General features: G+C 67.5%; 104 protein-coding genes, 1 tRNA gene and 1 riboswitch (2 of these 106 cut by a window edge). Of the genes, 57 read left to right on the top strand and 48 right to left on the bottom strand.

Annotation, left to right across the window (positions count from 1 at the left end):
* Positions 1 to 185: the 5' portion of a tyrosine--tRNA ligase gene (gene tyrS, locus C1924_RS01755; RefSeq protein WP_108763806.1), read on the bottom strand. Its footprint begins 1,027 nt before the window's first position; the window shows 185 of its 1,212 coding nt (coding positions 1-185); it begins with the start codon at positions 183 to 185; the stop codon falls past the left edge of the window.
* Positions 186 to 352: 167 nt separating this feature from the next.
* On the opposite strand from tyrS, the gene C1924_RS01750 reads away from it, so the two are divergent.
* Both C1924_RS01750 and C1924_RS01745 read left to right on the top strand, forming a co-directional pair.
* Positions 353 to 1,825, top strand: coding sequence for a peptidoglycan DD-metalloendopeptidase family protein (locus tag C1924_RS01750; RefSeq protein ID WP_108763805.1), 1,473 nt, complete (start codon positions 353 to 355; stop codon positions 1,823 to 1,825).
* 67 nt (positions 1,826 to 1,892) lie between these two features.
* Positions 1,893 to 3,020 carry an anhydro-N-acetylmuramic acid kinase gene (locus tag C1924_RS01745; protein ID WP_108766935.1) on the top strand — a complete coding sequence of 376 codons (1,128 nt, stop codon included), beginning with the start codon at positions 1,893 to 1,895 and terminating at the stop codon, positions 3,018 to 3,020.
* A 68-nt stretch (positions 3,021 to 3,088) separates the two neighbouring features.
* On the opposite strand, the gene C1924_RS01740 is transcribed toward C1924_RS01745, so the two are convergent.
* The 3 genes from C1924_RS01740 to C1924_RS01730 form a co-directional block, all read right to left on the bottom strand.
* Positions 3,089 to 3,319, bottom strand: coding sequence for a hypothetical protein (locus tag C1924_RS01740; RefSeq protein ID WP_108766934.1), 231 nt, complete (start codon positions 3,317 to 3,319; stop codon positions 3,089 to 3,091).
* Between the two features lie 77 nt (positions 3,320 to 3,396).
* Entirely contained in the window at positions 3,397 to 4,701 is a 1,305-nt protein-coding gene (locus C1924_RS01735; protein ID WP_108763804.1) for an MFS transporter, read from the bottom strand.
* A complete protein-coding gene (locus C1924_RS01730) occupies positions 4,698 to 5,498 on the bottom strand; it encodes an exodeoxyribonuclease III (RefSeq protein ID WP_108763803.1) in 801 nt (266 codons plus the stop codon). The genes C1924_RS01735 and C1924_RS01730 overlap by 4 nt, the downstream gene beginning before the upstream one ends.
* Before the next feature lie 162 nt (positions 5,499 to 5,660).
* On the opposite strand from C1924_RS01730, the gene pyrE reads away from it, so the two are divergent.
* The 8 genes from pyrE (at position 5,661) to C1924_RS01690 (ending at position 15,055) form a co-directional block, all read left to right on the top strand.
* A complete protein-coding gene (gene pyrE / locus C1924_RS01725) occupies positions 5,661 to 6,320 on the top strand; it encodes an orotate phosphoribosyltransferase (protein ID WP_079225004.1) in 660 nt (219 codons plus the stop codon).
* Between the two features lie 16 nt (positions 6,321 to 6,336).
* Positions 6,337 to 6,981: a hypothetical protein gene (locus C1924_RS01720; protein ID WP_108763802.1), complete on the top strand. Its 645-nt coding sequence runs from the start codon at positions 6,337 to 6,339 to the stop codon at positions 6,979 to 6,981.
* 126 nt (positions 6,982 to 7,107) lie between these two features.
* Positions 7,108 to 7,200 carry a potassium-transporting ATPase subunit F gene (locus tag C1924_RS01715; RefSeq protein WP_079225483.1) on the top strand — a complete coding sequence of 31 codons (93 nt, stop codon included), beginning with the start codon at positions 7,108 to 7,110 and terminating at the stop codon, positions 7,198 to 7,200.
* Between the two features lie 12 nt (positions 7,201 to 7,212).
* Positions 7,213 to 8,922 (top strand): potassium-transporting ATPase subunit KdpA, encoded by a 1,710-nt coding sequence (gene kdpA, locus C1924_RS01710; RefSeq protein WP_108763801.1) that lies wholly within the window; start codon positions 7,213 to 7,215, stop codon positions 8,920 to 8,922.
* Between the two features lie 10 nt (positions 8,923 to 8,932).
* Positions 8,933 to 11,005 (top strand): potassium-transporting ATPase subunit KdpB, encoded by a 2,073-nt coding sequence (gene kdpB / locus C1924_RS01705; protein ID WP_108763800.1) that lies wholly within the window; start codon positions 8,933 to 8,935, stop codon positions 11,003 to 11,005.
* Entirely contained in the window at positions 11,002 to 11,649 is a 648-nt protein-coding gene (gene kdpC, locus C1924_RS01700; protein ID WP_108763799.1) for a potassium-transporting ATPase subunit KdpC, read from the top strand. The genes kdpB and kdpC overlap by 4 nt, the downstream gene beginning before the upstream one ends.
* Positions 11,650 to 11,700: 51 nt before the next feature.
* Positions 11,701 to 14,361 (top strand): sensor histidine kinase KdpD, encoded by a 2,661-nt coding sequence (locus tag C1924_RS01695; protein ID WP_108763798.1) that lies wholly within the window; start codon positions 11,701 to 11,703, stop codon positions 14,359 to 14,361.
* Positions 14,351 to 15,055, top strand: coding sequence for a response regulator transcription factor (locus C1924_RS01690; protein WP_174208926.1), 705 nt, complete (start codon positions 14,351 to 14,353; stop codon positions 15,053 to 15,055). The genes C1924_RS01695 and C1924_RS01690 overlap by 11 nt, the downstream gene beginning before the upstream one ends.
* A gap of 110 nt (positions 15,056 to 15,165) precedes the next feature.
* On the opposite strand, the gene C1924_RS01685 is transcribed toward C1924_RS01690, so the two are convergent.
* From C1924_RS01685 to coaBC, 3 genes are read right to left on the bottom strand one after another with little or no spacing between them, the layout of a single operon-like run.
* Positions 15,166 to 17,523, bottom strand: a complete 2,358-nt coding sequence (locus tag C1924_RS01685) for a phosphomannomutase/phosphoglucomutase (RefSeq protein WP_108763796.1) — start codon at positions 17,521 to 17,523, stop codon at positions 15,166 to 15,168.
* A 12-nt stretch (positions 17,524 to 17,535) separates the two neighbouring features.
* The gene (gene dut, locus C1924_RS01680; protein ID WP_108763795.1) at positions 17,536 to 18,024 is read right to left on the bottom strand and encodes a dUTP diphosphatase; all 489 of its coding nucleotides are present in this window, start codon (positions 18,022 to 18,024) and stop codon (positions 17,536 to 17,538) included.
* Complete coding sequence (coaBC, locus tag C1924_RS01675) at positions 18,021 to 19,289, bottom strand: bifunctional phosphopantothenoylcysteine decarboxylase/phosphopantothenate--cysteine ligase CoaBC (RefSeq protein ID WP_108763794.1); 1,269 nt, start codon at positions 19,287 to 19,289, stop codon at positions 18,021 to 18,023. The genes dut and coaBC overlap by 4 nt, the downstream gene beginning before the upstream one ends.
* A 229-nt stretch (positions 19,290 to 19,518) precedes the next feature.
* Between coaBC and C1924_RS01670 the strand changes: the two genes are divergently transcribed.
* From C1924_RS01670 to C1924_RS01655, 4 genes are all read left to right on the top strand, one after another.
* A complete protein-coding gene (locus tag C1924_RS01670; protein ID WP_108763793.1) occupies positions 19,519 to 20,145 on the top strand; it encodes a response regulator transcription factor in 627 nt (208 codons plus the stop codon).
* 70 nt (positions 20,146 to 20,215) lie between these two features.
* The gene (radC, locus tag C1924_RS01665; RefSeq protein WP_108766933.1) at positions 20,216 to 20,920 is read left to right on the top strand and encodes a DNA repair protein RadC; all 705 of its coding nucleotides are present in this window, start codon (positions 20,216 to 20,218) and stop codon (positions 20,918 to 20,920) included.
* A gap of 127 nt (positions 20,921 to 21,047) precedes the next feature.
* Positions 21,048 to 22,736 carry an arginine--tRNA ligase gene (gene argS, locus C1924_RS01660; protein ID WP_108763792.1) on the top strand — a complete coding sequence of 563 codons (1,689 nt, stop codon included), beginning with the start codon at positions 21,048 to 21,050 and terminating at the stop codon, positions 22,734 to 22,736.
* 21 nt (positions 22,737 to 22,757) lie between these two features.
* Complete coding sequence (locus tag C1924_RS01655) at positions 22,758 to 23,621, top strand: SPOR domain-containing protein (protein WP_108763791.1); 864 nt, start codon at positions 22,758 to 22,760, stop codon at positions 23,619 to 23,621.
* 142 nt (positions 23,622 to 23,763) lie between these two features.
* Here the strand turns inward: C1924_RS01655 and C1924_RS01650 are convergent, their stop codons facing one another.
* Together C1924_RS01650 and C1924_RS01645 are read right to left on the bottom strand one after the other, a co-directional pair.
* Positions 23,764 to 24,513, bottom strand: coding sequence for an SDR family NAD(P)-dependent oxidoreductase (locus C1924_RS01650; protein ID WP_108763790.1), 750 nt, complete (start codon positions 24,511 to 24,513; stop codon positions 23,764 to 23,766).
* A gap of 160 nt (positions 24,514 to 24,673) precedes the next feature.
* Entirely contained in the window at positions 24,674 to 25,153 is a 480-nt protein-coding gene (locus tag C1924_RS01645; RefSeq protein WP_108763789.1) for a hypothetical protein, read from the bottom strand.
* Between the two features lie 84 nt (positions 25,154 to 25,237).
* Here C1924_RS01645 and C1924_RS01640 point away from each other — a divergent pair, with 84 nt between their 5' ends.
* Positions 25,238 to 25,705: a DUF1456 family protein gene (locus C1924_RS01640; RefSeq protein WP_108763788.1), complete on the top strand. Its 468-nt coding sequence runs from the start codon at positions 25,238 to 25,240 to the stop codon at positions 25,703 to 25,705.
* Here C1924_RS01640 and C1924_RS01635 read toward each other — a convergent pair.
* The gene (locus C1924_RS01635) at positions 25,674 to 26,561 is read right to left on the bottom strand and encodes a LysR family transcriptional regulator (protein WP_108763787.1); all 888 of its coding nucleotides are present in this window, start codon (positions 26,559 to 26,561) and stop codon (positions 25,674 to 25,676) included. The genes C1924_RS01640 and C1924_RS01635 overlap by 32 nt on opposite strands.
* A 112-nt stretch (positions 26,562 to 26,673) precedes the next feature.
* Here C1924_RS01635 and C1924_RS01630 point away from each other — a divergent pair, with 112 nt between their 5' ends.
* Positions 26,674 to 27,867, top strand: a complete 1,194-nt coding sequence (locus C1924_RS01630; protein WP_108763786.1) for an MFS transporter — start codon at positions 26,674 to 26,676, stop codon at positions 27,865 to 27,867.
* Here the strand turns inward: C1924_RS01630 and C1924_RS01625 are convergent.
* Complete coding sequence (locus C1924_RS01625) at positions 27,864 to 28,562, bottom strand: TorF family putative porin (protein ID WP_343125672.1); 699 nt, start codon at positions 28,560 to 28,562, stop codon at positions 27,864 to 27,866. The genes C1924_RS01630 and C1924_RS01625 overlap by 4 nt on opposite strands.
* 170 nt (positions 28,563 to 28,732) lie before the next feature.
* On the opposite strand from C1924_RS01625, the gene C1924_RS01620 reads away from it, so the two are divergent.
* The gene (locus C1924_RS01620) at positions 28,733 to 29,122 is read left to right on the top strand and encodes a DUF6165 family protein (protein ID WP_079224964.1); all 390 of its coding nucleotides are present in this window, start codon (positions 28,733 to 28,735) and stop codon (positions 29,120 to 29,122) included.
* A 9-nt stretch (positions 29,123 to 29,131) separates the two neighbouring features.
* On the opposite strand, the gene C1924_RS01615 is transcribed toward C1924_RS01620, so the two are convergent.
* Together C1924_RS01615 and C1924_RS01610 are read right to left on the bottom strand one after the other, a co-directional pair.
* Complete coding sequence (locus tag C1924_RS01615; protein ID WP_108763784.1) at positions 29,132 to 29,809, bottom strand: response regulator transcription factor; 678 nt, start codon at positions 29,807 to 29,809, stop codon at positions 29,132 to 29,134.
* 188 nt (positions 29,810 to 29,997) lie between these two features.
* A complete protein-coding gene (locus C1924_RS01610) occupies positions 29,998 to 30,570 on the bottom strand; it encodes an Ax21 family protein (RefSeq protein ID WP_108763783.1) in 573 nt (190 codons plus the stop codon).
* A gap of 276 nt (positions 30,571 to 30,846) precedes the next feature.
* On the opposite strand from C1924_RS01610, the gene C1924_RS01605 reads away from it, so the two are divergent.
* The gene (locus C1924_RS01605; RefSeq protein WP_108751912.1) at positions 30,847 to 31,206 is read left to right on the top strand and encodes a DUF1428 domain-containing protein; all 360 of its coding nucleotides are present in this window, start codon (positions 30,847 to 30,849) and stop codon (positions 31,204 to 31,206) included.
* A 13-nt stretch (positions 31,207 to 31,219) separates the two neighbouring features.
* Here the strand turns inward: C1924_RS01605 and C1924_RS01600 are convergent, their stop codons facing one another.
* Genes C1924_RS01600 through C1924_RS01585 form a run of 4 tightly spaced genes read right to left on the bottom strand, consistent with a single transcriptional unit; the run spans position 31,220 to position 34,256 of the window.
* A complete protein-coding gene (locus tag C1924_RS01600) occupies positions 31,220 to 31,909 on the bottom strand; it encodes a hypothetical protein (RefSeq protein WP_108763782.1) in 690 nt (229 codons plus the stop codon).
* Positions 31,910 to 31,948: 39 nt separating this feature from the next.
* Positions 31,949 to 32,983: a cupin domain-containing protein gene (locus C1924_RS01595; RefSeq protein WP_108763781.1), complete on the bottom strand. Its 1,035-nt coding sequence runs from the start codon at positions 32,981 to 32,983 to the stop codon at positions 31,949 to 31,951.
* Positions 32,984 to 33,000: 17 nt separating this feature from the next.
* The gene (locus tag C1924_RS01590) at positions 33,001 to 33,717 is read right to left on the bottom strand and encodes an ATP-binding protein (protein WP_108763780.1); all 717 of its coding nucleotides are present in this window, start codon (positions 33,715 to 33,717) and stop codon (positions 33,001 to 33,003) included.
* A 35-nt stretch (positions 33,718 to 33,752) separates the two neighbouring features.
* The gene (locus C1924_RS01585) at positions 33,753 to 34,256 is read right to left on the bottom strand and encodes a DNA starvation/stationary phase protection protein (protein WP_108763779.1); all 504 of its coding nucleotides are present in this window, start codon (positions 34,254 to 34,256) and stop codon (positions 33,753 to 33,755) included.
* A 220-nt stretch (positions 34,257 to 34,476) separates the two neighbouring features.
* Between C1924_RS01585 and C1924_RS01580 the strand changes: the two genes are divergently transcribed.
* From C1924_RS01580 to C1924_RS01560, 5 genes are all read left to right on the top strand, one after another.
* On the top strand, positions 34,477 to 36,423 hold the full coding sequence (locus C1924_RS01580; protein WP_216821571.1) for an ATP-binding protein: 1,947 nt from the start codon (positions 34,477 to 34,479) through the stop codon (positions 36,421 to 36,423).
* Between the two features lies 1 nt (position 36,424).
* Positions 36,425 to 37,060 (top strand): response regulator transcription factor, encoded by a 636-nt coding sequence (locus C1924_RS01575; protein WP_108763777.1) that lies wholly within the window; start codon positions 36,425 to 36,427, stop codon positions 37,058 to 37,060.
* A gap of 125 nt (positions 37,061 to 37,185) precedes the next feature.
* The gene (locus tag C1924_RS01570) at positions 37,186 to 37,593 is read left to right on the top strand and encodes a response regulator (RefSeq protein ID WP_108763776.1); all 408 of its coding nucleotides are present in this window, start codon (positions 37,186 to 37,188) and stop codon (positions 37,591 to 37,593) included.
* Positions 37,594 to 37,659: 66 nt separating this feature from the next.
* Positions 37,660 to 38,496 (top strand): alpha/beta hydrolase, encoded by an 837-nt coding sequence (locus C1924_RS01565; RefSeq protein ID WP_108763775.1) that lies wholly within the window; start codon positions 37,660 to 37,662, stop codon positions 38,494 to 38,496.
* A 61-nt stretch (positions 38,497 to 38,557) separates the two neighbouring features.
* Positions 38,558 to 39,748, top strand: a complete 1,191-nt coding sequence (locus C1924_RS01560) for an MFS transporter (protein ID WP_108763774.1) — start codon at positions 38,558 to 38,560, stop codon at positions 39,746 to 39,748.
* A 60-nt stretch (positions 39,749 to 39,808) separates the two neighbouring features.
* Here the strand turns inward: C1924_RS01560 and C1924_RS01555 are convergent, their stop codons facing one another.
* On the bottom strand, positions 39,809 to 40,699 hold the full coding sequence (locus C1924_RS01555) for a histone (protein WP_108763773.1): 891 nt from the start codon (positions 40,697 to 40,699) through the stop codon (positions 39,809 to 39,811).
* A 447-nt stretch (positions 40,700 to 41,146) separates the two neighbouring features.
* Between C1924_RS01555 and C1924_RS01550 the strand changes: the two genes are divergently transcribed.
* The 9 genes from C1924_RS01550 to C1924_RS01510 all read left to right on the top strand — a co-directional run bounded on the left by C1924_RS01550 (position 41,147) and on the right by C1924_RS01510 (position 50,141).
* Positions 41,147 to 42,580: a Do family serine endopeptidase gene (locus C1924_RS01550; RefSeq protein WP_108763772.1), complete on the top strand. Its 1,434-nt coding sequence runs from the start codon at positions 41,147 to 41,149 to the stop codon at positions 42,578 to 42,580.
* Positions 42,581 to 42,681: 101 nt separating this feature from the next.
* A complete protein-coding gene (locus C1924_RS01545; protein ID WP_108763771.1) occupies positions 42,682 to 43,044 on the top strand; it encodes a hypothetical protein in 363 nt (120 codons plus the stop codon).
* A gap of 8 nt (positions 43,045 to 43,052) precedes the next feature.
* Complete coding sequence (locus C1924_RS01540; RefSeq protein ID WP_108763770.1) at positions 43,053 to 43,523, top strand: phage holin family protein; 471 nt, start codon at positions 43,053 to 43,055, stop codon at positions 43,521 to 43,523.
* A complete protein-coding gene (locus tag C1924_RS01535) occupies positions 43,520 to 43,966 on the top strand; it encodes a protein sip-5 (protein WP_108763769.1) in 447 nt (148 codons plus the stop codon). Before C1924_RS01540 ends, C1924_RS01535 begins: the two co-directional genes overlap by 4 nt.
* A 67-nt stretch (positions 43,967 to 44,033) precedes the next feature.
* A complete protein-coding gene (locus C1924_RS01530; protein WP_108763768.1) occupies positions 44,034 to 45,140 on the top strand; it encodes an AI-2E family transporter in 1,107 nt (368 codons plus the stop codon).
* 31 nt (positions 45,141 to 45,171) lie between these two features.
* Complete coding sequence (locus C1924_RS01525) at positions 45,172 to 45,894, top strand: HAD family hydrolase (RefSeq protein ID WP_108763767.1); 723 nt, start codon at positions 45,172 to 45,174, stop codon at positions 45,892 to 45,894.
* Positions 45,895 to 45,897: 3 nt separating this feature from the next.
* Entirely contained in the window at positions 45,898 to 47,265 is a 1,368-nt protein-coding gene (locus tag C1924_RS01520; protein ID WP_108763766.1) for a M17 family metallopeptidase, read from the top strand.
* A 1,236-nt stretch (positions 47,266 to 48,501) separates the two neighbouring features.
* Positions 48,502 to 49,608: a catalase family peroxidase gene (locus tag C1924_RS01515; protein WP_108763765.1), complete on the top strand. Its 1,107-nt coding sequence runs from the start codon at positions 48,502 to 48,504 to the stop codon at positions 49,606 to 49,608.
* Positions 49,605 to 50,141, top strand: a complete 537-nt coding sequence (locus tag C1924_RS01510) for a cytochrome b (protein WP_108763764.1) — start codon at positions 49,605 to 49,607, stop codon at positions 50,139 to 50,141. Before C1924_RS01515 ends, C1924_RS01510 begins: the two co-directional genes overlap by 4 nt.
* Before the next feature lie 42 nt (positions 50,142 to 50,183).
* Here C1924_RS01510 and C1924_RS01505 read toward each other — a convergent pair whose 3' ends face one another.
* The 4 genes from C1924_RS01505 to C1924_RS01490 are packed head-to-tail and all read right to left on the bottom strand — an operon-like array spanning position 50,184 to position 53,685.
* Positions 50,184 to 50,786 (bottom strand): response regulator transcription factor, encoded by a 603-nt coding sequence (locus C1924_RS01505; RefSeq protein WP_108763763.1) that lies wholly within the window; start codon positions 50,784 to 50,786, stop codon positions 50,184 to 50,186.
* Entirely contained in the window at positions 50,783 to 51,997 is a 1,215-nt protein-coding gene (locus C1924_RS01500; RefSeq protein ID WP_108763762.1) for a sensor histidine kinase, read from the bottom strand. The genes C1924_RS01505 and C1924_RS01500 overlap by 4 nt, the downstream gene beginning before the upstream one ends.
* A 6-nt stretch (positions 51,998 to 52,003) precedes the next feature.
* Positions 52,004 to 52,780, bottom strand: coding sequence for an ABC transporter permease (locus C1924_RS01495; RefSeq protein WP_108763761.1), 777 nt, complete (start codon positions 52,778 to 52,780; stop codon positions 52,004 to 52,006).
* On the bottom strand, positions 52,777 to 53,685 hold the full coding sequence (locus C1924_RS01490; protein ID WP_108763760.1) for an ABC transporter ATP-binding protein: 909 nt from the start codon (positions 53,683 to 53,685) through the stop codon (positions 52,777 to 52,779). The genes C1924_RS01495 and C1924_RS01490 overlap by 4 nt, the downstream gene beginning before the upstream one ends.
* Positions 53,686 to 53,889: 204 nt before the next feature.
* Between C1924_RS01490 and C1924_RS01485 the strand changes: the two genes are divergently transcribed.
* The 4 genes from C1924_RS01485 (at position 53,890) to C1924_RS01470 (ending at position 58,435) form a co-directional block, all read left to right on the top strand.
* Positions 53,890 to 55,140 (top strand): efflux RND transporter periplasmic adaptor subunit, encoded by a 1,251-nt coding sequence (locus C1924_RS01485; RefSeq protein ID WP_108763759.1) that lies wholly within the window; start codon positions 53,890 to 53,892, stop codon positions 55,138 to 55,140.
* A gap of 104 nt (positions 55,141 to 55,244) precedes the next feature.
* A complete protein-coding gene (locus tag C1924_RS01480; RefSeq protein WP_004153799.1) occupies positions 55,245 to 55,934 on the top strand; it encodes an ABC transporter ATP-binding protein in 690 nt (229 codons plus the stop codon).
* Positions 55,935 to 55,948: 14 nt separating this feature from the next.
* The gene (locus tag C1924_RS01475) at positions 55,949 to 57,106 is read left to right on the top strand and encodes an ABC transporter permease (RefSeq protein ID WP_108763758.1); all 1,158 of its coding nucleotides are present in this window, start codon (positions 55,949 to 55,951) and stop codon (positions 57,104 to 57,106) included.
* Between the two features lie 12 nt (positions 57,107 to 57,118).
* A complete protein-coding gene (locus C1924_RS01470) occupies positions 57,119 to 58,435 on the top strand; it encodes an ABC transporter permease (RefSeq protein WP_108763757.1) in 1,317 nt (438 codons plus the stop codon).
* A 70-nt stretch (positions 58,436 to 58,505) separates the two neighbouring features.
* Here C1924_RS01470 and rarD read toward each other — a convergent pair whose 3' ends face one another.
* Together rarD and yedA are read right to left on the bottom strand one after the other, a co-directional pair.
* Positions 58,506 to 59,435 carry an EamA family transporter RarD gene (rarD, locus tag C1924_RS01465; RefSeq protein WP_108763756.1) on the bottom strand — a complete coding sequence of 310 codons (930 nt, stop codon included), beginning with the start codon at positions 59,433 to 59,435 and terminating at the stop codon, positions 58,506 to 58,508.
* 10 nt (positions 59,436 to 59,445) lie between these two features.
* On the bottom strand, positions 59,446 to 60,351 hold the full coding sequence (gene yedA, locus C1924_RS01460; protein ID WP_108763755.1) for a drug/metabolite exporter YedA: 906 nt from the start codon (positions 60,349 to 60,351) through the stop codon (positions 59,446 to 59,448).
* A gap of 425 nt (positions 60,352 to 60,776) precedes the next feature.
* On the opposite strand from yedA, the gene C1924_RS20220 reads away from it, so the two are divergent.
* The 7 genes from C1924_RS20220 to C1924_RS01430 all read left to right on the top strand — a co-directional run bounded on the left by C1924_RS20220 (position 60,777) and on the right by C1924_RS01430 (position 66,626).
* Positions 60,777 to 60,920 (top strand): hypothetical protein, encoded by a 144-nt coding sequence (locus C1924_RS20220; RefSeq protein ID WP_159094730.1) that lies wholly within the window; start codon positions 60,777 to 60,779, stop codon positions 60,918 to 60,920.
* A gap of 67 nt (positions 60,921 to 60,987) precedes the next feature.
* Positions 60,988 to 61,920: a HEAT repeat domain-containing protein gene (locus C1924_RS01455; RefSeq protein WP_254051196.1), complete on the top strand. Its 933-nt coding sequence runs from the start codon at positions 60,988 to 60,990 to the stop codon at positions 61,918 to 61,920.
* 6 nt (positions 61,921 to 61,926) lie between these two features.
* The gene (locus C1924_RS01450; protein WP_108763753.1) at positions 61,927 to 62,853 is read left to right on the top strand and encodes a transposase; all 927 of its coding nucleotides are present in this window, start codon (positions 61,927 to 61,929) and stop codon (positions 62,851 to 62,853) included.
* Positions 62,840 to 63,577, top strand: a complete 738-nt coding sequence (locus tag C1924_RS01445; protein ID WP_108763752.1) for an ATP-binding cassette domain-containing protein — start codon at positions 62,840 to 62,842, stop codon at positions 63,575 to 63,577. Before C1924_RS01450 ends, C1924_RS01445 begins: the two co-directional genes overlap by 14 nt.
* The gene (locus C1924_RS01440; protein WP_254051195.1) at positions 63,574 to 64,695 is read left to right on the top strand and encodes an ABC transporter permease; all 1,122 of its coding nucleotides are present in this window, start codon (positions 63,574 to 63,576) and stop codon (positions 64,693 to 64,695) included. Before C1924_RS01445 ends, C1924_RS01440 begins: the two co-directional genes overlap by 4 nt.
* 223 nt (positions 64,696 to 64,918) lie before the next feature.
* Positions 64,919 to 66,253: an MFS transporter gene (locus tag C1924_RS01435; protein WP_108763750.1), complete on the top strand. Its 1,335-nt coding sequence runs from the start codon at positions 64,919 to 64,921 to the stop codon at positions 66,251 to 66,253.
* Positions 66,254 to 66,320: 67 nt separating this feature from the next.
* Entirely contained in the window at positions 66,321 to 66,626 is a 306-nt protein-coding gene (locus C1924_RS01430; protein ID WP_108766932.1) for a hypothetical protein, read from the top strand.
* A 993-nt stretch (positions 66,627 to 67,619) separates the two neighbouring features.
* Here the strand turns inward: C1924_RS01430 and C1924_RS01425 are convergent.
* The 4 genes from C1924_RS01425 to C1924_RS01410 all read right to left on the bottom strand — a co-directional run bounded on the left by C1924_RS01425 (position 67,620) and on the right by C1924_RS01410 (position 72,159).
* Entirely contained in the window at positions 67,620 to 69,272 is a 1,653-nt protein-coding gene (locus tag C1924_RS01425) for a M28 family metallopeptidase (RefSeq protein WP_108763749.1), read from the bottom strand.
* A gap of 81 nt (positions 69,273 to 69,353) precedes the next feature.
* Positions 69,354 to 70,286 carry an MBL fold metallo-hydrolase gene (locus C1924_RS01420; RefSeq protein WP_108763748.1) on the bottom strand — a complete coding sequence of 311 codons (933 nt, stop codon included), beginning with the start codon at positions 70,284 to 70,286 and terminating at the stop codon, positions 69,354 to 69,356.
* 159 nt (positions 70,287 to 70,445) lie between these two features.
* Positions 70,446 to 70,742 (bottom strand): hypothetical protein, encoded by a 297-nt coding sequence (locus C1924_RS01415; RefSeq protein ID WP_108763747.1) that lies wholly within the window; start codon positions 70,740 to 70,742, stop codon positions 70,446 to 70,448.
* Positions 70,743 to 70,866: 124 nt separating this feature from the next.
* Positions 70,867 to 72,159 (bottom strand): tryptophan--tRNA ligase, encoded by a 1,293-nt coding sequence (locus C1924_RS01410; protein WP_108763746.1) that lies wholly within the window; start codon positions 72,157 to 72,159, stop codon positions 70,867 to 70,869.
* A 108-nt stretch (positions 72,160 to 72,267) separates the two neighbouring features.
* Between C1924_RS01410 and C1924_RS01405 the strand changes: the two genes are divergently transcribed.
* Complete coding sequence (locus C1924_RS01405) at positions 72,268 to 73,068, top strand: hypothetical protein (protein WP_108763745.1); 801 nt, start codon at positions 72,268 to 72,270, stop codon at positions 73,066 to 73,068.
* A 79-nt stretch (positions 73,069 to 73,147) separates the two neighbouring features.
* Here C1924_RS01405 and C1924_RS01400 read toward each other — a convergent pair whose 3' ends face one another.
* The 4 genes from C1924_RS01400 to C1924_RS01385 form a co-directional block, all read right to left on the bottom strand.
* On the bottom strand, positions 73,148 to 73,369 hold the full coding sequence (locus C1924_RS01400) for a CsbD family protein (RefSeq protein WP_079224919.1): 222 nt from the start codon (positions 73,367 to 73,369) through the stop codon (positions 73,148 to 73,150).
* A gap of 191 nt (positions 73,370 to 73,560) precedes the next feature.
* On the bottom strand, positions 73,561 to 73,698 hold the full coding sequence (locus C1924_RS01395; protein WP_053520147.1) for an entericidin A/B family lipoprotein: 138 nt from the start codon (positions 73,696 to 73,698) through the stop codon (positions 73,561 to 73,563).
* Between the two features lie 151 nt (positions 73,699 to 73,849).
* On the bottom strand, positions 73,850 to 74,770 hold the full coding sequence (rocF, locus tag C1924_RS01390; RefSeq protein WP_108763744.1) for an arginase: 921 nt from the start codon (positions 74,768 to 74,770) through the stop codon (positions 73,850 to 73,852).
* 84 nt (positions 74,771 to 74,854) lie between these two features.
* Positions 74,855 to 75,616 (bottom strand): DUF3011 domain-containing protein, encoded by a 762-nt coding sequence (locus C1924_RS01385; RefSeq protein ID WP_108763743.1) that lies wholly within the window; start codon positions 75,614 to 75,616, stop codon positions 74,855 to 74,857.
* A gap of 782 nt (positions 75,617 to 76,398) precedes the next feature.
* Here C1924_RS01385 and C1924_RS01380 point away from each other — a divergent pair.
* The gene (locus tag C1924_RS01380; RefSeq protein WP_108763742.1) at positions 76,399 to 76,803 is read left to right on the top strand and encodes a hypothetical protein; all 405 of its coding nucleotides are present in this window, start codon (positions 76,399 to 76,401) and stop codon (positions 76,801 to 76,803) included.
* A 453-nt stretch (positions 76,804 to 77,256) separates the two neighbouring features.
* On the opposite strand, the gene C1924_RS01370 is transcribed toward C1924_RS01380, so the two are convergent.
* Positions 77,257 to 78,303 carry an isocitrate lyase/phosphoenolpyruvate mutase family protein gene (locus C1924_RS01370; protein ID WP_254051194.1) on the bottom strand — a complete coding sequence of 349 codons (1,047 nt, stop codon included), beginning with the start codon at positions 78,301 to 78,303 and terminating at the stop codon, positions 77,257 to 77,259.
* Positions 78,304 to 78,436: 133 nt separating this feature from the next.
* On the opposite strand from C1924_RS01370, the gene C1924_RS01365 reads away from it, so the two are divergent.
* Complete coding sequence (locus C1924_RS01365) at positions 78,437 to 79,147, top strand: Sir2 family NAD-dependent protein deacetylase (RefSeq protein WP_108763739.1); 711 nt, start codon at positions 78,437 to 78,439, stop codon at positions 79,145 to 79,147.
* Between the two features lie 27 nt (positions 79,148 to 79,174).
* Here the strand turns inward: C1924_RS01365 and C1924_RS01360 are convergent.
* The 4 genes from C1924_RS01360 to birA form a co-directional block, all read right to left on the bottom strand.
* A tRNA-Thr gene (locus tag C1924_RS01360) sits at positions 79,175 to 79,250 on the bottom strand.
* Positions 79,251 to 79,290: 40 nt separating this feature from the next.
* Positions 79,291 to 80,121, bottom strand: coding sequence for an SPOR domain-containing protein (locus C1924_RS01355; protein ID WP_108763738.1), 831 nt, complete (start codon positions 80,119 to 80,121; stop codon positions 79,291 to 79,293).
* Between the two features lie 10 nt (positions 80,122 to 80,131).
* Positions 80,132 to 80,863 carry a type III pantothenate kinase gene (locus tag C1924_RS01350; RefSeq protein ID WP_108763737.1) on the bottom strand — a complete coding sequence of 244 codons (732 nt, stop codon included), beginning with the start codon at positions 80,861 to 80,863 and terminating at the stop codon, positions 80,132 to 80,134.
* Positions 80,860 to 81,825 carry a bifunctional biotin--[acetyl-CoA-carboxylase] ligase/biotin operon repressor BirA gene (gene birA, locus C1924_RS01345; RefSeq protein ID WP_108766931.1) on the bottom strand — a complete coding sequence of 322 codons (966 nt, stop codon included), beginning with the start codon at positions 81,823 to 81,825 and terminating at the stop codon, positions 80,860 to 80,862. The genes C1924_RS01350 and birA overlap by 4 nt, the downstream gene beginning before the upstream one ends.
* A 143-nt stretch (positions 81,826 to 81,968) precedes the next feature.
* Between birA and C1924_RS01340 the strand changes: the two genes are divergently transcribed.
* Together C1924_RS01340 and C1924_RS01335 are read left to right on the top strand one after the other, a co-directional pair.
* Positions 81,969 to 82,253: a hypothetical protein gene (locus C1924_RS01340; RefSeq protein WP_108763736.1), complete on the top strand. Its 285-nt coding sequence runs from the start codon at positions 81,969 to 81,971 to the stop codon at positions 82,251 to 82,253.
* Entirely contained in the window at positions 82,220 to 83,011 is a 792-nt protein-coding gene (locus C1924_RS01335; protein WP_174208925.1) for a M90 family metallopeptidase, read from the top strand. Before C1924_RS01340 ends, C1924_RS01335 begins: the two co-directional genes overlap by 34 nt.
* 68 nt (positions 83,012 to 83,079) lie before the next feature.
* Here C1924_RS01335 and C1924_RS01330 read toward each other — a convergent pair whose 3' ends face one another.
* The 4 genes from C1924_RS01330 to dusA form a co-directional block, all read right to left on the bottom strand.
* The gene (locus C1924_RS01330; protein ID WP_108763735.1) at positions 83,080 to 84,504 is read right to left on the bottom strand and encodes a sensor histidine kinase; all 1,425 of its coding nucleotides are present in this window, start codon (positions 84,502 to 84,504) and stop codon (positions 83,080 to 83,082) included.
* Positions 84,505 to 84,526: 22 nt separating this feature from the next.
* Positions 84,527 to 85,210 carry a response regulator transcription factor gene (locus C1924_RS01325; RefSeq protein WP_079224892.1) on the bottom strand — a complete coding sequence of 228 codons (684 nt, stop codon included), beginning with the start codon at positions 85,208 to 85,210 and terminating at the stop codon, positions 84,527 to 84,529.
* A gap of 71 nt (positions 85,211 to 85,281) precedes the next feature.
* Positions 85,282 to 85,665, bottom strand: a complete 384-nt coding sequence (locus tag C1924_RS01320; RefSeq protein ID WP_108763734.1) for a hypothetical protein — start codon at positions 85,663 to 85,665, stop codon at positions 85,282 to 85,284.
* Positions 85,666 to 85,878: 213 nt separating this feature from the next.
* Complete coding sequence (gene dusA, locus C1924_RS01315; RefSeq protein ID WP_108763733.1) at positions 85,879 to 86,910, bottom strand: tRNA dihydrouridine(20/20a) synthase DusA; 1,032 nt, start codon at positions 86,908 to 86,910, stop codon at positions 85,879 to 85,881.
* 338 nt (positions 86,911 to 87,248) lie between these two features.
* On the opposite strand from dusA, the gene C1924_RS01310 reads away from it, so the two are divergent.
* A complete protein-coding gene (locus C1924_RS01310) occupies positions 87,249 to 87,803 on the top strand; it encodes a hypothetical protein (protein ID WP_108763732.1) in 555 nt (184 codons plus the stop codon).
* 150 nt (positions 87,804 to 87,953) lie between these two features.
* On the opposite strand, the gene C1924_RS01300 is transcribed toward C1924_RS01310, so the two are convergent.
* Entirely contained in the window at positions 87,954 to 89,408 is a 1,455-nt protein-coding gene (locus tag C1924_RS01300) for a SulP family inorganic anion transporter (RefSeq protein ID WP_108763731.1), read from the bottom strand.
* A 210-nt stretch (positions 89,409 to 89,618) separates the two neighbouring features.
* On the opposite strand from C1924_RS01300, the gene C1924_RS01295 reads away from it, so the two are divergent.
* Both C1924_RS01295 and C1924_RS01290 read left to right on the top strand, forming a co-directional pair.
* Positions 89,619 to 90,599, top strand: a complete 981-nt coding sequence (locus tag C1924_RS01295) for a cation transporter (protein ID WP_108763730.1) — start codon at positions 89,619 to 89,621, stop codon at positions 90,597 to 90,599.
* A gap of 109 nt (positions 90,600 to 90,708) precedes the next feature.
* Positions 90,709 to 91,134, top strand: a complete 426-nt coding sequence (locus C1924_RS01290; protein ID WP_079224881.1) for an organic hydroperoxide resistance protein — start codon at positions 90,709 to 90,711, stop codon at positions 91,132 to 91,134.
* A 215-nt stretch (positions 91,135 to 91,349) separates the two neighbouring features.
* On the opposite strand, the gene mmsB is transcribed toward C1924_RS01290, so the two are convergent.
* Genes mmsB through C1924_RS01265 form a run of 5 tightly spaced genes read right to left on the bottom strand, consistent with a single transcriptional unit; the run spans position 91,350 to position 96,889 of the window.
* Positions 91,350 to 92,240: a 3-hydroxyisobutyrate dehydrogenase gene (mmsB, locus tag C1924_RS01285; protein ID WP_108763729.1), complete on the bottom strand. Its 891-nt coding sequence runs from the start codon at positions 92,238 to 92,240 to the stop codon at positions 91,350 to 91,352.
* The gene (locus C1924_RS01280; protein ID WP_108763728.1) at positions 92,237 to 93,412 is read right to left on the bottom strand and encodes an enoyl-CoA hydratase/isomerase family protein; all 1,176 of its coding nucleotides are present in this window, start codon (positions 93,410 to 93,412) and stop codon (positions 92,237 to 92,239) included. The genes mmsB and C1924_RS01280 overlap by 4 nt, the downstream gene beginning before the upstream one ends.
* The gene (locus C1924_RS01275; RefSeq protein ID WP_108763727.1) at positions 93,409 to 94,206 is read right to left on the bottom strand and encodes an enoyl-CoA hydratase; all 798 of its coding nucleotides are present in this window, start codon (positions 94,204 to 94,206) and stop codon (positions 93,409 to 93,411) included. The genes C1924_RS01280 and C1924_RS01275 overlap by 4 nt, the downstream gene beginning before the upstream one ends.
* Complete coding sequence (locus tag C1924_RS01270) at positions 94,203 to 95,369, bottom strand: acyl-CoA dehydrogenase family protein (protein WP_108763726.1); 1,167 nt, start codon at positions 95,367 to 95,369, stop codon at positions 94,203 to 94,205. The genes C1924_RS01275 and C1924_RS01270 overlap by 4 nt, the downstream gene beginning before the upstream one ends.
* Positions 95,370 to 95,383: 14 nt before the next feature.
* Positions 95,384 to 96,889 (bottom strand): CoA-acylating methylmalonate-semialdehyde dehydrogenase, encoded by a 1,506-nt coding sequence (locus C1924_RS01265; protein ID WP_108763725.1) that lies wholly within the window; start codon positions 96,887 to 96,889, stop codon positions 95,384 to 95,386.
* A 114-nt stretch (positions 96,890 to 97,003) separates the two neighbouring features.
* On the opposite strand from C1924_RS01265, the gene C1924_RS01260 reads away from it, so the two are divergent.
* Positions 97,004 to 98,371, top strand: a complete 1,368-nt coding sequence (locus C1924_RS01260) for a short-chain fatty acyl-CoA regulator family protein (RefSeq protein ID WP_108763724.1) — start codon at positions 97,004 to 97,006, stop codon at positions 98,369 to 98,371.
* A 466-nt stretch (positions 98,372 to 98,837) separates the two neighbouring features.
* Here C1924_RS01260 and C1924_RS01255 read toward each other — a convergent pair whose 3' ends face one another.
* Positions 98,838 to 100,712: a patatin-like phospholipase family protein gene (locus C1924_RS01255; protein ID WP_108763723.1), complete on the bottom strand. Its 1,875-nt coding sequence runs from the start codon at positions 100,710 to 100,712 to the stop codon at positions 98,838 to 98,840.
* Between the two features lie 203 nt (positions 100,713 to 100,915).
* On the opposite strand from C1924_RS01255, the gene C1924_RS01250 reads away from it, so the two are divergent.
* The 5 genes from C1924_RS01250 to C1924_RS01230 all read left to right on the top strand — a co-directional run.
* Positions 100,916 to 101,971 (top strand): bifunctional nicotinamide-nucleotide adenylyltransferase/Nudix hydroxylase, encoded by a 1,056-nt coding sequence (locus C1924_RS01250; RefSeq protein WP_108763722.1) that lies wholly within the window; start codon positions 100,916 to 100,918, stop codon positions 101,969 to 101,971.
* A gap of 64 nt (positions 101,972 to 102,035) precedes the next feature.
* Positions 102,036 to 103,445, top strand: a complete 1,410-nt coding sequence (locus C1924_RS01245; protein ID WP_108763721.1) for a nicotinate phosphoribosyltransferase — start codon at positions 102,036 to 102,038, stop codon at positions 103,443 to 103,445.
* 128 nt (positions 103,446 to 103,573) lie between these two features.
* A riboswitch (cobalamin riboswitch) is annotated at positions 103,574 to 103,767 on the top strand.
* 158 nt (positions 103,768 to 103,925) lie between these two features.
* Positions 103,926 to 104,597 carry an epoxyqueuosine reductase QueH gene (locus C1924_RS01240; protein WP_108763720.1) on the top strand — a complete coding sequence of 224 codons (672 nt, stop codon included), beginning with the start codon at positions 103,926 to 103,928 and terminating at the stop codon, positions 104,595 to 104,597.
* 56 nt (positions 104,598 to 104,653) lie between these two features.
* Positions 104,654 to 105,280, top strand: coding sequence for a bifunctional nicotinamidase/pyrazinamidase (pncA, locus tag C1924_RS01235; protein ID WP_108766929.1), 627 nt, complete (start codon positions 104,654 to 104,656; stop codon positions 105,278 to 105,280).
* Positions 105,281 to 105,474: 194 nt separating this feature from the next.
* Positions 105,475 to 105,664, top strand: the 5' portion of a protein-coding gene (locus C1924_RS01230) for an NYN domain-containing protein (protein WP_254051193.1). The gene runs 554 nt beyond the window's last position; the window shows 190 of its 744 coding nt (coding positions 1-190); its start codon is at positions 105,475 to 105,477; the stop codon falls past the right edge of the window.

The raw sequence follows: 105,664 nt of genomic DNA, 5'->3' as shown, positions 1-105,664 counted from the left end.
TGGAACTGCCGCAGCTTGTTCAGCAGTACGGTGTGGCCGAGGTGCAGGTCGGGCGCGGTGGGGTCGAAGCCAGCCTTGATCCGCAGCGGACGGCCTTCCTGCAGGCGCGCACGCAGATCCTCGATCTTGAGGATCTCGTCGGCACCACGGCCGATCAGGGCAAGGGCTTCTTCAATCGAGGACACGGTGACTACTCCCGGCTGTGCCGTTTCTTATGTGGGGTGTTAACGCCAAGTTAACCCATCCGGCTTCACAAAAGCCAATAGGCACAAGGGTTTGACGCGGTTTTCTCAGGTGTCTATGGTAACCGGCGATCAGGCCCGCGCTCCCGGGCCGCAGGAAAAAACCACTGATGCACAACTCCGATCAAGGGCGCGCACGCAAGCAGCGCTTCCAGGAACGCCTCCACGTCCTGCACGACAACGCCCTGCACCGGAAGCTCAGGCAACACCTTCCCGCTGCTTTCAATGAGCGCTGGACCCGCCGCCACTGGATGCACGCCAGCCTGTTCGCCACCATCGGCGCCCTGGTGGCGACCATCGTGCCGGGCTTCTCGCACACCATTGATTCGCCCTACGCCGAAAGCCACACCAGCCTTGCCCTGCCCTTGCCGCCGCTGTCGCTGGCCCGCCAGCAGCAGACCCCGGGTGACAGCTGGCAGGTGCTGCGGGTGCAGCGCGGGCAGACCCTGAGCGATCTGTTCGACCAGGCCGGCATCCCCGCCACGACCCTGCACCGGGTGCTGGACCATCCGGGCGCCCGTGAGTCGCTGACCAAGCTGCGCCCCGGTGCGGAGATTGCCTTCGACATGCCGCTCTCGGGCGACCTGCGCAGCATCCGTTTCGACCGCGATGGCGACAACCGGGTGGAACTGAGCCTGGCCGGCAATGACATCAAGGAAAAGGTGACCAAGCGCGAGACGTCCACGCGCACGGTGGTCACCAGCGGCGAGATCACCAGTTCGCTGTATGCCGCGGCCCGCCGGGCCGGGCTGTCGCCGTCGGCGATCGCGACGATGACCGACGATATATTCAAGTACGACATCGACTTCTCCAAGGATCTGCAGCCGGGCGACCGCTTCAGCGTGGTGATGGACGAGACCTGGCGCGAAGGCGAGAAGGTGGACACCAGCAAGATCCTGGCGGCGACCTTCACCACCGGCGGCAAGACCTATTCGGGCTTCCGCTTCGAGCGCGGCGGCAAATCCGAGTACTACGACATCAACGGGCGCTCGCTGAAGAAGAGCTTCATCCGCATGCCGATCCCGTTCGCGCGGCTGAGCTCGACCTTCGGCGCACGCAAGCACCCGGTGCTGGGCAAGATGCGCATGCACAAGGGCGTGGATTACGCCGCGCGCACCGGTACGCCGATCATGGCCGCCGGCGATGCCCGCGTGCAGTTTGCCGGTGTGCAGCGCGGCTACGGCAACGTGGTCATCCTCGACCACGGCCGCGGCCACACCACGCTGTACGGGCACATGTCGCGCTTTGCGAACATCAAGACCGGGCAGCGCGTGGCCCAGGGCACGGTGATCGGCTATGTCGGTTCGACCGGCCTGGCCACCGGCCCGCACCTGCACTACGAATTCCGCGTGAACGGCGAGCACCGCAACCCGCTGACGGTGACCATGCCGCCACCGGAACCGCTGAAGGGTGCCGAGCTGGTGGCCTTCCGTGCGCAGACCGCTCCGGCCATGGCCCGTATCCAGGGCATGGAGAAGCTGATCTACGCCGAGGCCAGCCCGGCCCCGAGCAGCCGCGAGGCCGCGCCGACCGAAGTGGCCAGCGCCAAGGCCAAGCCGGCCAGCGGCAGCAAGCGCGGCTGACCCGCGCGGCGTTGACGAGGAAGGACGCGGCAGCACAAGCTTGCCGCGTCCTTTTTTTATGCCCGCCATGAACACGATTGTCGACGCCGACGCCCCGCTCTACCTTGGCCTGATGTCAGGCACCAGCGCCGACGGCATCGATGCTGCGCTGGTGCAGTTCCCTGCCAGCGGTGGCTGCCGCTTCGTCCGCGGCCTGACCGCACGCTGGGAACCCCTGCTGCGGGCGCGGCTGGTGGCACTGGGTGAAGGGGGGCCGCTGGACTCGCTGGAGGAGCTGGGCGAGCTGGATGCGCGCATCGCGATCAACTTCGCGGCAGCCGCCAACCAGCTGCTGGACGAGGCCGGCGTGGCCCGCGAACAGGTGCGGGCGATCGGCTCGCACGGGCAGACCGTGCGGCACCGGCCGCTGGCCGATCCGGCGTTCACGGTGCAGCTGGGCGATGGCAACCGCATTGCCGAGCTGACCGGGATCACCACGGTGGCCGACTTCCGCCGCCGCGACGTGGCGGCCGGCGGCCATGGTGCGCCGCTGATGCCGGCCTTTCATCTGGCCATGCTGGGCACGGCCGATGAGGACCGGGCGGTGCTCAACCTGGGCGGCATCGGCAACCTGACCCTGATCCCGCGCGAGGGGGTGCTGCGCGGCTTCGATACCGGCCCGGCCAACGCCTTGATGGACGCCTGGTGCCAGCGCCACACCGGCCGGACCTTCGATGCCGATGGCGCCTATGCGGCCAGTGGTGCGGTGGATGCGCCGCTGCTGGCCGCCTGGCGTTCGGACCCGTGGTTCGCCCTGCCGCCGCCCAAGAGCACTGGGCGTGAGCAGTTCCACCTGGCCTGGGCCGAGGCGCGCATGGGCGAAGGCGAATTCGCGGCCGCCGATGTGCAGGCCACGCTGCTGGAACTGACGGCAGTGACCGTAGCCGATGCGTTGCTGGCACGGCAGCCGGATACCCGGCGGGTGCTGGTCTGCGGTGGCGGTGTGCACAACCGGCAGCTGATGCGCCGGCTGGCGGCGCTGCTGCCGGGCGTGGCGGTGGAATCCAGCGCGGTGCATGGGCTGGACCCGGAGTACGTGGAGGCCATGGGTTTTGCCTGGCTGGCGCAGCGGACGATGGACGGCTTGGCCGGTAACCTGCCGAGCGTGACCGGGGCGGCCGGGCCGAGGATTCTCGGGGCGATCCACCTGGCGTGATGTGGCGCCATCCACGCATGGCGTGGATCTACCAGGGCGCGCGGTAGCGCCGGCGACGCGGTGTCAGATCAATCGAAGCCCTGCCCTGCTGGCATGGCCTGCAGGGCGGCGATCGCCGCTGAGAGGGCATCCACTTCGGGATCGCCGAAACCGGAGCGGACCTCGAGCTCGCTGCTCATCAGCCCCTGCTCGAGCAGGACCGAACAGGTCTGCTCGTGGGTCCAGCCGCGCGCCACGGCCACTCTGCGGATACGTTCATACAGCAGCGGGTCTACGTCCCGCAGCACTACATCAGCCATGCTCACTCCCCGTTCGCAAGGCACCGCCCCCTCGGCGCGTCCGGGGCGATCATCCCGCAGGTTGCGCAGGCAGGCAATCAGGGCGCGGGCGGAGTGCTGCGGTCGTGGATGCGCGGCCACAGCCAGGCCAGCAGCAGCAGGGTCGGCACCACGGTGACCGCGCTGAGCATGAAGAAGGTGCTGTAGGAGGTGGCCTCGACGATGTAGCCGGATACGCCACCGACGAACTTGCCCGGCAGGTTGGCCAGCGACACCAGCAGGGCGTACTGGGTGGCGGTGAAGTTGCGGTCCGTCAGCGAGGACATGAAGGCGACCAGGACGGTACCGGCGAAGCCCTGGAACAGATTGTCGGCGCTGAGCGCAGCGTAGAACGCCCACAGCTGGCCCGGGTTGTGCGCCATCAGCAGGAAGGCGAGGTTGGAGAGGGCCACGCCCAGTGCCGCCACCAGCAGCATGCGGCGGAAGCCGAACGCGGCGACCGCGACACCGCCGAGGAAGGCGCCACCGATGCCCATCCACACGCCGAACAGCTTGGAGACCGTGGCGATGTCGGCTTTGTCGAAGCCCGAATCGAGGTAGAACGGGCCCGCCATCACACCGATGACCTGGTCGGGGAACTTGAACAGGCCCACGAAAGCCAGCAACCCCAGCGCCAGGGCGACGCCGTTGCGGGTGAAGAAGCTGGTGATGGGCTGGACGAAGGCTTCGGCGACGTCGATCCGGCGCTGCACGGCCTGCGCCGGATGGTCCGGTTCACGGCACACCAGCGTGGTGATGATCGGCAGGAGCATCAGCCCGGCCATGGCCAGGTAGGCGACGATCCAGCCCTCGAACTGCGCCAGATAGAGCGCGCCGGCACCGGCCAGGATCAGGCCGATGCGGTATCCCAGGGTGTAGGTGGCGGCCAGCGCGGCCTGGGCGGTTTCCGGGGCGATCTCGATGCGGTAGGCGTCGACCACCGAATCCTGGGTGGCCCCGGCAAAGGAGGCCACCAGCACCCAGGCCACCAGCGGCCACACGCCCTGTTCGGGGCGGACGAAGGCCAGCGCCACCAGGCCGATCAGCACCGCCACCTGCGACAGCAGCAGCCAGGAGCGGCGGCGCCCCAGGAATGCCAGCAGCGGGAAGGCATAGCGGTCCAGCAGCGGCGCCCAGACGAACTTGAGCAGATAGAAGAAGCTGGCCAGGCTGATCAGGCCGATGCTGCCCAGATCAAGGCCGACATCGCGCAGGCGGGTGGAGAGGGTCTGCGAGGCGATCAGCAGGAACGGCAGGCCGCTGCCGAAGCCCAACAGGGCCATGGTCAGGGCCGAGGGCGTGCCGAAGGCGCGCTTGATCCCGGCCCAGCCCTTGTAGCTGGGCTTTGCAGCGGCTTCGCTCACAGGTCGTAGTCCACGGTGAACGGGGCGTGGTCGGAGAAGCGCTCGTTGCGGTAGATCGCGCAGCTGCGCAGGCGGTCACGCAGGCCGGGGGTGATGAACTGGTAGTCGATGCGCCAACCGACATTGTTGGCGCGGGCGGCACCGCGGTTGCTCCACCAGGTGTAATCCTCGCCGGTGGGGTGCAGCAGGCGGTAGGCATCGGCCCAGCCGCGGCCGGTGGCCACGTCGGTGGCCTGGCCATGGTCGGCGCACAGGCCGTTGAGCCAGTCACGCTCCTCGGGCAGGCAGCCGGAGTTCTTCTGGTTGGACTTCCAGTTCTTGATGTCCAGCGCCGAGCGGACGATGTTCCAGTCGCCGCACAGCACGTAATCGCGGCCGCTGCGCGCCCACTCCTCCAGGATCGGACGCAGCCACTCCATGACCTCGAACTTGAAGCCCTGGCGCAGGTCGCCGGAGCTGCCGGACGGGATATAGAAGGACACCACGCTGAGATTGCCGAAGCGGGCTTCGATGTAGCGGCCTTCGTCGTCGAACGGGGCCCAGCCCAGCGAGGTGATGACCTGGTCCGGTTCGCGCTTGCTGTAGATGGCCACGCCGCTGTAGCCCTTCTTGGTGATGGCGTCGCGGTAGAAGCAGTGGTGGCCGTCGGGGCGGAACATCGGATCGGTGAGCTGGTCTTCCTGCGCCTTGGTTTCCTGGATGCACAGAACGTCGGCGTCCTGGGCCCGGAACCAGTCGAGGAAGCCCTTGGTGGCGGCCGAACGGATGCCGTTGGCGTTGAAGCTGATGATGCGCATGCGGATGAACCTACGGCGGGAAACCGGGCAAGCATACCGGTTGCCCGGCGGCCCGCGCAGTCCGCCGGAGGGGCCCGGTACGACCTTCACAGGGGGGCGGGCGAGCGCGGAAAGCCCAGCTGGATTACGATTTGTGCTCCAAATGAAGATGAATCGAGTTTGATGAGCGACCACCGTCACCGTTTTCTGCAGCTGGCCCTGACCGCCGACGCCCTGCGCTTCGGCCAGTTCACCCTCAAGTCCGGCCGGCTGAGCCCCTATTTCTTCAATGCCGGTCGTTTCGACTCCGGTTCGCTGCTGTCCCAGCTCGGCGCCTGCTATTCGGACGCCATCGACGCCAGCGGAATCAAGTACGACGTGGTGTTCGGCCCGGCCTACAAGGGCATCCCGCTGGCCACGGCGATGGCCTGCGAACTGGCCCAGCGTGGCCGTGACCTGCCGCTGTCGTTCAACCGCAAGGAAGTGAAGGACCACGGTGAAGGTGGCCAGCTGATTGGTGCCGACCTGACCGGCAAGCGCGTGCTGATCGTGGACGATGTGATCACTGCCGGCACCGCCATCCGCGAAGCCCTGGCCATCATCCGCGCGGCCGGTGGCATCCCGGCCGGCATCGTTGTGGCCCTGGACCGCCAGGAAATCGCCTCGGAAGCCGATCCCCGTTCGGCGGCGCAGGCCGTGGCCGAAGAGGCCGGCATCCCGGTGATCGCGGTGGCGACCCTGGCCGATCTGCTTGATTTCGCCTCCGGAAACCCGGAACTTGTGGGCTATCGGCAGCCGCTGGAAGCCTACCGGGCCCAGTACGGCGTCCGCTCCGCACGCTGACCCAGGGGAAGGTCGCATGTTCCGAGTTCCTGCCATCGTTGCCACCAGCCTGCTGCTGGCGCTGCCGGCCAGCCTGCTGGCCCAGTCCGGCACGCCGGACAAGAAGCTGTACTGCTGGAACGAGGGCAAGGAGCGGATCTGCAGCGATGCGCTGCCGGCCAGTGCGGTCAACAATGCCCGTGACGAGTTCAACGCCAACAGCGGCATGCGCAACGCACAGGTGCAGCGCGCGTTGACCGACGAGGAACGCGCGGCGGCGGCCACCGTGGCGGCGCAGGCGCAGCTGGACCAGATGGCGGCGCTGACCAAGCAGCGCACCGAGCAGGCCATGTTGTCGACCTACGGCAGCGAGGATGCGCTGCGCAAGGTGTTCAACGAGCGCCAGGAGGTGCTCGACAACAATCTCAACACGGCCCGCTTCAACGTGGCCAGCCTGCGTGATTCGCTGGTGGCCCTGCTGGGCACTGCCGGTGATCGTGAGCTGGCCGGAGGCAAGGTGGCCGACGCGCAGGCCGAGGCGATCCGCCAGCGCCACGCACAGCTGCTGGCGCAGCAACGCCTGCAGGCCAGCTTCGAGCAGCAGCAGATATCGCTGAAGGCCGAGATCGAAGCCAGCCTGCAGCGCTACCGCGAGTTGAAGGGCATGACCCCGGGCGGTTGAGGCCCCGGCAACAACGGAATTTACGCACTCTTTACGCGCCGGCCCCGTCCGGCGCGTAGTGCGTTTATGGGGGCCGGGACGACCATGGCGGCCTGAGGTGGAGGGGTTCCACCAGGACGCATTCCCATGTCCCCCTGGCTGTCGTTGTTCTGTGGCGTGCTGGTGCTGGTTGCCGCCGCCTACCTTCTCTATGTCGTGCTGCGGCCCGAGTCGTTCTGAGCGGAGCCTGCCATGACCGAGATGCTTGTGATTCTTGCCGCCAGCCTGCTGCTGGCCTGGCCGCTGGGCCTGTACCTGGCGCGCGTGATGCGCGGCACGCCGATGAAGGCGGACGTGCTGTTCCACTGGATCGAGAAACCGCTGTACCGGCTGTTCGGCGTGGATGCAGCACGCTCGATGTCGTGGCGCGGCTACGTGCTGGCGTTCGTGCTGAGCAACGTGGTGGTGGCGGTGCTGACCCAGGCGGTGTTCATGACCCAGGCCTGGCTGCCGCTGAACCCGGACCAGATCCCGAACATGCGCTGGGACACGGCGCTGCATACGATGATCTCGTTCCTGACCAACACCAACCAGCAGCACTATTCGGGCCAGTCGCAGCTGTCCTATCTCTCGCAGATGACCGGCATCACCGGCCTGCAGGTGGTGACACCGATGATGGGCCTGGCGCTGGCGGTGGCCACGCTGCGGGCGTTGTTCGCGCGCGCACCGCAGACCGTGGCGGCGACGGCCGCCGGTGACGACCGCCAGATAGCGGTGGGCAACTACTATGTGGACGTGGTGCGCCTGTGCGTGCGCTTCCTGCTGCCGCTGTGCCTGCTGTGGACCCTGCTGCTGACCAGCCAGGGCGTGCCGTCGACGATGGCCGGAGGCCCGCAGGCGACGCCGATCGATGCCAGCGCCGGCATGGCCCAGCAGAAACTGCCGCTGGGTCCGGTGGCGGCAATGGTCGCGGCCAAGCAGCTGGGCGCCAACGGCGGCGGCTGGTATGGCCCGAACAGCAGTTTCCCGCTGGAAAACCCGACGCCGGTATCGAACCTGCTGGAGGTGGTGGGCATCCTGCTGATCCCGTTGGCGGTGATCTTCATGATCGGTGCGTTCACCGGCCGACGCCGCTTCGGCGCCCTGGTGTTCAGCTGCATGCTGGGCATGTCGCTGCTGTCGACCGGCGCGATGATGTGGAGCGAGGGCCACAGCGCCAGCGCGGCCACGCCGCTGCTGATGGAAGGCAAGGAGGTGCGCTTCGGCGCCGACGGCACCGCTCTGTGGGCGGCAGTGACCACGCAGGTCTCCAACGGCTCGGTGAACGGCATGCACGATTCGCTGGCACCGCTGAGCGGTGGCATCGCAATGGTCAACATGCTGGTCAGCGCGATCTGGGGCGGCATCGGCTGCGGCCTGCAGCAGTTCATCGTCTACCTGCTGCTGGGCGTGTTCCTGGCCGGGCTGATGACCGGGCGCACACCGGAGCTGTTCGGCCGCAAGCTGGAAACGCCGCAGGTGCGCCTGCTGGCCCTGCTGGTGCTGCTGCAGCCGATCACCCTGCTGGTGTTCACCGCCATCACCCTGGCCGTGCCCGGTCTGGCCGGCACCTCCAATCCGGGTTTCCACGGCATCAGCCAGGTGTTCTACGAGTACGTTTCGGCCTATGCCAACAACGGTTCGGGCTTCGAGGGCCTGGGTGACGCCACGCCGTGGTGGAACCTGAGCTGTTCGCTGGTGCTGCTGCTGGGCCGCTTCCCGCTGCTGATCATCCCGCTGGTGGTGGCCGCACAGCTGGCCGCCAAGCGCCAGGCGCCGGAATCGGCGGGCAGCCTGCAGATCGAAACCCCGACCTTCGCCCTGACCCTGGTCTCGGTGATCGTCATCCTGACCGTGCTGCAGTTCATGCCGGCCCTGGTCCTCGGCCCGATCGCCGACCACCTGAGCCTGGGACTGCACTGAGGACCCCCTGATGAGTACCTACGCAAGTTCCTCCCGCAGTTCCCTTGCACCCCGCCCTGCCCTGCTGGATGGCGCCGGCCTGCGCCGTGCGCTGGTCGAGGCGGTGCGCAAGCTCTCGCCCATGCACCTGGTGCGCAGCCCGGTGATGGCGGTGGTGATGGCCGGCACGATCGTGGCCGCCATCATCACCTTGACCGGCAACGCGCCGCTGGGCTTCGGCCTGGCAGTGACCGCGATCCTGCTGGTGACCGTGCTGTTCGGCAATTTCGCCGAAGCGGTGGCCGAGGCGCGCGGCCGTGGCCAGGCTGCGTCGCTGCGGCGTGCCCGCCAGGACCTGGTGGCGCGCCGGCTGGCCGCACCGCAGCCAGGGGCAGACGAAGCCCAGGTGCCCGCTGCCGAGCTGCGCCCGGGCGACCATGTGATCGTCAGTGCCGGTGAGCTGGTACCGGCCGATGGCGAGATCGTGCAGGGGCTGGCCACCATCAACGAGGCGGCGGTGACCGGTGAGTCGGCACCGGTGCTGCGCGAGGCGGGTACCGACCGTTCCGGCGTGATCGGCGGCACCAAGGTGCTGTCCGACCAGATCATCGTGCGGGTGACCGCCGAACCCGGCCACAGCTTCCTGGACCGGATGATCGCGCTGGTGGAAGGGGCCAACCGGCAGAAGACCCCCAACGAGGTCGCCCTGACCCTGCTGCTGGCGGCAATGACGCTGACCTTCCTGGTGGTGGTGGCGACGCTGCCGGCCATCGGTGCGGCCGTGGGCGTGCAGGTCGACCCGCTGCTGCTGATCGCCCTGCTGGTGTGCCTCATCCCGACCACCATCGGCGGGCTGCTGCCGGCCATCGGCATCGCCGGCATGAACCGTGCGCTGGCCGCCAATGTGCTGGCCAAGTCGGGCAAGGCGGTGGAAGTGGCCGGCGATGTGGACGTGCTGCTGCTGGACAAGACCGGCACCATCACCTACGGCGACCGCCAGGCCAGCCACTTCCATCCGTTGGCCGGCATCGACGCCAGCCAGCTGCGTGAGGCGGCACTGCTGTCTTCGCTGGCCGACCCGACTCCGGAAGGCAAATCCATCGTGCGCCTGGCACGGGAACAGGGCTGCAGCACCGCCGAACCGGAGCAGGCCGAATACCTGGCCTTCAGCGCGCAGACCCGCATGTCGGGCGTTGACCTGGCCCAGCCGGGTCAGGAGCCTGGCCGGCAGATCCGCAAGGGTGCGCTGGATGCCATCCGCAACCACGTGCAGGCGCTGGGCGGCACGGTGCCGGCCGAGCTGGCCGGGCGCGTGGAACAGGTGGCGCGCAACGGTGCCACCCCGCTGGTGGTGGCCGAGGGCCGCCACGTGCTGGGCGTGATCGAGCTGTCCGACGTGGTCAAGCACGGCATGCGCGAGAAGTTCGCACAGCTGCGGGCGATGGGCATCCGCACGGTGATGATCACCGGCGACAACCCGCTGACCGCTGCGGCCATCGCGGCCGAAGCCGGTGTGGATGACTACATCGCCGAGGCGCGCCCGGAGGACAAGCTGGCACGCATCCGCCAGGAACAGGCCGGTGGCCGCCTGGTGGCGATGGTGGGCGATGGCACCAACGATGCCCCGGCGCTGGCCCAGGCCGATATCGGCCTGGCGATGAATTCCGGCACACAGGCAGCGAAGGAGGCCGGCAACATGGTCGACCTCGATTCGGACCCGGCCAAGCTGCTGGCGGTGGTGGAAGTGGGCAAGCAGCAGCTGATCACCCGTGGCGCGTTGACCACCTTCTCGCTGGCCAACGATGTCTCCAAGTACTTCGCGATCCTGCCGGCGCTGTTTGCCGCCGCCGTTCCGACCATGGCCGCACTGAACGTGATGCAGCTGTCGAGCCCGCGCAATGCGGTGCTGGCGGCGCTGATCTTCAACGCCCTGGTGATTCCGGCCCTGATCCCGCTTGCCCTGCGGGGTGTGCGCTTCCGCCCGGCCACGGCAACGGCGCTGCTGCGCCGGAACATGCTGGTGTACGGCCTGGGCGGCGTGCTGCTGCCGTTCGCGGCGATCAAGGCCATCGACCTCCTTCTTGTCCTGGTATCCGGCGCATGAACCGTTCTGTCTCCTCTTCTTCCCTGCCCCGCGAACATGAGGCCGAGGCCCGCGTGGCGCGCCTGCAGGACGATGCCACCTGGCGCCCGGCCATCGGTCTGGGCCTGGCCACCCTCCTGCTGGCCGGTGCGGTCTACGCCGGCATCGCCACCGGATTCGCCGGTCTGAGCTTCCCCGGCCAGGCCGAAGGCAGCCTGCTGCGCGATGACAGTGGCCAGGTGCGCGGCTCGGCATGGCTGGCACAGCCGTTCAAGGGCGATGGCTACTTCCAGGCGCGGCCATCGGCGGCCAACTACGATCCGATGGCCGCGGCCGGTTCCAACCTGGCCCGCAGCAACCCGGCACTGGCCGAGCGGGTGGCGGCCAGCACCGCTGCGGTGGCAGCGCGCGAAGGTGTTGACCCGGCGCGGGTGCCGGCCGATCTGGTGACCCAGTCCGGCGGCGGTCTGGACCCGCAGCTGTCACCGGCCGCCGCGCAGCTGCAGGTGGCACGCGTGGCACGTGCGCGCGGCCTGCCGGTGGAGCGCATGCAGGCACTGCTGCAGGCGCATACCGAAGGCCGCCAGTGGGGCGTGTTTGGCCAGCCGCGGGTGAACGTGGTGACGCTGAACTTCGCGTTGGACCACGCGGCCAAGGCACCGTGATGCCGGCCTGCACCAGCTGCGCGCACAATGGCGGCCATGACAGCGGCCCCCATGACTGATGCACGAACCCGCCAGGCCGATGCCCTGGTGGAAGGGCTGCAGCGCGAAGCCGGCGGCAAGCTGACCGTGTTCCTTGGTGCGGCACCGGGCGTGGGCAAGACCTACACCATGCTGACCCGCGCGCAGGAACAACTGCGCCGTGGCGTGGACCTGGTGGCGGCGGTGGTGGAAACCCATGGCCGCGCCGATACCCAGGCCCTGCTGGAAGGCCTGCCACAGCTTCCGCTGAAGGAGGTGGCCTACCACGGCCATGCCCTGCACGAGATGGACCTGGATGCGGTGCTGGCGCGCCACCCGGCGCTGGTGCTGGTGGATGAACTGGCCCATCGCAATGCCCCCGGCAGCCGCCACGAGCGGCGCTGGCAGGATGTAATGGAACTGCTGGACGCCGGCATCGACGTCTGGACGACGGTCAACATCCAGCACCTGGAAAGCCTCAACGATGTGGTGATGCGCATCACCGGTGTGCGGGTGAGCGAAACCGTGCCCGATGGCGTGCTCGACCGCCTGCATGACATCGTGCTGGTGGATCTGCCACCGCGCGAACTGATCGCGCGCCTGCAGCAGGGCAAGGTGTACGTGCCCGAGCAGGCCGCGCATGCACTGCAGGCGTTCTTCTCGCCGGCCAACCTGACCGCGCTGCGCGAACTGGCGATGCAGGAAGCGGCCGACCGGGTCGACAGCAGCCTGCGCGAGACCCGCGCCGCCCGCGGCGAAGGCAACCTGCCGCTGCGCCGCGGCGTGCTGGTCGCCATTGATGGCGGTGGCCAGAGCGAATACCTGGTGCGGGTGGCGCGACGCATCGCCGAACGTCGCGACGCGCCATGGACGGTGGTGACCGTGCAGGGCCGGCGCCAGGACGAGGCGACACGGCGCGAGATCGATGCGGCCTTCGCGCTGGCCCGGCGGCTGGGCGGCGATGCCGAGCTGCTGCATGGCTCGAGCATTGCCGATGCCCTGCTCGACCACGCCGCGCACAATGGCGTGTCGACCCTGGTGCTGGGCCGCACCCGCGAGCGGCCACTGGCCCGGATGTTCAACCGCACCTTGACCCAGCAGCTGATCCAGCGCGGCGCGCACTACGAGATCACCATCATCAGCACACCGCAGGCGCGGGCGCGCGCACGCCGCGAAGGCCTGCTGCCGCCGATGCGTGGCATCAGCCACGAGCCGCTGCAGGCACTGCTGGCCACCGCGATGGCGTGCGCGGTGGCGTGGCTGGGCGAGCGCTGGGTGGGCATGGCCGATCTGTCGATGGTGTTCATCGTGGCCGTGGTGCTGGTGGCCGCGCGCACGCGTGCCAGCGTAGCGGCGATGGCGGCGATCCTGTGCTTTCTGGCCTACAACTTCCTCTTCATCGCGCCACGCTTCACCTTTGCGATCAGCGCGCGGCAGGGCGTGATCACGGTCTTCCTGTTCCTGGCTGCCGCACTGGTGGCCGGGCGCCTGGCCTCGCGGCTGCGCATGCAGGTGATCGCCCTGCGCGCGGCCAACCGGCATGCGCGCGCACGCCAGCAGCTCGGCCGGCAACTGGCCAGCGCCGCCGGCAACGGTGAGGTGGCGCAGGCCGGCCGGCAGGCGCTGGAACAGGCCATGGACATCCCGGCCTGGCTGCGGATCGGCGCCGACACGGCGACCGGTGGCCGCGCCCAGCCTGGCGATACCGATCTGGCGGCCGCCGACTGGGCGCTGCGCCACGGCCAGCCCAGCGGTCGCTTCACCGACACCCTGGCCGGCGCGCAATGGTGGTTTCTGCCGCTGCTGGATGGCGAGGATCGCGCGGTGGGCGTAGCTGGCCTGCACCTGCCCGGTGCGCAGGCACGCCTGTTGCCCGAGCAGCGCCAGCTGGCCGAAGCCATGGTGGACGACATCGCCCAGGCCGCCCTGCGCACGCGCCTGGTGGCCGAGCTGGAGCAGGCACATGTGAGCAACGAGACCGAGCGGCTGCGCTCGGCCCTGCTGTCGTCGGTATCGCATGACCTGCGCTCGCCGCTGGCGGCGATGATCGGGTCGGCCGACAGCCTGGCCAGCTATGGCACGGCGATGGACGCGGCCGACCGCCGTGCGTTGCTGGACACCATCCTGGTGGAAGGCGAGCGCCTGGACCGCTACATCCAGAACCTGCTGGACATGACCCGTCTCGGCCACGAGGGGCTGACCATCAACCGCGACTGGATCGGCGTGGACGAGCTGATCGGTTCGGCCGCACGCCGCCTGCAGCGCTACCAGCCCAAGGTGCGGCTGGAACTGGATATCCCCGCCACGTTGGCGCCGATCTGGGTGCATCCGGCATTGGTGGAACAGGCCGTGTTCAATGTGATGGAGAACGCCGCCAAGTTCTCACCGCCCGATGCAGCGGTGCAGGTGCAGGCGCGCGAACTGGACGGCCAGCTGCGCATCGATGTGATCGACGCGGGCCCGGGCATTCCCGACGACGAGCGTGCGCGCATCTTCGACATGTTCTACAGCGTCGAGCGCGGTGATCGCGGCCGCCACGGCACCGGCCTGGGCCTGACCATCTGCCAGGGCATGATCGGCGCCCATGGTGGCAGTGTGCAGGCGCTGCCGGGGCGCGATGGCCGCGGTACCCTGATCCGCATCACCCTGCCCTTGCTGAAACCTGCCGACCACGATGAGTCCGATGCCCACTGATGCCAGCGTGCCGGCCGCCCGCGTGCTGGTGATCGATGATGAGACCCAGATCCGCCGCTTCCTGGACATCAGCCTGCGGGCGCAGGGATACCAGGTGCGGCAGGCGGCCAGCGGCCTGGAAGGCCTGCAGCTGGCTGCCAGCGAGGACATGGACCTGGTGATTTTGGATATCGGCCTGCCGGACATGGAAGGCCACGAGGTGCTGCAGCAACTGCGGCAATGGAGCCAGGTGCCGGTGATCATGCTGACCGTGCGTGCCGGCGAAGCAGAGAAAGTGCGGGCGCTGGACAGCGGTGCCAACGACTACGTGACCAAGCCGTTCGGTACCCAGGAACTGATGGCGCGGGTGCGGGCGCTGCTGCGCACCCGCAGCGTGCCCAGCGACGGCACCCCGCCGGTGTTCGATGATGGCCACCTGCACGTGGACCTGGTGCGCCGCGAAGTGGCGATCGATGGCGAGCCGGTGGCACTGACCCGCAAGGAGTACGCGCTGCTGTCACTGCTGCTGCGCAATGCCGGCCGCGTGGTGACCCAGCCGCAGATCCTGCAGGAGATCTGGGGGCCGACGCACCAGCACGACACGCACTACCTGCGCATCCTGGTCGGCAAGCTGCGGCACAAGCTGGGCGATTCGGCGCTGGATTCGCGCTACCTGTTCACCGAACCGGGCGTGGGGCTGCGGTTCAAGGGGTAGATCCACGCCATGCGTGGATGCCTTCATTCCGGAACATGGGGTCAGAGCCCGTTGCGCGGCAACAGGATCCGACCCCCTGCCGACCAACGGTCGGCACCCACCACGACCGGTCAGAAGCCCAGCGGGGTGTCGCCCAGCAGGCTCTGCAGCTGGCTGCGGAACAAGGCCTGGATGCGTTCCAGCGCGGCGTCGTCGTTGCCTTCAAAGCGCAGCACCAGCACCGGGGTGGTGTTGGATGCACGCACCAGGCCCCATCCGTCGGGATAGTCCACACGCAGGCCGTCGATGGTCGACAGGCGACCGCCTGCGTAGGGGTTGTCCTCGGACTGCGCTGCGGCCACCAGCATCGCCACCAGTGCATGCGGCGTCCCGGAAGCCACCGGTACCTTCAGTTCCGGCGTGGACACCATGTCCGGCAGTTCCTCCAGCACCTCGTGCGGGCTCTCCTCGCGCTGGGCGAGGATTTCCAACAGGCGCGCGGCGGCGTACAGGCCATCGTCGAAACCGAACCAGCGTTCCTTGAAGAAGAAGTGGCCGCTCATCTCGCCGGCCAGTTCGGCATCGGTCTCGCGCATCTTCGCCTTCATCAGCGAATGCCCGGTCTTCCACATCAGCGGGCTGCCGCCGTTGCGCAGCACGTGGTCGGACAGCTTGCCGGTGCACTTCACGTCGTAGATGACCATCGCGCCGGGGTTGCGCATCAGCACGTCGGCGGCGAACAGCATCAGTAGGCGGTCGGCGTAGATGATCTTCCCTTCGCCGGTGACCACGCCCAGGCGATCGCCATCGCCATCGAACGCGACGCCGAGGTCGGCACCGAAGCGCTTGACCGTCTGCACCAGGTCTTCCAGGTTGGCCGGTTCGCTGGGGTCGGGGTGATGGTTGGGGAAGGTACCGTCGACATCGCAGTACAGCGGAATGACCTCGGCACCGATGGCTTCCAGCAGCTGCGGGGCGAACGCGCCGGCCACGCCGTTGCCGGCGTCGGCCACCACCTTCAACGGGCGGTCCAGCTGCACGTCGTCGGCAATGCGCTGGATGTAGTCGGCCGCGACCTCGCGCTGCTGGTAGTCGCCCGGCGCAGCGGCCTGTGCCAGGCGGCCTTCGCTGATGCGCTGGTAGAGATCGGTGATGGCATCGCCGGACAGCGTCTCGCCGCCGATGACTACCTTGAAGCCGTTGTATTCGGGCGGATTGTGGCTGCCGGTCACCGCCACGCAGGTGCCGGTGCGCAGGTGGAAGGCCGCGAAATAGACCAGCGGCGTCGGCGCCAGGCCGATGTCGATGACCGAACAGCCGGCGCGGCGCAGGCCCTCGGCCAGGCTGGCCGACAGTTCCGGACCGGACAGGCGGCCATCACGACCGATCACCACCTCGCGCAGCCCCTGTTCGAGGGCGACGGTGCCGATGGCCTGGCCGATCAGCGCGGCGTTGCGCGCATTCAACTCGGTGCCGACCACGCCACGGATGTCGTAGGCGCGGAAGATGCCCGCCGGCAGATCCACCGGCGGTGGCGGGGGTACGGCCGGCGGCGTGCCGGCACCGCTTTCGGCAGCGTCGGCCGCCGGCAGATCCGGGGCGACCCTCTGCAGGCTTTCGCGCAGGGTCGGGCCCTGGTCGACCTCGGCTGCGGCGCCTCGACGGATCGGCATCGGCAGCGACTTCGGCAGACGTCCCCTGCCGACCACCAGCAGCACGGCGATGAAGGCCAGCAGCAGCGCGACGATGGCACTGGACAGGGCGCCCAGGCCCAGCGGGCCGGGTTCGATGTTCGGGGCGCTGGCGGTCAGGCGCAACGGGGTGCCCTTGATGGGCCGTGCCATGGCCTCGGCGCTGTCGGCCAGGCTGGCATCGCCCTGGGCAACGATGTCATGCGCGCCCTGGCGCAGGGACAGGAAGCCGCTGGACGGCGCACGCACCTGGTCCAGCGGGCCGGTCAGGCGCAGCAGCGGCTGCCGCACATAGACGACGGCCGGGCCCAGCGCGCCCAGCTGCACCGGAGCCGCCAGGCCAAGGCGATTGCCGCCCCCATCGCGGACCACGCGCAGGCCGGGCTTGCTGTCGATCAGTACCGATTCCAGCAGCGCCAGCCGGGCATAGCCGAAGGCAGCACCCTCGGCGTAGGCAGCGGTCAGGTCGGCCGTCAGCACGTCCACCTGCTCGACCCCGGACCAGCTCTCGCGCAGGGCCAGCGCGGCGGCGGCGGCATCACCGGCCTGCAGCGCCTGCTGCACGCGGTCACCCTTGAGGTGCTGCTGCAGCTGCTGCAACTGGCCGGACGCGGCCTGCTGCACGCCCTGCACCGCCTCGTCGCGCACCTCGGCCAGCGTGTCCCCGCTGGCCTGCTGCCGCCACTGCTGCACCGCGCTCCAGCCGAACCAGCCGGCCAGCAACAGCAACGCGACCCCCAGCAACGGCGCGTTGCGCCCCAATGACTGCTTCTGCCGTCCTTCCCCGCTGCCGCTCATCAGTGTCCCCCGTCAACGTACCCCGGTATGGCCGAATCCACCCGTTCCCCGCACGCTGTCGGTGAAAGTATCCACCACCTGCAGGCTGACGCGGGCAATCGGTACGACGACCAGCTGGGCGATGCGGTCGCCCGGTTCGATGGTGAAGGCTTCGCGGCCGCGATTCCAGACGCTGATCAGCAGCGGTCCTTGGTAATCGGCATCGATCAGGCCGGTGCCGTTTCCCAGCACGATGCCGTGGCGATGGCCCAGGCCCGAGCGGGGCAGGATCACCGCACACAGGTTGGGATCGCCGATGTGGATGGCCAGGCCGCTGGGCACCAGCGCGGTATCACCCGGCTGCAGGGTCAGCGCGGTTTCCAGTGCTGCGCGCAGGTCCATGCCGGCGCTCGCTTCGGTGGCATAGGCCGGCAGCGGCCAGCTGTCGCCGAAACGGGGGTCGAGCAGCTTCACCTGCAATGCCTGCAATGGAGCCGCCGGGGTGGATGTTGCCTGGGTCATGCCTGAAGCCTCCGCGCGATCAGCGCCAGCAGTTGTTCGGCCAGCTCGCGCTTGGAGGTGGCCGGGAATACCTGTTCGCCGTCCTGCCAGAACGCAGTGGCCGCATTGTTGTCACTTTCAAAACCGCCGCCGCTGATGCCGACCTGGTTGGCGATCACCAGATCCAAGCGCTTGTCGATCAGCTTGCCACGTGCGTACTTCTCCACGTCGTGGGTTTCAGCGGCGAAGCCGACCACCAGCTTCAGCGACTGGGTCTGTGCGGCGACCTCGGCCAGGATGTCCGGCGTGCGCACCAGTTCGATCACCAGCGACTGGCTGTCGGCGGTCTTCTTCAGCTTCTGCGCGGCCACCTGGCGCGGGGTGTAATCGGAAACGGCGGCCGCGCCTATATAGATGTCGGCCGGAAGTGCGTTCAGCACCGCCTCGCGCATCTGTGCGGCCGAGCGCACGTCCACGCGCTGCACGCCCGGCGGGGTCGGCAGCTGCACCGGGCCGCTGACCAGCACCACCTGGGCGCCGAGCGCTGCCGCGGCACCGGCCAGGGCGAAGCCCATCTTGCCGCTGCTGCGGTTGCCCACGTAGCGCACCGGGTCGATGTCTTCATAGGTCGGGCCGGCGCTGATGAGCAGGCGCAGGCCCTGCAGCGCGCGCGTTTCCGGCGCAGCGGCGGCGGCGGCCGGGGTGGAGCCACCCAGGCGGGCCAGTGCGGCGACGATGTCACCCGGCTCGGCCAGGCGGCCGGGACCGGATTCGCCCTCGGCCAGCGGACCGTCGACCGGGCCGATGACCTGCGCACCACGCTGGCGCAGCAGCGCAATATTGGCTTGGGTGGCCGGGTGCAGCCACATGCGGTGGTTCATCGCCGGGCAGACGGTGAGCGGCGCGGTGCTGGCCAGGCACAGGGTGCTGACCAGGTCATCGGCATGGCCGTGCGCCAGGCGTGCCAGCAGATCGGCAGTGCCCGGCGCGACCACGATGCGATCGGCCCAGCGCGCCAGTTCGATGTGGCCCATCGCCTGTTCGGCGGCACTGTCCCACAGGGTCGTGCGGGTGGGCTGCCCAGACAGGGCCTGGAAACTGAGCGGGGTGACGAACTGCTGGGCACCGGCCGTCATCGCCACCTGCACCACGGCCCCGGCATCACGAAGGCGGCGTACCAGTTCCAGTGCCTTGTAGGCCGCGATTCCGCCGCCGACGCACAACAGCAGTTTCTGGCCTTCCAGCGCGCGGGCCGGCGTGGGGAGGGCGTTGGGAGAATCAGCCACCGGGAAATCCTGTGCAAACGAGGGCGCTAGCTTACCCGATGGTCGGTAACGTCCCGGTACACAGCGCACATAGCGCACAGCTATCAGCAGATGGGACTGCAGCCACATCAATTTCCGGGTTGTCCCCTGTTCGGATTCGGAACTTTCCTATACCTCAGCCGACCACAGCTTCAGCAGAATCATTGCAGGCCCCCTCGGGTGCGCCATCTGTGTTTCCGAGGAGTCCACCGTGCATCCGCGCATCATCATCGCCGACGACCACCCGGTCGTACTGCACGGCATCCGTATCGTGCTCGAACGTCACCAGATGTGCGTGACCGGTGCCGCCGCCGATGGCGCGGGACTGCTCGACCTGGTCGCCCAGAAGCCCTGCCATGCGGTGCTGACGGATCTGTCCATGCCGGGCACCGGTCCCGATGGGGCCGCCCTGCTGGATGCGCTGCGCCAGCGGCACCCGGCGCTGCCCGTGGTGGTGCTGACCGGCGCGCGCCATCCGGGCCTGCTGGACGGGCTGCTGCGCGATGGCGTGCAAGGGCTGGTGGACAAGAGTGCCGATTTCGGCGAGCTGCCCCAGGCCCTGCGCGCGGCCATGGCAGGCAAGCGGTTCGTGTCGCAGCAGCTGCGCCGCCTGCTGCAGTCGCGGGACCTGCTGTTCCCGCGCCCGCAGTGCCCGCTGTCGGCCCGCGAACAGGAAGTGCTGCAGTTGCTGGGCGATGGCCTGAGCGTGAACGCCATCGCCGAGCACAGCGGCCGCAGCGCCAAGACCATCAGCCGGCAGAAGGCCGAGGCCATGCGCAAGCTGGGCCTGGACAACAACCAGGAACTGTTCGACTACCTGCTGGCCGAGCGCGGCTGAGGCATCGGCCGACTGCTCGTGGCGGCAATCACCGATGGCCGCCAGGCGCGGCAGCCCTGACCATGACGCCATGCCCATCCATGACTGGCCCCCCGAGGAACGACCGCGCGAGAAACTGCTGGTGCGCGGGGCTCCCGCCCTTTCCGATGCCGAGCTGCTGGCCCTGTTCCTGGGTTCGGGCTTCGGCGGCCGCGATGCGGTGCAGACCGCGCGTGACCTGCTGAACGCGCACGGCCCACTGCGCACGCTGCTGGACCGCCCGGCCACCGAGCTGGCCACGCTGCCGGGGCTGGGCCCGGCGCGCAGCTGTACGCTGGCGGCCGGCCTGGAGCTTGCCCACCGCTATCTGGCCGCCGAGCTGGCCCAGGGCGAGAGCGTGGGCGACAACCCGGTGGCCGTCGGCCGCTACCTGCAGCACCGGCTGCGCGGCCAGGCCCGGGAACTGTTCATGGTGCTGTTCCTGGACAACCGGCACCGCCTGATCGCCGGCGAGGAACTGTTCGCCGGCACCATCAACACCGCACCGGTCTACCCCCGTGAGGTGGTGCGGCGCGCCCTGCTTCACAACGCGGCGGCGGTCATCCTCAGCCACAACCACCCCTCCGGTGACCCCGAGCCTTCGGCGGCCGATGTCCGCATCACCGCCGAGCTGCAGAAGGCCCTTGCCCTTGTCGACATCCGCCTGCTGGACCACTTCGTGATCGGTGAAGGGCGGCCCGTTTCATTTGCTGAACGGGGCCTGCTGCCGCAGCACCCGCCACGCCTGTCCGGCTGAAGCCGCCGCCCGCGATGCGGGACCGCCGAAGGCGGCGCGCGTTCACATTGGCAGGCGACTGCCAGCGTGCATGCCGGCATCTGCGCTAAAATGGGCGATTCCGCCGCTCATTCTCACAGCAGGCCTCGTGAAAAATCTCCTCCGCGCCCTGATCAGCCAAGGCATCGAAGCCTTGCGCGCCAATGGCACCCTGCCCGCCGATTCCCTGCCGCCGGACTTCGTGGTCGAGCGCCCGAAGACCCGCGACCACGGCGACTTCGCCACCAATGCCGCCATGCTGCTGGCCAAGGCCGCGCGCAGCAACCCGCGCGCACTGGCGCAGGCGCTGGTGGAAGCGCTGCCGCGCAGCGAGGATGTCAGCAAGGTCGAGATCGCCGGCCCCGGCTTCATCAACTTCCATCTGGCCCCGGCGGCGTACCAGCGCGAAGCCGCCTCGGTCATCAAGGAAGGCCACGACTACGGTCGCAACCTGTCCGGCAATGGCCGCACGGTGGGCGTGGAGTACGTGTCGGCCAACCCGACCGGTCCCCTGCATGTCGGCCATGGCCGCGCGGCGGCGATCGGCGACTGCGTGGCCCGCGTGCTCGATGCCAACGGCTGGAACGCCAAGCGCGAGTTCTACTACAACGATGCCGGCGTGCAGATCGAGAATCTGGCGCTGTCGGTGCAGGCCCGCGTCAAGGGCATTGCCCCGGACCAGGACGGCTGGCCGGAAGGCGGCTACCGCGGTGAGTACATCGCCGATGTCGCCCGTGCCTACATGGCCGGCGCCAGCGTCGACCTGGAAGGGACCATGGTGGTCGGCGCCAAGGATCCGGACGACATGACCGCGATCCGCCGCTTCGCCGTGGCCTACCTGCGCAACGAGCAGAACCTGGACCTGGCTGCGTTCGGCGTCGACTTCGACATCTACTTCCTGGAAAGCTCGCTGTACGCTGACGGCAAGGTCGCCGAAGCGGTGGCCAAGCTGCAGGCGTCGGGGCATACCTACGAGGAAGGCGGCGCGCTGTGGCTGCGCAGCACCGACTTCGGTGACGACAAGGACCGCGTGATGCGCAAGTCCGACGGCACCTTCACCTACTTCGTGCCGGACGTGGCCTACCACCTGTCCAAGTGGCAGCGCGGCTACGAGCGTGCGATCACCGAATTGGGCGCCGACCACCACGGTTCGCTGGCCCGCGTGCGCGCCGGCCTGCAGGCCATGGAAGTGGGCATTCCGCAGGGCTGGCCCGAGTACGTGCTGCACCAGATGGTCACCGTCATGCGCGGTGGCGAGGAAGTGAAGCTGTCCAAGCGTGCCGGCAGCTACTTCACCCTGCGCGACCTGATCGAGGAAGCCGGCCGCGATGCGACCCGCTGGTTCCTGATCGCGCGCAAGCCCGATTCGCAGCTGACCTTCGACATCGACCTGGCCCGCCAGCAGAGCAACGACAACCCGGTGTTCTACGTGCAGTACGCGCATGCCCGCGTCTGCAGCCTGCTGCGCCAGGCGCAGGAGAAGGGCCTGGTGTACGACCAGGGCAACGGCCTGGGCAACCTCGGCCGCCTGGCCGACGATGCCTCGCTGCTGCTGATGAACGAAATCTCGCGGTACCCGGAAGTGGTGGAAGCGGCCGGCGTGGCGCTCGAACCGCACTTGGTGGCGCAGTACCTGCGTGAATTGGCGCATGCCTTCCACACGTGGTATCACGGGACGCCGGTACTGGTGGACGACGCCACCGACCGCAACGCCAAGCTGACCCTGGCCTGCGCCGCGCGCCAGGTACTGGCCAATGGCCTCGACCTCCTGGGCGTCAGCGCCCCGGAAAAAATGTAAGTTTCAGGAGACGCAGTACACATGGCAGCACGACGCGGCAAAAGCCAGGCACGACGCAACAGCAGCAGCCAGGGCACACCCGGATGGGTGTGGCTGGTCGCTGGTGTGGCCATTGCTGCGGTGGTGTTCCTGGCGGCGCCGAACCTGTTCAAGGGTGAAGGCGATGGTTTCCTGCGCGCCGGCCCGCAGCCGAACCCGAACGCGCAGCCGGCCCCGGTTGCCGATGCCGACAGCGATGTCGGCAGCCAGCCTGTGGAAGCGCCGGCCACGCCGAAGCCGGCTGAACCGGCCAAGCCTGCCGCGACCCAGTACGACTTCTACACCCTGCTGCCGGGCAAGGAAGTGGAGATGTCCGACGCCGAGCTGGCGGCCAGCACGCGCGCCGAGGAGCTGCGCCGGGCCAAGGCCGAGGCGCAGCGCGCGCAGGCCGCACTGGAAGGCAAGCCGGTTCCGGCGGCACCAGCGGCGCCGGCAGCTGCAACCAGCGTGGCCAGCACCACGCCGGCCACCAGCACCGCGCGCCCGCTGCCGGCCCCGCTGAGCGAACGTCCTGCAACGACCGCGCCGTCGGCATCGACGGCGGCACCGGCCAGCACGGCAGCAGCCGCGCCTGCAGCACGTACGGAAACCGCACCGGCGGCCGCATCGGACAACACGCGCTACATCCTGCAGGCCGGCGCCTTCGGCGCGTCCGGCGATGCCGAAGCCACCAAGGCCAAGCTGGCGATGATGGGCCTGGCAGCACGGGTTGAATCGGCGCAGATCAATGGCAAGACCGTGTACCGCGTGCGCATGGGGCCCTACGGCAGTGCCGGCGAACTGTCCGAAGCCAAGCAGAAGCTGGATGGCACCGGGCTGCAGGCGATGGCGATCAAGGCGCAGTGAGTTGCTGCGGGGTTGATTGAAAAAGCCGGGCAATGCCCGGCTTTTTTGCTTCTGTAGCGTCGAGCTTGCTCGACGGTTGTTCAAGAACAGTCGAGCATGGCTCGACTCTACAAACGGCAGAAGCCGTCGGGCGCGCTCGACGTTATTCGCGGGCGACCTGGAAGCCGGCGAACGACTGGCTCACCGGCATCAGTTCCAGGCGATTGATGTTCAGGTGCGGCGGCAGGGTGGCCACCCAGAAGATCTGTTCGGCGATGTCTTCGGCAGTCATCGGGTTGGCGCCCGTGTAGAGCTTGTCCGAGGCGGCCTGGTCACCATGGGTGCGGACGACGGTGAACTCGGTTTCCGCCATGCCCGGTTCAATGGTGGTCACGCGTACACCGGTACCGTGCAGGTCCGAACGCAGGCCCAGCGAGAACTGGCTGACGAAGGCCTTGGTGCCGCCGTAGGCGTTGCCGCCCGGGTACGGGTACACGCCGGCCACCGAGGAAATGTTGATGATCGCGCCCTTGCGTTCGACCAGCAGCGGCAGCAGGCGGTGGGTCAGGGTCACCAGGGCGGTGATGTTGGTGTCGATCATGGTGGTCCAGTCCGACAGCGTGGCGCTCTGCGCCGGCGCGGTGCCCTGGGCCAGGCCGGCATTGTTCACCAGCAGATCGATGTCACCGAAGGCCGGCGGCAACGCGAGCAGGGCTGCTTCCATCGCCACCGGGTCACGTACGTCGAACACGGCGGCGTGCACCACGTCCTTGCCATAGCGGTCGACCAGCGGCTGCAGGCGTTCGCCACGGCGGCCGGTGGCGATCACTTTCCACCCGGCCTGGGCGAAGCGATGGACGGCGGCGGCGCCGAAGCCGGAGGTGGCGCCGGTAATCAGGACGGTGCGGGTCATGCAGACAACTCCGTGGGAAACCAGACGCCCATTCTGGCACCGTCGGCCACTGCCTGCGTTGCCCGATCAGGTCGGGTTGGCCGGGCTTGGGGTCTTTTTCGGGGTCAGAGCCCTTTGCCTGCGGCCAAGGGATCTGACCCCGAAAAAGACCCTGCAAGGTTCAGCGCAGGCGGAACACCCGTGCCTTGGGCAGATCTTCGTCCACCTGCAGGAACCAGCGCCCGGCGATGCCCGGAATGACCTCGATCTGCGGCGCCTGCAGGGTGCTGCGCAGCTTCATCTGGCCCTTCATCACCTGCCATTGCTGGCCATTGTCGAGGGTGAACACGGTGCCCGGCGCCCAGCCGTCGACGGCGCCCACCACGCGAGCCGTCACCGGACCCTCTTCCAGGCCCAGGTGCATGGCGGCCGGGGCAGGCACATCGGCTAGCAAGGGTGCCGCCGGCCGGGTCGCGATGGCCGGCGCAGCAGATTCTGCCTCGCGCAGGGCCCGGTTCAGTGCCTGCAGCTGCGCCGGGCTCAGCCCGATGTCGGCCAACTGGGCCGCGCTGAGGCGCTGTTCAATCGGGACGAAGCGGTCCTGGGCGAGGGCGGGCAGGCTGCTGGCGACCAGCAGGGCGGACAGGAGGAACCGGTGCATCGGCAGAATCCCAGCGGAAGTGCGCACACGATGCTGCAGCGGGATGACAGTCCGGTGACACCCACGGGGCCGGTACAATGGGCCATGATCAACAACGATGTACTGCGCAGCGTGCGCTTCGCGCTGGACCTGGGCGACCACCACGTGGTGACCCTGTGCCAGATGGCCGACCCGGCGTTCGTGGTCGATACCGAGCAGGTGAAGGCCTGGCTGCGGCGCGACGACGAGGCGGGCTTCGCGCCGATGAACGACGGCGCGCTGGCGCACTTCCTGGATGGCCTGATCGTGCACCTGCGCGGTCGCGACGAAAGCCAGCCGCTGCGCGCGGTGGAAACCCGCATCGACAACAACCTGGTGCTGAAGAAGCTGCGGGTGGCCTTCCAGCTGCGCGACGTGGACCTGCTGGAGATCTTCGCCAGCGTCGGCTTCAACGTGTCCAAATCCGAGCTCGGCGCGCTGTTCCGCCAACCCGGCCACGCCAACTACCGGCGCTGCCTGGACCAGATGCTGCGCAACTTCCTCAAGGGCCTGAGCCTGCGCGTACGCGGCTGAGGACGGCATCGACAAAGGCCCGCGCTGCTGGCGTGGGCAGGCGCTGCCAGGCCAGGTGCACGCGCCGGGTCGGGGTGGGTTGCAGCGGGATGCGCACGATGCCATCCAGCCGCTGGGCAATCGGCACCGGCACGATGCCCACCGCCAGCCCATGGCGGACGAAACGCTCGACCAGCTCCATCTGGTTGACCTCGAAACGCACCGCGTGCGGCAGGCCGGCGGCCGCGAAGGCATCGTCGGTCTGGCGGCGTGCGCCGGTCCCCCGCGGGAAATCCACCAGGGCCTCGTCGCGCAGCAGGGCCAGCGGCAACCGTGCCTGCGCGGCCAGCCGGTGCGTGGGTGCGACCACCGCCACCAGTTCCTCTTCCTGCAGCGTCTGGTGGCAGACCCCATCCAGGCTGGCCGACGGCGCCAGGCCGACCAGGGCGACATCCAGCTCCCGTGCCTGTATCTGCGCGATGAGGGTTTCGCTCCTGTCCACGCGCAGCTGGAATTCCACCTGCGGGTGCGCCTGGCGGAAGGTCGCCAGCAGCGCCACCACGTCGAGGTCGGTGAGCGAGGAAATCTGCCCGATGGCCAGCGTGCCACGCACCGCGCCGGTCACCGCAGCGACATCGGCGCGCAGGTGGCGCAGGCTGGCCAGCACCTGCCGTGCATGCACCAGCAGGGCTTCGCCGGCCGGCGTGATGCGCACCTGGCGCGGCAGCCGCTCGAACAGCGGCGTGCCCAGTTCCTGTTCCAGATGCGCGATCTGGTGGCTCAGCGCCGACTGCACCACGTGGCAGCGCGCCGCGGCACGGGTGAAGTTTCGCTCTTCGGCGAGGGCCACGGCGAACTCGAGCTGTTTCAGGTTCATGCGGGTCTCTCTGCATTGCCATCTCAATTCGTGATGGCTGGGATGATGATGATTCATTTCCATCATCACTGCAGCCGGAGGACACTGTGCTGCCCACGCGTTGGAATGCTCCGTGAGTCCATCCCTCCCTCCCCTGCACCGCTGGCAGGTGCTGCTGATGTCGCTGGCCACCGGCGTGGCGGTGGCCAGCAACTACTACGCGCAGCCGCTGCTGCACACCATCGCAGATGCCTTCGGCGTCCCGTTCGGCCAGGTCGGGATGGTGGTCACTGCCGCCCAGCTGAGCTACGCCGCCGGCCTGATCCTGCTGGTGCCGCTGGGGGATCTGTTCGAGCGCCGCCGGCTGATCGTGGTGATGAGCCTGCTCTCGGCAGGTGGCCTGGTCATCAGCGCGTGCGCACCCTCGCTGACCTGGCTGCTGGTGGGCACCGCCATCACCGGCCTGTTCTCGGTGGTGGCACAGGTGCTGGTACCGTTCGCCGCCACCCTGGCCGCACCGGAACACCGGGGCCGCGTGGTCGGCACGCTGATGAGCGGGCTGCTGCTGGGCATCCTGCTGGCGCGTACGGTGGCGGGCCTGTTGTCCAGCCTGGGTGACTGGCGCCTGGTCTACGCCATCGCTGCGGCCGTGCTGGTGCTGACCGCGCTGGCCCTGCAGCGCGGGCTGCCGCGCTTCCACCACAGCGCCGGCCTGGGATATTTCGCCCTGCTGCGTTCGATCGGCACGCTGTTCCTGCAGGAGCCGGTGCTGCGCCAGCGCACCCTGCTGGGCGCGTGCAGCTTCGCGATGTTCGCCATCTTCTGGACGCCGCTGGCCTTCCTGCTGGCCCAGCCGCCGTACGCCTACAGCGATGCCACCATCGGTCTGTTCGGCCTGGTGGGTGCTGCGGGGACACTGGCGGCCGGCCTGGCCGGGCGCATGGCCGACCGCGGCCAGGCCGGACGGGCGACGGCCATCGCGCTGGTGATGCTGCTGCTGTCGTGGCTGCCGCTGGGGCTGTCGGCGCACTCGCTGCTGGCGCTGCTGGTGGGTGTGGTGGTGCTGGACCTGGCGGCGCAGCTGCTGCACGTCAGCAACCAGAACCTGATCTATGCACTGCAGCCGGAGGCCCGCAACCGCCTCAATGCCGGCTACATGACCGGCTATTTCATTGGCGGATCGCTGGGTTCTCTGCTGTCGGCACAGGTCTACCAGCACTTCGGCTGGGCCGGTGTGTGCGGGGCAGGCTCAGCGGTGGCCGTGCTGGCCCTGCTGCTGTGGCTGCCCGGCGCATGGCGTGCGCGCCGGGCAGCGGGGGCCCGTTAGAAGCTGCCCTGCAGGGCCAGTTCCCAGCGCTGCCCGGCGTTGCCGCGGAACAGCTGCCGTGCTGCAGTGTCGGTGTCATGCAACGTGGCGCGCAGTTCCCAGGCCGGCGCGAGGGTGGCGATGGCACTCAGCTGGCCGTGCAGGTAGTCCCGCCCCTGTGCGTCGGCCAGCCAGTAGCGGCCAACCGCCGCTTCCAGCCGGAAGCGGTCGTTCAACGGCAGGCGCCCGCCCAGCTGCGCATAGGTGCCGCGGTGGCCACCGGCCAGCGCATCGCTGGAATGGGCCAGCTGCAGCCAGGCTCGTTGCTTCCAGCTGAGCGTGGCGCCCAGTTCGGTCCAGTCCAGCGCACGGCCGGTGCCCGGGTAAACATAGCGGGTGACATTGGCATCCAGGGTCCAGTCCTGTGCAAGCGTGCCGGACCAGCCGGCCACAAGATCGAATTCACTGCGCGCGCCGATGTCCGGGGTGAACGATACGTTCGATCCCCATACGCTGGCATACAGGCCCGAAGGCAAGGCGAGCTTCGCCCCAGCCTGCACCGCCGGGTCGCCGCCGGTCTGCGAGCTGCCGCGCCACACGTAATCGCTGGTCACGGCCATGCTGCCGCTGGCCTGCACCTGCGCCTGTGCGCTGCCCATGCCGAGCAGGCCGGCCACCAGTGCGGCCACGGCCGCGCGCTTCCTCGTGCTGTCCACTGCGTGATGTTCCTCGTCGAGGCGGTCATGCCGCCGGGACGGCAGTGTCGGCGGCGCCGCCGTAACCGATCGATGGTGCGGGCACGCCCAATGCGCAAATTCAGCGTAAAGCGATCAGGCAGCAGTGGCAGGCGGGGTATCATGGCGGCCTGTTTCCAGGAACCAACCGCGTGGACGCCATCCTGACCCCGGTATCGATCGGCGAGCTGATCGACAAGATCACCATTCTCGAGATCAAGGCCGAGCGCATCGATGATGCTGCCAAGCTGGCCAACGTACGCACCGAACTGGACGGCCTGCTGCCCTTGCTGCAGCAGCAGCTGCAGGCGCAGCCGGCACTGGGCGCGTTGCGCACCCAGCTCAAGGCCATCAACGAACGCATGTGGGACATCCAGGACCAGCTGCGCGACAAGGAAGCAGCGCAGGTGTTCGATGATGCGTTCATCCAGCTGGCGCGTGGCGTGTACGGCACCAATGGCGAACGCATCGTGGTGAAGAACGAGATCAACCGCGTGGCCGGCTCGGCGCTGGTGGAAGAGAAGCAGTACCAGGGCGAGTAAGCCGCGGCGTCACCCGCATTCGAGCAGGTGGCGGATGCGGAACAGCTCGCCATCGCTGCGGATGCCCAGCTTCTGGTAGGCGGCCTTTTTCTGCGTGCTGATGGTGCTGGCCGCGCGCTGGAAGTGGCGCGCCACTTCACCGGTGCTGCAGCCCTGCAGCACCATCCGAAGTACTTCGCGTTCACGCCGGCTGAGCGGCGTGAGCGCCAGCCCGGGCGTGCGCCGCGCGCGCGAGCGGTTGAGCTGGGAACGCAGCTCCGGCGGCACGAAGCGGCCCCCACGCGAGACCGTGTCCAGCGCACGCAGCAGCATGTCCGGCGAGGTGGCCTTGGAAAGGAAGCCGCGCGCCCCGGCCTGCAGGGTCGTGGCCACGGTACTGGCATTACAGTGGGCCGACAGCACCAGCACGGGCAGCCGTGGCCAGCGCTGCGCCAGTTGACGCAGCAGGGCCAGGCCATCGCCGAGGTCGCCCAGCGGCAACGCGTCGATCACCAGCAGATCCACCGCCTGTGGGTCGCGCTGCAGCAGCGCAAGCAGCGGTGCCTGGTCGGCATAGCTGGCGTAGACCTGCACGCCGCTGTGCTGGCTCAACAGGACTTCCACACCCAGCCGCAGCACCGGATGCGGATCCAGCAACGCGAGCCGGCGCGGCCGATCGGGAAGCAGGGGAGGAAGCGCAGGGGGCATCGCGTCAGGTCCGGGTGGACAGGATCCTCATCGTGGGACTGCCGTCCCAGCAGCGGAATCCAATTTCTTGTAATGCCGCCGGCGGCACGCCTGCCGGTCACCTGTCGTTCCGGTTCGTCATAACGCAACAGGCCCGGCAGTGCCGGGCCTGTTGATACGCGTGCGGCGCGCGGACGCGCCCGCTGCGATTACCAGCTGAAGCGCGGGCCGACGGTGTATTCCTTGTCGCCGTGGCGGTTCATCTTCAGCTCGCCATTCAGGCCCCAGTTCTGGTTCAGCTTCACCTGGCCACCCAAGCGGCCGTACCACTGGCCTTCCGGATTGACGCCGTGCTTCTTGGCGTAATCTTCGTAGCCGACCAGGCCGTAGACTTCGGCGTGCGGGCCGAAGGCAGTGCGGATACCGGCTTCAGCGCTGTAGCCGTTGAAATCCAGGCCGTGCTTCGGGTCGAACTTCTGGTAGGCGACGCGGGCAACGAAGTCGCTCGACGGGGCGATTTCGACGTTGTAACCGGCACCGATCTTCCACTGGTCAACCTTCAGGTTGGTGTGGTCGATTTCCTGGCGGCTGTACTCACCGAAAGCATGGAAGTTCGGCAGGAAGCCGTAGGAACCCTTCACGCCCCAACCATCGGCCTTGACGCCGTCAACGTCGGTCTTGGCGTAGTCGGCTTCTGCGTAGTTGTAGGACAGGTTCTCGGCGGCAGAGGCAGTGAACGGCAGGGCAGCGGCCAGCGCCAGGGCAATCAGCGAATTCTTCATGGGGGTACACCTTTACTTTCTTATGTTGTGCAGCAGCGCCAGAGCGCCATCGCATCGGGAATGTAAATTCTCCGTTATCCGCCACAACGCTCCCTGAAAACAGCAGCCTTCGCATTGCTGAATTTTCTGGCTTGATTCAGGCACTTTCTGGCATACGCGCGCGCTGCGTGCACACGCACTGCATTCCAATGGCCACGCGCATGTCGATTGCACACGCCCTCATTCGTCGAACCAGCAAGACCGTGGATCCGCCACGGTCCACCACGGAGGCAAGCGATGAGTTACATCGATGGTTTCGTCCTGGCGGTGCCCACCGCCAACAAGGAAAAATTCCTGGCCCATGCCCGCATGGGTGACGTCGTGTTCATCGAATACGGCGCGCTGCGCGTGGTCGAGTGCTGGGGTGACGATGTACCGCCCGGCAAGACCACCGACTTCTTCGGTGCGGTGAAGGCCACGCCGGATGAGACGGTGGTGTTTTCCTGGATTGAATGGCCGGACAAGGCCACGCGCGATGCTGGCATGCAGAAGATGATGGAAGACCCACGGATGGACCCGTCGAAGAATCCGATGCCCTTCGACGGTGCGCGCATGATCTACGGTGGCTTCGTGCCGATCCTCGACCTGTTGCCCTGAGCGGCGACGCGGCTCAGCGTGCGCCCGGGTCTTCTTCCTGGGCATGGCCGGCGCCCAGTGCGGCGCCGGCCCCCAGGCCGAGCCCGCCCATGCCCGCACCCATGCCACCCCCACCCCCACCACCGCCGCGTCCACCCTTCGCTTCACCGTCGCCGCCGCGCGCCTTGCCACCGGCACCGCCAGCGGCCGGTCGCGTGGGGCCCTGCGGTGGGATCTGCAGGTCGGCCGGCACCGGGGCCAGGTCGAGCGCCTGGCGCACGAAGTCGCGCAGGGATATCACCAGTTCATGGGTGTGCACGGGGCGGCCCTGCGCCAGCTCGGTGGCGGCACGCGCTGCCAGCCGCACCTGTTCGTCGGTGCCCAGCAGGAGAATGTCCGACAGCGCCGCTTCCACCGCATCGCGGATGCGCCGGCTGCGATCCGATCCGGGTTCGTCGCTGCCACTTTCATGAGCGCGCTGGCGCAGTTCACGCCGATGGGTGGGATCCACGCCCAGATCGCCCGTGAACGAGCCGCCCAACGTCTTGTAGGCGGCCATCAGCGTGCGCAGGCGCTCGTTGATCTGCCGGTTCTCGCGTTCGCGACGCTGCTGCAGGGTCTGCATCACCAGCAGGCGGATGCCCACACCCAGCAGGGTGATCAGCACCAGCCCGGCCAGCGTGGACAGCACCCCCTGCCAGGAACTGAAGTCGATACCGCGCATGCGACAGCCTCCCCGGGAAGGCGCCCATGGTGACCGATCTCAGGTGGAGGGATCGAGAGGATTGCGGCGGGCCACGATCAGCGGGTCGTCGGTGGTGGCCGGCAGCAGCGGCATCCGTTCCACCGCTACGCCGAGCGTCGCGGCCAGGGTAGCCGGTGGCAACGCCGCGCCACACAGGCGGTAACCGATGTCGGCGGGCATCGGCCGGTCGAAGAACACCAGGAAATGGATGTCCTGTCCCAGTGCCTCGATCTGGTGGGGATACGCCGGCGGAATGAAGTACACATCCCCCGGCGACAGCAGATAGGTGTCGGCGCTGCCATCGGGGTCAAGCACGGTCATGCGGGCATGGCCGCGGTGCACGTAGCCCATTTCGGCCGTATCCGGATGCCAGTGCGGTTCACGCATACCGTCCTCGCCTACCTGCAGCGAGTACATGGCCAGGTGCCGCAGTGCCGGCCAGAACTGGCTGCGTGCCACGCGCGCATGGCCGTACGGGAACGTCACCGGCGCCGACTGCGCCTCCACGTCGAAGCGCAACGGCTGGGCGTGGTCGGCCGGCGGAGGCGGCAGGTCGGCCGGGCGCGGCACCAGATAGCGGGTGCCGGTGTCACGGGGCAACGCCGCCCAGGCGCTGGCCGGCTGATCGAAGGTATTGCCCAGCACCGCATCGCTCATCGCGCCGAACGCCGCCTGCAATGCGAAATCCTGCGGGTGGGCATGGCTGAAGGCGATGATGAGTTCGGCACGGCCGGGGCCGAGGTTCTCGATCAGGTGCAGTGCGCCGCTGGGAATGTGGAACATCTGCCCTTGCGATACGGCGAAGGTGCTCACCTGGTCGCCATTGTCGATCACCTGCACGCGTACCTCGCCCTGGCAGACATAGGCCAGTTCATCGGCATTGGCGTGCCAGTGCGCTTCGCGCATGGCATCGGCCTCCAGGCGCAGGCGCTTGATGGACAGCCCCTGCAGCAGCGGAAACGCAGTGCCGTCCAGGCGGCGGACCTCGCCCAGCGCGCTGGCATGGGCCAGTTCGGCGTGGGCCAGCGAGCGGACGTGACGGGAAGCAGGCATGGCGTTCTCCCTGGCAATCAGGCGGTGGTGCTGGGCAGTGCCAGCAGGAAACAGGTACCGCGGCGGCGCGACGACTGCACATCGACAAAGCCCCCACTGGCTTCCACGGCTGCACGCACCTGGGCCAGGCCCAGGCCACGCCCCGGCCCGCGGCTGCTGGCGCCGGGCTCGAACACGCGTGCGGCGACCGCCGGATCGATACCGGGGCCATCGTCGGCCACACGCACGATGCCGTAGCGGCCGGGGATGCGTCCGGGCCCGGCCACCGCCAGGGTGCAGGCGTCGGTACTGATGCGCAGCCGTGCGCCGGGCGCGCACGCTTCGCGTGCATTCAGTGCCAGGTTCACCAGTGCACGCTGCAGTGCACTGCGGTCCACCTGCACGCGCCCGGACAACGCGCACGCATCCAGTTCCAGCTGCATGTCCGGGGCGATGGCATGGCGCAGCAGCGGTTCCATTTCCTGCACCAGCTCGGCCAGATCCACCCCGTCACTGCTGCAGGGACGCGGAATGTCCTGCCCCAGGAACAGCCGGGCCATGCCCGCGCCCTGCTGCAGCGCCTGGCCTGCCACATCCAGCAGGGCGCTGTCGGCAGGGCCCAGGCGGCCGCCCTGCAACGCCAGCCCGATCGCAGCGGCGGCGGCCTGCAGCACGTTGTTCAGATCATGGCCGAGCATGGCCAGGCGGCTGGCGGGGGCCGGGTCGGCGGGGGCGAGTGCCACTGGGGTATGCATTACCGCTCTCCTTGCAATGCGGACAGGTGGGGGGATCAGCGTGTTTCGCGGCAAGCGCCCAGGAACCAGCTGCGACGTTCGGCCTCGTCGATCCAGGTCTCGATCAGGCTGGTGCTGGCCACATCGCCGTACTCGCTGCACACGCCATGGGTGGCGCGCAGGAAGCCGGCCAGGCGGCGGTTGTCGTCGGCCAGCTCGGCCAGCATGTCCTGTGCGGTGACATACTCGGCATCGTTGTCCAGCAGACGCTGGATGCGCTGGATATGGCCGATCGAACGCAGCGTGGTGCCACCCACCTTGCGCGCACGTTCGGCAATGGCATCGGTGGTGGCCAGCACCTGCGCGGACTGCTCATCCAGCATCAGGTGGTAATCGCGGAAGTGCGGTCCGCTCATGTGCCAATGGAAGTTCTTCGTCTTCAGGTACAGCGCGAACATGTCGGCCAGCAGGGCGGTCAGCGCCGGCGCGAGATCGGCGGCGGCCTGCGAACCCAGGTCATTGCGTACACGCAGGGCGGTGGAGAAGGTGGAAGCGGTCATGGCGGCGGTTCCAGAGGGGACAGGCCCAGCGTAGGCATGGCCCAGGCGCGCGCCCATTGCACCTGGGTATCGTCCGGGGCATACCTTGGTTTGCCCGGCCGGTTGTGCACATCCATGCAAGACAGTGGCCCGCCCGGTGTCCAGCATGGCCACGCACCGGACCGTGGCTGCGGTCCTTCGGCGTCGCCGATGGCACGCCCCCCCAGGCACAGGAGGCCCGATGCCCACACCGCGCACTACAACCCCTTGGATTCCCGCACCGCAGCCGAGCGGCGGCGGCGACGTGGTGTTCCCGCACCGGATCATTCCCGCGATGGTGCTGCGCGCGGTTGCCTGCGTGCTGGTGCTGGGCATCGCCCTGTTCGATACGCTTTCCACACTGGAGGGCGCGGTGGCGGTGCTGTATGTGCTGCCGGTGCTGCTGGTGGCGCGCACCGGGCGCCGCGGCGACATCATCGCCGTGGCCGTGGCCGGCGCCGGGCTGACCCTGTGCGCCTACCTGGACACCCACGGCATCGACCATGTGGGGCCGCAGACCGTACGCGCGGTGGTCAGCCTGGTCGCCATTGCGATCAGCGCCGTGCTGGCGCTGCAGAACCAGCGTTCCATGCGCACCCTGGCTGACCAGGCCGTGCTGCTGGACCTGTCGCACGACATGATCTTCGTGCGCGACCCGGCCGGGGTGATCGGCTTCTGGAACCTGACCGCCGAGCAGGTGTACGGGTGGAGCCGCGAGGAAGCCGCCGGCCAGCCCGCCGACCGCCTGCTGCAGACCCGTTACCCGGCACCCCGTGCGCAGATTGAAGCGGACCTGCTGCAGCACGACCGCTGGGAAGGCCTGCTGGCGCAGCGTACCCGCGATGGCCGCACGCTGTGGCTGGAAAGCCGCTGGGTGCTGCAGCGCGATCGCCAGGGACGCCCCCTGCGCGTGCTGGAAACCCACACCGACGTGAGCGAGCGACAGGCCGCCCATGCGGCGCTGGTGCGCAGCGAACAACGCTACCGGCGCATGTTCGACGGCAGCCGCATCGGCGTGGTGGAACAGGACTGGAGCGCGGTACAGGCGGAGCTTTCGCGGCATGGGGTGGGTGATCGTGCGCAGCTGCAGGCCTATCTGCAGGCATCCCCGGAAGCGCTGACCCGGTTCCGCCAGCTGGCGCGGCTGGTGGGCCTGAACCCGGCGTTCCGCCGCCTGATGGGAGAAGGTACGCCGCCGGCCACGGTCGATGCGGTACTGGCCGACGATGACCGTACGTTCGCCGCATCGCTGGCCGCGTTCGTCGCGGGCGCGCCCCACTGCGAGGGCGAAACCACCCTCGTGCGCGCCGACGGCAGCACCGTGCCGGTGCTGTTCACCATTACCTTCCCCGACCGTCGCGACGGCGACGGCACGGTGCTGGTGTTCGTGGTCGACATCCACGAGCGCAAGGAGGCTGAGGCCCGCGCACAGGCCGCGCAGGCCGAACTGGCCCATGCCAGCCGCGTCGCCACCCTGGGTGAATTGACCGCATCGCTGGCGCATGAGGTGAACCAGCCGCTGATGGCGGTGGTGACCAACGGCGAAGCCGGCCTGCGCTGGCTGCGCCGGCCACAGCCGGAACTGCACGAGGTGGAGCAGGCGATCGAACGCACCATCGCCGAAGGGCGCCGCGCCAGCGGCATCGTCAAGAACGTGCGCGACTTCCTCGGCAAGACGCCGCCGGCCAACGAGATCCTGGCGCCGGCCGTGCTGGTGGAGGATGCGCTGCGGCTGCTGCAGCACGAGCTGCAGCGCGAGCAGGTGCATGTGCAGGTGGACCAGGCCGCTACGCTGCCGGACGTGCCGGGCCAGCGCATCCAGCTGCAGCAGGTGCTGGTGAACCTGGTGTTGAATGCCTGCCAGGCCATGAGCGGCCAGACCGGCGCGCGTGCCCTGCGCATCGAACTGCAGCCCGTGGAAGGGCACGTGCGCATCGACGTGACCGACACCGGTCCGGGGATCGCCGCTGACCACGTGGCGCGCCTGTTCGAGCCTTTCTTCACTACCAAGGCACAGGGCATGGGCATGGGGCTGCCGATCTGCCGCACCACGGTGGAAGCGCACGGCGGCCAGCTGCAGGTCCGCAGCACACCCGGAACCGGCACCTGTTTTACCCTGTTGCTGGCCACTGCACAGGAGACCGCCTGACATGCATCGTTCCGCTCCCCCGCCTGCCGCGCCGCCGCTGGTGGTGATCGTGGATGATGACCCGTCGGTGCGTGCGTCGCTGGACAGCCTGCTGCGCTCGGTCGGGCTGCAGACGCGGCTGTACGCCGCGCCGGGCGAGCTGGGTGCCCAGCCGCTGCCCGATGTGCCCGGCTGCATCGTGCTGGACGTGCGCCTGCAGGGCGTGAGCGGGCTGGACGTGCAGGCCCAGCTGGCTGCCCAGGGGGTGGCCCTGCCGGTGGTGTTCATGACCGGCCATGGCGACATTCCCATGACCGTGAAGGCGATGAAGGCCGGCGCGGTGGATTTCCTGGCCAAGCCCTTCCGCGACCAGGACATGCTCGATGCGGTGACCGCGGCCATCGAGCGCGACCGCCAGCGCCGCCAGAGCGACGGTGCACTGGACGGTGTGCGCGCGCACTACGCCACGCTGACCAGCCGCGAACGCGAAGTGATGGCCCTGGTGGTGTCCGGCCTGATGAACAAGCAGGTGGCCGCCGAGCTGCAGCTGAGCGAGATCACGGTGAAGATCCACCGCGGCAACGTGATGCGCAAGATGGGCGTCCGCTCGCTGGCCGAGCTGGTGCGGCAGGCCGAAGCACTGGGCATCGGCCACTGAGCACAGCCCGCGCCCGGGCCGCTACCCACACCTGCGTATGATGGCGGCCGCTGCACGACTGCGGCATAAAGGACACCAGCCAACCCCGGACCCGTTGCGTCCGTGGCGGCACGAAGGAGTCCCACATGTTTCCGCCCCCCATTATTGCGATCGTGGACGACGATGCCGGCGTCCGCGCGTCGCTGTCCAGCCTGATGCGCGCGCTGGGCTATGCCGTGCGTGGCTATGCCCACGGCCAGGCGCTGCTGGACGACAGCCAGCAGCCCCCGCCGGCCTGCATCATCAGTGATGTGCAGATGCCCGTGCTGGATGGCGAGCAGCTGCAGGCACAGCTGCGTGCGCGCGGTGCCGTGCCACCGATGATCTTCCTGACCGCCTTCCCCACCCCGGTGGTGGAGCAGCGCGTGCGCGCAGCCGGCGCGGTGGCGTTCCTGCGCAAGCCGGTGGATGCCGATGCCCTTGCCGGGTGCCTGCAGCAGCTGCTCGAAGCCGGCGATCACACCAAGGTATGCCCCGGCGAACCGAGCGTGTGATGTTGCGGCGAACACCGCAGGCGTAGCGTGGGCCCTGTTCCCACCCACCCCTGAGGAGTTACCCGGATGAGCACTGTCACTACCCCCGATGGCGTCGAGATTTTCTACAAGGACTGGGGCCCGAAGGAGGCCCAGCCGATCGTCTTCCATCATGGCTGGCCGCTGTCCAGTGATGACTGGGACACGCAGATGCTGTTCTTCCTGGCCAAGGGCTATCGCGTGGTGGCCCATGACCGTCGCGGCCACGGCCGTTCGGCGCAGGTAAGCGAAGGCCACGACGTGGACCATTACGCCGCCGATGCCGCCGTGGTCATGCAGCACCTGGACCTGCGCAACGCGGTGCACATCGGCCATTCCACCGGTGGTGGCGAAGTGGCCCGCTACGTGGCCCGCTACGGCCAGCCGCAGGGCCGCGTGGCCAAGGCGGTGCTGGTCAGCGCCGTGCCGCCGATCATGCTGCGCACGGCCGCCTACCCCAAGGGCCTGCCGATCGACGTGTTCGACGGCCTGCGTGCCGCACTGGCGGCCAACCGCTCGCAGTTCTTCCTCGACCTGCCCGGCGGCCCGTTCTATGGCTTCAACCGCGAAGGTGCGCAGGTCGTGCCCGGTGCCATCCAGAACTGGTGGCGGCAGGGCATGGCCGGCAGTGCCAAGGCGCATTACGAGGGCATCAAGGCATTCTCCGAAACCGACTTCACCGAAGACCTGAAGGCAATCACCGTGCCGACCCTGGTCCTGCATGGTGACGACGATCAGATCGTGCCGATCGACGCCGCCGCGCGTGAATCGATCAAGCTGCTGGCCAACGGCACGCTGAAGGTCTACCCGGGCTACCCGCACGGCATGCTGACCACCCACGCCGATGTCATCAATCCGGACCTGCTGGCCTTCGTGCAGGGCTGAGTTGTCCCCGCGCGCGGGCGTTTGCCTGCACCCGCGCGCCTCTTCCGCCAGGAGCATCGCCATGTCTTCCTCCCCCACTGCAGCCGGTGCCGTGCGCACGGCACCGCTGTTTGCCATGGCAGTGGCCGCCGGCCTGGGCGTGGCCAACATCTATTACAACCAGCCGATGCTGGCGGCCATGGCCCACGATCTGGGTGATGTGCGGGTAAGCAGCTGGATTCCCGCGCTGACCCAGCTGGGTTACGCCGCAGGGCTGCTCCTGCTGCTGCCGCTGGGCGACCGCCACGAGCGACGGCGGCTGATCGTGCTGCAGTTCCTGGCGGTGGCGCTGGCGCTGGTGGTGTCGGCCCTGGCGCCCGGGCTGCCGGCACTGGCGATCGGCGCGATCCTGCTGGGTGCGGCCGCCACCGTGGCCCAGCAGATCGTGCCGTTCACCGCGCTGCTGGTGGAACCCGAACGACGGGGTGCAGCCATCGGCACCGTGATGAGCGGATTGCTCGCTGGCATCCTGCTCAGCCGCACCGTGGCGGGCCTGGTGTCCAGCGCCAGCAGCTGGCGCGCCATGTTCTGGCTGGGCGTACCGCTGGCGCTGGGCGCGGCGCTGCTGATGGCGCGCACGCTGCCACGGCATGCACCGCCGGGCCACCCACCGGGCTACGGCGCACTGCTGGCATCGCTGCGCACGCTGTGGCGCGAGCATCCGGTGCTGCGCCGGGCCACCTGGGCGCAGGCGCTGGTGTTCGCTTCGTTCTCGGTGTTCTGGACCACCCTGTCGCTGCATCTGGCAGCGCCACCGCTGCAGCTGGGCGCGGCCACGGCCGGACTGTTCGGCATCATCGGCGTGGTGGGCGTGGCGATCGCACCGTTGGCCGGGCGCCTGGCCGACCGCCGTGGTCCGGCGCCGGTAGTGCGGCTGGGCGTGCTGGCCACCGTGGTGTCGTGGCTGCTGCTGGGCCTGTGGCCGGGCCTGGCCGGCCTGGTGATCGGCGTGGTCGTGCTCGACTTCGGCGTGCAGGTAGCGCTGGTCAGCCACCAGCACCAGGTCTACGGGCTGCATCCTGAGTTCAAGAGCCGGCTCAACACCGTCTTCATGACCGGCATGTTCCTGGGCGGCGCCTTCGGCTCGTGGGCCGGTGCACTGGCCTGGCATCACTTCGGCTGGACGGGTGTTGCAGTGTTCGGTGGCGTCTTGCCGCTGGCTGCGCTGGCGATCCTCCACTGGCGACCGGCGGCTCAGTTGGCGCGCCACTGACCGGCAAAAAAAAACCCTTCCGCCCGTGACGGGCGGAAGGGTTCATGGCGCCAGCGCGGATTACTTGCGCTTGGCAGCCTTGCGCACGGCCTTCTTGGCCGGCGCCTTCTTGGCGACAACCTTCTTGGCCGGTGCCTTCTTGGCAGCGACCTTCTTCAGCGGTGCAGCCTTCTTGGCCACGTTCTTGCGGGTGGCGGCAACCTTCTTGCCGACAACCTTCTTGGCGGCCGCGGTCTTCTTGGTGGCGACCTTCTTGGTGGCGGCAACCTTCTTGCCGACAGCCTTCTTGGCCACGGCGGTCTTCTTGGTGGCGACCTTCTTGCTGGCGGCAACCTTCTTGCCGACAACCTTCTTCGCAGCCACGGCCTTCTTGCCGGCGACCTTCTTGGCAGCAACGGTCTTCTTGGCCACAGCCTTCTTGGCCGTCGCGACCTTCTTGCCGACAACCTTCTTGGCAGCGGCCGTCTTCTTGGCGACGGTCTTCTTGGCCACGGCAGCCTTCTTGGTGGCAGCCTTCTTCACGGTGGCGACCTTCTTGCCGGCAACCTTGGTGGCAGCCTTGGTGGTCTTCTTGGCCGCAGCGGCCTTCTTGGTCACAGCCTTGCCGGCAGCAGCCTTCTTCTTGGCCACTTCCTTCTTCAGGGCAGCGGCTTCAGCCTTGGCATTCTTCTTGGCGGCTTCCAGCTTCTTCTTCGCGTTGGCAACGGTCTTGCCAACCGACTTGGCAGCCTTCTCGGCCTTCTTGGCAACGGTCTTCTCGACCTTGGCCACGGCCTTCTTGGCCTTGGCAACGCGGGTACCGGCAGCCTTGGTGGCGCGCTTGACGGTCTTCTTGACCGACTTCACGGCGTCTTCGGCGGCGTGGGCGATGGTCTCGCCAACGTTGGTGGCGGTTTCTTTCACGTTCTCGACGGCGTCGGTCACGACCGACACACCATTACCGTTGCTCATGTTGCCCTCCTGGGGGCCTGGATTGTCAAAACGGGGCGATGCTATACCGACATTGTCCATCGTGGAACGGGGCGCACATGTTCAATCGCATCGGATGCGACGGCACTGGTGTAGGCAACCACCGGCAACGAACCGAACTGCATTCAGAAAACCCCTTTATTTAAGTGCTGCGCGGTGATGCCCGCGTGTGCGCGGGTGTCGTGCCAGCGCTGCCGCCGCGCCAGGGCTCGACAGGCGCGCCATGCGTCACCAGAACGCCCGGATGCGCCGAACTGCGCAAGTATCGGCACGTATCCGCGCGCTTCGTGAGCACGCTTCCCGGGTCGCCACGCGACTCGCGGAGCCGGTATTTTTCATGAGCCATTTATCCGGATCGCGACACACTCATTCAGCTTGTTCTACCGTATAGGCCTACGGCCCCACTCCACCGCCTGCGAACCGACTCCCATGCGACCGCTACCCACCCTGCTCACGCTCGCAATTGCTGCTGCCTTCGGCGGCTTCGTCGCCACCGGCATCAACGCCCACCTGGACAACCGCGCCGACGCGGCACCGCTGCCCGCAGCGCTGCCGACCAGCGCCGCGTTGCCGGCCGCGGTGGCCGGGCAGGCGGTGCCGTCGCTGGCGCCGATGCTGGAAAAGGCCATGCCGGCCGTGGTCAGCGTCAACACCAAACAGGTGGTGCGGGTCCGCAATCCGTTCTTCAACGATCCGTTCTTCCGCCGTCTGTTCCCGGACGTACCGCAGGAACGTATCAATGAATCACTCGGCTCGGGCGTCATCATCGATGCCAGCGAGGGCCTGGTGCTGACCAACCACCACGTCATCGACAATGCCGATGATGTGCAGGTGACCCTGGCCGATGGGCGCACGGTGAAAGCCGAATTCCTCGGCTCGGACCGTGACACCGACATCGCGCTGATCCGCATCCCGGCGCAGAACCTCACCGACATCAAGCTCGGCAACAGCGACCAGCTGCGCGTGGGCGACTTCGTGGTGGCCATCGGCAACCCGTTCGGTTTCAGCCAGACGGTGACCTCGGGCATCGTCTCGGCGGTGGGCCGCAGCGGCATCCGCGGCCTGGGCTACCAGAACTTCATCCAGACCGATGCGTCGATCAACCCGGGCAATTCCGGTGGCGCGCTGGTCAACCTGCAAGGCCAGCTGGTGGGCATCAACACCGCCAGCTTCAACCCGCAGGGCAGCATGGCCGGCAACATCGGCCTGGGCCTGGCCATCCCCTCCAACCTGGCGCGCAGCGTGGTCGACCAGCTGGTCAAGCACGGGGTGGTGGTGCGCGGCACGCTGGGCGTGGAAGCGCAGAACCTGAGCACGCAGATCGCGCAGGGGCTGGGCCTGGGTGAAACGCGTGGCGCGCTCATCACGCGCGTGCTGGCCGGTTCGGCCGCCGCTGCGGCCGGGCTGAAGCCGGGCGATGTGGTGGTGGCGGCCAATGGCCAGCGCGTGGACAGCGCCGAAGCACTGCACAACGTGGAGGGCCTGGCCGCCGTCGGCAGCGTGCTTGGCCTGGACGTGCGCCGCGACGGCAAGCCGCTGCAGGTCAAAGCCACACTGAAGGAACAGGCGCGCTCGGTGACCGGCGAAAGCCTCGACCCGCGCCTGGGCGGTGCCACCTTCACCGACCTGCCCGAGTCGCTGCGCCAGTCCGGCGTGGGCGGCGTGCTGGTCAGCGAGGTCAAGCGCGGCAGCCGCGCGGCCAGCAACGGCCTGCAGCAGGGCGACATCATCGCCGAGGCTACCGTGGGCGAATTCGCCGACCTGGCCAGCTGGCGTGCCAACTTCCAGCAGCGCCCGGCCACGCTGGTCCTGCGCATCCTGCGCAACAATGGCCAGCAGCAGGGCCAGCTGGTGATGCGCTGATCGCCCCGCCGTAACACCTCCTATACCCGGCCGATGCTATTGCTGTACGTCCCATCGGCCGAACCCTTCGTTCGTCCCCCCATCGCAACAGGAGTGATTCGATGAGCCCCACCAATACCGAGAACCTGAAGGAACACCTGGGTGAAGCCGGTTCCCACCTGAAGCAGGCTGCCAGTGCTGCTGGCGGTGCGATCAAGGGTGCAACCGGCGCCGCCGGTGACGAACTGCGCATCGGCAAGGCCAACGTCAAGGCCGAGCTGTCCGACAGCGCGCTGTCCGGCCTGGCCGCTGCCGAGTTCGGCGGTGCCGCCGCCAAGGAACAGGTCGACGCACTGATGGACAAGGGCAAGGACCTGGTCGACAGCGCCGCCGAACTGATCCGTGAGCGTCCGCTGGCGTCCTTCGGCGTGGCCTTCGCCGCCGGCTGGCTGATCGCCAAGCTGGCCAGCAGCAGCGACAAGTAAGCTGCGGCGTGAGCGAAGAGAACACCCAGGCACCTGATCCGGCGGCGACCCCGCCGCTGGACGAGAGCATCCGCCAGGTCGGTGCGGCGGGCAAGGCCGCCGCCGATTCGGCCCGCAATTCGCTGCGCTCGCTGCGACGGTTGGCCTCGGCCGATTTCGCACTGGCGCGCAGCGCGTTCGGCCGCGCACTGGCCTGGGCCGGCGTCGGCATCGTGTTCGGTGCCTCCGCCTGGCTGCTGATGGCCGCCACCCTCATTGCCCTGCTGCAGAGCTGGGGACTGAGCTGGCTGCAGGCCCTGCTGATCACCTCGCTGTTGAGCCTGGCCGTCACCGGCTATGCAATCTGGCGGGTGTCCTACTTCTTCCACCACACCGGCATGCACGCCACACGGCGCCAGTTGTCGCGATTGGGCCTGTTTGATGAGCCCAGCGAAGACGACCCTGACGCCGAGGTGCAGATTCCGGAGGGCAAGCCATGAAGTTCGGCGCGCTGCAGCGGCGGGTGAAGCGCTGCGAACAGGTGATGGCCGTGCGCATGGCCGAAACCCAGGACAACTGGACCGTGCTCAGCCAGGTCTGGCGCCAGGGCTGGTCACCGCTGCGCATCATCACCGTGGGCCTTGCCGGTGGCTTCCTCGCCGGCAAGCTGGAAGTGCCGGGCAAGGTCAACGGTGCGCGGTGGCTGCAGATGATCGGCTCGGTGTCCAACCTGTTTGCCAGTGGCCAGGCCGCTTTTGCCGCTGCAATGGCCGCACATGCGGCCGATACTGCGGATGAAGCGGCGGACCAGGCCGATGAAGCGGCCGAGCAGATGGCACCACAGGGCGCTTCCCGCCCTGCCCCTGCGCCGCCGGCCACGCCCGAACCGGAACTGCGTGAACCGCAGCCGGCCGAAGCCGCCACCGACGTCTCCGAACGTTGACTTGACGCACCCGCCGCGTTGATCGCGGCGGGCGGATAATGGGCCTCCTTTCCCGGTCGGTGCGTCGATGAGCGAGTCCCTGTTGTCCCCTGCCGCACCCGCACCGGAAAACGCCGCCCCGCCGCCACCGCCCTCGCGCCCGCGCGGGCCGATGTCGCTGGTGGTGCTGGCCACCCTGGCCGTGGCTTTCACCCTGTGGGCCGCGCAGGACATCATCCTGCCGGTGCTGCTGGCCATGTTCTTCGCCCTGGTCGGCAACCCGATCCTGCGCTTCCTGCGCCGGCTGTGGATTCCGCGCGCGGTCGGTGCGCTGCTGATCCTCGGCACCGGCCTGGGGGTGACCGCTTCGCTGGGCGTGCAGCTGATCGGCCCGGCGATGGACTGGGCCCAGGAAGCGCCGCAGCAGCTGCGCAAGGTCGCCCGCCAGATGCAGGACCTGACCAGACCGGTGCAGCAGGCCAACCTGGCAGCGGAGAACTTCGCCCGCGCGGCCGGCGGTGAAAGCAACCGCAAGATCCAGATCATCCGCACCCAGCTGGACGACCCCTACCGCATGCTGACGCGGGCGCCCAAGCTGGCCGCCTCGGTGCTGGCGGTGGTACTGCTCACCCTGTTCTTCATGATCTATGGCGAAAGCCTGCAGCGCGCGGCCATCGCCCTGTTTCCCAACCGCCAGCAACAACGCTTCACCACCGACATCCTGCGCTCGATCGAACGTGAGGTTTCGCGCTACGTGCTCACCATCAGTGTCATCAACACGCTGGTCGGGCTGGTGTTTGCCGGCGTGCTGATGCTGCTCGGCATCGGCCTGCAGGAGGCGCTGTTGTGGGGCACGGTGGCGGCGCTGCTGAACTTCGCGCCGTACGTGGGCCCGCTGATCGGCGTGGCCATGATGCTGCTGATGGGCTTCGTCGAATTCCGCGATCCGCTGCAGGCGGTGCTGCCCGCGGCCGCCTACCTGGCCCTACATACCCTGGAAGGGCAGCTGGTGACCCCCATCGTGCTGGGACGGCAGATGAAGCTGTCGCCGCTGGTGCTGATCCTGGCCCTGATGGTGTTCGGCTGGGCCTGGGGCATGGTCGGCCTGCTGCTGTCGGTACCGCTGCTGGTCTGCATCAAGCTGGTGCTGGCCCGCCTTGAAGGCATGCAGGGCTGGGCGCGGCTGCTGGAATGAAAGCCACCGCGCGCAGGCGTAGAATGACCGGGTGAAATTTCCCGTCCAAGCCATCACCCTCGACCTCGACGACACGCTGTGGCCGTTCGCGCCGATCGGCGCCCGCATCGACGTGGTCCTGCACGAATGGATGTGCGAACACAGCCCCGCCACCGCCGCCCTGTATCCGGTGGCGGCGATGCGCGAACTGCGCGAGCGCTCCTACCGCGACAATCCGCACCTGCACTTCGACCTGAGCGCGCTGCGCCGGTTGACGATCCAGGAAGCGCTGCAGAACAGCGGCGCCAGCCTGGACCTGCTGGAGCCGGCCTACGAAGTGTTCTATGCCGCGCGCAACCAGGTGGAGTACTACCCCGACGCGCTGGAGGCGCTGACGCGCATCGCCGCGCGGGTGCCGGTGGCGGCGCTGAGCAACGGCAACGCCGACCTGGAGCGGATCGGCCTGTCGCATCTTTTCGCCTTCCAGCTGGGCGCGCGCGAACATGGCGCGGCCAAGCCGGAGGCCAGCATCTTCCATGCCGCCTGCGACCGCCTGGGCGTGGCCCCGGCGCAGGTGCTGCACGTGGGCGACCATATCGAGATGGACGTGGCCGGGGCGATCGCCGCCGGCCTGCGCGGCTGCTGGATCAACCGCGACGCCGCCCCCTGGACCCATCCGCAGCTGCAGCCGGACCTGCAGTTCGACACCCTTACCGGCCTGGCCGACTGGTTGGACGCCAACCTCGATGCCACCGACGAACACCGGAGTAACTGACGCATGAGCGAGATCACCGGCTTCACCGCCACCGCTACCGCCGCACTGCCGCTGCACGTGCTGGACCGTACCGCGTTCGCCGCCTGGAAGGCCGCACAGCCAGCCGCACAGCAGGCGTGGCTGGATGCACAGGGCTTCACCGCCGGCGCCCACAGCGTGGCCCTGCTGCCGGGCGAGAACGGCCTGGCCGGTGCGGTGATCGGCGTAGGCGAACGCGCCGATGCCTACGCCTATGCACATGCCCCGCATGCCCTGCCCGAAGGCAGCGTGTGGCAGCTGGCCACCGAACTGCCGGACGCCGAACAGGCGCTGCTGCAGCTGGGCTGGGGCCTGGGCAGCTACCGCTTCGACCGCTACCGCAAGCGCAACCGTGCGCCGGCGCAGCTGCTGGCCAGCCCCAGCGCGGAAGTGGCCGACCTGATTGCCGCCAGCCTGCGCGTGCGTGACTGGGTCAACACCCCCACCGAGGACATGGGCCCACAGCAGCTGGAAGACGCAGCACGTGCGCTGGCGGAAGCCCACGGCGCGCAGATCGAGGCCATCACCGGTGATGAACTGCTGAAGCAGAACTTCCCGGCCATCCATGCGGTGGGCCGCGCCTCGCACCGCGCGCCGCGCCTGATCGTGCTGCGCTGGGGCAAGGACAGCGACCCGGCGCTGGCCCTGGTCGGCAAGGGCGTGTGCTTCGACACCGGCGGCCTGGACATCAAGCCGGCCGATGGCATGCGCAACATGAAGAAGGACATGGGCGGTGCCGCCCACGCGCTGGCCCTGGCCGGGCTGGTGATGGCCCAGCAGCTGCCGGTGCGCCTGACCCTGCTGATTCCGGCGGTGGAAAATGCGATCGGTCCCGATGCCTTCCGTCCCGGTGAGATCATCGCCACGCGCAAGGGCCTGAGCATCGAGATCGACAACACCGATGCCGAGGGCCGGGTGATCCTGTGCGATGCGCTGACCTTCGCCGGCGAGCAGACGCCCGACCTGGTGCTGGACTTCGCCACCCTGACCGGCGCGGCGCGCATCGCCCTGGGCCCGGATCTGCCGGCGCTGTTCAGCAATGACGACACGGTGGCCCAGCAGTGGCTGCAGGCCGGCGATGAAACCCGCGACCCGGTGTGGCGCATGCCGCTGTGGCGCCCGTACCTGCGTTACCTGAGCAGCGGCGTGGCCGACCTGGCCAATGCCGGTTCGCGCATGGCCGGCTCGGTCACCGCCGCGCTGTACCTGGAGCGCTTCCTGGAAAACGACCAGCGCTGGGCGCACCTGGACGTGTACGCCTGGAACGACGGTGAACGCCCGGGCCGTCCGGCCGGCGGCGAAGCCCTTGCCCTGCGTTCGGCCTGGGCAATGCTGAAGGCGCGGTACGGCTGAGCCCCCGAAGCCTGCACCACGGTAGAGTCGACTGTCAGTCGACTATCGCGCGCAGCGCGGGGTTTTTCCACGGCCGATTGAAGATCAGTCGACCAACGGTCGACTCTACCCACAGCCGGCAGCGTGCAGCACGGTAGAGTCGACTGTCAGTCGACTATCGCGCGCAGCGCGGGGTTTTTCCACGGCCGATTGAAGATCAGTCGACCAACGGTCGACTCTACCCACAGCTGGCAGCGTGCACCACGGTAGAGTCGACTGTCAGTCGACTATCGCGCGCAGCGCGGGGTTTTTCCACGGCCGATTGAAGATCAGTCGACCAACGGTCGACCCTACCCACAGCCGGCAGCGTGCAGCACGGCAGAGTCGACTGTCAGTCGACTATCGCGCGCAACGCGGGGTTTTTCCACGGCCGATTGGAGATCAGTCGACCAACGGTCGACTCTACCCACAGCCGGCAGCGTGCAGCACGGTAGAGTCGACTGTCAGTCGACTATCGCGCGCAGCGCGGGGTTTTCCATGGCCGATTGGAGATCAGTCGACCAACGGTCGACTCTACCCACAGCCGGCAGCGTGCAGCACGGTAGAGTCGACTGTCAGTCGACTATCGCGCGCAGCGCGGGGTTTTTCCACGGCCGATTGAAGATCAGTCGACCAACGGTCGACTCTACCCACAGCTGGCAGCGTGCACCACGGTAGAGTCGACTGTCAGTCGACTATCGCGCGCAGCGCGGGGTTTTTCCACGGCCGATTGAAGATCAGTCGACCAACGGTCGACCCTACCCACAGCCGGCAGCGTGCAGCACGGCAGAGTCGACTGTCAGTCGACTATCGCGCGCAACGCGGGGTTTTTCCACGGCCGATTGGAGATCAGTCGACCAACGGTCGACTCTACCCACAGCCGGCAGCGTGCAGCACGGTAGAGTCGACTGTCAGTCGACTATCGCGCGCAGCGCGGGGTTTTCCATGGCCGATTGGAGATCAGTCGACCAACGGTCGACTCTACCCACAGCCGGCAGCGTGCAGCACGGTAGAGTCGACTGTCAGTCGACTATCGCGCGCAGCGCGGGGTTTTTCCACGGCCGATTGAAGATCAGTCGACCAACGGTCGACTCTACCCACAGCCGACATTGGCGGGCCTTGGAAGTTTGACGAAAAATTGAATTTCGGCACTGGCCGGGTTCTGCGAGGATGTGCGGGTCGACCACCCACACGATCCGTGAAGGCAGGAACCCGACCATGTCGCTCTTCCGCTACACCCGCGCCGGGCAGACCCCGGGCGCACCGCGCAGGCACTCCCCACTGCCCTGGATCGCCCTGATCGCACTGATCCTGGGCGGCGTCGCACTGGCCTTCGCCTGGCTGGCCGGCTGGGTTGGCAACCGCCTTACCGCGCAGCGCTTCACCGACACCATCGAAGCCACCGGCCCGGCCCACCCGGGTTTCCGCCGCGCACACAGCAAAGGCATCTGCGTCAGCGGCTGGTTCGAGCCCAGCGCACAGGCGCCCACCTTGTCCAGCGCGCGGGTCTTCAAGCAGGCCCGCGTGCCGGTGATGGGCCGCCTGTCGATCGGCGGTGGCGATCCCTACGGCGCCGACAACACCGCGCGCGTGCGCAGCATGGCCGTGCAGATGGTCAGCGATGACGGCCAGGAATGGCGGATGGCGATGAACAGCTTCCCGTTCTTCGCCGTGCCCGATGCCGAAGCCTTCTACGAGCAGACCCGCGCCTCCATTCCCGACCCGGCCACCGGCAAGCCCGACCCGCAGAAGATGGTGGCGGTGCTGGCGAAATACCCCAGCGCGCAGGCCTTCCAGCACTGGGCGAAAACCGCACCGTGGACCAGCAGCTGGGCCGATACCACCTACAACAGCGTCAACAGTTTCTGGTTCACCAATGCGCAGGGGCAGAAGCGTGCCGTGCGCTGGCGCTGGCAGCCGCAGGCCCCGGTGGCGGAAATGGATGCGGAAACGCGCAATCAGGCCAGCGCCGATTTCCTCAGCCAGGAACTGCAGCAGCGCCTGGCCCAAGGCCCGGTGCGCTGGAACCTGGTGGTCAGCATTGCCGCGCCCGACGATGCCATCAATGATCCATCGACGCCGTGGCCGGACTCGCGCGAGCAGGTCGTGGCCGGCGTGCTCAGCCTGGACCGCATGCAATCGCAGGAAGAAGGCGCCTGCGGCCAGATCAACTTTGATCCGCTGATTCTGCCCAGCGGTGTGCGCGGCAGTGATGACCCGATCCTGGCCGCGCGCTCGGCCGTGTACTCGCAGTCCTTCAACCGCCGCGAACGCGAACGCGCCGCCGGCAACGTCGAACAACCGAAGCAGGAGGGCGCACGATGAGTACCGGCAACGGCCACTTCAACCTGCTTGCGCGCCTCCTGCACTGGACCATGGCGGTGATGATCATTGCCATGCTGTTCATCGGCGTCACCATGGTCGCCTCGCTGCACTTGCGGCCGATGCTGATCGACCTGCACCGCCCGCTGGGCATCGCCATCCTCGTGCTGGTGCTGCTGCGCCTGTACAACCGCCTGCGCCATCGCCCGCCCCCGCTTCCGGCCGATCTGCCCGCATGGCAGGCGCTGGCAGCCACGGCATCGCACTGGATGCTGTATGGGCTGATGCTGGCGATGCCGCTTATCGGGTGGGCGATGCTGTCGGCCGGTGGCTATCCGATCACCCTGTGGGGCGGCCTGCACCTGCCGCCGATCGTGCCGCACACCCCGGCGCTGTATGCGGCCCTGCGCAACGCGCACAGCCTGCTGGCGTATGTGCTGTTCGCCACGGTGCTGATGCACGTGGGGGCGGCGCTGTTCCACCTGTGGGTGCGCCGCGATGGCGTGTTCCAGGCGATGGCTCGCGGAAAGGATTGAGCAGCGCGCAGCGGCGAACAGCAGCCGAGCGTGGGCTCGGCTCTACAGCCAGCCCTTCTGCCGCGCCAGCCGGTACGCCTCGATGCGGTTGGCCACGCCCAGCTTGCCGATGCATTCGGACAGGTAATTGCGCACCGTGCCGTGCGACAGCCCCAGCTGCTCGGCAATCTCGCTGGCCGTGCGGCCCTCGCCGGCCAGGCGCAGCACGCGCCGTTCGCGGTCGGTCAGCGGGTCGGCCTGCGACCACGCGTCCATCGCCAGCTGCGGGTCGATCGCGCGGATGCCCTGCTGTACCTTGCGCAGCGCGTCGGCCAGGTTCTCCGCCGGGGCATCCTTCAACAGATAACCCAGTACGCCCGCTTCCAGCGCGCGGCGCAGGAAACCGGCACGGGCGAAGGTGGTCACGATGACCACCTTGATCGGAAGTTCGTGGCGGGCGATGCGCTGGGCCAGTTCCAGGCCGGTCAGGCCGGGCATCTCGATGTCGGTCACCAGGATGTCCGGCTGCAGCTGCTGCAGCATGCGCCAGGCGGACTCGCCGTCGGCGGCACTGCCCAGCACCTCGATGTCCGGCTCCAGGCCCAGCAGCGCCGACAGCGCGCCGCGCACCATCGCCTGGTCCTCGGCCAGCAGGATGCGGATCATGCCTCACCCTCCTGTGCCAGCGCCCCCGGCGGGACCGGTGCCGTCACCGCCGCCAGCGGCACGCGCACGCTCAACACCGTGCCCTCGCCCTTGGCCGACTGCACCTGCAGCTGCCCGCCCAGCGCGGCCACGCGCTCGCGCATGCCGCACAGGCCATTGCCTTCGGCCTGCAGGCCGCCGCGTCCGTCATCCCGTATCTGCATCACCAGCTGTCGTCCTTCCTGCATGAACGCGACCTGCGCCTGGGTGGCCTGCGCATGCCGCACGATATTGGTGGCCGCCTCGCGCAGCACCAGGGCCAGGCCACGCTCGACCTCCACCGGCATCGGCGGCGGCACCGCGTACTGCAGGTGCACCTGCTGGCATTCCAGCAGCAACCGCGCCGAGGCCAGCTCGCCGGCCAGATCGCTGGCGCGGATGCCGGTGACCGCACTGCGCACCTGCGCCAGTGCTTCGCGCGCAATCGCCTCGGCCTCGCCGATCTCCTGCCGCGCACGCGCGTCATTGCGGTCGTACAGCTTGCGCGCCAGCTCCAGCTTCAGCGTGATCAGCGACAGCGTGTGGCCCAGCAGATCATGCAGGTCGCGGCCGATGCGTTCGCGCTCGGCGGTGGTGGCCAGCCGCCGTACTTCGTCCTGCGACAGCTGCAGGGCCACGTCGCGCTGGTGGCTCAAGGCTTCCACGTTCACCACCAGGCCGACGATGAAGGACACCGCCGGCATCCACACCAGTGCCTGCCACGGGTAGCCGAAATACAGCGCGGCCGAACAGAACAGCAGGTTCAGCGCGGTCAGCTGCAGCAGGTACATCCACCAGCTGCTGCGTCCGTTCATGCGCAGCAGCACGCAACCGAACACGAAGTAGCTCAGGCCCGAGGGATACCAGGGCAGCAGCACCAGCGACAGCGCGATCATGGCCAGCGCATAGCGCGGCCCGTGGTGGCGCGGCGCCAGCATCACCCGCGCATACAGCAGCAGGAACACCGGGTAGCTGGCCAGCGTGAGGAACAACCACCGCAGGGTGAAGCCACCGCCCATCGCCGGCGTCAGGAAGATCCACACCGACCACAACAGATGGATCGCGCCGCCCCAGGGCGACTTGCCACGCCGCAGCTGATCGGCCACGGCCGAATCCGGCGCAGGGCGCAGCAGTGAGGCAAGCCAGCTCGACGACACGGGCGGATCCAGGCGGGGATGTTCGCTGCCGATCATGCCAGTTCAGCCGATGCGGCGCAGGCGACGGCGCGCCAGCAGCAATGCGGCCACGGTTACCCCCAGCAGCACCAGCAGGTGGCCGGCGATGCTGCCCACCGCCGGCTGCCCCACCACCGGCAGCGCCAGCTGCGCCAGGTGCCAGGTGGGCCACAGCGGTGCCATCGTCGAAAACAGCGTCGGCAGCGCCGACAGCGGCAGCCATAGCCCCGACAGCAGCGCCAACGGCAGGTACACCAGGTTGACCATCGCCGGTGCCGCGCTGGCGCTGGCATGGCTGCCGATCAGCAGGCCGATGGCTCCCAGCGGCAGGGCGGCCAGCGCCGCGACGGCCAGCAGCTGCAGGATCTGCTGCGCCTGCAGGTGCACACCGCCGAGGGTGCAGGCCACGGTGACCAGCAACCCCGCCACCAGCAGCGCGAACAGCACCGCCATCGCCAGCCGCGCCAGCAACGGTGCCGCCGACGGCATCGGCAGCGCGCGCTTGAGGGTCAGCAGGCCGCCTTCGCGATCCAGCGCCAGCTGTACACCGAAACCGAACAGCGCGGGTGCCATCGCGCCGAACACGCAGTAGGTGGCCAGCAGGTACAGCGGCGCATGACCGCGCCCCAGCAGCACGCCGAACAACAGGTAGAACAGCACCGGGAACAGCAGCGACGGCACCGCGAAGGCCGGTGTCCGCCAGGCACGGCGCAGTTCGGCCTGCAGTTCGGCGATGTAGGGACGCAGGGCGGCACGCACGGAAGCGCGCGGCGCAGCGAGGGTACGGGTCACGGTGTTCATGCGGCCTCCCGGGTCATGTCGAGGAAGGCGTCGGCCAGTGCCGCGCCCTGTACTTCCAATTCCTGCAGCTGCGCATCGGCGGCCAGCAGGCGCGCCACCACCGGTTCGGCGGGGCTGGCCAACACCTGCAGGTGCGCGCCGTCGCGCTGCACCTGCTGCACACCCGGCCACTGCTGCACCGCTTCAATGGCCAGCGTGCTGCGGCAGCGGATGCGGCGCGGCCGGTCGGCCAGGCGCAGCGCGGCCAGCGGCGCATCGGCCAGCACGCGGCCCTGTTCCAGCACCACCACCTGCTGCGCCAGGGCTTCGGCTTCTTCCAGGTAGTGGGTGGTCAGCAGCACGCCGCAGCCTTCGGCCACCAACTGCCGGATCGCCTGCCACATCACCTGCCGTGCCTGGATGTCCAGGCCGGTGGTGGGCTCATCCAGGAACAGCACGCGCGGGCGGCCGCACACGGCGATGGCGAACTGCACCGTGCGCTGCTGGCCACCGGAAAGCTGCCCGTAGCGCCGGCGGGCCAGGTCCTGCAGGCCGGTGCGCTGCAGCACTTCGGCCAGCGGCATCGGTTCGGCATAGCAGGCACTGGCCTGCGCCACCAGTTCATCCACCTGCAGCATCGGCGGCAGGCTGGTGCTCTGCAGCATCACGCCCAGCCGCGCCCGGCTGGCGCGCTGCTGCGGGTCGCCACCCAGCAACTCGACCTGGCCCGCATCGGCGCGGCGCAGGCCCAGCAGCACGCTGATCGCGGTACTCTTGCCAGCACCGTTGCGGCCCAGCAGGGCCAGGACCTGGCCGGCGCGGACCTGCAGGTCGACACCCTGCAGTGCAGCATGGCCAGCGTAGTGCACCTGCACCTGGTGCAGGCGGGCCAGCGGGGCCGTTGTGGGGGCAGCGGTCGGATCCATGGGTGCGGTACCGGTAGCGGGGACGTTGCCATCCTGTACCGCCCCGGTCACGTTTCGCAGTGGCCGCCGTCATCAGCATCGGATGACAGCTGTCACTGCCCTCCTGCCCCGTGCCACCTGCATGCTGTGCCGCACGCTCTGCCACCGGAACCGCTGCTGTCGCCCTTCCGGCCCTACCCGCCCGAACGCCTGTGATGGAACGCAATGAACGCTTCTGCCGAGTTGTTGAAGGAACTCCGTATCGACCGCAAGAGCCCGCCGCCGTCCTCCGGGGATGGTCCGGGCGGACGTCGCTGGCTGTGGATCGCGTTGGTGGTGATCGTGCTGCTGTTGGCCGGCGGTGCCTTCCTGCTGTTCGGCCGCGAGCCGGCGCCTGAAGTCGACACCGCACCGGCCGTGGCGATCCAGCAGGGCAACGCCAGCAGCTCAGTGCTGGATGCCAGCGGCTACGTGGTGGCGCGGCGCATGGCCACGGTCTCGGCCAAGATCACCGGCAAGGTGCGCGAAGTGATGATCGAAGAAGGCATGCGGGTGGAGGCCGGGCAGATCATGGCCACGCTGGACCCGATCGATGCCGATGCACAGCGCAGCCTGTCCGCCTCGCAGGTGCAGGCCGCGCGTGCACAGGTGGCCGGCCTGCAGGCGCAGCAGCGCCAGGCCGCCGCCGAAGCCAGCCGCCTGCAGGCGCTGGTCGGCCAGCAGCTGGTGTCGCGTTCGCAGTACGACCAGGCCGTGGCCCAGCGGGACAGCATCCGCGCGCAGCTGGATACCGCCCAGCGCAACGTCAAGGTGGCCAGCGACCAGCTCGCCATCGCCGATCTGGGCGTGGACAACAACATCGTGCGCGCGCCGTTCTCTGGCGTGGTCACCGCCAAGGCCGCGCAGCCGGGCGAGATCGTGTCGCCGCTGTCGGCCGGCGGCGGCTTCACCCGCACCGGCATCGGCACCATCGTCGACATGGATTCGCTGGAAATCGAAGTGGAAGTGGGCGAAGCCTTCATCGGCCGCGTGCAGCCGAAGATGCCGGTGGAAGCCACGCTCAATGCCTACCCGGAATGGAAGATCCCCGGCGAGGTGATCGCCATCATTCCCACCGCCGACCGCGGCAAGGCCACGGTGAAGGTGCGCGTGGCGCTGAAGGTGAAGGACCCGCGCATCGTTCCGGAAATGGGTGTACGGGTCAGCTTCCTGGAACAGGCACCGCCGCAGGCAGCCGCCAGCACGCCGCAGGGTGTGCGCGTACCGGCCACCGCCGTGGTCGAACGCGATGGCGCCACCGTCGCCTTCGTGCTGGGCGATGCCGACCGCGTACAGCAGCGTGCCGTGCAGGCCGGCCAGGCGATGGGCAAGGACCGTCAGCTGCTGAAGGGTGTCAGTGCGGGCGAGAGCGTGGTGGTCAGCCCGCCGGACACTCTGCGCGATGGCGCCAGGGTTCGGCTGAAACAAGCGCAGTAACGGTCTGGCGCTGTCATGGCGCCGCCGGCAGCACCGTTCCATGCATGCCCTCCGGCCCGTGGCCGGCGCGCGTCCCCGTGTCCCGCCTTTCGTGGAGAACCCCGATGTCGACCCTGGTTTCACTGCGCAACATCACCAAGACCTACCAACGCGGCCCGGAAAAGGTGCAGGTGCTGCACGGCATCGACCTGGACATCGCGCGCGGCGATTTCGTCGCCCTGATGGGCCCATCCGGTTCGGGCAAGACCACCCTGCTCAACCTGATCGGCGGCCTGGACAACCCCAGTGGCGGCGAGATCAGCATTGAAGGCGAGCGCATCGACCAGATGAGCGGCGGCCAGCTCTCCACCTGGCGCAGCCACCACGTCGGCTTCGTGTTCCAGTTCTACAACCTGATGCCGATGCTGACCGCGCAGAAGAACGTGGAACTGCCACTGCTGCTGACTCATCTCAGCGCCGCGCAGCGCAAGCGCAATGCCGAGATCGCGCTGACCCTGGTCGGCCTGGCCGACCGCCGCAGCCACCGCCCCAATGAACTGTCCGGCGGCCAGCAGCAGCGCGTGGCCATTGCCCGCGCCATCGTGTCCGACCCGACCTTCCTGATCTGCGACGAACCGACCGGTGATCTGGACCGGCAGTCGGCCGAAGAAATCCTCGGCCTGCTGCAGCAGCTCAACCGAGAACACGGCAAGACCATCATCATGGTCACCCATGACCCGAAGGCTGCCGAGTACGCCACCCATACGGTGCACCTGGACAAGGGCGAGCTGGCCGACGCCCCACTGGCCCACTGACGGAGGCTGCGGCGATGAAATACTTTTCCCTGGTCTGGGCGCAGCTGTTCCGCAGCCGCACCCGGACCCTGTTGACCCTGCTTTCGGTGGTCGCGGCCTTCCTGCTGTTCGGCATGCTCGATTCGGTGCGCGTGGCATTCAATTCCGGCGGCAGCGTGGAAGGTGCCAACCGCCTAGTCACCGCCTCGCGGCTGTCGATCACCCAGTCGCTGCCGATCCGCCTGGAAACGCAGATCCGCCAGGTCGATGGCGTGCGCGACGTGGCCTACGGCATGTGGTTCGGCGGCATCTACCAGGACCCGAAGAACTTCTTCCCGAATTTCTCGGTGTCGCCCAACTACTTCGATGTCTACCGCGAACTGCAGATCGACCCGGCGCAGCTGGAAGACTGGAAGCAGACCCGCACCGGCGCCATCGTCGGCGAAAGCCTGGCCAACCAGTTCGGTTGGAAGATCGGCGACACCATCCCGCTGCAGGCAACCATCTTCCCGCGTGGCGGCAGCAATGACTGGCCGCTGGAACTGAAGGGCATCTTCCGTTCCAAGGACCGCGCGCAGGCGGGCAACGAAGAGCGCCAGCTGATGATGAACTGGAAGTACTTCGACGAATCCAACGACTACATCAAGAACCAGGTGAGCTGGTACACGATCACCCTGGACAACCCCGACCATGCGTCGCGGGTGGCCCAGGCCATCGATGCGATCTCGGCCAACTCCGACCACGAGACCAAGACCCAGACCGAATCGGCGTTCCAGCAGGCGTTCGTCAAGCAGTTCGCGGATATCGGCATGATCGTCACCTCGATCATGGGCGCGGTGTTCTTCACCCTGCTGCTGTTGACCGGCAACACCATGGCCCAGGCCGTGCGCGAACGCATTCCCGAACTGGCCACGCTGAAGACGCTGGGCTTCAAGGACAGCACCGTGCTGACCCTGGTGATGGTCGAGTCGGTGCTGCTGATCGGCCTCGGTGGCCTGATCGGCATGGGCCTGGCCGCGCTGGTGCTGCCGGCCATCGCGCCGAAGAGCATGGGCATGCTGCCACCGCATGTCCCCACGCCTACCTGGCTGGTGGGCGTGGGCCTGATCGTGGTGATCGGCATCGTGGTCGGGCTGCTGCCCGCGCTGCGCGCCAAGCGCCTGAAGATCGTCGATGCGCTGGCCGGCCGCTGAGGAGAACATCCAATGAACAAGCTCAGGAAGTGGATGGGGAACGCACTGACCGTGCTGCTGCTGGCAGTGGGGCTGGTGGTGTGGATCAGCCTGCCGGCATTGGGCGTGCTGGCCGTGGCTGTGCTGGTGGCGCTGTGGCTGCTGCTGACCCGCAGCGGGCGCCTGGCCCTGGCGGCCACCCGCATCGGCATCGCCAGCCTGCCGCAGCGCTGGGGCGCATCTTCGGTGATCGTGGTCGGCATTGCCGGCGTGGTCGGCGTGCTGGTGGCCATGCTCGCCATGGGCGAAGGCTTCCAGGCCACGCTCAGCAACACCGGCGATGACACCACCGCCATCGTGCTGCGTGGCGGTTCGCAGGCCGAAACCAATTCGGTCATCACCCGTGAACAGGTACCCATGCTCTCCACCCTGCCCGGCATCAGCCGCGATGGCGAAGGCCGGTCGCTGCTGTCACCGGAGCTTTCGCAGGTGGTGAACCTGGTCTCCAAGGCCGATGGCACCGACGTCAACGCGCAGTTCCGCGGCGTCGGCCCGCAGGCGTGGGCGGTGCATGACAAGGTGAAGATCGTGCAGGGCCGCAAATTCGGCACCGGCCTGCGCGAGATCGTGGTGGGCCAGGGCGCGCAGGGACAGTTCCGCAACCTTGAGGTTGGCAGGACGCTGACCCTGGGCAACCAGACCTGGACCGTGGTGGGCGTGTTTGCCAGTGGGGATGCGCATGATTCGGAGATGTGGACCGATGCCGATACGCTGGCCACCACCTACCAGCGCAGTGCCTGGCAGTCGATCAGCGTGCGCACCGATGGCAAGCCCGGTTTCGAGCAGTTCAAGGCCGCCGTGGCCGCCGATCCGCGCCTGAAGCTGGATGTGGAAACCACCCGTGCGTACTACAGCAAGCAGGGCGGCGGCCTGACCAAGCTGATCGACATCCTTGGCAAGGTCATCGGCACGATCATGGCGGTGGGCGCGGTGTTCGGCGCGCTCAACACCATGTATGCCGCGGTCGCGACGCGAGCACGCGAGATCGCCACCATGCGGGCCATCGGCTTCCGCGGCCTGCCCGTGGTGACAGCGGTGATGCTGGAAACCATGCTGCTGGCACTGCTGGGCGGGTTGCTGGGCTGCGCGGTCGCCTGGCTGCTGTTCAACGGCTACAGCGTGTCCACCATCGGCAGCAATTTCAGCGCGGTGGTGTTCAAGTTCCACGTCTCGCCGGAGCTGCTGTGGAATGGCTTGAAGTGGGCGCTGGGCATCGGCCTGGTCGGCGGGTTGTTCCCGGCACTGCGCGCGGCGCGCCTGCCGATCACCACCGCGCTGCGCGAAACCTGATGTGTGAGGCGGGGTCGGATCCCTGCGTAACGCGAAGGGCTCCGACCCCTTTCTCTGCTCAGCCCGGGGGTCAGAGCCCTCCGCGTTGCGGAGGGATCCGCCCCCTCCTCGCCGCTCGCATCACGCGCAGGTTGTCACCCACGAACAGCACCAACCCCGCCCAGATCACCGCAAAGCCGATCGCCTTGCCGGTATCGAATGCTTCATGGAAGAAGAACACGCCCAGCAGCAGCTGCAGGCTCGGTGCGATGTACTGCAGGATGCCGACCAGCGACAGCGGGATGCGCTTCACGCCGTAGGCGAAGCCGATGAGCGGCACGGCCGTGACCACGCCGCCAAAGACCAGCAGCAGATCGTTGCGCCAGCCCCAGCCGTGGAAGAACGCGCCACCATGGCCGTTCTCGGCCCACACCGCAAACGCCAGCGCCGGCAGGAACAGGTACAGGCTTTCCACGCCCAGCCCGGCCACCGGATCGACCGACACCAGCTTGCGCAGCAGCCCGTACAGGCCGAACGAACACGCCAGGCCCAGCGCGATCCACGGCGGCGTGCCAGCATCGATGGTCAGCCAGGCCACGCCCACCGCGGCCATCGCCACTGCGATCCACTGCACGCGGCGCAGGCGCTCCTTCAGCACCAGCACGCCCAGCAGCACGTTCACCAGCGGGTTGATGAAGTAGCCCAGGCTGGTTTCGATCACATGCCCGGCATTGACCGCCCAGATGTACAGGCCCCAGTTGAAGGCAATGGTCAGGCTGGATACCGCCAGGATCGGCAGCGCGCGTGGCTGCGCGGCGATCTTCCGCCACCAGCCCAGGCGCGCGCTCAGCAGCAGCCACGCCACCACCAGCACCGTGGACCAGATGATGCGGTGGGCAATGATCTGGAACGACGGCACCTCGTTGAGCAGATGCCAGTAGACCGGCACCAGCCCCCACAGCACGAAGGTGGAAGCAGTGACCCATAGGCCGCGGCGTTGTTCCTTCTCGTCCATGCTCACTTGGTCATGCTCACTTTTTCCGGGTCCGGGCCATGGTCAGCACCACCACGCCCAGCAGGATGACCGCCATGGCCAGGAAATCGCGCCAGCCGAACTGCTCGCCATTCAAGGCCGCGCCCAGCAGCACCGCGATGACCGGGTTGACGTAGGCATAGCTGCCGGCCAGCGCCGGGCGCACGTTGTGCAGCAGCCAGACATAGGCGGTGAAGGCCACGATGGACCCGAACACACACAGGTAGGCCATCGCCAGCAGGCCGCCGGTATCGGGCAGCGTGGTCGGGCGCTCGCCCACCGCCAGGCCGATCAACACCAGCAGCACGCCACCGCAGATCATCTGCCCGGCAGCGGTCATGAACGGACCAGGCAGATCCAGGCCGCGCGCCCACACCGAACCGAATGCCCAGCCGACCGGTGCGATCAACAGCAGCACCAGCCCGGTGGGCGACGCCGTGAGGCTGCTGCCCGCATTGAGCCAGACCACGCCGATGAAACCGACCGCGATGCCCAGCCATTCGCCGCGGCTGGCGTGCTGGCCGCGAAACGCGGAGAACAGCGCCATCCACAACGGCACCGAGGCCACTGCCGTGGCGGCCAGGCCGGAGGACACTTCACGCTCGGCCAGCACCACCATGCCGTTGCCCAGCACCAGCATGGTCACGCCCATGATGATCAGGTTGCGCCACTGCCGCAGGCTCGGCCGCGGCATCTTCCAGAACAGGCGCAGGGCCAGGTACATCAGGCCGCCGGCGATGATGAAGCGGCTGCCGGAGACCATGGTGAGCGGCAGCGCGCCGCCGTGCAGGGCCTTGGCGATGCCCAAGTAGGTCGAGCCCCAGACCACGTAGACCAGCAGCAGGGCCAGCGCGACAAGGCCACCCCGGGGGGCAGCCGCAGAAGGAACAGGGGAAGCCGACATGACGCACCAGCAGGCAGGGGAAAAGGGATTCTAGAAGGTTCGGGTGACGGAAATAACCCCGGTTCCCGAACTGGATCTGCGACCCCACGGCCCAGTCAGAGTTTCTGGCACCACCAGTGGGCTGAAGCCCTAGCGGCCTCTTCCCTTGGGAGCGGAATTCACAGGCAAAGCATGACGCTTTCTACCGAAGCTCCAGTAACTGGGATCCACGTCATGAATCCCTGCTTCGTGATCATTGAGAACGGATCTGCCCAGCATGAGTTGGGCCACCGATCTGAAAAGGAGAAACCAATGGATGGCATTCCGCTTCCCCTCACCCCAGCCGTGGGATTGGCTGGCACTTCAATGCTCTGCTCACCGATTGAACCAGTCACGATTGCCGTCGCAATCGTCATCGCCGTTCTCCCCGTATAAGGAACACAGACATGAAACCCACCGCACTGCCGCGGCAGAAACTCCCGGTTGGTATGCATGGTTCATGCATCCTGATCGAGACGACGGGAGCTGGTTGCGCCGCAGTTGGCGTCGTTGTCGGCATCCTGATCAATCGTGGCATTCATCCGGTCTGACGTGAATCGGCGGTGGGCTGGATACCCGGCCCACCGCATTGGAGGCGGTATGGAACGTCCGAGGCAAATGCTTGACCTGGCTGATGATCCTTCCCAGCTTCAGAAACTGAAGACTGCTCATGGAAGGAACACCTCACTCCTCAGCGCGCTTGAAGCAACAGGACAAGCGAATCGAATTCGCGGCTGGAGCAAACGCATCCGCGGTGACGGCAGCGCCGAGATGAATCGTGAATTGATGCTTTCCATCTGCCGGGAGTTCGATCTGGCGACGCTGAAGCAGCACTTCGGCAGGGAATGCCGGAACCATCTTGAAAGCGCGCTCTACACGACGCCTGGACGATTCTTCGTCAAGCACCCTCTGGCTGGGATGGTCATCTACAAGGACGAGTTCGTGCAGGTTCACTACATGCACAGGCCGCCGTGCCAGCTCACGGCAGCTTCAGAGGGTAACATCGAGACAGGGATCACGATCACCGGGACGGACTCGCTGGTGCTCTTCGCGCAGACAGAGCACGTCAACCACCAGACGTTCTCCGTTGTGCACGACGCAGCAGCGGCGCCGGTGCTGGGCCCTCCCTCCAATGGGGATTCCCGATCAGGAGACTTCGTGTTTCTTGAGGGCGGTAGACAGGGCATGCGACTGCTCCAAGGGGATGCGCCGACGTCGATGGTCGTTTGCCTTGCCGCGCTGCCGAGATGTGAATCAACCAGGCACTTCTCCCTCAGGACCAGCCGGCTGGCCGGCTGCACAGCAGCCAGCGTCACTGACTCCCGTCTCCAGCTCATCGCTGCGGCACTCGCGCATCTATGCGGCAACGGAGCTGTGAGTTCGCTTCTTGATCTATCTCACCATCCGACGACGTTCGTGCGCTGGAGTGCCCTCAGGGCGCTCTATCAGGTCGATGCGGAATCGGCCTCTACGCGGCTGTCGGAAATGAGAGAAGACGATCCGAATGATGAGATCAGAAACCTCGCGGCCCGTTCATTGGAACAAGGATGAAATTCCATGCCCGTCCAGATAGTAGACCCGTCGATTGATTCGATCACACTGACGGATCTTGTCGATCACCTCCAGCAATCGTCATTCGATCCACGTGACCAACACTCGATGTTGGCGATGGCTCCCATGCTCAAGAGGCTGGGAAACAACCGTACATTTCTCAGCGATGTCATTTGCGCCGAGCTCAAGGATTCGAAGGAAATCCAGGTCGACAATGACTACACACCACAAGTCATCATGCTTCACGCCCCCCAGTCTTCAGGTCAGAGCTACTTCATTCGCGCATGCTTCTGGCCCGGAAAGAATGACGAGATTCTTGGCGCAAGTGGCCCCGGAGCATTCTTCTACGGTGTTCCGCATGACCACAATTTCAACTTTCTGACGATTGGCTACCAGGGACCTGGATACGAAAGCGACTACTTTGAGTACGACTACGCCTCCGTAGCCGGAATCCCTGGCGAGAAAGTGGATCTTCGCTTCACCGAGCGCTCTCAGTTGAAGAAGGGAAACATCCTTCTGTACAGGGCGTTCAGGGACGTACACCAGCAAATGGCGCCCGATGAGTTCTCCGTGAGCATCAACATCATGGAGCACTCCCTGAGAAGCGTAACCATGGATCAGTATGAGTTTGAACCTGGTACAGGGACGATCTCACAGATCATCAATCGGTCCAGTGCATCCGCCCTGTTCATGATTGCCGCCGGAGATACGGATGGAGAGGCGCAGCAGCTGCTGAGAGACATTTTCCGATGCCATCCAATGGAGCGTGTACGGATGGCTGCATTGGAGGCGCTGGTCGCAAATTCTCGCAGCCGTGAGGCGTCGCTGCAGTTGATCGCAATGGTTGAGAGCCGGCACAGCCGTTTCATGCAATCCAGAGCTCGACAGATTGCCGAAAGGATTGAGAAGGGAGCCTCAGATGCTGCACGCTGAACGCCTTTGCAAAACTTACGGATCACGCGTAATCCTGCATGATCTGGAAGTGCAGGTCGATGCTGGAGAGATTGTCGGAATCATAGGGGCCAATGGTGCCGGCAAAACGACGCTGTTCCGTATCCTCTGCAACCTCATCGCGGCCGATTCCGGCGTCGTCTCCGTTGCCGGGAGTGAGAGCGGAGCGCGGGCTCCATGGTCTGACATCGGCTATCTGCCGGAAGCCCGGAGCCTGTTCCCCGAGGTTACCGTAGGCCGGTCACTGGAGTTCTGGTCTGCCATGAGAGGCATGACGAGATCGGATGCGGTCCGCGCACGTGACCTTTGGCTGGGCAAGATCGGGCTTCTTGATCGCGCGTCACACCGGGTTTCCAGCCTGTCAAAGGGCAACCTGCAGAAGCTCCAGATTGCAGCGTGCATGCTTCATTCACCGAAGGTGCTTGTACTGGACGAGCCCTTTTCAGGACTGGATCCGGTCAATCAGGTTGCGGTCGTCGAGCTGATCTCGGCCGCAGCGCGTCAAGGTGCAGCGGTGCTCCTGTCGGCGCATCACATTGAACTTCTGCAGCGGTTCTGCGGGAGGATCCTGGTGCTCAAGAACGCGCAACTCCAGCCTGCCAAGGCTGAGGACCTTCATCTGCCCGCGGGCGCTCATGACCAGGATGACTTGGGCGATTCCCCATCGCAGGCATCGACGTCACGGGAGGAGAGAGCATGCGCATGAGCCACTATGCCAGGGTCATCGGCTTTGAGTTCAGGCGGCACCTGGATATTCGCGGCGAGCTGGTTGGTCTTCTCCTGCTGGCAGTGATTGCCTTGGTGAAACTGGGAGGCGATGCCATTCTGGCGAGGGAAGCCGCGACCACGATCCAGATTCCAGCCGGAGGAACTCCCGTGGCTGGAATGAGTGAGGGACGCTTCCATTTCACCAATACCCAGGGCGGCGTCGTCGCCGACGGACAGCCAACGCTATCGATGGATTCAAGTGACTATGTACTCCGCGTCACACAGTCACCCGGCTGGATAGCCGAGTTGCAACGCGCGCTCGATTCGCTTCAGCGTCAACGCTTGCTTGAGACGCTCGGAGTGTCCGCCGACCAGCTGCAGCATGCTGATTCACCGGCGTCACTGAAGGTAATGGATCGCTCCGGGGTACCGGTTCTCCCGAACTCATCACTCACCGCTCTTTCGATCAGCATGGTCGTACTGACCACACTTGCCATTCTCGGCTGCCTGGGCATGTTGTTTCAGGGCTTGCTCGGCGAGCGCTTTGCTCATGTGACAGAGATGATCCTCAGTGCCTCTCCGCCGGGCTTCTGGCTCGACTGCAAAGTTGCAGCATCCATCTGTCATGGAATGAAAACGATCACGATCTATGGCGTTTACGCGGCTTTCGCTTGGATGCTCATGTCGGGATCGACCAGCGTGTTCGCAGACATTTCTGGCCGGAGCCTGGTCCTCGTAGTTGGCCTGTTTGCATTCTGTTTCCTGGGTCTCATGCTGTGGAACTGGTTCTTTGCCGCGTGCGCTACCGCAATACGGTCACCCCATTCAGCATTCCGCAACACCCTCGCGGCCTTTCCTCTGACCATGATCATGATCGGTTTTGGGGGTCTACGGGCACCGGAGGGACTATTCATGCAGGCCATGTCGCTCTTTCCGTTCACTTCAATGGCGGCAATGCCGATCCGCCTGCTCTACGTGGACGTGCCGATGTGGCAGCTTCTGGTGTCAATAGCGCTTCTGGCAGCTAGCGCAGCCATTTTGAGGACCTGGGCCAGGAGAAACTTCAGGGACGCCATCGTTTCCCCGCTCGACGGGACGGCTTCAGCGCTTCATTGAGTCGATCATGTGACAAATGGGGACCATCGCGTACGACGATCTAGCTATGGTCCCTCCCCCCTCACGCTGTCACCCTGTGCGGTCCCCATGCCCTGCCCGCCCCTCCGGCACCCGGCGTTGACGTGGGATGCAGTACCTAGGAGGCTGGCTGGCAGCGCCCCACGCGCGCCCCTGGCACCGATCTTTCCCGCATGGAAGCACCGCATCGAGGATCCTCACCCAGATGAGCACCACGTCCCAACCTGCTGTTCCCAGCAACGACGGCGCCGCATTGCGCCGCTCGATCTCCAATACCCTCAAAGGTTCCGCCGGCAACCTGGTGGAGTGGTATGACGTCTACGTGTACTCGGTCTTTGCCGTGTATTTCGAGTCGCAGTTCTTCTCGCCCGAAGACAAGAACTCCACCATGTACGTGTGGGCGATCTTCGCCGCCACGTTCCTGATGCGCCCGATCGGTGCCTGGTTCTTCGGCCGCTTCGCCGACCGCCACGGCCGTCGCCTGGCGCTCACCGTGTCGGTCACCCTGATGGCCGTCTGCTCCTTCCTCATCGCCATCACGCCCACCGCGGCCAGCATCGGCATCTGGGCGGCGATCATCCTGCTGTTCGCGCGCCTGCTGCAGGGCTTCGCCACCGGTGGTGAATACGGCGCAAGCGCCACCTACATGTCCGAGGCCGCCATTCCCGGCCGCCGCGGCTTCCTGTCCTCTTTCCACTACGTCACCCTGGTGGGTGGCCACGTGCTGGCACAGCTCACGCTGTTCCTGATGCTGAACGTCTGGGGCAAGCCGGAAATCTCCGAATTCGGCTGGCGCATCGCCTTCGGCATCGGTGGCATTGCGGCCGTGGTGGTGTTCTGGCTGCGCCGCGGCATGGATGAGACGATGGAAGAATCGTCCATCGAAGCCGTGCGCGAGGGCAAGGCCAAGAAGTCCGGCTCGATGTACGAACTGTTCGTGCACCAGTGGCGCCCGCTGCTGCTGTGCTTCCTGATCACCGCCGGCGGCACGATTGCCTTCTACACCTACTCGGTGAACGGCCCGAAGATGATCCAGAGCGCCTTCGCCGCGGAAGATCCGATGACGGCCACCCTGGTCAACCTCGGCGTGCTGACCTTCCTGATGGTGCTGCAGCCGGTCGGCGGCTGGCTGTCGGACATCATCGGCCGCAAGAGCCTGCTGGTGTTCTTCGGCGTGGGCGGCGTGCTGTACAGCTGGTACCTCATCACCCAGCTGCCGCACCAGCATGATGCCACCCTCGCCTTCCTCACCCTGGCGCTGGGCTTTGTCATCCTTACCGGCTACACCTCCATCAACGCGGTGGTGAAGGCCGAACTGTTCCCCACCCACATCCGTGCACTGGGCGTGGGCCTGGGCTACGCGCTGGCCAACTCGCTGTTCGGCGGTACCGCCCCGCTGCTGTACCAGGGCGCGCTGAAGACCGGCCACGTCGACTGGTTCGCCATCTACGTCACCGCCACGATCGCGGTATCGTTGGTGGTCTATGTGTTCTTCCTCACCAACAAGGGCCCGAACTGGCTCGACGGCACCCGCAAGTAAGGGGGCTGTGTTGATGGCAGCCACCGGTGCAATGCCGGTGGCTGCTGCCTCTCCCGCGTCGCCGCTGATGTGGATCGCGGTGGTGCTGGCCACCGCCACGGCGCTGGCCTGGCTGCTGCGCCGCCCTGACGCGCAGGCCTCGTGGCCGCGTCTTGGTTTCGGGGTGGCGCTGCTGGTGTTCTGTGCCGCGCTGGCGCTGCAGCTGGCGTTGGATCTGGGCAGCGGCCACAGCTCGATGCGACTGCGCCTGCATCGCGGCATCCATCCCGGATCGCCTGTTGGCCTGCGCACGATGGTGGTGTTCTATCTGGCCGCGTTCGCTGCCAGCGCCTGGGGCGCGTGGACGCTGCTGCGCCGGTCTCGGCGTAGGTGATGCCGGCTGGGTAGAGCCGACCGTTGGTCGACTGCTCTCCCCTCAAGGGGCATGAAACCGGCGCTTCGCGCATAGTCGACCAACGGTCGACTCTACCCCCGTCGTCATCCGCGCGACATCATGCCGCGTTGCCGGCCAGCGGCCGGCACTACCTCCGCTGCCCGCGCCGGGAGCGCGTGGACGCTGCTGCGCCGGCGCAGGCGCCGATGATGGCGGCTGGGTAGAGTCGACCGTTGGTCGACTGCTCTCCCCTCAAGGGGCATGAAACCGGCGCTTCGCGCATAGTCGACCAACGGTCGACTCTACCCCCGTCGTCATCCGCGCGTCGTCATGCCGCGTTGCCGGCCAGCGGCCGGCACTACCTCCGCTGCCCGCGCTGGGAGCGCGTGGACGCTGCTGCGCCGGCGCAGGCGCCGATGATGGCGGCTGGGTAGAGTCGACCGTTGGTCGACTGCTCTCCCCTCAAGGGGCATGAAACCGGCGCTTCGCGCATAGTCGACCAACGGTCGACTCTACCCCCGTCGTCATCCGCGCGACATCATGCCGCGTTGCCGGCCAGCGGCCGGCACTACCTCCGCTGCCCGCGCCGGGAGCGCGTGGACGCTGCTGCGCCGGCGCAGGCGCCGATGATGGCGGCTGGGTAGAGTCGACCGTTGGTCGACTGCTCTCCCCTCAAGGGGCATGAAACCGGCGCTTCGCGCATAGTCGACCAACGGTCGACTCTACCCCCGTCGTCATCCGCGCGTCGTCATGCCGCGTTGCCGGCCAGCGGCCGGCACTACCTCCGCTGCCCGCGCTGGGAGCGCGTGGACGCTGCTGCGCCGGCGCAGGCGCCGATGATTGCGGCTGGGTAGAGTCGACCGTTGGTCGACTGCTCTCCCCTCAAGGGGCATGAAACCGGCGCTTCGCGCATAGTCGACCAACGGTCGACTCTACCCCCGTCGTCATCCGCGCGACATCATGCCGCGTTGCCGGCCAGCGGCCGGCATTGCCTCAACGGCGGGCGGCGTCGCTCTTCTCACGCGCGCCGTGGAACTCCGAATCCTTGTCCCACTGCGGCCAGCGGCGGCTGTTGGCCAGCTCGGCGCCCAGGTCGTAGACCAGCAGGGTGTCGGCAGCATGGCCCGCCGGGTCCCAGCTCGGGGTCCAGGCATCACATGCCTGGTGGTAGCACTCGGCAAAGTACTTCTCGCGGAGCGCGCGGCCAGCGTCGACGCCGCCGTCCAGCTTGTCCAGGCCCGGGCCGATGGTGATCGCGGGCACGCCCAGGCGTGCGAAGGCGAAGTGGTCAGCGCGGTAGAAGAAGCCCGCTTCCAGGTTCGGGTCCGGGCTGTAGCTGCGGCCACGCGCCTTGGCTACGCGTTCCAGGTCGCCTTCCAGCGATACCCGGCCCTTGCCCCACGAGGCGATGTCACGGGTCGCACCATCCGGGCTGAACATTTCGATGTTCAGCACGGCGGCGGTCTTTTCCAGCGGCGCCAGCGGGTGTGCCGCGTAGTAGCTGGCCCCCAGCAGACCCTTTTCCTCGGCGGTGAGTGCCACGAAATACAGGCTGCGCTGCGGCTGCGGGCCGGCGGCGAAGACCCGGCCCAGTTCCAGCACGGTGGCCACACCGGTGGCATTGTCGATGGCGCCGTGGCGGATGCGGTCACCCTTGGCATCGGGCTGGCCGATACCGAAAGCATCCCAGTGCGCGGAGAAGATCACCGCCTCATCGCCGTGCTCGCCACCGGGCAGCTTGGCCACCACGTTGCGGGTCACCACCTGTTCGCGCTTCAGTGCGAAATCCACGCTCAGCTTCGCGTTGTCCAGCGCAACCGGACGGAAGTCGGCCTGCATGGCCTTGCGCTTCTCGGCGTCGAAATCCAGGCCCGCGTCGGCAAAGATCGCCTCGGCCAGTTCGCGCTGCATCCAGCCACGCAGCGGCGTGTGCTGGGCCATCGCCTCGGCCTGGTCACGTTCGATATCGAACAGCGGCGAGGTGCCCGAGCTTTTCACCGTCGCCCAGCCGTAGGCGGCCGGCGCCGTCTCGTGCACGATCAGCACGCCTTCGGCGCCGCGGCGTGCGGCTTCTTCGAATTTGTAGGTCCAGCGGCCGTAGTAGGTCACCGCCTTGCCATCGAACGCGCCCGGCGCATCGGCCTCGAAGTCAGCGTCATTGATGAGCATGACGGCGATCTTGCCGTGCAGGTCCACGTCCTTGTAATCGTTCCAGTGGCGTTCCGGTGCATCGATGCCGTAGCCCACGAACACCAGCGGCGCGTTGCTGATCTGCACGCGCTTGCGCGGCTGCAGGCTCTGCAGGGTCACGTCCACGCCATTGGCCAGCGCACGCTTGCCGTGCTTCAGCTGCAGGCTGGCCTTGGCCGGGCCGTCCAGCTGCGCGCGCACCAGCGGCACCGCCTGCACCCAGCTGCCGTCCGGGCCACCGGGCTGCAGGCCGTAGCTGCGGAACTGCTCGATCAGATACTGCACGGTGCGCTCTTCGCCTTCGCTGGCCGGCGCGCGGCCTTCAAACTCGTCCGACGCCAGCACACGCACGTGGCGCGACAATGCCTGCGGATCGATGCCGCCACCGGGCAGGTCGTTGGCCGCATGGGCCAGGCCCCCGACGAAGAGGCAGGACGACAGCAGCAACACGCGCATCGGGTTCACGGCAATACCACGGCAGGAAGAGGAGTCACCAGAGTGTAACGTGGTCGTGACACTGCCGCGCAGGCCTCCCGGTCAGCGTCGTGCGCGGTCCAGCCAGCAGGCCAGGCCCTGCGCGTTGAGCTCGATGTCCATCGCCAGCACCCCGGTCACCGCCGCCTGGTCCAGCACGCAACCGTGTTGCTGCGCACGTTCCAGATACAGCGCCTGCAGCGCGGCCAGCAGGCAGCGGTGGCGGTCCGGGCGCCCGTCACACTGGCGGCCGATCGCCGCCATCGCGTCGATCTGCTCGAACAGATCATCGGCCAGTTTTTCCACCTGCTGCACGCGACCGTAGTGGGTCAGGTACATCGCCTGCGGGCCGTAGCCCAGCATGCGCTGGATCGAGGCCTTCATCGCGTCCGGGTCGAACTGTACCGGCGAGGAGGTGGGGAAGATGAAGGCGCCCTGCGCGCTGTCCAGCTCGCGGTAGGAAATGCCGAACGTATCGCCGGTGAACCAGCTGCGGCTGCGCGCGTCCCACACGCAGTAGTGATGCTGCGCGTGGCCGGGCGTGTGCAGCAGCAGCAGTTCGCGGCCAGCCAGGTCGATGCGGTGGCCGTCTTCGGCCACGACCACGCGGGCCTCGGGAATGGCTTCAATGCGGCCGTAGCTGCGGGCGATTTCCTCTGCGCCGTAGACGGCCGTGGCACCGGCAATCAGCCGGGTCGGGTCGATCATGTGCGGCGCACCGCGCGGGTGCAGCACGGCCTTGGCGTTGGGCAGCTGCTGCATCAGCAGGCCGGCACCACCGGCATGGTCCAGATGCACGTGGGTCAGCAGCAGCCAATCCACAGCCTCCACGCCCAGCCCGGCGTTGGCCAGTGCCTGCAGCATGGCCGGCACCGACAGGCCGGTACCGCAGTCGACAAACGCCGCACGGCCGTTCTCGACGATGAGGTAGGCAGCATCGAAATCGGGACGCTGGAAACCGGTATCGATGGTGTGGATGCTGGGATCGGCGGTCATCGGCACGCACCTGGCAGGAACAGACCCCCATGTTAGGCGCCTGTGCAGGCCCGGTTCGATGCGGCTTTGGTCGGAGGACACGGGGTGGCCGGGGGTAGAGTCGACTGTCAGTCGACTCCGCGCGAAGCGTGCAGAAGAGCAGTCGACCAACGGTCGACTCTACCGTTCCAGGTATTTCGGCCGCAGCAGCAACGCCAGCACCAGCACCGCCAGGAATGCGCCATAGGCGTACAGCACCGCCAGCACCTGCGGCCAGATCGGGCCCGCGCCGGGCTGTGCAAGGCCGATGTGGTGCCCCCACAGCATCGACACGATGCTCAACGCGAAGGCCAGTGCGAGGGTGGCGGTGTCGAACCAGCGCCGCCGCGTGGTGCGCGGCTGGCGCGGAAACAACCAGTACAGGCTGCCCAGCAGCAGGAACCAGGGCAGGAACAGCAGCAGCGACAACCAGGCCATTGCAGACTCCATGTCATCGCGCCGGAGGCGCGTGGGCATCATGCCATGGGCGCTGAGACGTGGTAGTGCCGGCCGCTGGCCGGCATGTCCCGTGCTGCAGCCGGCCAGCGGCCGGCACTACCGATCACTCGGTACGCAGCATCGCCAAGGCGGCCAGCACGACCTCCACTTCAGCTTCCAGCTTGAACAGTTCGCTCTGCAGCTGGTCGCCCTGCTCGGCCTGCTTGATCACCGCGATCAACTGGCCTGCATCGCGCGGCGAATCAAAGCCTTCACTCTGGATCAGCAGCGTGCCGTCGCCTGCCGTCAGCTTGAAGTAGAAGCGGCCATCCTTTTCGCGGTACTGCTTGAACAGCGGCGGTGCCACGCGGGCCACGCCGGCATCCTCGCTGGCGATGTCACCGGCCGTGGACAGGTCACGCAGGCCCACCGCATGGCGCAGTTCTTCCAGCAAGGGTGCCGCCAGCTTTTCGCGCAGCTGCTGGCCGCGACGCTTGAGCAGCGCTTCAATCTTTTCCGGCTCGGCCATCAGCGCGTTGTAGCGTTCGCGCAGCGGCGACAGCTCGCCATCGATGCGCTCGAACAGCTGCTGCTTGGCATCGCCCCAGCTGATGCCCTCGGCGAACGCCTTGGCAAATGCTGCCGTCTGTTCCGGCGTGGCGAACGCCTGGTACATCTGGAACAGCGCCGAACCTTCGGTGTCCTTCGGTTCGCCCGGTGCGCGCGAATCGGTGAGGATCGAGAACACCAGCTTCTTCAGCTCTTCGCGCGGGGCGAACAGCGGAATGGTGTTGTGGTAGCTCTTGCTCATCTTGCGGCCGTCCAGGCCGGCCAGGGTGGCCACCTGTTCGTCGATCACCACGTCCGGCAGCGGGAAGTATTCCTTGCCGTACACGTGGTTGAAGCGCTGGGCGAAATCGCGTGCCATCTCGATGTGCTGGATCTGGTCGCGGCCCACCGGCACCTGGTTGGCCTTGAAGATGAGGATGTCAGCGGCCATCAGCACCGGGTACATGAACAGACCGGCGCTGATGCCCGCGTCCTCATCCACGCCCTCTTCGCGGTTCTTGTCCACCGCCGCCTTGTAGGCATGGGCGCGGTTGAGGATACCCTTGCTGGCGATGGCGGTCAGGAACCACATCAACTCGGTGGTTTCGCGGATATCACTCTGGCGGTAGAACCACACGTGTTCCGCATCCAGGCCACAGGCCAGCCAGCTGGCGGCAATCTCCAGGGTCGCGCGCTGGGTGCGCTGCGGGTCCTGCGCCTTGATCAGGCTGTGCAGGTCGGCCAGGAAGAAGAAACTCTCGATGCCCGGGGCGCGGCTGGCAGCGATCGCCGGACGGATGGCGCCAACGTAATTGCCCAGGTGGGGCGTGCCAGAGGGGGTGATGCCGGTAAGGACTCGGGTCGTCATGACTGCGTGGGGTAACCTTCGATGAACGGGGCCAGTTTACCGTGCCCACGACCAACCCCGTCAGGGCCTGCGGCGCGTTTGTTCACCCAACCCCGCTGGAGACGCCCGATGAAACGCCTGCTGCCCCTGCTGCTGATCCTGCCCCTGGCCGGCTTCCGCCCAGCCCCGCTGCCACCGCCGGTCGCCCAGGACGGCCCGGTACGCATGACCCTGGTGGACCGTGACCGCGGCACCGAACTACGCAGCTACCCGGCCGACGGCCAGCGCTGGGTGGCCGGCGAACGCGGCCATCGCTATGCCGTGCGCCTATACAACGACAGCCCGCGGCGGGTGCTGGTGGTGCTGTCGGTGGACGGCATCAATGCCATTTCCGGCGAAGATGCCACCCCGTCGCAGACCGGCTACGTGCTCAACCCCGGCCAGCGCGCGGACATCACCGGCTGGCGCAAGAGCCAGGACGAGGTGGCCCAGTTCGTGTTCAGCAGCCCCAGCGGCAGCTACGCCAGCCGCACCGGGCGGCCGGACAACGTGGGCGTGATCGGCATCGCCGTATTCAACGAACGCACGCTGTGGCGGCCGCAGCCGCGCCCCATTCTGCGCCGGGCAGAGTCACCCGCACCGATGGCCGAAGCGTCCGCGGCGGCCGACAGCAGTGCGCGTGCCGAAGGCTACGCCGCCCGATCGCAGGCGCCCGCCTTGGGCACCGGCCACGGCGACCGCGAGACCTCGCAAGTACGTGATACCACCTTCGACCGCGCCAGCCGGGACCCGGCCTTTGTGACCGAACTGCGCTACGACAGCGCACGCAACCTGCGCGCGCGCGGCATCGTGCCCGATGCGCCCTCGCGCCTGCCGCGCGAACCGCAGGCCTTTCCCAACCGCTACGTGCCCGATCCCCCCTCGCGCTGAAGTGAAAAGCCCGACGCCCGCACCATCACGGTACGGGCGTCGGGCGGCGGGGAATACGCTGTGGGGATGCGCAAAGGACTTACTTGAAGTCCGGGTAATCCTTGCGGACGCTGTCGGAGAACTCGTGCACTTCCTTCTCCGCGCGGTCCTTGGCCCAACCGTAGCGTTCCTGAAGACGGCCAGCCAGATATTCGGCGTTGCCTTCAGCCACATCGAAATCGTCGTTGGTCAGATCGCCCCACTTGGCCTGTGCCTTGCCCTTGAGCTGCGACCACTTGCCGGAAATGATGTCTTTGTTCATTGCTGGAACCCTTGGTTGCAACGGCGTTCTTACCGTGGCTACAGCGTCGCGCATCGGCTGTTGAACAACGGTCAACCCGCAATGAAAAGCGTGCTCACCTGCTTGAATGGTTCACTAGCGAAGGCCTGCGATTGCGCACAAAAAAGGCCGGGCGCACGGCCCGGCCTTTCTCGTTCGGTACCACCCCGGGCTCAGTTGCCCTTGGCGGCATCCTCGACCTTCTCACCAGCCTTCTGCACATCCTTGCCGGCACCGGCAACGGTGTTGCAGCCAGCCAGCATGGCCACCGAGAACATCGACAACAGCATCAGGGCAACGACACGCTTCATGGGTTTTCTCCTGGGGTTCGCCACTACATGGTTTTCCATCGCGCTGGGCCATCCCGCGTGGGGAAGGCCTTGCGTGAAGTGCAATCTGGCGTCTGCCGCGTGCAGCGAGTGTGAACAGGGGTAAAAACCATTCAGGCGCGGGGCGCCAGCCTCAGTCGCGCATCAGCGTGGACTTGCCGAACAGGCTTTCCACCAGGTCCACGGCCAGCTCGGCGGTGGCGTTCTGCTTGTCCAGCAGCGGGTTCAGTTCAACGATGTCCAACGAGCCCATGCGGCCGCTGTCGGCAATCATCTCCATCACCAGCTGCGCCTCGCGGTAGTTCACCCCGCCCGGCACCGTGGTGCCCACGCCGGGGGCAATGCTGGGGTCGAGGAAGTCCACATCGAAGCTCACATGCACGTGCGTGTTTTCGTCGATGCCCGCCAGCGCGGCTTCCACCGTGCGCTTCATACCGTTCTCGTCGATGTAGCGCATGTCGTACACATCGACCTTGTGGGTCTTGATGAGGCGCTTCTCGTCCGGGTCCACCGAACGGATGCCGATCTGGTGCATCTGCGCCGGGGTGATGGCCGGCGCACTGCCCCCGAGCTGGGTCAGCGCGTCCGGGCCGAGGCCACACAGGCAGGCCACCGGCATGCCGTGGATGTTGCCCGACGGGGTGACATCGCTGGTGTTGAAATCCGAATGCGCATCCAGCCACAGCACGCGCAGGGTCTTGCCCTGTTCGCGGCACCAGCGCGCCACAGCGGTGATCGAACCGATGCCCAGGCAGTGGTCGCCACCCAGCATGATGGGCATGCGCCCGGCCTGCAGTTCGGCGTAGCTGGCCTCCATCAGCGCGCGGTTCCAGGCCACCACCTCGTCCAGGTGGCGGTAACCCTGTACCGGCGCGGTCCACGGGTTGCGCGGGCCATCCAGGTTGCCCAGGTCACGCACGTCCACGCCGCGCGCCGCCAGCGCCTCCGGCAGGCCGGCCACCCGCAGGGCTTCCGGGCCCAGGCGCGCCCCGCGATGGCCCGCGCCCACATCGGTGGGAACGCCGATGAGGGTGACGGAAATGGGATGGGCCATGGGTGCCTCCTGCAGACGAAAAAGAAGCCCAGTCTAGCCATCGGGATGTGACACCACTCGCGGCGGTGCAGCAGGAAAAGACGCTCAGCGGTGGCGCAGCGGCGTCAGGCTCTGCACCTCACCCGTGTTGCGCAGCATGCACAGGAAGCGGCCATCGGGGTAATCGACAATGAGTTCCTGATAATCGCTGCCCACCGGCACCTGGGTGACCAGCGTGCCCTGCGCACCCTTGCGCGTGTTGCAGGCACCCAGCTTGTCACCGCTGGGCGCGGTATACGCCGCGCGCGAGGTATTGCGGAACACCGCGCGGCAGCCACCGTTCACCCACACCGAATGCCGCGACAGGCCCCAGTTCTGGCCCTGTTCGCAGCGGGTGCGGCTTATCTGCCGGGCCACTTCCACCGTGCCGCGCGTATCCATGTCACACGAGACCTGGCGCTGGTCGGTCGATTCGCAGGTCACCTCGCTGGGAAGCGTTGCCCCATCCAGGTCATCCCCGCGGTGGCGGTCATGCCGCTCCGGTGCGGCCGGGCCACCGTTGCTGCTGATCTGGCAGATGCCGTTGGCGCCGCCACGGCCGGTGTAACTGATCTGCGGCGTGCCGTCGTCAACGGTGGTGATCGACAGGGTCACCCCGCTCTGCGCGTCGCGTGCCTCGAAGTAACGGTCGTTGAAGCGTTTCAGCGATGCTTCGCGCCCCTGCACGTACACCGGACCGCCCGCGTCGGCGTGGACATCCAGGCCACCGGGGCAGCTTGCATTGAAGAAAGGCACGGCGGCCATGGCCGGGGCCGCGAAGGCAGCGCACAACAGTGCAGCGGTAAGGGAAACAGCATGGTGGCGCATGATCGGTTCCCGAGGCGGCCCGTAGGGGCGGATGGCCGCAGTATGCGTCGGGAGGCGCATGGGAGGGCGTGAGGACCATCAGCCTGCCGGTCGTGGCCCCGCTGAGCAGCGGCTCCCGTGCGTGCAGCCGCGCGCGCGACGAGGCGGCGGGTGACGCTTCTGCCCTTGCCGGCGGGCCTGCAGTGCGTCGCACACGCGCCCGGCATGCGCGGCGGCGTCCTCCATTTTGAGAATAGTGTGATTTTTCAGCGACCTCGGGCATCCGAAACGCGGGCTGCAGCGGGCTCGTTGCTTGGCGTGGGGCGGGTTGTGTGCAAGACGCGGCGCAGCAGGCAAGGCAACTTAACAACGCATGTGCGGGCTGGCGCTCGGCGGTGCGGTGCGCGGTTCTTCGTCAGGGGTTGAGCAACGCATTTGCGCGCATTGTCGTTTTTGCCTTTGTGCCGAGCAAAACGGGCCAATCGCGATCATTCATTTTTCCACTGATGACCCGTGGATTCATCCAAACAATTGATTGGTGCGTCACGACTCTGCGTGTTCAAGATGAATTGCCATCGACAAAGGATGGCCGGGGCTTCCAACCCCGCTGCTTGATGTGAGTACGCTTGTCAGTCGACGCCGTCCCTCCATGGGCGGCGTCGGCTGGCAATCCGTTTGCGGCTGTATGGCGGGCGGTGCGTGGGGGCCTCGTGCCCGCCGGTTTCATCAAGCACCGGATTGGAAACCACGCATCGCCCGCCACCTTTGCTGGTGGCGTCTCCGTTCCTGCCGAGGATGCCCGCATGTCCAGATCCCGCCACCCGTTCCTGACTGCCACGCTGGGCGACGCCGCCACGCAGTTGCCGCCCGAACTGGCGCAGCCGCTGGAAGCCGCGTTTGCGGCGGCAAATGAACCCGCGTCACCCATCACCCTGCGCAACTGCCTGTACAACATCGCCTGTGGTGATGCCGCCGACGGCCAGCCCTGGTCCGGCCCGGTCAACACGCCCGCGCAGGCCACCGCAGCCGCGCGCCGCGACCGCACCGCCGCAGGCCTGGTCGCCCTGTTGGAGGTGTACCACGCCACCGAACGCGTACGCGTGGATGGCGAGGAAAAAGAGGATATCGGCGATCGCGCGCGCGAAGGGTTGATACTCGCCTGCCGGGGGCTGGCCGAGTACGTGGCGCTGCAGGCGCGGGCGGGGTAAGGCGTGGGTGGAGGTCAATCGCCCGGCTGCATGGTGGGCGCGCAGTCCGCCTTGTCCGTCCTGATCACGGCCCTTCCAGCCACATCCATCCTGCAGAAGCGAAGAGTGAACCAGCGCGACTGCGCTTCGCCCTTGTGGCCCGGCGTACCCGGTGTGCGCCCCCACATTTCCACCTGGTAGTGCTTGCCGCTCTGCAGGGCCGGCGCGGTTGTCCCACCTTCACCGTAGGTGAGGCACTGCCCCGGCGGCAGTGGCGTTTCGGCGGACCCGGCCTGCAGGAAATCGAACTGCTGGCCATCATCGGCAGCAGCAGACCCAGCAGCGCGACCGGCACTCGCGGATGCGTCATCGTGTTGTCCTCGGCAGGTTGTCCTTGCGGGTGCGGTCGGCAAGGAAAAACCGGGCCCCATGACCCTGCCAAGGCTCATCGTCAGGCGTTACGCATGCACGGTGCTACCGCTGCTCCGTGAACAGCGCATTGAGCGTGGCGTAGTCCGCTGACGGGTCGGCGGCGGAAAGCGTGCCGGCCAGCAGCGCACGGGTCGCTGCTGATGCGCTTGCCCAGGCATGCTGGAAGATCGCCGGCCCGGCACTCAGTCGGCGTACGCCGGCCGTGTGCAGCGCCGCGTTGGACGGCATGCCCGGCAGCCACATCACATTGAGCGGCAGCGGAATCTGCCCAGCAAGCGCGCTGAGGGCGTGTGGATCCTGCATGCCGGGCACAAACGCCCCGTGCGCACCGGCCCGGGCGTAGGACTGCAGGCGTTCCGCGCTCATCCGTATTGCCGCCTCACCTTCGGCCAAGCCGCGCAGATACACGTCTGTGCGTGCATTGATGAACATCGGTCGCGACACGAGGGTGTGCCGCACTTCAGCGATCTTGGCAATCAGCAGATCCGGCTCGCCGTCACCATCCTCGATGTTGATGCCGACCACGCCCAGCCCAGCCAGATCCTGCACAAGCGCAGCTACCGCACGCGGGTCGGCGCTGTAGCCAGCTTCAATATCGACGGTCACCGGCAGCATCGTGGCCTGCACGATCCCGGCCACACGGTGCAGCAGGGTCTGCACTGGCAACACCCCGCCGTCGGCAAGGCCACATGACCACGCCAGCGCTGCACTGGAGGTGCCCACTGCATCGGCACCACACGCCTGCGCCATGCGCGCCGATGCTGCGTCCCATACGGTGGGCAGGACCAGTAGTTCTTTCTGATGGTGCAGATGGAAGAACCGTTGATGGCGGTTGGACATGTGAACTCCAGAGGGATCGGGCGCTGGAGTCTGCCGCTGAAGGTCGTGGAACGCTCGCCGTTTCCAGACGGCAATGCTCTGGCCGCTGGCGCGGAGGCAGGGCGCCGTTCTAAGATCGGCCGGCGCTGAATGCAAAGCATCGCGGCGGACCCTTTCCTGTTGTTCTTCGTGTTGACGGACCGGAACGGGAGATTCCTGTCCGCTGACACACGCAGGTGCGCGCAAGGCACCGGTTCGTGTGTTGCTCATGCCGTTATGGAGTCCGTTGCCAGCAGTGCCACTATAGCGGTGGGGTAGCAACGCGTCAGCCCACCAAGCAGTGCGCTGTGGATGTGTCGTATGGCCGGGCACAGATGCTCGGCCTCCAGATGGCGAGTGCTCCATGAAACCTGACGTTGTGCCAGACAAAGTTGTTGTTCTCTCCGGGTCCGGTCTGAGCGCGGAAAGCGGCTTGCCTACATTCCGCGATTCGCACGGTCTTTGGAACAATTACTCGTGGCAGGACGTGGCCAGCCCCGAGGGTTGGAGGCTTCGTCCGGAAGCCGTCCTGGCCTTCTACAACGAGCGTCGCCTGAAGGCATGGAACGCGTTGCCAAATGCCGCACACTCGGCGATCGCTTCCCTGGAATCGGCCTTTGAGGTGGTCGTAATCACCCAGAACGTCGATGAGCTTCACGAGCGCGCCGGTTCCAGCAACGTGATTCATCTGCATGGCCAACTTGCCTATGCGCGTGGCACGTCGGACAGCCCGAAGCGCTACCGTATCGAGGACTCTGCGATTTCGCTTGGCCAGCTGTGCGAGGACGGCACTCAGCTCAGGCCTGACATTGTCTGGTTCGGCGAAGAAACGCAGCACATGGATGAGGCGCGATGGCACGTGTCCACTGCAGCAAAGGTTCTTGTCATAGGCACATCACTTGCCGTGCAGCCGGCGGCCTCGCTGGTCAAGGCTGCGCGCGGCAGGGCCGAGAAAGTGCTGGTCTCGCTCGAGATGGACAGGATTCCCTATGGGTTTACCTACCTGCAGGGTTTGGCAACCACTGTCGCTCCTCGCTTGGCCGAAAAGTGGCTCACCGGTGCGAGTGAAGGCTGAACAACGCCTCGTGAGGCGTGAAGGTGTTGGTGCCGCTTATCCGAATCGAACGGATGACCTACTGTTTACAAGACAGTTGCTCTACCAACTGAGCTAAAGCGGCATGGGTGCTTCACCGGCGGCAGTGCCGCGGTGGGGCGATTCTAGCGCAGTCGCGTGCATTCCAGCGACCGTTGCTGCGCGGCACCGCTGCGCTGCTGCGCCTGTGCCGGTGTGCTGCCAGCGGCCAGCTGCCCTTCCAGCCACCACTGGCCGGCATCGCCGCTGGCCACCAGGCGCGGGGTGAAGCCGGCCGCCTGCACGGCGGCAATGCGGCGCTCGGCGCCCTCGCGGTTGCGGTACTGGCCCAGGGCGATGGCGTTGCTCTCTTCGCCCTGGCTGATGATGTAGTAATCGCTGAGGCCGGCAGCAACGATGCGCTTCACCGTGGCCTGGGCCTCCTCGCGGCTGGCGGCGGCCGGCAGCAGTACGCGGTAACGGGTGCTGCCGCTGGCAGCCGGCTGTTCGCGCAGGTGCGCCGGGGCCAGCACGCTGGCGGCCCGGCCCTGTGCGGCCACGGCGGTAGCACGGTCGGCAAACGGCCCCAGGGCGACGCAGCGCGGCGGTGCAGCGGGCTTCTCTGCGGCAGGCGGCTCGGCCACCGGCCCGGCCGGGGTGGTGGCGGCCACTGCGGCTGCGGCGCCGGCCGGGGCGGTGGCCTCGGCCGGGGGGGCTGCTGCAGGCGTGGGCGCCTCGGTGGCCGCCACGGCGGCACTGGGCGCAGCCTCACGATCCTGCAGTGCGTCGGTCGGGGTGGCCGCCGCCGTCTGCGCTACGGCAGCGGCGTCGGTGCCGCCCGGCAGCCAGCGCAGTTCGGCCACGCCCGTGGCCGGCGGCGGTGGCACGGCCGGTGCGGGGTCACTGCGCAGCAGCCACCAGCTGGCGACGCCTACGTTGAGGATGGCCAGGACGACAATCAGGGCTCGGGTCAGCATGCTGCCGATACTAGCCTGCGGGCTGGTGCACCGCCCAGCGGGCGAGGCCGTCCAGCACCAGCGACGGGTGGTAGTCGGCCCCATCCAGCAGCGGCATCAGCGCGGGTGCGCCGCCCCCGTGCACCAGCAGCGCCGGGGCCACGCCCAGCAGCGCCTGTGCGTGGCGGGCACTGCGCTCCACCAGGGCCACGGCGGCACCGTCACAGCCGGACGCCAGCGCATCGGCGGTGTCGTTGGCGAATTCGCTGTAATCGCCGCCACTGGCCGGCAGCTGCACCGCACGCACGTGCAGCGCTTCGCGCATGGTGGTGGGCGAGGCGGAAATGCGGCCGCCGTGGTGCTGCCCGTCGGCATCCAGCAGATCGATGGTCAGCGCGGTACCCACGCCTACCACCAGCACCGGGCGGCGCGCGGTGGCGGCGGCCAGCAGGGCCAGGAAACGATCAACCCCGAACTTTTCCGGCCGGGCATAGGCAATGCGCACGCCCGCGCATTCGGCACTGGTGCGCACCACGCGCACCTCGCCGAAGCGGGCCTGCAGCTGCTGCAGCATGGCCGTGGTCAGCGATGGTGCGGCCACGCTGGCAACAAAGGCGGTGCCGCCGCTGGGCAGGCTGTGCGGTGGCTGCGCGGCCATGCCTTCAGCGCCATGCGCCCAGGCCTGCACATCACCGGCACGGTCACCCTGCAACGGCGCGAACTTGAAGCGCGAATTGCCCAGGTCGAACAACCAATCGCTCATGCCTTCCTCACGCTCACTTCGCCGGCATGCAGCAGGCGCTCATGGCCATCAATGCGCACGCGCAGGGCGCCATCATCGGCCAGGCCCAGGGCCGTGCCGTGCTGCCACTGGCCGTCCAGTTCCACGCGCACCTCGCGCCCGGCCAGCATGTCGAAGGCCGCGTAGCGAGGCAGGAACGGGGCCAGACCTTCGCGGTCGAACACTTCCAGCGCCGGCAGCAGCCGCGCCAGCACGGCGGCCACCACCACGTTGCGGTCCACGTGGGTACCGGCCAGGGTGTCCAGGTCCACCCACGGCTGGGTGATCTGCTCGGCGAAGGCCGGCGGCATGTGCACATTGATGCCGATGCCGATGACCGCGCGGGCCGGGCCGGCATATTCGCCGCCGCCCTCGGCCAGCAGGCCGACCAGCTTGCGGCCGTCCACCAGCACGTCATTGGGCCATTTCAGCTGCGCCTGGGTATAACCCAAGTCGTGCAGGGCCTCGGCCACGGCAATGCCGGCCACCAGGCTGAGGCCCGCCAGGCGGCCCAGGCCGCCGGAGAACAGGCGCAGCACCGACAGGTAGACATGGGCCGCCAGCGGCGAGGCCCAGCTGCGGCCGCGACGGCCACGGCCGCCGGTCTGGCGCTCGGCCAGCAGGACGCAGACACCGCGCTGCGGCGCGCTGCACCGCAACAATTCGGCATTGGTCGAATCCACGGTCCAGGCCACCTGCAGGTCATGCAGCAGGCCCTCGGCAGCGTCGGGCAGGTGCGCGCGGATGGCGGCCGGGTCCAGCAGTTCCAGCGGGTGGCTCAGGCCGTAGCCCTCGCCAGCACGGCCCTGGATATCCACACCGGCAGCCCTAAGCCCTTGAATACGCTTCCAAATGGCGGCGCGGGTCTGGCCCAGCTCACGGGCCAGGGCGTCGCCGGACAGGCGACCGGCAGCGAGTTTGGCCAGCAGTTGGCGATCGTCCACGGCAGCTTCCACAGGGTCAGACAGGAATTATGCGGGAAAGCCGCCAGCGACGCCTGCGGGGTGCCCGCGGGCGGGGCTTCCAATCCGGGGCCGGGTTCGGGCTAGAATCGGGAACTCACCCTCCCTTAACGTGGATGTCGTCAATGCGCCGTTATGCCCATTGCCTGGTCCTGCTGACGATGCCCTTCGCGGCGTCGGCGACGGCGTCGTTGGATGACAGCCGTGGGGGCTGCGTGTATTCCACCCCGGATGCCGCTTCGCAGCGTGCCGCCACCAGCACCGCTTCGGCCACCACCGCCAAGCCGGCGCCGGTACGTCCGGCCGCCAGCAGTGCGACCAGCAGCGGCGGCGGTGGCAGCGATGACGATGTGCTGCAGCGCATCCGCGCGCCGAAGTGGCACAGCTACCTGCCGGGTATGTTCCGCTGATCAAATCGCTGCTGCAGTGGCTGCGGCCTGCGCCGCGGCCGATCGAAGATGCGGTGTGGAACGAAGCCTGCGGCCGCGCCGCCTGGCTGCAGGGCCTTGGCGACGAGCGCCGCGGGCGGCTGCGTGTGCTGGCCACCCGCTTCCTGCATGAAAAGACCATCACCCCGATTGGCGAACTGCAGCTGCAGCCCGCCGATGGTGTGCTGCTGGCCGCGCTGTGCTGCCTGCCCTTGCTGGAATTCGGCGAGGTCGGGCTGGAAGGCTGGTCGCAGCTGATCGTCTATCCCGATGCGTTCCGCGTGCACCGCAGCCATGTGGATGCGGCCGGCGTGCTGCACGAGTGGGATGACGAGTTGATTGGCGAATCGTGGGACAGCGGTCCGTTGATCCTGTCCTGGGCCGACGTGCAGGCGGATCTGGCCGCACCGCACGAGGGCTACTGCGTGGCCGTGCATGAAATGGTGCACAAGCTGGATGCGCTGGATGGCGCGATGGACGGTACCCCGCCGTTGCCGCGTGCATGGCAGCGTGAGTGGGCGGCCGCCTTCCAGCAGGCCTACGATGCGTTCTGCGCGCAGGTGGATGCCGGTGTTGAAACGCTGATCGACCCGTATGCGGCCGAGGCGCCGGAAGAGTTCTTCGCGGTGGCCAGCGAATACCACTTCTCCGCGCCGGATCTGCTGGCGCAGGCGCTGCCGGACGTGGCCGCGCACCTGCGGCGGTTCTATGGCGAGCCGCCGGCGTTCGCAGAACGGTAGTGCCGGCCGCTGGCCGGCAGCGAGATGAAATTGCCGGCCGGCGGCCGGCACTACCGATCAACGGGGGATCACGGTCCCGGCGGCAGGCGCACTTCAAAGCGGGCGCCGCCCAGTTCGCTGGAACGGGCTACCAGCAGTTCGCCGCGGTAATCCTTGATGAGATCCTGCACGATCGACAGACCGATGCCGTGGCCCTGCACGCGCTCATCGCCACGCACGCCACGCTGCAGCACCTTGCCGATGTCTTCCGGGGCAATGCCCGGGCCATCGTCATCCACCGCCAGCAGCAGGCCGGCACGGCGTGCGTTGGGCGCCGGCAGCGGCTGCGCGGTCAGCAGCACGCGGCGCTTGGCCCACTTGAAGGCGTTTTCCAGCAGGTTGCCCAGCAGTTCCTGCAGATCGCCCGGTTCGCCGTGGAAACGCGCGGCCGGGTCGATGTCGAATTCGCACAGCACGCCCTTGGCGGCGTAGACCTTTTCCAGGCCACGTACGATTTCCTCGGCGTTGGATTCCACCGGCAGCGGTGCGGAGAACAGCTTGTGGCCCGACGACGCCGCGCGCGCCAACTGGTAGGACACCAGGTTGTTCATGCGCTGCAGCTGCACGTCCAGTTCTTCGCGCAGTGCGCCATCGCCGGCACCGCTGTCCATCTGCGTGCGCAGCACCGCGATGGGCGTCTTCAGGCTGTGCGCCAGGTCGGCCAGGGTGTTGCGCTGGCGTTCGAGGTTCTCGCGTTCGCTTTCGATGAAGGCGTTGATGCTGTCGGTCAGCGGTTCCAGCTCGCGCGGGTGGCGCTCGCTCATGCGTTCGGTCTCACCGCGCTGCACCTTGGTCAGTTCGGTGATGACCCTGCGCAACGGGCGCAGGCTCCACTGCAGGATGACCGTCTGCAGCAGCAGCAGGATCAGGCCGATGCCACCCAGGTAGAACCAGACCCGGCTGCGGAACACGCGCAGCTGCGCACCCAGCGCGCGCGAGTCTTCCATCACGTAGATGGTGTAGGGGAATTCGGTGGCCGGATCGGCGTCGGCATCCCACACCAGGCCCAGGCCATAGCGGTACACCGAGCCCTGGCTGCCGTCGATCTGGATCATCGGCAGCGGGCCCTCGAATACTTCCTGGCGCGGGGCCAGGAGGCCGCCGCCCACGGTGGGCAGCATCGGGCCTTCGGCGGACATCGAGTTGCCCTTGCCGTCGGGCATCACGACCTGCAGGTACAGGCCGCTCCCGGGCACGTCGAAGCGCGGATCCGGCGGCTGCTCGCGGATGTACAGCGAGCGGTCGCGGGTGAAATCGATGCCGGCCGCGTAGGCCGTGGCGTAGTTCTTCAGGCGCTCACGCAGGTTGGCCTTCGCCGTATCGGCGAAGGCAGCATCGAGCGCGTAACCGGCCAGCGCCAGGAACGCAACCAGACCCACGGACGCGGCGAACAGCTGGCGCGCCTGCAGTGAGCGCGGCCGCCAGCGTCGGAAGAACCACAGACGGCCGGACATCGTTTATCGCCTTGTGGAAGGCTCAGCCCTCGTTGCGCGGGATCGCGAAACGGTAGCCGCGGCCACGCACGGTCTCGATCGGCTTCAGTTCGCCGTCCGGGTCCAGCTTCTTGCGCAGGCGGCCGATGAACACTTCCAGCACGTTCGAGTCGCGGTCGAAATCCTGCTGGTAGATGTGCTCGGTGAGGTCGGCCTTGGAGACCAGTTCACCGGCATGCATCATCAGGTATTCCAGCACCTTGTACTCGTAGCTGGTCAGGTCGACATTGCTGCCGGTGACGCTGACCGTCTGTGCTGCCAGATCCAGTGCAACCGGGCCGCATTCCAGGGTCGGCTTGCTCCAGCCAGCGGCGCGGCGCAGCAGCGCGTTGACGCGGGCCAGCAGCTCTTCCACATGGAACGGCTTGACCAGGTAATCGTCGGCGCCCTGCTTGAGGCCCTCGACCTTGTCCTGCCAGCTCGAACGCGCGGTCAGGATCAGCACCGGGAACTTCTTGCCTTCATCGCGCAGGGCCTTGATCAGCTCCATGCCCGACATCTTGGGCAGGCCCAGGTCGATGATGCCGACGTCGAACGGCACTTCGCGGCCCATATAGAGGCCTTCCTCGCCGTCCTGTGCGGCATCGACGGCAAAACCTTCGCGCTTGAGCCGGGCTGCCAGGGTCTCACGCAGCGGGGCTTCGTCTTCGACCAGAAGGATACGCATGAACTCTCCCTAGTGTCCTGGGTGTGGCCCGGAGGCCTGTGGGTACGGTGTATTACAGCAACTATCCCTGTTCAGGGGTTATCGCCGCGTAGTGATGACATATCCGACCGCGGCGTGCGCGGCTGTGAACGTGCCGGGGCGGGGTCGTCCATGTAGCGGACCCGGCCCCGGTCGTCCATGTATTTGACCCGGTTGATGTCGCGGCCATCGAACGGCACGCGCTCGGCACCGAGGATGTGGCCGCCGGTGGAGCGCTGCACCCGACGCACGGCATCGGACAGCGAACGGTCATCGCCACGGCTGCCGCGATCCATCATTTCCGCCCGCATGGCTGCACGCGGCTCGCCGCCGCCGCCGCGCGGTGGCTGCTGCGCCATCGCCGCAGAAAGCGGGGCAGCCGCCAGGACCACGCAGGTGGCCAGGGCAATGCGGCGGTGGAAGGAAGCGGAAGACATCGATGCGATCCTAGCCGAGCACGGCGATTCGTTCAAAAGTCGTAAATCCGGGGCGCCGGATTCGGGTCCCGGCCTTTACATTTCCTTTGCAAATGATTGGATTGACGCGGTGAATCCGATCTGAACTTTTCCGGCTGTCCGCTGTCGTCGTTCATATAAGTGAACATTCGGGACGAATCCCGGGGACTTGTCAAGTCAGAAATGTGGCTGACGTCACGCTGCGGCGCGGTCCGATGCGCGCTCGGTCACGGCCAGCGCCTGCTCGATCAGCGCCCAGTCGGCGCCGGGGCGGTGCGCGCCCTCGCTCAGCACCTGGCGGAAGGCGCGGCCCCCCGGCTGGCCGTGGAACAGGCCCAGCAGGTGGCGGGTGATGTGCTTCAGCGCCAGGCCTTCGGCCAGGCGGGCTTCGATGTAGGGGCGCAGCGCGCGCAGCAGTTCGCCACGCGGGCGCAGTGCGGCGCCGGTGTGCAGCGCCTCCAGCTGATGCAGCAGGTAGGGGTCGTGGTAGGCCGCGCGGCCCAGCATCACGCCATCCACGTGCACGGACTGCGCCTGCACCGCCTCCACCGTGGCCAGGCCACCATTGATGACCACCGGCAGCGAGGGCCGTTCCTGCTTGAGGCGATAAGCCCAGTCGTACTTCAGCGGCGGAACCTCGCGGTTCTCCTTGGGCGACAGGCCCTTCAGCCACGCATTGCGCGCATGCACCACCACCATGCCGGCACCTGCGGCGACCTGCTGGTCGACGAAAGCGGCGAACACCTCGTAATCGTTGTCTTCGTCCACGCCCAGGCGGCATTTCACCGTCACCGGGATGTCCACTGCCGCCACCATGGCCGCCACGCACTCGGCCACCAGCACCGGTTCGCGCATCAGACAGGCGCCGAAGCGCCCGGCCTGCACGCGGTCGGACGGGCAGCCGCAGTTGAGGTTGACCTCGTCGTAGCCCCAGTCGGCGGCGATGCGCGCGGCCTGTGCCAGCAGGGCCGGATCGCTGCCGCCCAGCTGCAGGGCCAGCGGCTGTTCGCTGGCGTCGAAGCCAAGCAGGCGCTCGCGGTCGCCGTGGATGACCGCGTTGGCGTGCACCATCTCGGTGTACAGCCGCGCACCCGGCGCCAGCACGCGATGGAACACGCGGCAGTGGCGGTCCGTCCAGTCCATCATGGGGGCAACGGACAGGCGCAGGGAATCGGCGTAACGGGCGGCGGCGGACGTCATCGGGGCATTGATCGTGGGGACTGGCATTGCCAGTGAGATCAATAGTTTACCTGCTTGCCATGAACGCTGCCCGGAGCACCCGTTGACAGGCCGCGCGGCATGGGAAATTTTGGTGAACGCGAAATGAATCCGCCTGGGAGGCCGGCATGCTGTCAGCACGATCCATTGCACTTGCACTCGCAGGCCTTGCGATCACGGCCGTTGTGGCCTGGACAGCAAACCGGCAAACGCAGAACGGTGCGACAGGCCGGCCAACGCCCGCTTCCATCGCCTCGCCGGGGCCAGGCGCGTCCGCGCGCGGACCGGCGCCCATCGCGGCTGGCCAGCGCCCTGTGGCACGGACGGTCTTTTCGGCGTCCCCGCGTGTGGGTGACACCCTGTCCGGCGCCCGCACCGATGCCGATGTGGCGTGGTTGGCACGCAACGGGTATCCATCCACCGAGGCGGCACGGGATGCACTGCTCCGCGGAGGGACCAGAGGCGGGTTCACCGCACAGGAACGGCTGGACCCGGCCGCCATCCTCGACGCCGAACAACTGGCGCTGCGAGAGACCTCCCGGCGCGGAGAAGCGATGGAGTTCCTGGCGGCGTCTGCGCAGGCCGGGTCCATCTATGCGCTGGAGACATTTGCCCGCATCCATGATCACGGCGTCGATGGCATCGCCGATCCGCTGCGGGCATCGGCGTATCGCAAGGCGGCGGAGCTGCGCGGCAGTTGGCCGGTGGCACTGGCGGGCGACCGCACAACACTGACGCGCCAGCAGCAGATGCAGGCCACGCTGATGGCGCACCAGATCATTGCCACCCTCGACCGCGAACGGCAGGCAAACGGCCTTCCCCCGCTTGGCATCGATACACGCCCCGGCTTGGACGAGCTCATCACCGGGATCGGTACGGGGGGCGGTGGCGGCGCTTTTTGAGGACGATGGGTGAATCGCCGCCTATCTGAGCGAAGCGCAGGCAGCGGGTGATGCAGACCATTACCAGGAAGCGCTTGGAACGGTTGCCCGAGCGCGTTCCGTCGCCGCTACATCCGCCGGGCATGGCCCGGCGCTACCGCCCTGACCTGCTCAGTGCCCGCCGCGCGCGCCGCCCACCTGTTCGATCAGCGTCTGGCTGGCCGCATTGAGGCCCACCACCTCCACCTGCGCACCATGCGCGGCCAGCTTTTCCTGCGCCCGCTCCAGTGCAGCCACGGCGGTCAGATCCCATAGATGCGCATCGCGCAGGTCGATCTGCACCTTCGGCGCCACATGCTGGTAATCGAAGGCGGCACCGAGCTGGCCGGCCGAGGCGAAGAACACCTGCCCGCGCACGCGGTACACCTGGGTATCGCCCGTGCCTTCGCGCTGCACATCCAGCATGCGGCCGACCTTGCGGGCGAAGAACAGCGCCGACAGCAGCACACCGCTGAGCACGCCCTTGGCCAGATCGTGGGTGGCCACGGTGACCACCACGGTCAGCAGCATCACCGCAGAGGAACTGCGCGGATGGGTGCGCAGGTCACGCAGCGAGCGCCAGCTGAAGGTACCGATGCTGACCATGATCATCACCGCCACCAGTGCGGCCATCGGGATCTGCCGCACCAGGTCGCTGCCGTACACCACCAGCACCAGCAGCAGCACGCCGGCCACCAGGCAGGACAGGCGGCCGCGGCCACCGGAGGTCACGTTGATGACCGACTGGCCGATCATCGCGCAGCCGGCCATGCCGCCCAGGAAGCCGGTGACCGTGTTGGCCACGCCCTGGCCGACGCATTCGCGGTTGCGCTCGCTGGGCGTCTCGGTGATGTCCTCGACGATCTGCAGCGTCATCATTGATTCGAGCAGGCCGACCACGGCCAGCGTGGCCGAGACCGGCAGCAGGATGCGCAGGGTGTCCCAGGTGAAGGGCACATCGGGAATGAGGAAGTGTGGCAGGCTGTCGGGCAGCTGGCCCATGTCACCCACGCTGCGCACATCCACGTCGAAGCCGATGACCACGGCGGTGAGCACGACGATGGCGACCAGCGGCGATGGCACGGCGCGGGTGATGCGCGGCAGCAGGTAGATGATGGCCAGCGCGGCGGCGCACAGCACGTAGACGGTGGGGCCACGGCCGATCAGTTCCGGCATCTGCGCCAGGAAGATGAGGATGGCCAGTGCGTTGACGAAGCCGGTGATGACCGAGCGCGAGACGAAGCGCATCAGCGAACCGAGCTTGAACACGCCGGCCAGCACCTGCAGCAGGCCGGCCAGGATGCTGGCGGCGAACAGGTACTGCAGGCCGTGGTCCTTGACCAGATCGACCATTACCAGCGCCATGGCGCCGGTCGCGGCGGAAATCATGCCGGGGCGGCCGCCGGCGATGGCGGTGACCACGGCGATGGAGAACGCGGCGTACAGGCCGACCTTGGGATCGACGCCGGCGATGAGCGAGAAAGCGATGGCCTCGGGAATCAGGGCCAGGGCGACGACCATGCCGGACAGCAGATCACCACGGATGTTGCCGAGCCATTGCTGACGCAGGGGGTAGGACGTTTGCATGGGAAAACTCCGCGCGCACGGGCGTGGGGCCACGTGGCGCTGCAGTGGAAAGACGCGGGTTCCTGAGCCGGGCGTGCCGGCTGCCGAGGTGCGGCAAGGGTCAGGGTGGCGTGATCACTGCAGTCGGGAGCCGGTACGTGGGAGGCGCGCAGTCTACGGGATGCGGCGCGATGGGGGTAGCGCATGGGCCGGGCGGTAACGCAGCGGAGCATGGCTCCGCTCTACAATCGGGCCATGGCCCTGCCCGCTTCCCGGTTCTTCGACCCCGCCACCGAACAGGGCGTGCTGCGCCTGTCCATCGCGTTCTCACTGGCGGTGGCGCTGGCCGGGGTGGTGTTCGGCCTGCTGGCCAACTCCTCGTTGATCATCTTCGACGGCATCTACGGGCTCATCGACGTGGTGATGACCTGGCTGTCGCTGCTGGTGGCGCGCCTGATTGCGCTGTCAACGCAGACCGATGCGCTGCAGTCGCGGCTCAACCAGCGCTTCACCATGGGCTTCTGGCACCTGGAACCCATCGTGCTGGGGGTGAGCGGTCTGCTGATGATCGGCGCGGCGTTGTATGCCCTGATCAATGCAGTGGATGCGCTGATGTCCGGCGGGCGCCACATCGCGCTGGGCCCGGCCATCGTGTTCGGCGTGGTTTCGCTGCTGGCGGAAAGCGCGCTCGGCGCTTTCGTGTGGCGCGCCAACCGCCGCATCGGTTCCGACTTCATCGCACTGGATGCGAAGAACTGGATGATCGCCGCCAGCATGTCAGCCTGCTACGTGGTCGCCTTCGTGGGTGGCGTGCTCGTGCAGGGCACGCCGCTGGCCTGGGTCGGGCCCTATATCGATCCGGCCATCCTGGCGGTGGTCTGCCTGTTCGTGATGGTGGCGCCGCTGGGCACGGTGCGCCGGGCGCTGGCCGGCATCCTGCTGGTGACGCCACCGGAACTGCAGGCACATGTGGACGCCGTGGCGCGCGACATCGTGGCGCGCTACGGGTTCGTGGAACACCGCAGCTACGTGGCGCAGGTGGGCCGGGGCGAGCAGATCGAGCTGTTCTTCGTGGTGCGCGAGGACGACCCGCCGCGGGCACTGGTGGAATGGGACCAGCTGCGAGATGAGATTGGCGATGCGCTGGGTGAGGCCTCGCCGGACCGCTGGCTGACGATCATGTTCACCACTGACCGCGAATGGACGATCTAGGCCGCCAGGACGATGGGTCAAATATTCGAGACTTTCTATCACCCATCGTGCAACGGGAACGGGCAAAGTAGACCCATCGAAACACCCACCCACTGACCAGGAGCATCCCATGTCCATCGAAAAGGTTCTGTACACCGCCCAGGCCACCTCCACCGGCGGCCGTGAAGGCCGTTCGGTCTCCTCCGACAACGTGCTGGACATCCAGCTGTCGACCCCGCGCGAGCTGGGCGGCGCCGGCGGCCCGGGCACCAACCCGGAACAGCTGTTCGCCGCTGGCTACTCGGCCTGCTTCCTCGGCGCGCTGAAGTTCGTGGCCGGCCAGGCCAAGGTCGCGCTGCCGGCCGACACCACCGTCACCGGCAAGGTCGGCATCGGCCAGATCCCCACCGGTTTCGGCATTGAAGCCGAGCTGACCATCAACGCCCCGGGCGTGCCGCGCGAACAGCTGGAAGAACTGGTGCAGAAGGCCCACATCGTCTGCCCGTACTCCAACGCCACCCGCGGCAACATCGACGTGACGCTGATCGTTGCCTGATGCGGTTGGGCCGGCGGGGTCGGATCCCTTTCGCAACGCGAAAGGGCTCTGACCCCAAAAGACCAGGTTGCCGGCCAGCGGCCGGCACTACCAGGTCATTTCTGATGCGGCCAAAAAAATGGGCGGATGCCGGCCGAAACCGGGCATCCGCCCATCCCACCTTCGTTGTCCCGCACGGGGCATGAGGTTGCCGGCCAGCGGCCGGCGCTACCAGGTCACTTCTCGCTGGTGATCAGCTGCACGACGCTGGAGAAATCCAGCTTGCCGCGGCCGGCCTGGTGGTTCATCGAGTACAGGTTGCGGGCCACTTCGCCCAGCGGAATCGAGGCGCCGACGCTCATCGCCGCTTCCACCGCCAGGCCCATGTCCTTCAGCATCAGGTCGCTGCCGAAACCGCCGCTGTAGCCGCGCGAGGCCGGGGCGTTTTCCAGCACACCCGGCCACGGGTTGCAGACCTCAGTGGCCCAGCTGCGGCCGGTGCTGACCGCCATCATCTGCGACAGCACCTTCGGGTCCAGCCCGTGTGCCACGCCCAGCGCGATGGCTTCGCCGGTCACCGCCATGATCACGCCCAGCGCCATGTTGTTGCACAGCTTGGCAACCTGGCCGGCGCCGCTGGCACCGACGTGGAAGATGTTTTTGCCCATCGCCTGCAGCACCGGGCGCGCACGTTCCAGCGCGTCCTCTTCACCACCGACGATGAAGGTGAGGGTGCCGGCCTGTGCACCGGCCGTACCGCCGGACACGGGTGCGTCAAGCATCTGCAGGCCACGCGCGGCGGCGGCTTCAGAAACCTTGCGGGCGCTGGCCGGTGCAATGGTGCTGCAGTCGATGACCAGTGCGCCGGCCGGAATGGCGGCCAGGATGCCCTCGTCCCCCAGGTATACGCCTTCGACGTGGCGGCTGGCCGGCAGCATCGAGATCACCACTTCGGCATCGGCCAGGGTGTCGCGTGCCGACGGCGCGGCGCTGGCACCGGCATCGACGGCGGCCTGCACCGCGGCCGGCACCAGGTCGAACACGCGCACGGTGTGGCCGTTCTTGACCAGGTTGGCGGCCATCGGGCCACCCATGTTGCCCAACCCGATGAATGCAATGCGGCTCATGCAAGGCTCCTTTCAGCCATGGGGGTACCCAGGTCGGCCAGCGGATGCGCGGCGTCGGCCCAGGGGGAAACAAAGAAAGTGTCCGCCCACGCGGGCGTGGCTTCGGCCAGGGTGGCCGGGTGCCACTGCGGGTTGCGGTCCTTGTCGATCAGCAGCGCGCGGATGCCTTCGGCGAAATCGCCATGGGCCGCGCAGTGCAGGGCGACGATGTATTCGAGGCGGTAGACGCTGGCCAGATCCTGGCCGGCGCTGCGACGCTGCAACGCGAAGGCCAGCCGCGCCGAACCCGGTGCACCGGCCGCCAGGGTTTTCTGCGCGGCCTGCAGCCAGGTGTCCTCGGTCTGCAGGGCGGCAATGCGCGCGACAATGGCATCCAGGTCGTCGCCTTCGCACAACGCGTCCACCTGTGCGGCGTTGGCCAGCAGCGGGCCGGTGGCCGCATCGCTGGCATGCGACTGCAGCAGCTGGCTCAGGCGTTCATGGTTGTGGGCGGCATCGCCCGACCACGCCACCTGCAGCAGCGCATCCAACACCGCATTGCGGCGCTCTTCGGCTACATGCACATCGGCCAGGCCGGCATAGATGGCATCACCCGGATTCAGCAGCGCGCCGGTCAGTGCCAGGAACAGGCCACCCATTCCCGGTACGCGCGGCAGCAGCCAGCTGCCACCCACATCCGGGAACAGGCCGACGGTGATTTCCGGGAAGGCCAGCTTGGAACGCTCGCTGACCACGCGGTGGCTGGCGCCGGACATCAGGCCGATGCCACCGCCCATCACGATGCCGTGGCCCCAGCACAGGATCGGCTTGGGGTAGGTGTGGATGAGGTAATCGACGCGGTACTCGACGTCGAAGAACTCGGCGGCGTAGTCATTCCTGCGGATATCGGTCTGGCCCGCCTCGCGGAAGGCGACCATGGCCTTGTGCAGGCTGTGCAGATCGCCGCCGGCACAGAAGGCCTTCTCACCCGCCCCCTGCAGCACCACCATCGCGATGCCATCATCCTCGGCCCAGGCGTTCAGCTGCTTCAACAGCAGGTGCGCCATCGGCAGCGAAAAGCCATTGAGCGTGCGCGGTGCGTTGAGCGTGGCGAGGCCGATGCGCGTGCCATTGCCCGCCACGCGCTCCTCGAACAGCACCGGTGCTTCATCGGCAACGGTGTCGGTACTCATGCGTTCTTCCACTGCGCGGCGCGCTTTTCCAGGAAGGCGGTCACGCCCTCGACCTGGTCGGCGGTGTCGAACAGATCGACGAAGGCTTCGCGCTCGGCCACCAGCGCCGAGGCGTGGGTGCCGGTGCGGGTGGACTGCACCAGCGTCTTGCAGGCGGCGATGCTGGTCGGGCTCTGCTTGCCGGCCTTGGCGGCCCATTCCAGCGCCAGCGCCTTGGCTTCGCCCTTGCCGACTTTTTCTTCGGCCAGGCCGATGCGCAGCGCGGTTTCAGCGTTGATGCGCTCGCCCAGCAGGATCATGCGCTTGGCCCAGCCTTCGCCGACGAGGCGCGGCAGGTTCTGGGTACCGCCCGCGCACGGCAGCAGGCCTACGGTCGCCTCGGGCAATGCCACCTGGGCATGCTCTTCGATGATGCGCAGGTCGCAGGCCAGCGCGCATTCCAGGCCACCGCCCATGGCGTAGCCGTTGATGGCGGCAATGGACACGCCCCTGAAGGCGGACAGCGCCTCGAAGGCTTCGCCAAAGCGGCGAGCCGCTTCGCGCGCGGCGGCCTTGTCGCCCGATGCGAACTGGTTCAGATCAGCGCCAGCGGAGAAGAACTTCTCGCCGTCGCCAGTGATCACCAGCGCGTAGATGTCGCGGTCGGCGTTGAGCGCGCCCACCAGGTCGCGCAGTGCGGCCAGGCTGTGCACGGTCCAGGTGTGCGCCGGCGGGTTGTGCAGGGTGACCACGGCGGTGTGGCCATCGGCCTCGACCTTCAGGCCCACGTGCTCCTGGGTACGCCAATCCTTCATCGCAGTTCCTCTTCGGTGTTGAGCAGGTGGCGGGCAACGATCACCCGCATGATCTCGTTGGTGCCTTCCAGGATCTGGTGCACGCGGCTGTCGCGCAGCAGTCGCTCGATCGGGTATTCGCGGATGTAGCCGTAGCCACCGTGGATCTGCAGCGCTTCGTTGCAGATCCTGAAGCCGGCATCGGTGGCGAAGCGCTTGGCCATCGCGCACCACACGTTGGCATCGCTGGCACCGGCATCGAGCTTGCGCGCGGCCGAATGCACCATCTGCCGGGCGGCCACCAGTTCGATGGCCATGTCGGCCAGCTTGAACTGCAGCGCCTGGAAATCGGCCAGCGCCTTGCCGAACTGGCGGCGCTCGCCCATGTAGCGGCGTGCGGCATCCAGCGCGCCCTGCGCGGCACCCAGCGAGCAGGCGGCGATGTTGATGCGGCCGCCGTCCAGCCCCTTCATCGCCAGCTTGAAGCCGCCGCCTTCCTCTCCCAGAAGGTGGCTGACCGGCACGCGGACGTTTTCAAAGGTGATGCCACGGGTGGGCTGGCTGTTCCAGCCCATCTTCTCTTCCTTGCGGCCATAGCTGATGCCCGGCAGGTCGGCCGGCACGGCAATGGCGCTGACACCGCCCGCGCCGGCACCGCCGGTACGCGCCATCACCACCAGCAGTTCGGTGGCACCGGCACCGGAGATGAAGGCCTTGGACCCGTTCAGCACATAGTCGTCGCCGTCGCGCACGGCGGTGGTCTTCAGCGAGGCCGCATCGGAACCGGCACCCGGCTCGGTCAGGCAGTACGAGGCCAGCTTGCTGCCCGAGGACAGATCGGTGCCCCACGCATCGCGCAGCGCGGCCTGGCCCCACTTGGAGACCATCCACGAGGCCATGTTGTGGATGCTGATGTACGCCGCGGTCGACGGATCGACGTTGGCGAGCTCCTCGATGACGACGGCGGCGTCCAGACGGCTGAGGCCGCTGCCGCCGACTTCCGGGTCCATGTACAGACCACAGAAGCCCAGTTCACCGGCCTTGGCGATCGCCTCGCGCGGAAAGATGCCCTCCGCATCCCATCGCGCGGCGTGCGGCGCCAGTTCGGCCTGTGCGAAGTCACGCGCTGCTTCGCGATACGCCTGCTGCGCTTCTTCCTGATCCGTCGTCATCGAGTGGCTCATGGCTGCTCCTGCCCTTACTTCAGGCTGATGGTGGTGTTGACGCCGTGGCTCAGCGTCTCGTCATCGAACCAGCGTGCGGTGACGGTCTTGGTCTGGGTGTAGAACAGCACCACCTGCTTGCCGTACGGGCCCAGGTCGCCCAGCTTGGACGCGCGCGAACCGGTGAACGAGAACAGCGGCACCGGCACCGGAATCGGCACGTTGATGCCGACCTGGCCGACGTCGATGTCTTCCTGGAACCTGCGTGCAGCCGCACCGGACTGGGTGAACAGCGCGGTGCCGTTGCCGTTCGGGTTGCTGTTGACCATCGCGATGGCGTCTTCCAGCGTCTCTGCTTCGAGGATGACCAGCACCGGCCCGAAGATTTCTTCCTGATAGATGCGCATGTCGGTGGTGACACCGGCAAAGATGGTCGGGCCGACGAAGTTGCCCTTCTCGAAACCATCGACCTGCGGGTTGCGGCCGTCGAGCACCAGCTTCGCGCCCTGCTCCACGCCCGAGGCGATCAGGCCTTCCACGCGCTCACGGGCGCTGCAGGAAATGACCGGGCCGACGTCGGTGCCGGACACGGTGCCGCCGCTGACCTTCAGGGTCTGCGCCTTGGTCACCAGGTCCTGCACCCAGCCGCGGGCCTCGCCCACCAGCACCAGGGTGGAGGCGGCCATGCAGCGCTGGCCCGCCGCACCGAAGGCGGCGCCGACCATGGCGTTGAGGGTCTGTTCCTTGTTGGCGTCCGGCAGCACCACGGCGTGGTTCTTGGCGCCCATCATGCACTGCACGCGCTTGCCGGCCAGCGAGGCACGGTTGTAGACGTGGGTGCCGACGCGGGTGGAACCGACGAACGACACGGCCTTGATGTCCGGGTGGTCGCAGATCGCGTTGACCACTTCCTCGCCGCCGTGGACGACGTTCAGCACGCCCTTCGGGATGCCGGCTTCCAGCGCCAGTTCGACCAGGCGCATGGTCACCATCGGGTCCTGTTCGGACGGCTTGAGGATGAAGGTGTTGCCGGTGGCAATGGCCATCGGGAACATCCACAGCGGAATCATCGCCGGGAAGTTGAACGGGGTGATGCCCGCGCATACGCCCAACGGCTGCATGATCGTGTAGGTATCCACGCCGTTGGCCACGTTGTTGGCCAGCTCGCCCAGCTGCAGGTTGCCGATGGCGGCGGCGTGCTCGACCACTTCCAGGCCACGGAACACATCGCCTTCGGCGTCGGGCAGGGTCTTGCCCTGTTCGGCGGTGAGGATGTGGGCCAGCTCGCTCATGTTTTCGCGGATCAGCTGCTGGTACTTCAGGAAGATGCGCGCGCGGGTGCCGATGGGGGTCTTGCGCCAGGTCTTGAAGGCTTCCTTGGCGGCGGCGACGGCGGCATCCACTTCGCTGGTGGTGGCGAACGGCACCTGGGCCAGCACGTCCTGGGTGGCCGGATTGATCACGTCCTGCCAGTGGGAGGTGGCCGATTCGATGAACTGGCCATCGATCAGCATTCGGATACGGGGCGCTGCAACAGTCATGACGACAATCCCACGGGCTCGAAAGATGCTTGGCATTATTCACAGCAAGCACCTCGATTTCCGGCCTGAATCCGCTTAATCTGGCCAACACGCCAGACGATTCATGTTAATTCTGTGAATTTCCAGCCATCACAACGCCAATTGGGGCTGCGCCTGCTGCGTCTGCGCGAGCAACGCGGCTACAGCCAGGTGGACCTGGCCCGCGCCTTGGGCCTGTCGGCCAGTTACCTGAACCAGATCGAGCGCAACAAGCGCCCGCTGACCCCGGCGGTGCAGAAGAAGCTGGGCGAGGTGTTGGGCGATGTTTCGGCCCTGTTCGACGACGATGAGCCCGCCGCGCTGCAGGAGGCACTGGGCGAGACCCTGCGTGACCTGGGCCTGGCGGAGGTGAGCGCGACCGAGCTGCGGGCGCTGGCTGGCAACCTGCCGCAGGTCAGCCGCGCCCTGCTGGACCTGCACCGCCGCCACCTGGCCCTGCGCGAGCATGCCGCCGCGCTGGAGTTCCAGCTGGGCGAGCCCGACGCCGGCAGCACCCTGCCTGCGGGCGACCAGGTGCGCGAATTCTTCAACCGCATGCACAACCACATCCCCGAACTGGACGAGCTGGCCGAGCGCCTGTTCGCCGAGTGGGGACTGTCACCTGGGCACGTCGCGCCGCGCCTGCGCCAGCTGCTGGCCGACCGCCACGGCGTGCTGGTGGAAGTGACCGCGCTGCAGGCCGGGCGCGAGAAGCGCCAGTTCGATGCTGGTGCGCGGCGGCTGTGGCTGCCCGATTACCTGGAGCCGGGCCAGCAGGCCTTCCAGATGGCCGCCGAACTGGCCCTGCACGGCTACCTGCCGCAGATCGATGCGGTGATCGCGCGCGCGGGCTTCCACGATGAGGCGCGCATCGCGCAGGCGCGGATCGGCTTGTCGAACTACTTCGCTGGCGCACTTGTGATGCCGTACATGCGGTTCCTGCGTGCGGCCGAGGCCAGCAGTTATGACATCGAGCTGCTGGCGCACCAGTTCGGTGTGGGCTTCGAGGCAGTGTGCCATCGGCTGAGTACGCTGGCGCGGCGCAGTGCGCCGGGGCTGCCGTTCTTCTTCATCCGCGTGGACCGCGCGGGCAATGTGTCCAAGCGCCACTCGGCCACCGATTTCCATTTCTCGCAGGTGGGCGGTTCGTGCCCGCTGTGGATCGTCTATGAGGCGTTCAACCAGCCGGGCCGCATCCTGACGCAGACCGCGCGCATGCCTGATGGACGACGCCACTTCTGGCTGGCGCGACAGGTCAGCAGCGGGCCGGTGGGCCATGGCCAGCCGCGCAAGACGTTTGCGGTGGCGCTGGGCTGCGACCTGCAGCATGCCGAGCGGCTGGTGTATTCGCTGGGGCTGGATGTGCAGAGCCCGGGGAATTCGGTGTCGATCGGCCCGGGGTGCCGGGTGTGCCCGCGCGAGGACTGCATGCAGCGCGCGTTCGCGCAGTTGCCGGGGCGGTAAGGGGCATCTACGGTAGTGCCGGCCGCTGGCCGGCATGCTCTTGCTCTGCGCAAAGTGCATCCACGCATGGCGTGGATCTACTGCCCACGTTCTTGCTCTGCGCGAAATGCATCCACGCATGGCGTGGATCTACTGCCCACGTTCTTGCTCCTGCGCGAAATGCATCCACGCATGGCGTGGATCTACTGCCCACGTTCTTGCTCCTGCGCGAAATGCATCCACGCATGGCGTGGATCTACTGCCCACGTTCTTGCTCTGCGCAAAGTGCATCCACGCATGGCGTGGATCTACTGCCCACGTTCTTGCTCTGCGCGAAATGCATCCACGCATGGCGTGGATCTACTGCCCACGTTCTTGCTCCTGCGCGAAATGCATCCACGCATGGCGTGGATCTACCGCTCTGGTAGGTGCCGACCGTTGGTCGGCACGCTCTTGCCCTGCGCGAAATGCATCCACGCATGGAGGGTCAGTAGATCGGCGTGACCTTCATCTGCGGCAGCGGGCGCGGTGCGCCGTCGGTCAGGTCCGGGCCCAGGTCTTCCCACGTGCGGCCCTGCTCGACCATCTGCGCCCACAGCTGCTGCGAACCACGACGCTTGTCTTCCGAACCCAGCTTGTACGACGGCGGCGCGGGTTCGCCGTGGGCAACGAGGGAATACGACGCGCGGTACGCCAGTACCTGTTGCGCCGGGTCATCCGTACGCGCCACTTCAATGGTGTAGCGCTGGTAGGCCGAGGCCAGGTTGCGCCAGCGGATCCAGTAGTGGTTCTCGAACGAGAACGCGCAGAAGCGTGCGCCGGCCAGGCTGCCCTTGTCGGCGATGCGGCTCAGCACGTCCTGCGGCATGTCCAGGTTCATGCCGCCTTCGTCGCCCTGCAGGCTGACGTGCACGATGCGATCGCGGTAGCCCGGAGCGCGCGCCTGCAGCAGATCGCGCCAGTTCTGCATGGTCGCCACCACCGCGAACAGGAAGCGGCCCAGCTCGGCCGCTGCCAAGGGCGTGGCGATGGACTGGTAATGCCGCTGCCAACCGTGGCGGTTTTCGGTGGGCAGCACCACCGCGCGTTCCAGTGCCTGCTGGCCAGTGGCGCCGTGGCTGACATCGTCGGCGTGCTGCGGGTACACCAGGTTGATGGCGAAGGTCGGCCAGCGCGGCATGGCCGCGTCGAACAGGTGGATGGGGAAGTTGCTGCTGATGCCACCATCAGAGAACCAGCAGATGCGGAACGCGGTGATGACCGGCCCGCAGGACTGACCGCCACTGGTCAGTCCTTCCATGCTGTCAGCCACGTTGTGCGCGGCATCGGCGGTGGCCGGCAACGGCTCGCAGCGGCGTTCGCGGCGTGCCGGTTCGTGCAGCGGCACCGCGCTGATCAGCAGCGGGAAGCTGAGGCTCATGCGCGTGGCCACCAGCACCGGCAACTGCGGGCCCTGCGGCAGGTGGTAGTACTGCCGCCCCTCCACCTGCACGGGTGCGCCGGCATGGTCGACCAGCCACTGCACCACGCTGGCCGGAAACAGCTGCTCGAACTCCTCGCGCAGGAACCAGAACTGCGCGCCGCCGAAGGGCAGCGTGCGCGGTTCGTTGTGCGATACGCAGGTGGTGATCATCTGCAGGCTGATGGCGTGCGGGCTTTCCGGTTCACCGGCATAGCGCGGGGCGTCGTGCAGATCGGCAAAGGTGAGCGGTGCATCCAGCGGCTTGCCAGCCAGTTGCTGCAGGCTCTGGTGCAGCCATTCGGTCAGCGCCGGCGTGCGTGCGTCGCGACCCAGGCCGCTGCACAGGCCCAGCAGGTTGCGCCGCGCCACCCGCGCCACCCGCAGCGCGGCGCCGGCCACGCCGGCCCCGTACGCACACAGCAGTGACGGCAGCAGCGTGGCGGCCACACCGCTCCAGCCACCGCCCCACCAGCCCAGGCCGAGCAGCAGCGCCAGCGACACCAGCACTTCCAGCGGGGCGATCTCAAACACCGCCACCGCCAGGCACAGCAGCTTGCGCGGCCAGCGGTAACTGCCGGTCAGCGCCACCAGCAGCCGGTACGCCGCGCGCGCGCCGCGTGCCGGCTGGAACAGGCTGTAAATGAAGCCGCGCCGCGACAGCTGCGCCGATACGACAGCCAGGCCGCCATAACCGGCATCGTCGGCCAGATGTTCACCCGCCTGCTGGCGGCGGTCGCCACAGGCCGCCGCTGCAGCCACTGCCGCCGCAATGGCGCCAGCCGAGGTGCCGCCGATGCTCTTGAACCGATAGTCACGGGCCAGTGCCAGTACCGCATTGGGGTACACGATGCCGCTGGTGATGCCGCCCTTCATGACCAGATCGCAGTACTTGTCTGCCACTACCCTGCCCCCGCTGACTGTGCCTGAGATGCCATCCGACGCTACGGATGCAGTATGACGCGAGGGCTTCTCACAGCTTGAGAACCCGGCCACGCATCCACGCATGGCGTGGATCAACCGGTGCACTTGACCCCTACAACCATCGGCGTAGCATCAGCACCAAGCCAAGGGACAGACCCGCGGCTGCCACAACGACATGAGGGATTCTCATGGAATTCGACTATCTCGTCTTCATCGGGCGTTTCGAGCCCTTCCACAACGGCCACGCCGCCGTTGCCCGCCTGGCCCTCAGCCGGGCCCGCAAGCTGATCTTCCTGGTCGGCTCTGCTGATACCCCCCGCAGCCTGCGCAACCCCTGGACCGTGGCCGAACGCGCCGTGATGATCCAGGCCGCCCTTGATGGTCACACCGACCGCCTGCTGATCCGCCCGCTGCGCGACCACCTGTACAACGAAGCGCAGTGGATCGCCAATGTGCAGCGCCAGGTGGCCGAAGCCCTGCGCAACGATGGCGCCGCCGCCGATGCCAAGGTCGGCCTGATCGGCATGGACAAGGATGCCTCCAGCTACTACCTGCGCGAATTCCCGCAGTGGCCGCTGGTGGACGTGCAGCACACTGCCACCCTGTCGGCCACCGAACTGCGCCGCTACCTGTTTGAAGCCGGCGATGTCGACTTCCACGGTGCGCTGCTGATGCTGCGTGGCAATGTGCCGGCCCCGGTGTACGACATGCTTGAGGCGTTCCGGAAGAGTGCACCGGCCTACGGCCAGCTGGTGGCCGAGTACCGCTTCATCGAACAGTACAAGGCTGCCTGGAAGGACGCGCCCTACGCGCCCACGTTCGTCACTACCGATGCGGTGGTGGTGCACTCGGGCCACGTGCTGCTGGTGCGCCGCCGTTCGGAACCCGGCAAGGGCCTGTGGGCGCTGCCCGGTGGTTTCGTCGGTCAGGACCAGAGCCTGCTCGACAGCTGCCTGCGCGAACTGCGCGAAGAGACCCGGCTGAAGATTCCGCTGCCGGTGCTGAAGGGCTCGCTGAAGAGCCAGCAGGTGTTCGACCACCCCGACCGCAGCCAGCGCGGCCGCACCATCACCCATGGTTTCCACTTTGAATTCCCGGCCGGCGATCTGCCCCCGGTGCGTGGCGGCGATGACGCCGACAAGGCGCGCTGGATTCCAGTCAGCGAAGCCCTGGAGATGGGCCCGCAGCTGTACGAAGACCACCTGCACATCCTGGAGTATTTCCTCGGCCGCGGCTGACCTGCCCGGCTTCCCCACTGGCGGATAGACCGCTGGTGTCACCCGACGCGAAGGAGCTTCCGTCATGCACTACCTCGATTACCTTCTCCTCAACACCGACAGCTACAAGGCCAGCCACTGGCTGCAGTACCCGCCCGGCACCGATGCCACGTTCTTCTACGTGGAATCGCGCGGCGGCCTGCACGACCGCACGGTGTTCTTCGGCCTGCAGGCCATCCTCAAGGACGCCCTGGCACGGCCCGTCACCCACGCTGACATCGACGACGCCGCTGCGGTGTTCGCCGCGCATGGCGAGCCGTTCAACGAAGCCGGTTGGCGCGATATCGTCGACCGCCTCGGTGGCCACCTGCCGGTACGCATCCGCGCCGTGCCGGAAGGCAGCGTGGTGCCTACACACCAGGCGCTGATGACCATCGAGTCGACCGACCCGGCCGCGTTCTGGGTGCCGTCGTACCTGGAAACCCTGCTGCTGCGCGTGTGGTACCCGGTCACGGTGGCCACCATCAGCTGGCATGCGCGGCAGACCATCGCCGGTTTCCTGCAGCAGACCAGCGATGACCCGCAGGGGCAGCTGCCGTTCAAGCTGCACGACTTCGGCGCACGTGGTGTATCGAGCCTGGAATCGGCCGCACTGGGCGGTGCCGCGCATCTGGTCAACTTCCTCGGCACCGATACCGTCTCGGCGCTGTGCCTGGCACGTGCGCACTACCACGCGCCGATGGCCGGCTATTCGATACCCGCTGCCGAGCACAGCACCATCACCAGCTGGGGCCGCGATCGCGAAGTGGATGCGTACCGCAACATGCTGCGCCAGTTCGGCAGGCCCGGCACGATCGTCGCCGTGGTGTCGGACAGCTATGACATCTACCGCGCCATCAGCGAGCACTGGGGCACCACCCTGCGCGATGAAGTGATCGCCTCGGGCGCCACCCTGGTCATCCGCCCCGACTCGGGCGACCCGGTGGAGGTGGTGGCCGAAAGCATGCGCCGGCTGGATGAGGCCTTCGGCCACACGATCAACGGCAAGGGCTACCGCGTGCTCAACCACGTGCGGGTGATCCAGGGCGATGGCATCAACCCGGACACGATCCGCACCATCCTGCAGCGCATTACCTCGGAGGGTTACGCCGCGGACAACGTGGCCTTCGGCATGGGCGGCGCGCTGTTGCAGCGGCTGGACCGCGATACGCAGAAGTTCGCGCTGAAGTGCTCGGCCGCGCGCGTGGACGGTGCATGGATCGACGTCTACAAGGACCCCATCACTGATGCCGGCAAAGCCAGCAAGCGCGGCCGCATGCGTCTGCTGCGGCGCGTGGATGATGGCAGCCTGCATACGGTGGCACTGCCGGCCAGCGGTGACGACACGCTGCCGGTCGGCTTCGAGGATGCGATGGTGACCGTGTGGGAGAACGGACGGCTGCTGTGCGACCAGCGGTTGGATGAGATCCGTGCGCGGGCGGCTGCCCAGCGGTAAGGGCGCATCCACGCATGGCGTGGATCTACTGCGGCGTGTCCGGGGTCGGATCCCGTTGCCGCGCAACGGGCTCCGACCCCGGCCCCCTTGACCCGCGCCAGCAACCCGTCCACCGTGGGCACGCCGAAGGTATCCCTGCAGTCGTTGCGACAACGGCAGGGATTTGAACGGGAATCCGGTGAAGGCGCCTCGCGCGCCCATTCCGGAGCTGCCCCGCAGCGGTGAATGGAAACGAATCCTGCCAACAGCACTGGGCTCGCGCCTGGGAAGCGGCAGGTAGTAGGTGGGCTGCGGCCCGTGTCCATCAGCCCGAATACCGGCCCCGGCCGGGGGACACGACCGTCCCCTGATTCGACCTGGAATCTCCGCGGGGAGGTTGCCGGGGCCACTGTCGTCCTGCGCGTGCAGGCGGCGTGGTCGCGCGCGTCCTGTTCACGGTTTCCGGCCAGACCCGTTGCCAACGCCCAGATGCACCCGACGATGACCGAGTTCCAACGCCCCGCCCTGTCCCTCCCCGCCGATGGCAAGCGCCTGCTGCTGCATTCGTGCTGCGCGCCCTGCTCGGGCGAAGTGATGGAGGCGATCACCGCCTCCGGGATCGACTACGCGATCTTCTTCTACAACCCCAACATCCACCCGGTGAAGGAATACGAGCTGCGCAAGCAGGAGAACATCCGCTTCGCCGAGCAGCACGATATTCCCTTCATCGACTGCGACTACGACACCGACAACTGGTTCAGCCGTGCACGCGGCATGGAAAATGAGCCCGAGCGCGGTATCCGCTGCACGATGTGCTTCGACATGCGTTTCGAGCGCACCGCGCTGTACGCGCATGAGCATGGCTACGACACCATCAGTTCCTCGCTGGGCATTTCGCGCTGGAAGAACATGGCGCAGATCAACGACTGCGGCATCCGCGCAGCGTCACGCTACGAGGGCCTGCAGTATTGGGATTACAACTGGCGCAAGGGCGGTGGTGCCAGCCGCATGGTGGAAATCAGCAAGCGCGAGCAGTTCTACCAGCAGGAGTACTGCGGCTGCGTGTACTCGCTGCGCGATGCCAACCGCCACCGCCGCGAAACCGGCCGCGAGCGCATCAAGATCGGCCTGCTGTATTACGGCCAGGACAATGAAACGCCGCAGGGCGATTGACGTGCGCGCAGGGGGCGGCCACGCTGGTCGCCCCTTCCGTGCCGCTGGACCCTGCCATGACCGCCCTGCCCGCCGATGTCGCCCTGCTGGTGATCGACCTGCAGCCGGACTTCATGCCCGGTGGCGCGCTGGCCTGTGACCAGGGCGATACGCTGGTGGCGCCGATTGCCGAACTGCTGGCGCAGCGCCACTACCGTACGGTGGTGGCCACGCAGGACTGGCACCCGGCCGGCCACGCCTCCTTTGCCAGCCAGCACGCTGGCAAGCGCCCCTTCGAGACCATCCTGCTGCACGCGCAGCCGCAGACCCTGTGGCCGGACCACTGCGTGCAGGGCAGCGACGGTGCTGCGCTGCACCCGGGCGTGGGCTGGACCGTGGCCGACCTGATCCTGCGCAAGGGCACGCGCCCGCAGGTAGATTCGTACAGCGCGTTCCGCGAGAACCATGGCCCGGAGGGCGAGCGCCCGCCGACCGGCCTGGCCGGCTGGCTGCATGAGCGCCGCATCCGCGAAGTGCATGTGTGCGGCCTGGCGCGCGATTACTGCGTGCTGTGGAGCGCGCAGGACGCGGTGAAATCCGGCTTCCGGGTGAAATTCCTGTGGGAGCTGACCCGGCCGGTGACTGAAGCGAACGACGCGATGGTGCGCGAGGCACTGGGCAAGGCGGGGATCGCGATCGCCTGACCCGTGGCCGCCGGACATGGCCCGGCGCTACCTCATCCCCGCGATTGGTAGTGCCGGCCGCTGGCCGGCAACCGGCAACTGTCGCGTCTGCCGCTTGCACCCCCCTGCCCACAGCAAGACAATGAACCCATCCAGCCCCTCAAGTACGCCCCCCTACAGATCGCGGGACGGCCGAACCAGGGGCTTTTCATTGGATGGAACCGGAAGGCAACGGCATGCCAACAGCGATCCTCATCGATGGCGGCTATTTTGTTAAGCGATTCCGTCGCATCGAGCCGCACAACGCGCATAACGCCGAGCGTGCTGCAGAAGTGGCACACCGATGGGCTCTCGCGCACCTGACTTCGTCGGGCTGCGACAGGCGCGAGCTCTACCGCATCTTCT

The organism is Stenotrophomonas sp. ESTM1D_MKCIP4_1 (assembly GCF_003086895.1).
Lineage (GTDB): Bacteria > Pseudomonadota > Gammaproteobacteria > Xanthomonadales > Xanthomonadaceae > Stenotrophomonas.
The sequence above is the reverse complement of the archived record's forward strand: the minus strand, read 5'-3'. Positions and strand labels throughout refer to the sequence as shown.

Excerpts from the sequence above, each read along its gene's own strand:
- C1924_RS01750 (WP_108763805.1), top strand. The coding sequence starts at position 353 with ATGCACAACTCCGATCAAGGGCGCGCACGCAAGCAGCGCTTCCAGGAA.
- C1924_RS01745 (WP_108766935.1), top strand. The coding sequence starts at position 1,893 with ATGAACACGATTGTCGACGCCGACGCCCCGCTCTACCTTGGCCTGATG.
- C1924_RS01740 (WP_108766934.1), bottom strand. The coding sequence starts at position 3,319 with ATGGCTGATGTAGTGCTGCGGGACGTAGACCCGCTGCTGTATGAACGT.
- C1924_RS01730 (WP_108763803.1), bottom strand. The coding sequence starts at position 5,498 with ATGCGCATCATCAGCTTCAACGCCAACGGCATCCGTTCGGCCGCCACC.
- pyrE (WP_079225004.1), top strand. The coding sequence starts at position 5,661 with ATGAGCGACCACCGTCACCGTTTTCTGCAGCTGGCCCTGACCGCCGAC.
- C1924_RS01720 (WP_108763802.1), top strand. The coding sequence starts at position 6,337 with ATGTTCCGAGTTCCTGCCATCGTTGCCACCAGCCTGCTGCTGGCGCTG.
- C1924_RS01715 (WP_079225483.1), top strand. The coding sequence starts at position 7,108 with ATGTCCCCCTGGCTGTCGTTGTTCTGTGGCGTGCTGGTGCTGGTTGCC.
- kdpA (WP_108763801.1), top strand. The coding sequence starts at position 7,213 with ATGACCGAGATGCTTGTGATTCTTGCCGCCAGCCTGCTGCTGGCCTGG.
- kdpB (WP_108763800.1), top strand. The coding sequence starts at position 8,933 with ATGAGTACCTACGCAAGTTCCTCCCGCAGTTCCCTTGCACCCCGCCCT.
- kdpC (WP_108763799.1), top strand. The coding sequence starts at position 11,002 with ATGAACCGTTCTGTCTCCTCTTCTTCCCTGCCCCGCGAACATGAGGCC.
- C1924_RS01695 (WP_108763798.1), top strand. The coding sequence starts at position 11,701 with ATGACTGATGCACGAACCCGCCAGGCCGATGCCCTGGTGGAAGGGCTG.
- C1924_RS01690 (WP_174208926.1), top strand. The coding sequence starts at position 14,351 with ATGCCCACTGATGCCAGCGTGCCGGCCGCCCGCGTGCTGGTGATCGAT.
- C1924_RS01685 (WP_108763796.1), bottom strand. The coding sequence starts at position 17,523 with ATGAGCGGCAGCGGGGAAGGACGGCAGAAGCAGTCATTGGGGCGCAAC.
- dut (WP_108763795.1), bottom strand. The coding sequence starts at position 18,024 with ATGACCCAGGCAACATCCACCCCGGCGGCTCCATTGCAGGCATTGCAG.
- radC (WP_108766933.1), top strand. The coding sequence starts at position 20,216 with ATGCCCATCCATGACTGGCCCCCCGAGGAACGACCGCGCGAGAAACTG.
- C1924_RS01655 (WP_108763791.1), top strand. The coding sequence starts at position 22,758 with ATGGCAGCACGACGCGGCAAAAGCCAGGCACGACGCAACAGCAGCAGC.
- C1924_RS01650 (WP_108763790.1), bottom strand. The coding sequence starts at position 24,513 with ATGACCCGCACCGTCCTGATTACCGGCGCCACCTCCGGCTTCGGCGCC.
- C1924_RS01645 (WP_108763789.1), bottom strand. The coding sequence starts at position 25,153 with ATGCACCGGTTCCTCCTGTCCGCCCTGCTGGTCGCCAGCAGCCTGCCC.
- C1924_RS01640 (WP_108763788.1), top strand. The coding sequence starts at position 25,238 with ATGATCAACAACGATGTACTGCGCAGCGTGCGCTTCGCGCTGGACCTG.
- C1924_RS01635 (WP_108763787.1), bottom strand. The coding sequence starts at position 26,561 with ATGAACCTGAAACAGCTCGAGTTCGCCGTGGCCCTCGCCGAAGAGCGA.
- C1924_RS01615 (WP_108763784.1), bottom strand. The coding sequence starts at position 29,809 with ATGCCCCCTGCGCTTCCTCCCCTGCTTCCCGATCGGCCGCGCCGGCTC.
- C1924_RS01610 (WP_108763783.1), bottom strand. The coding sequence starts at position 30,570 with ATGAAGAATTCGCTGATTGCCCTGGCGCTGGCCGCTGCCCTGCCGTTC.
- C1924_RS01605 (WP_108751912.1), top strand. The coding sequence starts at position 30,847 with ATGAGTTACATCGATGGTTTCGTCCTGGCGGTGCCCACCGCCAACAAG.
- C1924_RS01600 (WP_108763782.1), bottom strand. The coding sequence starts at position 31,909 with ATGCGCGGTATCGACTTCAGTTCCTGGCAGGGGGTGCTGTCCACGCTG.
- C1924_RS01595 (WP_108763781.1), bottom strand. The coding sequence starts at position 32,983 with ATGCCTGCTTCCCGTCACGTCCGCTCGCTGGCCCACGCCGAACTGGCC.
- C1924_RS01590 (WP_108763780.1), bottom strand. The coding sequence starts at position 33,717 with ATGCATACCCCAGTGGCACTCGCCCCCGCCGACCCGGCCCCCGCCAGC.
- C1924_RS01585 (WP_108763779.1), bottom strand. The coding sequence starts at position 34,256 with ATGACCGCTTCCACCTTCTCCACCGCCCTGCGTGTACGCAATGACCTG.
- C1924_RS01580 (WP_216821571.1), top strand. The coding sequence starts at position 34,477 with ATGCCCACACCGCGCACTACAACCCCTTGGATTCCCGCACCGCAGCCG.
- C1924_RS01575 (WP_108763777.1), top strand. The coding sequence starts at position 36,425 with ATGCATCGTTCCGCTCCCCCGCCTGCCGCGCCGCCGCTGGTGGTGATC.
- C1924_RS01570 (WP_108763776.1), top strand. The coding sequence starts at position 37,186 with ATGTTTCCGCCCCCCATTATTGCGATCGTGGACGACGATGCCGGCGTC.
- C1924_RS01565 (WP_108763775.1), top strand. The coding sequence starts at position 37,660 with ATGAGCACTGTCACTACCCCCGATGGCGTCGAGATTTTCTACAAGGAC.
- C1924_RS01560 (WP_108763774.1), top strand. The coding sequence starts at position 38,558 with ATGTCTTCCTCCCCCACTGCAGCCGGTGCCGTGCGCACGGCACCGCTG.
- C1924_RS01555 (WP_108763773.1), bottom strand. The coding sequence starts at position 40,699 with ATGAGCAACGGTAATGGTGTGTCGGTCGTGACCGACGCCGTCGAGAAC.
- C1924_RS01550 (WP_108763772.1), top strand. The coding sequence starts at position 41,147 with ATGCGACCGCTACCCACCCTGCTCACGCTCGCAATTGCTGCTGCCTTC.
- C1924_RS01545 (WP_108763771.1), top strand. The coding sequence starts at position 42,682 with ATGAGCCCCACCAATACCGAGAACCTGAAGGAACACCTGGGTGAAGCC.
- C1924_RS01535 (WP_108763769.1), top strand. The coding sequence starts at position 43,520 with ATGAAGTTCGGCGCGCTGCAGCGGCGGGTGAAGCGCTGCGAACAGGTG.
- C1924_RS01530 (WP_108763768.1), top strand. The coding sequence starts at position 44,034 with ATGAGCGAGTCCCTGTTGTCCCCTGCCGCACCCGCACCGGAAAACGCC.
- C1924_RS01520 (WP_108763766.1), top strand. The coding sequence starts at position 45,898 with ATGAGCGAGATCACCGGCTTCACCGCCACCGCTACCGCCGCACTGCCG.
- C1924_RS01515 (WP_108763765.1), top strand. The coding sequence starts at position 48,502 with ATGTCGCTCTTCCGCTACACCCGCGCCGGGCAGACCCCGGGCGCACCG.
- C1924_RS01510 (WP_108763764.1), top strand. The coding sequence starts at position 49,605 with ATGAGTACCGGCAACGGCCACTTCAACCTGCTTGCGCGCCTCCTGCAC.
- C1924_RS01505 (WP_108763763.1), bottom strand. The coding sequence starts at position 50,786 with ATGATCCGCATCCTGCTGGCCGAGGACCAGGCGATGGTGCGCGGCGCG.
- C1924_RS01500 (WP_108763762.1), bottom strand. The coding sequence starts at position 51,997 with ATGATCGGCAGCGAACATCCCCGCCTGGATCCGCCCGTGTCGTCGAGC.
- C1924_RS01495 (WP_108763761.1), bottom strand. The coding sequence starts at position 52,780 with ATGAACACCGTGACCCGTACCCTCGCTGCGCCGCGCGCTTCCGTGCGT.
- C1924_RS01490 (WP_108763760.1), bottom strand. The coding sequence starts at position 53,685 with ATGGATCCGACCGCTGCCCCCACAACGGCCCCGCTGGCCCGCCTGCAC.
- C1924_RS01485 (WP_108763759.1), top strand. The coding sequence starts at position 53,890 with ATGAACGCTTCTGCCGAGTTGTTGAAGGAACTCCGTATCGACCGCAAG.
- C1924_RS01480 (WP_004153799.1), top strand. The coding sequence starts at position 55,245 with ATGTCGACCCTGGTTTCACTGCGCAACATCACCAAGACCTACCAACGC.
- C1924_RS01475 (WP_108763758.1), top strand. The coding sequence starts at position 55,949 with ATGAAATACTTTTCCCTGGTCTGGGCGCAGCTGTTCCGCAGCCGCACC.
- C1924_RS01470 (WP_108763757.1), top strand. The coding sequence starts at position 57,119 with ATGAACAAGCTCAGGAAGTGGATGGGGAACGCACTGACCGTGCTGCTG.
- yedA (WP_108763755.1), bottom strand. The coding sequence starts at position 60,351 with ATGTCGGCTTCCCCTGTTCCTTCTGCGGCTGCCCCCCGGGGTGGCCTT.
- C1924_RS20220 (WP_159094730.1), top strand. The coding sequence starts at position 60,777 with ATGAAACCCACCGCACTGCCGCGGCAGAAACTCCCGGTTGGTATGCAT.
- C1924_RS01455 (WP_254051196.1), top strand. The coding sequence starts at position 60,988 with ATGCTTGACCTGGCTGATGATCCTTCCCAGCTTCAGAAACTGAAGACT.
- C1924_RS01450 (WP_108763753.1), top strand. The coding sequence starts at position 61,927 with ATGCCCGTCCAGATAGTAGACCCGTCGATTGATTCGATCACACTGACG.
- C1924_RS01445 (WP_108763752.1), top strand. The coding sequence starts at position 62,840 with ATGCTGCACGCTGAACGCCTTTGCAAAACTTACGGATCACGCGTAATC.
- C1924_RS01440 (WP_254051195.1), top strand. The coding sequence starts at position 63,574 with ATGAGCCACTATGCCAGGGTCATCGGCTTTGAGTTCAGGCGGCACCTG.
- C1924_RS01435 (WP_108763750.1), top strand. The coding sequence starts at position 64,919 with ATGAGCACCACGTCCCAACCTGCTGTTCCCAGCAACGACGGCGCCGCA.
- C1924_RS01430 (WP_108766932.1), top strand. The coding sequence starts at position 66,321 with ATGTGGATCGCGGTGGTGCTGGCCACCGCCACGGCGCTGGCCTGGCTG.
- C1924_RS01425 (WP_108763749.1), bottom strand. The coding sequence starts at position 69,272 with ATGCGCGTGTTGCTGCTGTCGTCCTGCCTCTTCGTCGGGGGCCTGGCC.
- C1924_RS01420 (WP_108763748.1), bottom strand. The coding sequence starts at position 70,286 with ATGACCGCCGATCCCAGCATCCACACCATCGATACCGGTTTCCAGCGT.
- C1924_RS01415 (WP_108763747.1), bottom strand. The coding sequence starts at position 70,742 with ATGGCCTGGTTGTCGCTGCTGCTGTTCCTGCCCTGGTTCCTGCTGCTG.
- C1924_RS01410 (WP_108763746.1), bottom strand. The coding sequence starts at position 72,159 with ATGACGACCCGAGTCCTTACCGGCATCACCCCCTCTGGCACGCCCCAC.
- C1924_RS01405 (WP_108763745.1), top strand. The coding sequence starts at position 72,268 with ATGAAACGCCTGCTGCCCCTGCTGCTGATCCTGCCCCTGGCCGGCTTC.
- C1924_RS01400 (WP_079224919.1), bottom strand. The coding sequence starts at position 73,369 with ATGAACAAAGACATCATTTCCGGCAAGTGGTCGCAGCTCAAGGGCAAG.
- C1924_RS01395 (WP_053520147.1), bottom strand. The coding sequence starts at position 73,698 with ATGAAGCGTGTCGTTGCCCTGATGCTGTTGTCGATGTTCTCGGTGGCC.
- rocF (WP_108763744.1), bottom strand. The coding sequence starts at position 74,770 with ATGGCCCATCCCATTTCCGTCACCCTCATCGGCGTTCCCACCGATGTG.
- C1924_RS01385 (WP_108763743.1), bottom strand. The coding sequence starts at position 75,616 with ATGCGCCACCATGCTGTTTCCCTTACCGCTGCACTGTTGTGCGCTGCC.
- C1924_RS01380 (WP_108763742.1), top strand. The coding sequence starts at position 76,399 with ATGTCCAGATCCCGCCACCCGTTCCTGACTGCCACGCTGGGCGACGCC.
- C1924_RS01370 (WP_254051194.1), bottom strand. The coding sequence starts at position 78,303 with ATGAGCAACACACGAACCGGTGCCTTGCGCGCACCTGCGTGTGTCAGC.
- C1924_RS01365 (WP_108763739.1), top strand. The coding sequence starts at position 78,437 with ATGAAACCTGACGTTGTGCCAGACAAAGTTGTTGTTCTCTCCGGGTCC.
- C1924_RS01355 (WP_108763738.1), bottom strand. The coding sequence starts at position 80,121 with ATGCTGACCCGAGCCCTGATTGTCGTCCTGGCCATCCTCAACGTAGGC.
- C1924_RS01350 (WP_108763737.1), bottom strand. The coding sequence starts at position 80,863 with ATGAGCGATTGGTTGTTCGACCTGGGCAATTCGCGCTTCAAGTTCGCG.
- C1924_RS01340 (WP_108763736.1), top strand. The coding sequence starts at position 81,969 with ATGCGCCGTTATGCCCATTGCCTGGTCCTGCTGACGATGCCCTTCGCG.
- C1924_RS01330 (WP_108763735.1), bottom strand. The coding sequence starts at position 84,504 with ATGTCCGGCCGTCTGTGGTTCTTCCGACGCTGGCGGCCGCGCTCACTG.
- C1924_RS01325 (WP_079224892.1), bottom strand. The coding sequence starts at position 85,210 with ATGCGTATCCTTCTGGTCGAAGACGAAGCCCCGCTGCGTGAGACCCTG.
- C1924_RS01320 (WP_108763734.1), bottom strand. The coding sequence starts at position 85,665 with ATGTCTTCCGCTTCCTTCCACCGCCGCATTGCCCTGGCCACCTGCGTG.
- dusA (WP_108763733.1), bottom strand. The coding sequence starts at position 86,910 with ATGCCAGTCCCCACGATCAATGCCCCGATGACGTCCGCCGCCGCCCGT.
- C1924_RS01300 (WP_108763731.1), bottom strand. The coding sequence starts at position 89,408 with ATGCAAACGTCCTACCCCCTGCGTCAGCAATGGCTCGGCAACATCCGT.
- C1924_RS01295 (WP_108763730.1), top strand. The coding sequence starts at position 89,619 with ATGGCTCCGCTCTACAATCGGGCCATGGCCCTGCCCGCTTCCCGGTTC.
- C1924_RS01290 (WP_079224881.1), top strand. The coding sequence starts at position 90,709 with ATGTCCATCGAAAAGGTTCTGTACACCGCCCAGGCCACCTCCACCGGC.
- mmsB (WP_108763729.1), bottom strand. The coding sequence starts at position 92,240 with ATGAGCCGCATTGCATTCATCGGGTTGGGCAACATGGGTGGCCCGATG.
- C1924_RS01280 (WP_108763728.1), bottom strand. The coding sequence starts at position 93,412 with ATGAGTACCGACACCGTTGCCGATGAAGCACCGGTGCTGTTCGAGGAG.
- C1924_RS01275 (WP_108763727.1), bottom strand. The coding sequence starts at position 94,206 with ATGAAGGATTGGCGTACCCAGGAGCACGTGGGCCTGAAGGTCGAGGCC.
- C1924_RS01270 (WP_108763726.1), bottom strand. The coding sequence starts at position 95,369 with ATGAGCCACTCGATGACGACGGATCAGGAAGAAGCGCAGCAGGCGTAT.
- C1924_RS01265 (WP_108763725.1), bottom strand. The coding sequence starts at position 96,889 with ATGACTGTTGCAGCGCCCCGTATCCGAATGCTGATCGATGGCCAGTTC.
- C1924_RS01245 (WP_108763721.1), top strand. The coding sequence starts at position 102,036 with ATGCACTACCTCGATTACCTTCTCCTCAACACCGACAGCTACAAGGCC.
- C1924_RS01240 (WP_108763720.1), top strand. The coding sequence starts at position 103,926 with ATGACCGAGTTCCAACGCCCCGCCCTGTCCCTCCCCGCCGATGGCAAG.
- pncA (WP_108766929.1), top strand. The coding sequence starts at position 104,654 with ATGACCGCCCTGCCCGCCGATGTCGCCCTGCTGGTGATCGACCTGCAG.